The sequence below is a fragment of the Citrobacter sp. Cpo109 genome (assembly GCF_030332565.1).
GTDB lineage: Bacteria > Pseudomonadota > Gammaproteobacteria > Enterobacterales > Enterobacteriaceae > Citrobacter > Citrobacter portucalensis.
The window spans coordinates 1-86,965 of record NZ_JAOWHQ010000044.1; the positions used below are offsets into that span (position 1 = coordinate 1).

At 53.2% G+C, this 86,965-nt stretch carries 79 protein-coding genes and 5 tRNA genes; 63 read left to right on the forward strand and 21 right to left on the reverse strand.

Translation table 11 applies throughout. The annotated features are described in order from the left end of the window. The first annotated feature begins 125 nt into the window (after nt 1-125). Nucleotides 126-201 (forward strand) — tRNA-Trp (locus tag OGY71_RS04040). Nucleotides 202-301: 100 nt separating this feature from the next. Here the strand turns inward: OGY71_RS04040 and hdfR are convergent. Beyond that, nucleotides 302-1,147 carry an HTH-type transcriptional regulator HdfR gene (gene hdfR, locus OGY71_RS04045; RefSeq protein WP_008787063.1) on the reverse strand — a complete coding sequence of 282 codons (846 nt, stop codon included), beginning with the start codon at nt 1,145-1,147 and terminating at the stop codon, nt 302-304. A gap of 106 nt (nt 1,148-1,253) precedes the next feature. Between hdfR and maoP the strand changes: the two genes are divergently transcribed. Next, nucleotides 1,254-1,592: a macrodomain Ori organization protein MaoP gene (gene maoP, locus OGY71_RS04050; RefSeq protein ID WP_003018025.1), complete on the forward strand. Its 339-nt coding sequence runs from the start codon at nt 1,254-1,256 to the stop codon at nt 1,590-1,592. A 24-nt stretch (nt 1,593-1,616) separates the two neighbouring features. Here maoP and OGY71_RS04055 read toward each other — a convergent pair whose 3' ends face one another. After that, complete coding sequence (locus OGY71_RS04055) at nt 1,617-3,137, reverse strand: YifB family Mg chelatase-like AAA ATPase (RefSeq protein WP_048237104.1); 1,521 nt, start codon at nt 3,135-3,137, stop codon at nt 1,617-1,619. Nucleotides 3,138-3,489: 352 nt separating this feature from the next. On the opposite strand from OGY71_RS04055, the gene ilvL reads away from it, so the two are divergent. The 6 genes from ilvL to ilvA all read left to right on the forward strand — a co-directional run bounded on the left by ilvL (nt 3,490) and on the right by ilvA (nt 10,140). After that, a complete protein-coding gene (gene ilvL / locus OGY71_RS04060; protein ID WP_001311244.1) occupies nt 3,490-3,588 on the forward strand; it encodes an ilv operon leader peptide in 99 nt (32 codons plus the stop codon). A 139-nt stretch (nt 3,589-3,727) separates the two neighbouring features. Continuing rightward, the gene (ilvG, locus tag OGY71_RS04065) at nt 3,728-5,374 is read left to right on the forward strand and encodes an acetolactate synthase 2 catalytic subunit (protein ID WP_003829032.1); all 1,647 of its coding nucleotides are present in this window, start codon (nt 3,728-3,730) and stop codon (nt 5,372-5,374) included. Continuing rightward, nucleotides 5,371-5,634, forward strand: coding sequence for an acetolactate synthase 2 small subunit (gene ilvM / locus OGY71_RS04070; RefSeq protein WP_003018017.1), 264 nt, complete (start codon nt 5,371-5,373; stop codon nt 5,632-5,634). The genes ilvG and ilvM overlap by 4 nt, the downstream gene beginning before the upstream one ends. A 17-nt stretch (nt 5,635-5,651) precedes the next feature. Further along, nucleotides 5,652-6,581: a branched-chain amino acid transaminase gene (locus tag OGY71_RS04075; protein ID WP_003829030.1), complete on the forward strand. Its 930-nt coding sequence runs from the start codon at nt 5,652-5,654 to the stop codon at nt 6,579-6,581. 158 nt (nt 6,582-6,739) lie between these two features. Continuing rightward, nucleotides 6,740-8,590: a dihydroxy-acid dehydratase gene (ilvD, locus tag OGY71_RS04080; protein ID WP_003829028.1), complete on the forward strand. Its 1,851-nt coding sequence runs from the start codon at nt 6,740-6,742 to the stop codon at nt 8,588-8,590. A gap of 5 nt (nt 8,591-8,595) precedes the next feature. Beyond that, nucleotides 8,596-10,140: a threonine ammonia-lyase, biosynthetic gene (gene ilvA, locus OGY71_RS04085; protein ID WP_003018007.1), complete on the forward strand. Its 1,545-nt coding sequence runs from the start codon at nt 8,596-8,598 to the stop codon at nt 10,138-10,140. Between the two features lie 63 nt (nt 10,141-10,203). Here ilvA and fabV read toward each other — a convergent pair whose 3' ends face one another. After that, nucleotides 10,204-11,397: an enoyl-ACP reductase FabV gene (gene fabV / locus OGY71_RS04090; RefSeq protein ID WP_008787067.1), complete on the reverse strand. Its 1,194-nt coding sequence runs from the start codon at nt 11,395-11,397 to the stop codon at nt 10,204-10,206. Nucleotides 11,398-11,569: 172 nt separating this feature from the next. Further along, nucleotides 11,570-12,472 carry an HTH-type transcriptional activator IlvY gene (ilvY, locus tag OGY71_RS04095; RefSeq protein ID WP_003829023.1) on the reverse strand — a complete coding sequence of 301 codons (903 nt, stop codon included), beginning with the start codon at nt 12,470-12,472 and terminating at the stop codon, nt 11,570-11,572. Nucleotides 12,473-12,636: 164 nt separating this feature from the next. Here ilvY and ilvC point away from each other — a divergent pair, with 164 nt between their 5' ends. Next, nucleotides 12,637-14,112 (forward strand): ketol-acid reductoisomerase, encoded by a 1,476-nt coding sequence (gene ilvC / locus OGY71_RS04100; RefSeq protein WP_003829020.1) that lies wholly within the window; start codon nt 12,637-12,639, stop codon nt 14,110-14,112. Between the two features lie 87 nt (nt 14,113-14,199). On the opposite strand, the gene ppiC is transcribed toward ilvC, so the two are convergent. Continuing rightward, complete coding sequence (ppiC, locus tag OGY71_RS04105; protein ID WP_003017999.1) at nt 14,200-14,481, reverse strand: peptidylprolyl isomerase PpiC; 282 nt, start codon at nt 14,479-14,481, stop codon at nt 14,200-14,202. Nucleotides 14,482-14,565: 84 nt separating this feature from the next. Here ppiC and rep point away from each other — a divergent pair, with 84 nt between their 5' ends. Next, nucleotides 14,566-16,587, forward strand: a complete 2,022-nt coding sequence (gene rep / locus OGY71_RS04110; protein ID WP_240389538.1) for a DNA helicase Rep — start codon at nt 14,566-14,568, stop codon at nt 16,585-16,587. A 51-nt stretch (nt 16,588-16,638) separates the two neighbouring features. Here rep and gppA read toward each other — a convergent pair whose 3' ends face one another. Together gppA and rhlB are read right to left on the reverse strand one after the other, a co-directional pair. Next, nucleotides 16,639-18,120, reverse strand: a complete 1,482-nt coding sequence (gene gppA, locus OGY71_RS04115) for a guanosine-5'-triphosphate,3'-diphosphate diphosphatase (protein WP_153753938.1) — start codon at nt 18,118-18,120, stop codon at nt 16,639-16,641. A gap of 136 nt (nt 18,121-18,256) precedes the next feature. After that, on the reverse strand, nt 18,257-19,525 hold the full coding sequence (gene rhlB / locus OGY71_RS04120) for an ATP-dependent RNA helicase RhlB (RefSeq protein WP_003829013.1): 1,269 nt from the start codon (nt 19,523-19,525) through the stop codon (nt 18,257-18,259). A 143-nt stretch (nt 19,526-19,668) separates the two neighbouring features. Here rhlB and trxA point away from each other — a divergent pair, with 143 nt between their 5' ends. The 20 genes from trxA to OGY71_RS04220 all read left to right on the forward strand — a co-directional run bounded on the left by trxA (nt 19,669) and on the right by OGY71_RS04220 (nt 36,832). Continuing rightward, entirely contained in the window at nt 19,669-19,998 is a 330-nt protein-coding gene (trxA, locus tag OGY71_RS04125) for a thioredoxin TrxA (protein WP_001280776.1), read from the forward strand. A gap of 130 nt (nt 19,999-20,128) precedes the next feature. Beyond that, nucleotides 20,129-20,248 (forward strand): rho operon leader peptide, encoded by a 120-nt coding sequence (locus tag OGY71_RS04130; RefSeq protein ID WP_049259789.1) that lies wholly within the window; start codon nt 20,129-20,131, stop codon nt 20,246-20,248. A gap of 87 nt (nt 20,249-20,335) precedes the next feature. After that, a complete protein-coding gene (gene rho / locus OGY71_RS04135) occupies nt 20,336-21,595 on the forward strand; it encodes a transcription termination factor Rho (protein WP_002437993.1) in 1,260 nt (419 codons plus the stop codon). A 238-nt stretch (nt 21,596-21,833) separates the two neighbouring features. Beyond that, nucleotides 21,834-22,937: a UDP-N-acetylglucosamine--undecaprenyl-phosphate N-acetylglucosaminephosphotransferase gene (wecA, locus tag OGY71_RS04140; protein ID WP_003829006.1), complete on the forward strand. Its 1,104-nt coding sequence runs from the start codon at nt 21,834-21,836 to the stop codon at nt 22,935-22,937. A gap of 12 nt (nt 22,938-22,949) precedes the next feature. Continuing rightward, nucleotides 22,950-23,996, forward strand: coding sequence for an ECA polysaccharide chain length modulation protein (gene wzzE, locus OGY71_RS04145; RefSeq protein ID WP_003829003.1), 1,047 nt, complete (start codon nt 22,950-22,952; stop codon nt 23,994-23,996). Nucleotides 23,997-24,051: 55 nt separating this feature from the next. Then, on the forward strand, nt 24,052-25,182 hold the full coding sequence (wecB, locus tag OGY71_RS04150; protein ID WP_032934208.1) for a non-hydrolyzing UDP-N-acetylglucosamine 2-epimerase: 1,131 nt from the start codon (nt 24,052-24,054) through the stop codon (nt 25,180-25,182). Beyond that, nucleotides 25,179-26,441 carry a UDP-N-acetyl-D-mannosamine dehydrogenase gene (gene wecC / locus OGY71_RS04155; RefSeq protein ID WP_003828998.1) on the forward strand — a complete coding sequence of 421 codons (1,263 nt, stop codon included), beginning with the start codon at nt 25,179-25,181 and terminating at the stop codon, nt 26,439-26,441. Before wecB ends, wecC begins: the two co-directional genes overlap by 4 nt. Next, the gene (gene rffG / locus OGY71_RS04160; RefSeq protein WP_003828997.1) at nt 26,441-27,508 is read left to right on the forward strand and encodes a dTDP-glucose 4,6-dehydratase; all 1,068 of its coding nucleotides are present in this window, start codon (nt 26,441-26,443) and stop codon (nt 27,506-27,508) included. Before wecC ends, rffG begins: the two co-directional genes overlap by 1 nt. Nucleotides 27,509-27,541: 33 nt before the next feature. Continuing rightward, on the forward strand, nt 27,542-28,423 hold the full coding sequence (gene rfbA / locus OGY71_RS04165; RefSeq protein ID WP_003828994.1) for a glucose-1-phosphate thymidylyltransferase RfbA: 882 nt from the start codon (nt 27,542-27,544) through the stop codon (nt 28,421-28,423). Beyond that, nucleotides 28,401-29,078 (forward strand): dTDP-4-amino-4,6-dideoxy-D-galactose acyltransferase, encoded by a 678-nt coding sequence (rffC, locus tag OGY71_RS04170; protein WP_149335738.1) that lies wholly within the window; start codon nt 28,401-28,403, stop codon nt 29,076-29,078. Before rfbA ends, rffC begins: the two co-directional genes overlap by 23 nt. 4 nt (nt 29,079-29,082) lie before the next feature. Then, the gene (rffA, locus tag OGY71_RS04175) at nt 29,083-30,213 is read left to right on the forward strand and encodes a dTDP-4-amino-4,6-dideoxygalactose transaminase (RefSeq protein ID WP_003828992.1); all 1,131 of its coding nucleotides are present in this window, start codon (nt 29,083-29,085) and stop codon (nt 30,211-30,213) included. A gap of 1 nt (nt 30,214) precedes the next feature. Then, nucleotides 30,215-31,465: a lipid III flippase WzxE gene (gene wzxE / locus OGY71_RS04180; protein ID WP_126957725.1), complete on the forward strand. Its 1,251-nt coding sequence runs from the start codon at nt 30,215-30,217 to the stop codon at nt 31,463-31,465. Continuing rightward, entirely contained in the window at nt 31,462-32,541 is a 1,080-nt protein-coding gene (locus OGY71_RS04185) for a TDP-N-acetylfucosamine:lipid II N-acetylfucosaminyltransferase (RefSeq protein ID WP_063941784.1), read from the forward strand. Before wzxE ends, OGY71_RS04185 begins: the two co-directional genes overlap by 4 nt. After that, nucleotides 32,538-33,893 carry an ECA oligosaccharide polymerase gene (wzyE, locus tag OGY71_RS04190; RefSeq protein WP_020996101.1) on the forward strand — a complete coding sequence of 452 codons (1,356 nt, stop codon included), beginning with the start codon at nt 32,538-32,540 and terminating at the stop codon, nt 33,891-33,893. Before OGY71_RS04185 ends, wzyE begins: the two co-directional genes overlap by 4 nt. Next, complete coding sequence (gene wecG, locus OGY71_RS04195; RefSeq protein WP_003828982.1) at nt 33,893-34,633, forward strand: lipopolysaccharide N-acetylmannosaminouronosyltransferase; 741 nt, start codon at nt 33,893-33,895, stop codon at nt 34,631-34,633. Before wzyE ends, wecG begins: the two co-directional genes overlap by 1 nt. Nucleotides 34,634-34,911: 278 nt before the next feature. Then, nucleotides 34,912-36,297, forward strand: a complete 1,386-nt coding sequence (gene thrP, locus OGY71_RS04200; RefSeq protein WP_003828980.1) for a bifunctional threonine/serine APC transporter ThrP — start codon at nt 34,912-34,914, stop codon at nt 36,295-36,297. A gap of 102 nt (nt 36,298-36,399) precedes the next feature. Continuing rightward, nucleotides 36,400-36,476, forward strand: a tRNA-Arg gene (locus OGY71_RS04205). 56 nt (nt 36,477-36,532) lie between these two features. Further along, nucleotides 36,533-36,608 (forward strand) — tRNA-His (locus OGY71_RS04210). 20 nt (nt 36,609-36,628) lie between these two features. Next, nucleotides 36,629-36,714: transfer RNA gene (locus OGY71_RS04215), tRNA-Leu, on the forward strand. A 41-nt stretch (nt 36,715-36,755) separates the two neighbouring features. Then, nucleotides 36,756-36,832 (forward strand) — tRNA-Pro (locus OGY71_RS04220). Between the two features lie 455 nt (nt 36,833-37,287). Here OGY71_RS04220 and hemY read toward each other — a convergent pair. From hemY to hemC, 4 genes are read right to left on the reverse strand one after another with little or no spacing between them, the layout of a single operon-like run. Further along, nucleotides 37,288-38,487, reverse strand: a complete 1,200-nt coding sequence (hemY, locus tag OGY71_RS04225; RefSeq protein ID WP_048215221.1) for a protoheme IX biogenesis protein HemY — start codon at nt 38,485-38,487, stop codon at nt 37,288-37,290. Nucleotides 38,488-38,489: 2 nt separating this feature from the next. Next, the gene (gene hemX / locus OGY71_RS04230) at nt 38,490-39,665 is read right to left on the reverse strand and encodes a uroporphyrinogen-III C-methyltransferase (RefSeq protein ID WP_003828975.1); all 1,176 of its coding nucleotides are present in this window, start codon (nt 39,663-39,665) and stop codon (nt 38,490-38,492) included. 21 nt (nt 39,666-39,686) lie between these two features. Then, nucleotides 39,687-40,427 carry a uroporphyrinogen-III synthase gene (hemD, locus tag OGY71_RS04235; protein WP_003828974.1) on the reverse strand — a complete coding sequence of 247 codons (741 nt, stop codon included), beginning with the start codon at nt 40,425-40,427 and terminating at the stop codon, nt 39,687-39,689. Further along, nucleotides 40,424-41,365 carry a hydroxymethylbilane synthase gene (hemC, locus tag OGY71_RS04240; RefSeq protein WP_003828972.1) on the reverse strand — a complete coding sequence of 314 codons (942 nt, stop codon included), beginning with the start codon at nt 41,363-41,365 and terminating at the stop codon, nt 40,424-40,426. The genes hemD and hemC overlap by 4 nt, the downstream gene beginning before the upstream one ends. 394 nt (nt 41,366-41,759) lie before the next feature. On the opposite strand from hemC, the gene cyaA reads away from it, so the two are divergent. Further along, on the forward strand, nt 41,760-44,306 hold the full coding sequence (cyaA, locus tag OGY71_RS04245; RefSeq protein ID WP_032934207.1) for a class I adenylate cyclase: 2,547 nt from the start codon (nt 41,760-41,762) through the stop codon (nt 44,304-44,306). A gap of 75 nt (nt 44,307-44,381) precedes the next feature. On the opposite strand, the gene cyaY is transcribed toward cyaA, so the two are convergent. Continuing rightward, nucleotides 44,382-44,702: an iron donor protein CyaY gene (gene cyaY, locus OGY71_RS04250; RefSeq protein ID WP_003828967.1), complete on the reverse strand. Its 321-nt coding sequence runs from the start codon at nt 44,700-44,702 to the stop codon at nt 44,382-44,384. Nucleotides 44,703-44,840: 138 nt separating this feature from the next. Between cyaY and lptM the strand changes: the two genes are divergently transcribed. The 8 genes from lptM (at nt 44,841) to corA (ending at nt 51,897) form a co-directional block, all read left to right on the forward strand. Next, complete coding sequence (gene lptM, locus OGY71_RS04255) at nt 44,841-45,044, forward strand: LPS translocon maturation chaperone LptM (RefSeq protein WP_003017937.1); 204 nt, start codon at nt 44,841-44,843, stop codon at nt 45,042-45,044. A gap of 49 nt (nt 45,045-45,093) precedes the next feature. Further along, nucleotides 45,094-45,918, forward strand: a complete 825-nt coding sequence (dapF, locus tag OGY71_RS04260; protein ID WP_003017933.1) for a diaminopimelate epimerase — start codon at nt 45,094-45,096, stop codon at nt 45,916-45,918. Then, nucleotides 45,915-46,622 carry a DUF484 domain-containing protein gene (locus OGY71_RS04265; protein WP_008787084.1) on the forward strand — a complete coding sequence of 236 codons (708 nt, stop codon included), beginning with the start codon at nt 45,915-45,917 and terminating at the stop codon, nt 46,620-46,622. Before dapF ends, OGY71_RS04265 begins: the two co-directional genes overlap by 4 nt. Continuing rightward, complete coding sequence (gene xerC / locus OGY71_RS04270; RefSeq protein ID WP_103015294.1) at nt 46,619-47,521, forward strand: tyrosine recombinase XerC; 903 nt, start codon at nt 46,619-46,621, stop codon at nt 47,519-47,521. The genes OGY71_RS04265 and xerC overlap by 4 nt, the downstream gene beginning before the upstream one ends. Further along, nucleotides 47,521-48,237 carry a 5-amino-6-(5-phospho-D-ribitylamino)uracil phosphatase YigB gene (gene yigB / locus OGY71_RS04275; RefSeq protein WP_164563281.1) on the forward strand — a complete coding sequence of 239 codons (717 nt, stop codon included), beginning with the start codon at nt 47,521-47,523 and terminating at the stop codon, nt 48,235-48,237. Before xerC ends, yigB begins: the two co-directional genes overlap by 1 nt. Nucleotides 48,238-48,325: 88 nt before the next feature. Further along, on the forward strand, nt 48,326-50,488 hold the full coding sequence (gene uvrD / locus OGY71_RS04280; protein ID WP_240389544.1) for a DNA helicase II: 2,163 nt from the start codon (nt 48,326-48,328) through the stop codon (nt 50,486-50,488). 247 nt (nt 50,489-50,735) lie between these two features. Further along, nucleotides 50,736-50,792, forward strand: a complete 57-nt coding sequence (ysgD, locus tag OGY71_RS04285) for a YsgD/CorL family protein (protein WP_212723238.1) — start codon at nt 50,736-50,738, stop codon at nt 50,790-50,792. Between the two features lie 154 nt (nt 50,793-50,946). Continuing rightward, nucleotides 50,947-51,897 (forward strand): magnesium/cobalt transporter CorA, encoded by a 951-nt coding sequence (gene corA, locus OGY71_RS04290; RefSeq protein WP_003017920.1) that lies wholly within the window; start codon nt 50,947-50,949, stop codon nt 51,895-51,897. Nucleotides 51,898-51,970: 73 nt separating this feature from the next. Here corA and rarD read toward each other — a convergent pair whose 3' ends face one another. Beyond that, complete coding sequence (gene rarD, locus OGY71_RS04295; RefSeq protein ID WP_003828953.1) at nt 51,971-52,864, reverse strand: EamA family transporter RarD; 894 nt, start codon at nt 52,862-52,864, stop codon at nt 51,971-51,973. A 51-nt stretch (nt 52,865-52,915) separates the two neighbouring features. Then, entirely contained in the window at nt 52,916-53,383 is a 468-nt protein-coding gene (gene yigI / locus OGY71_RS04300) for an acyl-CoA thioesterase YigI (protein ID WP_003828949.1), read from the reverse strand. 165 nt (nt 53,384-53,548) lie between these two features. Here yigI and pldA point away from each other — a divergent pair, with 165 nt between their 5' ends. The 3 genes from pldA to rhtC all read left to right on the forward strand — a co-directional run bounded on the left by pldA (nt 53,549) and on the right by rhtC (nt 57,020). Then, the gene (gene pldA, locus OGY71_RS04305; RefSeq protein WP_286612904.1) at nt 53,549-54,418 is read left to right on the forward strand and encodes a phospholipase A; all 870 of its coding nucleotides are present in this window, start codon (nt 53,549-53,551) and stop codon (nt 54,416-54,418) included. Between the two features lie 88 nt (nt 54,419-54,506). Further along, nucleotides 54,507-56,336 carry an ATP-dependent DNA helicase RecQ gene (gene recQ, locus OGY71_RS04310; protein ID WP_286612906.1) on the forward strand — a complete coding sequence of 610 codons (1,830 nt, stop codon included), beginning with the start codon at nt 54,507-54,509 and terminating at the stop codon, nt 56,334-56,336. 63 nt (nt 56,337-56,399) lie between these two features. After that, a complete protein-coding gene (rhtC, locus tag OGY71_RS04315; protein ID WP_038634488.1) occupies nt 56,400-57,020 on the forward strand; it encodes a threonine export protein RhtC in 621 nt (206 codons plus the stop codon). A gap of 38 nt (nt 57,021-57,058) precedes the next feature. Here rhtC and OGY71_RS04320 read toward each other — a convergent pair whose 3' ends face one another. Continuing rightward, the gene (locus OGY71_RS04320) at nt 57,059-57,943 is read right to left on the reverse strand and encodes an Rpn family recombination-promoting nuclease/putative transposase (protein WP_008787090.1); all 885 of its coding nucleotides are present in this window, start codon (nt 57,941-57,943) and stop codon (nt 57,059-57,061) included. Nucleotides 57,944-58,105: 162 nt separating this feature from the next. After that, nucleotides 58,106-58,726: a homoserine/homoserine lactone efflux protein gene (rhtB, locus tag OGY71_RS04325; RefSeq protein WP_003828938.1), complete on the reverse strand. Its 621-nt coding sequence runs from the start codon at nt 58,724-58,726 to the stop codon at nt 58,106-58,108. A 110-nt stretch (nt 58,727-58,836) separates the two neighbouring features. On the opposite strand from rhtB, the gene pldB reads away from it, so the two are divergent. The 3 genes from pldB (at nt 58,837) to OGY71_RS04340 (ending at nt 61,648) form a co-directional block, all read left to right on the forward strand. Continuing rightward, nucleotides 58,837-59,853, forward strand: a complete 1,017-nt coding sequence (gene pldB, locus OGY71_RS04330) for a lysophospholipase L2 (protein ID WP_149335741.1) — start codon at nt 58,837-58,839, stop codon at nt 59,851-59,853. A gap of 15 nt (nt 59,854-59,868) precedes the next feature. After that, complete coding sequence (yigL, locus tag OGY71_RS04335) at nt 59,869-60,666, forward strand: sugar/pyridoxal phosphate phosphatase YigL (RefSeq protein WP_003828932.1); 798 nt, start codon at nt 59,869-59,871, stop codon at nt 60,664-60,666. Between the two features lie 82 nt (nt 60,667-60,748). Then, nucleotides 60,749-61,648 (forward strand): carboxylate/amino acid/amine transporter, encoded by a 900-nt coding sequence (locus OGY71_RS04340; protein ID WP_003828930.1) that lies wholly within the window; start codon nt 60,749-60,751, stop codon nt 61,646-61,648. Here OGY71_RS04340 and metR read toward each other — a convergent pair. Next, nucleotides 61,536-62,489 (reverse strand): HTH-type transcriptional regulator MetR, encoded by a 954-nt coding sequence (gene metR / locus OGY71_RS04345; RefSeq protein ID WP_003017908.1) that lies wholly within the window; start codon nt 62,487-62,489, stop codon nt 61,536-61,538. The genes OGY71_RS04340 and metR overlap by 113 nt on opposite strands. A 248-nt stretch (nt 62,490-62,737) precedes the next feature. Here metR and metE point away from each other — a divergent pair, with 248 nt between their 5' ends. After that, entirely contained in the window at nt 62,738-64,999 is a 2,262-nt protein-coding gene (metE, locus tag OGY71_RS04350; protein ID WP_286612909.1) for a 5-methyltetrahydropteroyltriglutamate--homocysteine S-methyltransferase, read from the forward strand. Nucleotides 65,000-65,095: 96 nt separating this feature from the next. On the opposite strand, the gene OGY71_RS04355 is transcribed toward metE, so the two are convergent. Continuing rightward, nucleotides 65,096-65,902 carry a dienelactone hydrolase family protein gene (locus OGY71_RS04355; RefSeq protein WP_003828924.1) on the reverse strand — a complete coding sequence of 269 codons (807 nt, stop codon included), beginning with the start codon at nt 65,900-65,902 and terminating at the stop codon, nt 65,096-65,098. 265 nt (nt 65,903-66,167) lie between these two features. On the opposite strand from OGY71_RS04355, the gene udp reads away from it, so the two are divergent. From udp to tatD, 9 genes are all read left to right on the forward strand, one after another. Beyond that, nucleotides 66,168-66,929 (forward strand): uridine phosphorylase, encoded by a 762-nt coding sequence (gene udp / locus OGY71_RS04360; protein WP_003828923.1) that lies wholly within the window; start codon nt 66,168-66,170, stop codon nt 66,927-66,929. 140 nt (nt 66,930-67,069) lie between these two features. Beyond that, nucleotides 67,070-68,500, forward strand: coding sequence for a DNA recombination protein RmuC (gene rmuC, locus OGY71_RS04365; RefSeq protein WP_122973913.1), 1,431 nt, complete (start codon nt 67,070-67,072; stop codon nt 68,498-68,500). Nucleotides 68,501-68,594: 94 nt separating this feature from the next. Continuing rightward, complete coding sequence (ubiE, locus tag OGY71_RS04370) at nt 68,595-69,350, forward strand: bifunctional demethylmenaquinone methyltransferase/2-methoxy-6-polyprenyl-1,4-benzoquinol methylase UbiE (RefSeq protein ID WP_003017897.1); 756 nt, start codon at nt 68,595-68,597, stop codon at nt 69,348-69,350. 13 nt (nt 69,351-69,363) lie between these two features. After that, nucleotides 69,364-69,969 (forward strand): ubiquinone biosynthesis protein UbiJ, encoded by a 606-nt coding sequence (gene ubiJ / locus OGY71_RS04375; RefSeq protein ID WP_003828918.1) that lies wholly within the window; start codon nt 69,364-69,366, stop codon nt 69,967-69,969. Continuing rightward, nucleotides 69,966-71,606, forward strand: coding sequence for a ubiquinone biosynthesis regulatory protein kinase UbiB (gene ubiB / locus OGY71_RS04380; RefSeq protein WP_003828916.1), 1,641 nt, complete (start codon nt 69,966-69,968; stop codon nt 71,604-71,606). Before ubiJ ends, ubiB begins: the two co-directional genes overlap by 4 nt. A gap of 78 nt (nt 71,607-71,684) precedes the next feature. Then, nucleotides 71,685-71,939, forward strand: coding sequence for a Sec-independent protein translocase subunit TatA (tatA, locus tag OGY71_RS04385; protein WP_003017888.1), 255 nt, complete (start codon nt 71,685-71,687; stop codon nt 71,937-71,939). Between the two features lie 3 nt (nt 71,940-71,942). Continuing rightward, nucleotides 71,943-72,491 (forward strand): Sec-independent protein translocase protein TatB, encoded by a 549-nt coding sequence (tatB, locus tag OGY71_RS04390; RefSeq protein ID WP_003828913.1) that lies wholly within the window; start codon nt 71,943-71,945, stop codon nt 72,489-72,491. Nucleotides 72,492-72,493: 2 nt separating this feature from the next. Continuing rightward, the gene (gene tatC / locus OGY71_RS04395; protein ID WP_016155142.1) at nt 72,494-73,285 is read left to right on the forward strand and encodes a Sec-independent protein translocase subunit TatC; all 792 of its coding nucleotides are present in this window, start codon (nt 72,494-72,496) and stop codon (nt 73,283-73,285) included. 41 nt (nt 73,286-73,326) lie between these two features. Further along, entirely contained in the window at nt 73,327-74,109 is a 783-nt protein-coding gene (tatD, locus tag OGY71_RS04400; RefSeq protein ID WP_126957713.1) for a 3'-5' ssDNA/RNA exonuclease TatD, read from the forward strand. A 5-nt stretch (nt 74,110-74,114) separates the two neighbouring features. Here the strand turns inward: tatD and rfaH are convergent, their stop codons facing one another. Then, the gene (gene rfaH / locus OGY71_RS04405; RefSeq protein ID WP_003017881.1) at nt 74,115-74,603 is read right to left on the reverse strand and encodes a transcription/translation regulatory transformer protein RfaH; all 489 of its coding nucleotides are present in this window, start codon (nt 74,601-74,603) and stop codon (nt 74,115-74,117) included. Between the two features lie 204 nt (nt 74,604-74,807). Here rfaH and ubiD point away from each other — a divergent pair, with 204 nt between their 5' ends. The 4 genes from ubiD (at nt 74,808) to OGY71_RS04425 (ending at nt 79,175) form a co-directional block, all read left to right on the forward strand. Beyond that, entirely contained in the window at nt 74,808-76,301 is a 1,494-nt protein-coding gene (ubiD, locus tag OGY71_RS04410; RefSeq protein WP_003828905.1) for a 4-hydroxy-3-polyprenylbenzoate decarboxylase, read from the forward strand. A 40-nt stretch (nt 76,302-76,341) separates the two neighbouring features. Beyond that, a complete protein-coding gene (gene fre, locus OGY71_RS04415; RefSeq protein WP_003828903.1) occupies nt 76,342-77,043 on the forward strand; it encodes an NAD(P)H-flavin reductase in 702 nt (233 codons plus the stop codon). Nucleotides 77,044-77,271: 228 nt separating this feature from the next. Then, nucleotides 77,272-78,198 carry an ROK family protein gene (locus tag OGY71_RS04420; RefSeq protein WP_193134884.1) on the forward strand — a complete coding sequence of 309 codons (927 nt, stop codon included), beginning with the start codon at nt 77,272-77,274 and terminating at the stop codon, nt 78,196-78,198. Continuing rightward, entirely contained in the window at nt 78,195-79,175 is a 981-nt protein-coding gene (locus OGY71_RS04425; RefSeq protein ID WP_191221983.1) for a LacI family DNA-binding transcriptional regulator, read from the forward strand. The genes OGY71_RS04420 and OGY71_RS04425 overlap by 4 nt, the downstream gene beginning before the upstream one ends. A gap of 155 nt (nt 79,176-79,330) precedes the next feature. Here the strand turns inward: OGY71_RS04425 and fadA are convergent, their stop codons facing one another. Together fadA and fadB are read right to left on the reverse strand one after the other, a co-directional pair. Beyond that, nucleotides 79,331-80,494 (reverse strand): acetyl-CoA C-acyltransferase FadA, encoded by a 1,164-nt coding sequence (gene fadA / locus OGY71_RS04430; RefSeq protein WP_003828895.1) that lies wholly within the window; start codon nt 80,492-80,494, stop codon nt 79,331-79,333. A 9-nt stretch (nt 80,495-80,503) separates the two neighbouring features. Next, nucleotides 80,504-82,693, reverse strand: coding sequence for a fatty acid oxidation complex subunit alpha FadB (fadB, locus tag OGY71_RS04435; protein WP_003828892.1), 2,190 nt, complete (start codon nt 82,691-82,693; stop codon nt 80,504-80,506). Between the two features lie 188 nt (nt 82,694-82,881). On the opposite strand from fadB, the gene pepQ reads away from it, so the two are divergent. From pepQ to hemG, 4 genes are read left to right on the forward strand one after another with little or no spacing between them, the layout of a single operon-like run. Continuing rightward, entirely contained in the window at nt 82,882-84,213 is a 1,332-nt protein-coding gene (gene pepQ, locus OGY71_RS04440; protein ID WP_003828891.1) for a Xaa-Pro dipeptidase, read from the forward strand. After that, nucleotides 84,213-84,827 carry an IMPACT family protein gene (locus tag OGY71_RS04445; protein WP_003828888.1) on the forward strand — a complete coding sequence of 205 codons (615 nt, stop codon included), beginning with the start codon at nt 84,213-84,215 and terminating at the stop codon, nt 84,825-84,827. Before pepQ ends, OGY71_RS04445 begins: the two co-directional genes overlap by 1 nt. A gap of 38 nt (nt 84,828-84,865) precedes the next feature. Beyond that, entirely contained in the window at nt 84,866-86,317 is a 1,452-nt protein-coding gene (gene trkH, locus OGY71_RS04450) for a Trk system potassium transporter TrkH (protein WP_003017848.1), read from the forward strand. Nucleotides 86,318-86,328: 11 nt separating this feature from the next. After that, nucleotides 86,329-86,874, forward strand: coding sequence for a menaquinone-dependent protoporphyrinogen IX dehydrogenase (gene hemG, locus OGY71_RS04455; RefSeq protein ID WP_003828882.1), 546 nt, complete (start codon nt 86,329-86,331; stop codon nt 86,872-86,874). The last annotated feature ends 91 nt before the right edge of the window (nt 86,875-86,965 follow it).

An 86,965-nucleotide genomic window follows, 5' to 3' on the forward strand; every position in this document is an offset into this window, starting at 1 on the left:
CGGTAGTTCAGTTGGTTAGAATACCTGCCTGTCACGCAGGGGGTCGCGGGTTCGAGTCCCGTCCGTTCCGCCACTTATTAGAAAATTAAGCCTGCTACTAAGCAGGCTTAATGATAAGAAGATTTAGGGGCGTAGCTCAGTTGGTAGAGCACCGGTCTCCAAAACCGGGTGTCGCGAGTTCGAGTCTCTCCGCCCCTGCCAGAAACAATCCTTAGCATTATTGCTAAGGATTTTTTTTTACCTGTAATTTGAGTTTTTCCTTCTTTCTATTTTACTCCCGGCATCCTTGCCAGCATTTTCCTTAATCTTCCAGAATATTCGTTCTCAGCAGATCGCAAATCAGCGCATGTTTATCGCTATTTTGCAGCCAAACTGCATATAACGGGCGTGAAAGCGTTGTACTGTCGGTAACCGTATGGAGATCGCTTTTACCTTTAGCCCAGCTGACCGGTAGCCAGCTAAAACCTTTGAGGACTGAAAGTTGCTGCCTGGCTAATTCTGCCGAACTGGTGGTAAGTACCGGCACTTCATCTCCCGCAATCAATCCAGCCTCGTGTTGCTGAAAGTCAGGTCCCCACTCCAGACGCAGATAATTCAGTTCATCTTTGGTTTGTGAAGGAGAACTGCAATAGAGCGCCAGCGTGAAATATCCCAACAGTTGGCTGCTAAATTCGTCCATTTTGGGCGTTTCGGTAGTAATCAATAGATCAAGCTGTCGTTCATGAAGCTGTTTTACTAACGACTGTCGCTGTGCGATCCTCGCTTCAAATTGCAGGCTGGATTGTGGCTCCTGGGATTGGTACAAACGCCCCAGCCAGCCATTAAGCATGCATTCCCAGAGGGATGCGCTGGCACCAATAGAAAACTCGTTATGCCGCGAGGTATTCGCAACCTCCTTACGTGCTGCTTGCCACGTATTCATCAGCGTTTCAGCGTAAGGTAATAATTTTTCACCTGCAGCGGTTAAACGGATATTGTTTCTGTGTCGGGTGAACAGGTTTACACCCAATTGATTTTCCAGTTGTCTGATCCGAAAACTAACCGCTGATTGGGTCAGATAGAGCGCTTCAGCAGCCCTGCCAAAGTGGCGTGTCCGGCTAACTTCCAGGAAAGTTTTTAACAATTCCGTATCCACAACTCGCTCCATAAAATTATTTGTCGTTATGATTTAAATCTTTTGTTTGACGCTCTGTCAAGCGTAACTAATACTCCGCGCCATAAATAGCTCGGCCAAAGAATTAGGAGCGTGCAGGATGGCGGAAAGCTTTACGACGACTAATCGATATTTCGATAATAAATATTATCCCCGCGGATTCTCCCGTCATGGTGATTTCACCATTAAAGAAGCACAACTGCTTGAGCGTCACGGTTATGCTTTCAACGAGCTGGATCTGGGCAAGCGTGAGCCGGTAACGGAAGAAGAAAAACTGTTTGTTGCGGTATGCCGTGGTGAGCGCGAACCGGTTACCGAAGCTGAACGTGTGTGGTCCAAATACATGACGCGCATTAAGCGTCCAAAACGCTTCCACACGCTGTCTGGCGGGAAACCTCAGGTGGAAGGTGCGGAAGACTACACCGAATCTGATGATTAATAAAAAAGGGCGAAAGCCCTTTTTTTATGCCAGTAGTTTCTGCAAATGAATGAGTAATCTGTCTATCGCCCGATACCCAACAGCCTCCTGTAAGTGCTGGCGAGATATATGGTCAGATTGTTCTATATCCGCGATCGTTCGAGCGACCTTTATCAGGCGTAACCAGGCGCGGATGGATAATCCGAGATGCGCGAGCGTTTCTTCAAGCCACTGCGCATCGTCGCTACGCAATGGACAGTATTTATGGATATCCTGACTGTCCAGATGCGCATTTAACTTATTCTGCCGCTGATACTGACGCTCTCGTGCTGCCATAACGCGTTGCTTCACTGTTGCGCTATCTTCCCCTTTTACCTGGCTCTGGCTGAGTATGCCGGGCGGCGGTAAGGGGATTTCGAGGGAGAGATCGAAGCGGTCAAGAAATGGACCTGATAATCGATTGAGGTAGCGTAGTGTCTGCTCTGGGGTACAGCGGTTATGGTTCCCCTGATAATGTCCTGTTGGGCTGGGATTCATGGCAGCAATAAGCTGAAAACGCGCGGGGTAAGTTATTTTTGCCCGAGTGCGGGATAAATGAATCTGCCCGGACTCAATGGGCTCTCGCAGTGCATCCAGCGTGCGCCGCTCAAACTCGGGAAGTTCATCCAGAAACAGTATGCCGTTATGCGCCAGAGATATCTCGCCTGGCGCAGGAATAGAGCCTCCACCGACCATGGCGGTTAATGAAGCACTGTGATGCGGCGAACGAAAAGGGCGTTGTTTCCACTGTTTTTGTAGCGTGTCGGAATTGACCAGACTTAGAATCGCGGCGCTTTCCAGTGCCTCATCATTGCTCAGTGGCGGAAGCAATCCTCTCAGGCGACTGGCCAGCATGGTCTTACCCGTTCCCGGCGGCCCGATGAGTAAGAGGTTATGACCGCCAGCTGCGGTAAGTTCCAGTCCGCGTTTACCTTGTTCCTGGCCGATAACATCGCTCAGATCATCTGCTAATGCGCAGGGGGTAAAATCTGCCGATGATGGTCTGTCTAAATCATGCTTACCTTCGAGAAATGCGCATACAGCCTGTAGATGATCGGCAATAAGGCACCCTTCACCGTGTATCAGTCCCACTTCAGCTGCATTCTCTTTTGCGACAATAATTCTCCTGCCTGCGCGAATAGCTTCAGTTGCACTTGATATCGCACCGGGAACGCCGCGTAACGCGCCTGTAAGCGCTAATTCGCCTACCAGCTCATATGTATCGAGGTTATGGGTTGTAAGCTGCTCAGACGCTGCCAGAAGCGCAACTGCGATAGGTAAATCATATCGTCCCCCTTCTTTCGGGAGATCGGCCGGAGCGAGGTTTATGGTTATCTTCTTCGCCGGGAATTCATAACCGCTATTAATAATCGCACTGCGAACCCGATCGCGGGCTTCTTTTACCGTTGTTTCGGGTAATCCCACCATGGTTAAACCAGGCAAACCATTACTGATATGTACCTCGATGGTAATGGCTGGCGCATTCACGCCCAGCGCAGCGCGTGTGTGAACAATCGATAGTGACATAAGCCCTCCTGATGAAAGCATTATGTCGCAATACATCGCGGCAAGATTTCACATAATTACGGTTTTTAGAGGCTTATTCCCGTGTTTTTATGTAGCTCAATACTGCTTGCATAAAGCCTGGAATAGCGCCCGCAAACGCTTTTGAATAACGTTTTTAGTAGGGAACGGGTTGCCGAGAATCACCTGAAACGTGAAATATTTTCACTTTTGATTTTTTGTATAAAAAACAATGATATTTATCTAAACCGTTAACGGCGTCAGAAAAACGAATAAAAAAATATCTTGTGTCATTTGCAAATTCTATGGTAACTCTTTAGGTATTCCTTCGAACAAGATGCAAGAAAATACAAAAATGACAGCCCTTCTACGAGTGATTAGCCTGGTCGTGATTAGCGTGGTGGTGATTATTATCCCACCGTGCGGGGCTGCACTTGGACGAGGAAAGGCTTAGAAAACAAGCCTTAACGAACTAAGACCCCCGCACCGAAAGGTCCGGGGGTTTTTTTTGACCTTAAAAACATACATGAGGAGCAGAAAGTGAGCGGTAGCATAAAATTCTGTTTCTCAAGATTTACGGCGGGGATGTAACTATGAATGGGGCACAGTGGGTGGTACATGCGTTGCGTGCACAAGGGGTTCAAACCGTCTTTGGTTATCCTGGTGGCGCAATTATGCCGGTTTACGATGCGTTGTATGACGGCGGCGTAGAACACCTGTTGTGCCGACACGAGCAGGGCGCGGCAATGGCGGCAATTGGCTATGCCCGTGCGACCGGTAAAACCGGCGTGTGTATCGCCACTTCGGGTCCTGGCGCTACCAACCTGATCACCGGCCTTGCCGATGCGCTGTTAGATTCTGTTCCTGTGGTCGCGATCACCGGTCAGGTGGCCTCACCTTTCATCGGAACGGATGCGTTCCAGGAAGTGGACGTTCTGGGTATGTCTTTGTCCTGCACCAAACACAGTTTCCTGGTGCAGTCACTGGAAGAACTGCCGCGCATCATGGCAGAGGCTTTCGCTGTGGCGAACTCCGGTCGTCCGGGTCCGGTTCTGGTTGATATCCCGAAAGACATCCAGCTGGCCAGCGGTACGCTGGAGCCGTATTTTACGACCGTCGAAAATGTAGAGGTTTTCCCGCACGCTGATGTTGAGCAGGCGCGTAAAATGCTGGCGCAGGCGCAAAAACCGATCCTGTACGTCGGTGGCGGTGTTGGTATGGCGCAGGCGGTCCCGGCCCTGCGTGAATTTATCGCGGTAACCCAAATGCCGGTCGCCTGCACGTTGAAGGGGCTGGGCGCAGTAGAAGCTGACTACCCATACTATTTGGGTATGTTGGGAATGCATGGCACTAAAGCGGCAAATTTTGCGGTGCAAGAATGTGATTTACTGATTGCAGTGGGCGCGCGTTTTGATGACCGGGTGACCGGCAAGCTGAATACCTTCGCACCGAATGCCAGCGTGATCCACATGGATATCGACCCGGCGGAAATGAACAAGCTGCGCCAGGCGCACGTCGCCCTGCAAGGTGATTTAAATTCTCTGCTGCCGGCATTGCAGCAATCTCTGAAGATTGACGCATGGCGTCAACATAGCGCTGAACTGCGCACAGAGCATACCTGGCGCTATGATCATCCCGGTGAGGCTATCTACGCGCCACTGTTGTTGAAGCAGTTGTCCGATCGCAAACCCGCGGACAGCGTAGTGACAACGGATGTTGGTCAGCATCAGATGTGGTCGGCGCAGCATATGACCTACACCCGCCCGGAAAATTTCATCACCTCGAGCGGCCTGGGTACGATGGGCTTTGGCCTGCCAGCAGCGGTTGGCGCGCAGGTTGCTCGCCCGAACGATACGGTAATCTGTATCTCCGGTGACGGTTCCTTCATGATGAATGTACAGGAACTGGGCACCGTAAAACGCAAGCAGTTGCCGCTGAAAATAGTCTTACTCGACAACCAGCGGTTAGGCATGGTGCGACAATGGCAGCAGCTGTTTTTCCAGGAACGTTATAGCGAAACCACCCTTACCGATAACCCCGATTTCCTCATGTTGGCCAGCGCCTTCGGCATACCAGGTCAACACATCACCCGTAAAGACCAGGTTGAAGCGGCACTCGACACCATGCTGAACAGCGAGGGGCCATACCTGCTTCATGTCTCAATCGACGAACTTGAGAATGTCTGGCCTCTGGTACCGCCAGGTGCCAGTAACTCAGAAATGCTGGAGAAATTATCATGATGCAACATCAGGTCGCCGTTGAGGCTCGTTTCAATCCGGAAACGTTAGAACGTGTTTTACGCGTGGTACGCCATCGTGGTTTTCAGGTGTGCTCCATGAATATGGAAGCCGCCAGCGATGCGCAAAATATAAATATCGAATTGACCGTTGCCAGCCCCCGGTCGGTCGACTTACTGTTTAGTCAGTTAAGTAAACTGGTAGACGTTGCACATGTTGCTATCTGCCAGAGCACAACCACATCACAACAAATCCGCGCCTGAGCGCAAAAGGAAGAAAAATGACGACGAAAAAAGCTGATTACATTTGGTCTAATGGCGAGATGATTCGTTGGGAAGACGCGAAGGTTCACGTGATGTCCCACGCGCTGCACTACGGTACTTCAGTATTCGAAGGCATCCGTTGCTACGATTCTCACAAAGGGCCGGTGGTGTTCCGTCATCGCGAACATATGCAGCGTCTGCGTGATTCAGCCAAGATCTATCGTTTTCCGGTTTCTCAGAGCGTTGATGAGCTGATGGAAGCTTGCCGCGAGGTGATTCGTAAAAACAATCTGACCAGCGCCTATATTCGTCCGCTGGTGTTTGTTGGCGACGTGGGGATGGGCGTTAACCCGCCAGCGGGATACACCACTGACGTGATCATCGCCGCGTTCCCGTGGGGTGCTTACCTTGGTGCAGAAGCGCTGGAGCAGGGGATCGACGCGATGGTTTCTTCCTGGAACCGCGTTGCGCCGAACACCATCCCTACTGCTGCTAAAGCGGGCGGTAACTATCTGTCTTCGCTGCTGGTAGGTAGCGAAGCGCGTCGTCATGGCTATCAGGAAGGCATTGCGCTGGATGTGAATGGTTACATCTCCGAAGGTGCGGGCGAAAACCTGTTTGAAGTAAAAGACGGCATTCTGTTTACCCCGCCGTTTACCTCTTCTGCACTGCCGGGTATTACCCGTGACGCGATCATTAAGCTGGCGAAAGATCTCGATATCGAAGTGCGTGAGCAGGTGTTGTCCCGTGAATCACTGTACCTGGCCGACGAAGTGTTCATGTCCGGTACCGCGGCCGAAATCACCCCAGTACGCAGTGTCGATGGTATCCAGGTGGGCGAAGGCCGCTGCGGTCCGGTCACCAAACGCATCCAGCAGGCCTTCTTTGGCCTCTTCACCGGTGAAACGGAAGATAAATACGGCTGGTTGGATTCAGTAAACCAATAACAAAATTAATATTTCCCCAAAATAATTCACGTTGCAGGAAGACGGCAACGCAGCAAGTCCCAGGAGCTTACTGTAGTAAGTGACTGGGGTGAGCGAGGCGGTCAACGCACCTGCGGCGTGAAGTATGAAGGGGAAAGACAGACGGGAGTTAATCAAGCATGCCTAAGTATCGTTCTGCTACCACCACCCACGGCCGCAATATGGCGGGTGCCCGCGCATTGTGGCGCGCTACCGGGATGACCGATGATGACTTCGGCAAACCGATTATCGCTGTGGTGAACTCCTTTACCCAGTTTGTGCCGGGTCACGTCCACCTGCGCGATCTCGGTAAGCTGGTTGCCGAACAAATCGAAGCCTCAGGCGGCGTGGCGAAAGAGTTCAACACCATTGCTGTGGATGATGGTATCGCCATGGGCCATGGCGGCATGTTGTATTCACTGCCGTCGCGTGAGCTGATCGCTGACTCCGTTGAGTACATGGTTAACGCCCACTGCGCTGATGCGATGGTCTGCATCTCCAACTGCGACAAAATCACCCCCGGGATGTTAATGGCCTCTTTGCGCCTGAATATTCCGGTGATCTTTGTTTCCGGCGGTCCGATGGAAGCCGGGAAAACCAAGCTCTCTGACCAAATCATCAAGCTTGACCTGGTTGATGCGATGATTCAGGGCGCTGACCCGAAAGTTTCCGACTCACAAAGCGAGCAGGTTGAGCGTTCCGCTTGCCCAACCTGCGGCTCCTGTTCCGGTATGTTCACCGCTAACTCGATGAACTGCCTGACCGAAGCGCTGGGCTTGTCGCAGCCGGGTAACGGTTCGCTGTTGGCGACTCACGCCGACCGTAAAGAACTGTTCCTCAACGCAGGTAAGCGCATCGTCGAGCTGACCAAACGCTATTACGAGCAGGATGATGCCTCCGCCCTGCCGCGCAACATTGCCAGCAAAGCGGCGTTTGAGAACGCCATGACGCTGGATATCGCCATGGGCGGTTCCACCAATACCGTTCTGCACCTGCTGGCGGCCGCGCAGGAAGCGGAAATCGACTTCACCATGAGTGATATCGACAAGCTGTCCCGCAAAGTCCCGCAGCTGTGTAAGGTGGCGCCGAGCACGCAGAAATACCATATGGAAGACGTACACCGCGCAGGCGGCGTTCTGGGTATTTTAGGCGAACTGGATCGTGCCGGACTGCTGAACCGCGACGTGAAAAACGTGCTGGGTCTGACTCTGCCGCAAACGCTTGATCGGTATGACGTGATGTTGACCAAAGACGACGCGGTGAAAAAAATGTTCCGTGCCGGCCCGGCCGGCATTCGTACTACCCAGGCATTCTCACAGGATTGCCGTTGGGATACGCTGGATGACGACCGTGCTGAAGGCTGCATTCGCTCGCTGGAGCACGCTTATAGCAAAGACGGCGGTCTGGCAGTTCTGTACGGTAACTTCGCGGAAAACGGCTGTATTGTAAAAACCGCAGGCGTGGATGACAGCATCCTCAAATTCACCGGCCCGGCAAAAGTGTACGAAAGCCAGGATGATGCGGTAGAAGCGATTCTCGGCGGTAAAGTGGTGGCTGGCGACGTGGTTGTCATTCGCTACGAAGGGCCGAAAGGCGGACCAGGCATGCAGGAAATGCTCTACCCAACCACCTTCCTGAAATCGATGGGCCTCGGTAAGGCTTGCGCGCTGATTACCGACGGTCGTTTCTCCGGCGGTACTTCGGGGCTTTCCATTGGTCACGTTTCTCCGGAAGCGGCCAGCGGCGGTAATATCGCGATTATCGAAGATGGTGACATGATTGCCATCGATATCCCGAATCGTGGCATTCAATTGCAACTGAGTGATGCGGAAATCGCTGCGCGCCGTGAAGCGCAGGAAGCTCGCGGTGACAAAGCCTGGACGCCAAAAGATCGTCAGCGTCAGGTCTCCTTTGCACTGCGCGCCTACGCCAGCCTGGCAACCAGTGCCGACAAAGGTGCGGTGCGCGATAAGTCGAAGCTCGGGGGATAATGATCATGGCGGATTCACAACCTCTATCCGGCGCTCCTGAGGGCGCCGAGTATCTCAGAGCGGTACTGCGTGCGCCGGTATACGAAGCGGCACAGGTAACGCCGCTACAGAAAATGGAAAAACTCTCTTCGCGCCTCGACAACGTCATTCTGGTGAAGCGCGAAGACCGTCAACCCGTTCACAGCTTCAAGCTACGCGGTGCCTATGCCATGATGGCGGGCTTGACCGAAGAACAAAAAGCGCATGGCGTCATTACCGCATCGGCTGGTAATCATGCTCAGGGCGTCGCTTTCTCTTCTGCGCGATTAGGCGTGAAGGCGCTGATTGTCATGCCAACGGCTACCGCCGATATCAAAGTCGATGCCGTTCGCGGCTTCGGCGGGGAAGTGCTGCTGCACGGCGCGAACTTTGATGAAGCCAAAGCTAAAGCGATTGAATTGTCGCAGCAGCAGGGTTTTACCTGGGTGCCGCCGTTCGATCATCCGATGGTGATTGCCGGGCAGGGCACGCTGGCGCTGGAGCTGCTCCAGCAGGACGCGCATCTCGATCGCGTTTTTGTGCCAGTTGGCGGCGGTGGTCTGGCGGCGGGCGTGGCGGTGCTGATAAAACAGCTGATGCCGCAAATCAAAGTGATTGCCGTGGAAGCGGAAGATTCGGCCTGTCTGAAAGCGGCGCTGGATGCCGGTCATCCGGTGGATCTGCCGCGTGTGGGTCTCTTTGCCGAAGGCGTGGCGGTGAAACGTATTGGCGATGAAACCTTCCGTCTGTGCCAGGAATACCTCGACGATATTATTACCGTGGATAGCGATGCTATTTGCGCGGCAATGAAAGACCTGTTCGAAGATGTACGCGCGGTGGCGGAGCCTTCCGGGGCGCTGGCGCTGGCGGGGATGAAAAAATACATCGCCCAGCATAATATTCGCGGCGAGCGTCTGGCGCATGTTCTTTCCGGCGCTAACGTTAACTTCCACGGCCTGCGCTACGTTTCCGAACGCTGCGAGCTGGGGGAACAGCGCGAAGCCTTGCTGGCCGTGACCATCCCGGAAGAAAAGGGCAGCTTCCTTAAGTTTTGCCAACTGCTGGGCGGGCGCTCGGTGACCGAGTTTAACTACCGCTTTGCGGATGCGAAAGACGCCTGCATTTTTGTCGGTGTACGTCTGAGCCGCGGGCTGGAAGAGCGTAAGGAAATCCTGCAACTGCTCAATGAGGGCGGCTATAGCGTGGTGGATCTGTCTGATGACGAGATGGCGAAGCTACACGTGCGCTATATGGTCGGTGGACGTCCGTCGAAACCCTTACAGGAACGTCTTTATAGCTTCGAATTTCCGGAGTCGCCGGGGGCGTTGCTCAAATTCCTGCATACCCTGGGGACGCACTGGAATATTTCATTGTTCCACTATCGCAGTCACGGCACTGACTATGGTCGTGTACTGGCGGCGTTTGAGTTGGGTGAACACGAGCCTGATTTCGAAACGCGGCTGAATGAACTGGGTTATGACTGCCATGATGAAACACATAACCCGGCGTTCAGGTTCTTCCTGGCGGGTTAACGACAGCCATTAAAAAAGGGTTCATGTAAAAACATGAACCCTTTTTGCTACTGTATCAGCAGATTACAGCGTGATAACGTCGAATTCGACTTCGGTATTCACGTCAGCATCGTAATCCACACCGTCGAGGGCAAAACCGAACAGGTTCAGGAATTCTTGCTTGTATCCTGCATAGTCAGTTTCTTGCGCCAGGTTTTCGGTAGTGATCAGCGGCCACAGATCGCGACATGCCTGCTGAATGTCGTCACGCAGTTCCCAGTCATCCATACGGATACGCTGGTTGTCATCAAGCGCCACTTTATCGCCGTACAGGCTGGTGGTCATCAGACGGTTGATCTGCTCAATACAACCTTCGTGAATGCCCTGCGCTTTCATCAGCTTGAAGACCATGGAGATGTACAGCGGCATTACCGGAATCGCAGAAGATGCCTGGGTGATGACGGACTTCAGTACCGCAACGTTAGCGGAACCGTTCAGCGGTGCCAGCTGGTTACGCAGCTCACCCGCCGCGCGATCGAGGTCTTCTTTCGCTTTGCCCAGTGCGCCGTGCCAGTAGATTGGCCAGGTCAGGTCGGTACCGATGTAGGAGTAGGCTACGGTTTTCACGCCATCAGCCAGCACGCCCGCTTCGCTCAGCGCACCCATCCACAGTTCCCAGTCTTCGCCGCCCATGACGGTGACGGTGTTCTGTACTTCTTCTTCGGTAGCCGGCTCAATGCTGGCGGTGATGATCTGATCTTTATTGGTATCGATCGCTTTAGAGGTGTAAACCTCACCGATTGGCTTCAGCGCTGAACGGACGATTTCACCGGTTTTCGGCATTTTACGCACTGGGGAAGCCAGTGAGTAAACCACCAGGTCAATCTGACCCAGGTCTTCTTTGATAAGTTTGATCACTTCATCACGGCATTCGTCAGAGAACGCATCGCCGTTGATGCTTTTGGAGTACAGACCTTCACGCTTGGCCGCTTCGTCGAAAGCTGCAGAGTTATACCAGCCTGCGGAACCTGGTTTGGTATCCGTGCCCGGTTTTTCGAAAAATACGCCGATAGTGGCGGCACCGCTGCCAAAGGCGGCGGAAATTCTGGAAGCCAGACCGTAACCGGTGGAAGCACCGATCACCAGCACGCGAGACGGGCCGTTCTCGATTTTCCCGTTCTGCTTAACATACTCGATCTGCTTTTCCACGTTGACTTTGCAGCCAGTCGGATGGGTCGTTGTACAGATGAATCCACGAATTTTTGGTTTGATTATCATAATGATGGCTAATTAAGTTTGTATTTTCGCTGTCAAGTGCGCAATGACACCGTCTGTTCTGGCCTGCTTAACGCGATGGTTAACAAGCCCCCCACTACAATGGATCACGACATTATACAGAAAAGGAGCGCCAATACTGAATCTACCACTGATTTTAGACCTGACGCTGGCGCTACTCTGCGGATTTACGTTCCAGAACAATCTTCCAAAACGCGTCGATCAGCGGTTCATGCAGCCGCTTTTTCGGCGCGCAGACGCCAAGCTCGAACGGTGTTTTTTCGTCACTGCGCTCTAAAATCATCACGCGATTACGCACCGGCTCCGGGCTGTTTTCTAGCACCACTTCCGGCAGCAGCGCCACGCCGCAGCCCAGCGCCACCATTGAGACCATCGCTTCGTGGCCACCTACCGTGGCGTAAATCGATGGGTTGCTGATTTTGTGACGGCGGAACCACAGCTCGATGCGGCGGCGTACTGGACCTTGATCGGCCATGATAAACGGCACCGTCGACCAGTCTGGCTTATCGACCGATACCTGATTACGCACCGGGCAGGGCAGCGCCGGAGCGATCAACACAACCGTCAGATTCTCCAGCATCGAGAACGCCACCGCGCCAGGCAGTGTTTCGGGCTTACCGGCAATCGCCAGATCGGCTTCACCAGTGACCACTTTGTCCATCGCATCGGCAGCGTCGCCGGTGGTGAGCTTAATTTCCACTGACGGATGCTCGGCGCGGAAACGGTCAAGGATTGGCGGCAGATGGCTGTAGGCGGCAGTTACCGAACAGAAGATATGCAGTTCGCCTGACAGCGACGGCCCTTGTTGATCGAGGGTGTGACGTAACTGCTGGTACTGCAACAGCGTCTGTTGGGCAAACACGCGCAGCTCTTCACCTGCTTCGGTCAGCGTAACCGTGCGGTTATCGCGCACAAACAGCGGCTGGCCGAGGTCTTCTTCGAGGCGCTGAATCTGCCGGGAAAGCGTGGATGGGCTGACGTGCATTGCCCGCGCGCTGCGGCCAAAGTGACGACTTTCAGCCAAATGCAGGAACATTTTCAGATCGCGTAAATCCACAGACGAGCCTCCGATTTTCTACGTTGCATAAATTGCAATGTGACGTTGTGAATATATCAATTTCCGCAATAAATTTCCTGTTGTAATGTGGATTCAATCTCGCAAATACAAATCTGCGAACCGAATAATAAGCACCACAACACAACATCACGGAGTACACCATCATGGCTAACTACTTTAATACACTGAACCTGCGCCAGCAGCTGGCACAGCTGGGTAAATGTCGCTTTATGGGCCGCGACGAATTCGCCGATGGTGCGAGCTACCTTCAGGGTAAAAAAGTGGTCATCGTCGGCTGTGGCGCTCAGGGTCTGAACCAGGGCCTGAACATGCGTGACTCCGGTCTGGATATCTCCTACGCACTGCGTAAAGAAGCCATTGCTGAGAAGCGTGCTTCCTGGCGTAAAGCGACCGAAAACGGCTTCAAAGTGGGTACCTACGAAGAGCTGATCCCGCAGGCTGATCTGGTGGTTAACCTGACGCCGGACAAGCAGCACTCCGACGTTGTGCGTTCTGTACAGCCGCTGATGAAAGACGGCGCAGCGCTGGGTTACTCCCACGGCTTCAACATCGTGGAAGTGGGCGAGCAGATCCGTAAAGACATCACCGTCGTGATGGTGGCACCGAAATGTCCGGGTACAGAAGTGCGTGAAGAGTACAAACGTGGTTTCGGCGTACCTACGCTGATCGCCGTTCACCCGGAAAACGATCCGAAAGGCGAAGGCATGGCGATTGCTAAAGCCTGGGCTGCGGCTACTGGCGGTCACCGTGCGGGTGTGCTGGAGTCCTCCTTCGTTGCGGAAGTGAAATCTGATCTGATGGGTGAGCAGACTATCCTGTGCGGTATGCTGCAGGCCGGTTCTCTGCTGTGCTTCGATAAGCTGGTGGAAGAGGGTACTGACCCGGCATATGCTGAAAAACTGATTCAGTTCGGCTGGGAAACCATCACCGAAGCGCTGAAGCAGGGCGGCATCACCCTGATGATGGACCGTCTGTCTAACCCGGCGAAACTGCGTGCTTACGCGCTGTCCGAACAGCTGAAAGAGATCATGGCACCGCTGTTCCAGAAACACATGGATGACATCATCTCCGGTGAATTCTCTTCCGGTATGATGGCTGACTGGGCTAACGACGATAAGAAACTGCTGACCTGGCGTGAAGAGACCGGCAAAACCGCGTTCGAAACCGCTGCCCAGTTCGACGGTAAAATCGGCGAGCAGGAATACTTTGATAAAGGCGTTCTGATGATTGCGATGGTGAAAGCGGGCGTTGAGCTGGCGTTCGAAACTATGGTGGATTCCGGCATCATCGAAGAATCTGCTTACTACGAATCACTGCACGAACTGCCGTTGATCGCCAACACCATTGCCCGTAAGCGTCTGTACGAAATGAACGTGGTTATCTCTGATACCGCAGAATACGGCAACTACCTGTTCTCTTACGCTTGCGTACCGCTGCTGAAAGAGTTCATGACCACCCTGCAGACCGGCGACCTGGGCAAAGCGATTGCTGAAGGCGCGGTAGACAACGCGCAGCTGCGTGACGTGAACGATGCGATTCGCGGCCATGCTATCGAGAAAGTGGGCCAGAAACTGCGTGGCTACATGACCGATATGAAGCGCATTGCGGTCGCAGGCTAATAAATCTTGTCGGGTGGCGCTTCGCTTACCCGACCTACAAAATCGTAAAATGTAGGCCGGGTAAGGCGTAGCCGCCACCCGGCTTTTTTAGTTACGGTACAGCACTTTAATGATGTGGTAGCCGAACTGAGTGTGCAGCGGGCCGGTTGGCTCCAGCACAGGGCAGGAAAAGACCACTTTGTCGAATGCCGGAACCATCTGGCCCTGACGGAATTCGCCCAAATCACCGCCGCGTTTGCCTGATGGGCAGATGGAGTGTTTTTTCGCCAGTTTGCCGAAGTCGGCGCCGTTTTTAATCTGCTCCAGAAGATCCAGTGCCAGTTTCTCTTCTTTAACAAGGATATGCACTGCTGCTGCTGTTTTTGCCATGATCGTGCCTTGAGTGGGGTGGTTAAGGCTGGCTATACTACCACGCTGTTATTCTCCCCTCCCGACTTTCATGAGTGACCCTTTATGCGTTTGAACCCCGGACAACAACAAGCCGTCGAATTCGTCACCGGACCTTGCCTGGTGCTGGCGGGAGCGGGTTCCGGCAAGACGCGTGTTATCACCAACAAAATTGCCCATCTGATCCGTGAATGTGGCTATCAGGCACGACATATTGCGGCAGTGACCTTTACCAATAAGGCTGCGCGCGAGATGAAAGAGCGCGTGGCACAAACGCTGGGTCGTAAAGAGGCGCGTGGGTTGATGATCTCCACCTTCCACACCCTGGGACTGGATATCATTAAGCGTGAATATGCGGCGTTGGGGATGAAGTCTAACTTCTCGTTGTTTGACGATACTGACCAGGTGGCCTTGCTTAAGGAACTGACCGAAGGGCTAATCGAAAACGATAAGCTTATTCTCCAGCAGCTGATCTCGACGATCTCCAACTGGAAAAACGATCTGATGACGCCAGCGCAGGCGGCAGCCAGCGCAAAGGGCGAGCGCGATCGTATTTTTGCCCACTGCTATGGTCTGTATGACGCGCATATGAAGGCGTGCAACGTCCTCGATTTTGACGATCTGATCCTGCTTCCCACGCTGCTGCTACAGCGCAATGAAGAAGTACGTGAGCGCTGGCAAAACAGAATCCGCTACCTGCTGGTGGATGAATATCAGGATACTAACACCAGCCAGTACGAGCTGGTGAAGTTGCTGGTAGGGAAACGTGCGCGCTTTACCGTCGTGGGCGATGACGATCAGTCGATCTACTCCTGGCGCGGCGCCCGTCCGCAGAACCTGGTACTGTTGAGCAAAGATTTTCCGGCTTTGCAGGTGGTGAAGCTGGAGCAAAACTACCGTTCATCAGGTCGCATCCTTAAGGCGGCGAACATCCTCATTGCGAACAATCCACACGTCTTTGAAAAGCGGCTCTTTTCCGAGCTGGGTTACGGTGCTGAGCTGAAGGTACTAAGTGCCAATAATGAAGAGCACGAAGCGGAACGCGTGACCGGGGAATTAATTGCCCATCACTTTGTGAACAAGACTCAATATAAAGACTACGCCATCCTGTATCGCGGCAACCATCAGTCACGCGTGTTCGAAAAGTTTCTAATGCAGAACCGTATCCCGTACAAAATTTCCGGCGGAACATCGTTCTTCTCGCGTCCGGAAATTAAAGATCTGCTGGCCTACCTGCGTGTGCTGAGCAACCCGGATGACGACAGCGCATTTTTGCGCATCGTAAACACGCCAAAGCGTGAAATCGGTCCGGCTACGCTGCAAAAGTTGGGTGAATGGGCGATGACGCGTAATAAAAGCCTGTTTACCGCCAGCTTTGATATGGGGCTTAGCCAGACACTGACCGGGCGCGGGTATGACTCTCTGACCCGCTTTACGCACTGGCTGGGTGAAATTCAGCGCCTGGCGGAGCGCGAACCGGTTGCCGCTGTGCGCGATCTTATTCATGGTATTGATTACGAATCCTGGCTGTATGAAACCTCGCCGAGCCCGAAAGCGGCTGAAATGCGTATGAAAAACGTCAATACGCTGTTCAGCTGGATGACGGAGATGCTGGAAGGCAGTGAGCTGGAAGAGCCAATGACCCTGACCCAGGTCGTTACCCGCTTTACTCTGCGCGACATGATGGAACGTGGAGAGAGTGAAGAAGAGCTGGATCAGGTGCAATTGATGACGCTGCATGCCTCCAAAGGGCTGGAGTTCCCGTACGTGTTTATGGTGGGAATGGAAGAAGGATTTTTGCCGCACCAGAGCAGTATCGATGAAGACAATATCGACGAAGAACGTCGTCTGGCTTACGTAGGGATTACGCGTGCACAGAAAGAACTCATCTTCACGCTGTGTAAAGAGCGTCGTCAGTACGGTGAGCTGGTGCGTCCGGAACCGAGTCGTTTCCTGCTGGAGCTGCCACAGGATGACGTTATCTGGGAGCAAGAGCGTAAAGTGGTGAGCGCTGAGGAGCGGATGCAAAAAGGGCAGGCCAGCATCGCTAATATTCGGGCAATGATGGCGAAAGCCAAAGCGAAGTAGGTATTTTGTAGGCCGGATACGTGTAAACGCGCGCTATCCGGCAACCAACATCTAATGAACGTCCAGTGGCCAGTGGACATAGCTTTGCCACTGACTTTCCTGATCGATTAACTCTTTACCCAGCGGATGATGTTCCAGCCAGCCTTCTGGTAGCGTGACCGTCAGGTGCTCGTTTCTTGCATCCATTTGAATTTCCGGCACAAGATCGTCACGGCGACGGCTGGCGAAGATGATCGCCAAACGTAGCAAACGGCAAAGATGCTCTGCGATGCGCGGTGGCACTGCGTTTTGCTGGTGGAGCGAAGAGAGATCGACGGGATTGGTCTGGTTGAGTAACAGCGTTGCTAGCAGTTTCTTTTGCGCAGGGGTAAAACCCGGGAGATCGAGATTGCGCACCAGATAAGCGGCATGCTGTGGTGCCTGTTTAAAATCAACGCTTAGGCCAATTTCATGCAGCTGACAGGCACTAATCAGTAGTTCGCGGCTAATCGGTTCAAGATGCCACTTTTTTTCTACCTGATCGAGAAATTTAGTCGCTAAATTAGCAACGCGATGTGCTTGCTCTGTATCGACCATAAAGCGACGCTGGATATTGCGTAATGTGCGGCTACGAATATCCTGATCCACCGCCAGGTGCAGCATACCGTAGACCAGACCTTCACGTAATGCGCCGCCGGCCAGGGTCATGCATTGAATGTTCAGTTCGGTGAAAATAGCAATCAGAATGGCCAGCCCGCTGGGGAAAACCAGCGCACGTTCCAGCGTTAACCCTTCGATTTCCAGCTCTTCCAGACGACCGCAGTGAATGGCGCGCTGCTTGAGCTGCTGAAGTTTGGCCAGCGTAATGCGCTCATCCATGCCCTGCGCCATCATGATTTCCTGCAACGCCTGGACGGTACCAGAGGCACCAACGCAAACTTTCCAGCCATGAAAACGCAGTTTGTCGGCGACCGGGCGCAGAACTTCACATGCGGCCTTCTCTGCCTCGTCAAAGTTTTCCTGTGCCAGATTACGATCGGTAAAATAGCGTTCGAGCCAGGTGACGCAGCCCATCGACAGGCTGAACAGAGAGGTGGTTTGTGCGCCGGAACCGGTGACTAATTCAGTGCTGGCGCCACCAATATCCACAACCAGACGCTGATCGGCACCGCCGGTTGTGTGGGCTACACCTTGATAAATCAGTCGCGCTTCTTCTTCACCGCTAATTACCTGGACAGGGCAGCCAAGGATCTCTTGCGCTTTGGCAATAAACACATCGGCATTTACGGCGATGCGTAATGTTGCCGTGGCGACCACGCGGATTTGTGGATGCGGAATATCCTGCAGACGTTCTGCAAACAAGCGCAAGCATTGCCAGCCGCGCTCCATCGCTTCAACAGAGAGCTCGTTGTCACCGTTGAGTCCAGCGGCCAGACGCACTTTGCGTTTGATACGCGTGAGCGTCTGGATGCTTCCTGCCACCTCGCGTACAACCAGCATATGAAAACTATTCGAGCCGAGATCGATTGCCGCATACAGCGAAGTAGAATTCATACACTTCATCCTTCAACCTGTATCTGTGTTGGCTGCGTTCTCTCACCCGAATAACTTACTAAAGTAAGCTCATCGGGATTCGTTTTCTTGCCGCCTTGATACAGGCTGAATGATTTTGTGTATGGCATAACTTTTCTTAACCTGAACGACGACGATTACGCGGAGCACCACCGGTACGGCGTGGGCCATTGCCTGTACGCGGGCGCGTTAAGCGCAACGGCTTCGGCAGATCGGTCATCAGCGCATCCGGGTTATATTTGCTTACCGGAATCGAGTGGCCGATATAGGTCTCGATTGCGGGTAAATTCAGCGCGTACTCTTCACAGGCCAGGCTGATAGAGTGACCGCTTGCGCCAGCACGTCCGGTACGACCGATTCGGTGAACGTAATCTTCACAGTCATCCGGCAGGTCATAGTTAAATACGTGCGTTACAGCTGGAATATGCAGGCCACGCGCAGCGACATCCGTCGCAACGAGAATGTCGAGATCGCCACGGGTGAACTCATCAAGAATACGCAGACGTTTTTTCTGTGCTACGTCACCGGTCAGCAGACCGACGCGATGACCGTCCGCAGCAAGGCTGCCCCAGATATCTTCACAACGATGCTTGGTGTTAGCAAAAACAATGGCGCGATCTGGCCACTCTTCTTCAATCAGCGTTTGCAGCAAACGCATTTTCTCTTCGTTGGAAGGGTAGAAGAGCTCTTCTTTAATGCGGTGGCCTGTTTTCTGTTCCGGTTCGACTTCAACGTACTCAGCGTTATTCATCTGTTCGAACGCCAGTTCGCGAACGCGGTATGAGAGGGTTGCAGAAAACAGCATGTTCAGACGTTGGGTGGTTGGCGGCATACGACGGAACAGCCAACGGATATCTTTAATAAAGCCCAGATCGTACATACGATCGGCTTCATCCAGCACCACGACCTGAATCGCGCCCAGATTAATGTGGTTCTGTTTTGCATAGTCGATGAGACGACCGGTCGTGCCGATAAGAATATCGACGCCGCTTTCCAGCACTTTCAGTTGTTTATCATAACCGTCGCCGCCATACGCCAGGCCTAATTTCAGACCCGTGGTCTGTGCCAGCGGCTCGGCATCGGCGTGGATCTGCACGGCTAACTCACGCGTTGGCGCCATAATTAACGCACGCGGTTGGTTCACCTTGCGATCGGCAATCGCGGGATGAGAGAGAAGATAATGAAACGTTGACGTCAGGAACGCCATCGTTTTTCCGGTACCGGTTTGCGCCTGCCCGGCAACATCACGACCAGCCAGCGTTAGCGGCAGCGCGAGGGCCTGAATGGGCGTGCAGTTATGAAAGCCTTTGTTTTCAAGGGCTTCTATCACCTTTGGGTGCAGGGCGAAGTCGGAAAACTTCTGTTCTGTTAAATGTGTTTTGCTCATAGTGTGGTAGAATATCAGCTTACTATTGCTTTACGAAAGCGTATCCGGTGAAATAAAGTCAACCTTTAGTTGGTTAATGCTACATCAACACGTCGTTGATTAATGCTACACCAATGCACCAGGCTTATTCCTGTGGAGTTATTATGAGCGATAAAATTATTCACCTGACTGACGACAGTTTTGACACGGATGTACTCAAAGCGGACGGAGCAATCCTCGTTGATTTCTGGGCAGAGTGGTGCGGTCCGTGCAAAATGATCGCTCCGATTCTGGATGAAATCGCTGACGAATATCAGGGCAAACTGACGGTTGCTAAACTGAACATTGACCAAAACCCAGGCACCGCGCCGAAGTATGGTATCCGTGGCATCCCGACCCTGCTGCTGTTTAAAAACGGTGAAGTTGCGGCGACAAAAGTCGGCGCGCTGTCCAAAGGTCAGTTGAAAGAATTCCTCGACGCTAATTTAGCGTAAGGAAGTCTCATGATCGGGCGACCCTACTTCGAAATGATTCGGATGACTGGACGCCCGACTTGAGTCGTGCTAAGTTAGTGTTGACTTCGTATTAAACATACCTTATTAAGTTTGAATCTAGTTATATCCAATACTTCCCGTTGTTTCTCGCGCGAGAAGTGGACAGATTCCTGGCTTGTCACTCAATCCGTCTTGTCGTTTCAGTTCTGCGTACTTTCCTGTGACCAGACAGCGAACAGACATGAGTTGATGGCCGTAAACAGGCATGGATGACCCTGCCATACCATTCACAACATTAAGTTCGAGATTTACCCCAAGTTTAAGAACTCACACCATTATGAATCTTACCGAATTAAAGAATACGCCGGTTTCTGAGCTGATCACTCTCGGCGAAAATATGGGCCTTGAAAACCTGGCTCGTATGCGCAAGCAGGACATTATTTTTGCCATCCTGAAGCAGCACGCAAAGAGTGGCGAAGATATCTTTGGTGACGGTGTGCTGGAGATATTGCAGGATGGATTTGGTTTCCTCCGCTCTGCAGACAGCTCCTACCTCGCCGGTCCTGATGACATCTACGTTTCTCCCAGCCAAATCCGCCGTTTCAACCTCCGCACTGGTGATACCATTTCTGGTAAGATTCGCCCGCCAAAAGAAGGTGAACGCTACTTTGCGCTGTTGAAAGTTAACGAAGTTAACTACGACAAACCAGAAAACGCCCGTAACAAAATCCTCTTTGAGAACTTAACGCCGCTGCACGCAAACTCTCGTCTGCGTATGGAACGTGGTAACGGTTCTACTGAAGACTTAACGGCGCGTGTACTGGATCTGGCATCTCCGATCGGTCGTGGCCAACGTGGTCTGATTGTTGCTCCGCCGAAAGCGGGTAAAACCATGCTGCTGCAGAACATCGCGCAGAGCATTGCATACAATCATCCTGACTGCGTGCTGATGGTGCTGCTGATTGACGAACGTCCGGAAGAAGTTACCGAGATGCAGCGTCTGGTGAAAGGTGAAGTGGTTGCCTCTACCTTTGACGAACCAGCCTCCCGTCACGTTCAGGTTGCGGAAATGGTTATCGAGAAGGCGAAACGTCTGGTTGAACACAAGAAAGACGTTATCATTCTGCTTGACTCCATCACCCGCCTGGCGCGTGCATATAACACCGTGGTTCCGGCTTCCGGTAAAGTACTGACCGGTGGTGTGGACGCCAACGCCCTGCATCGTCCTAAGCGTTTCTTTGGTGCTGCACGTAACGTGGAAGAGGGCGGTAGCCTGACCATCATCGCGACTGCGCTGATTGATACCGGCTCTAAAATGGATGAAGTTATCTACGAAGAGTTTAAAGGTACCGGCAACATGGAACTGCATCTCTCTCGTAAGATTGCTGAAAAACGCGTCTTCCCGGCTATCGACTACAACCGTTCCGGTACCCGTAAAGAAGAGCTGCTCACCACCCAGGAAGAGCTGCAGAAAATGTGGATCCTGCGCAAAATCATCCATCCGATGGGTGAAATCGACGCAATGGAATTCCTCATTAACAAACTGGCGATGACCAAGACCAATGACGACTTCTTCGATATGATGAAGCGTTCCTGATTCGGGCATCATCTGAAAACGCCACGTTTTTACGTGGCGTTTTGCTTTTGTGGATGTAATCTTAACGACACAATAATAATAATCCGGTATGACATACCGCCTGGCGACGAAGGGTTGTAATTCGTATTTTGTGGTTAATAATCATACAGAACCACCTGATATGGAATCGGGTTTCTCTTCTGAATAATCGCCTGGATGGTTATACTTCATATATTGATATTCTTTGAGAGTATGTATAGTGAATTTACTGACAGCAAGTACTGATCTCATCAGTATTTTTTTATTCACAACGCTGTTTCTTTTCTTTGCCCGTAAGGTTGCGAAAAAGATAGGATTGGTGGATAAACCCAACTTCCGCAAACGTCATCAGGGACTGATTCCGTTGGTTGGGGGGATTTCGGTTTACGCAGGCATTTGCTTTACGTTCCTCATCGCCGATTATTATATCCCGCATGCAACTCTCTACCTGGCTTGTGCTGGTGTACTGGTATTTATCGGTGCACTGGACGACCGCTTTGATATCAGTGTAAAAATCCGTGCGACCATCCAGGCTATCATCGGCATCATTATGATGGCGGTAGGTAAGCTCTATCTGTTGAGCCTTGGGTTCATTTTTGGCCCTTGGGAGATGGTGCTCGGTCCTTTTGGCTATTTCCTTACCCTTTTCGCCGTTTGGGCTGCAATTAACGCCTTTAACATGGTGGATGGGATTGATGGTCTGTTAGGCGGGCTATCCAGCGTATCATTCGCCGCAATGGGGCTTATCTTGTGGTTTGACGGCCAGACAAGCCTGGCTATCTGGTGTTTTGCCATGATCGCCGCCATTCTGCCTTACATCATGCTGAACCTGGGTATTCTCGGACGGCGCTATAAGGTCTTTATGGGCGATGCGGGGAGTACGCTGATTGGCTTTACGGTCATCTGGATCCTGCTGGAGACCACTCAAGGTAAAACGCATCCTATTAGTCCGGTCACCGCACTGTGGATTATTGCTATTCCGTTAATGGATATGGTGGCGATCATGTATCGTCGTTTACGTAAAGGCATGAGCCCTTTCTCCCCGGACCGTCAACATATTCACCATTTAATCATGCGTGCCGGGTTTACCTCCCGACAGGCTTTTGTCCTGATTACGCTGGCTGCTGCGATCCTGGCTGCCATTGGTGTACTGGCTGAATATTCCCGGGTCGTTCCGGAATGGGTGATGCTGGTGCTCTTTTTACTGGCATTTGTCTTGTACGACTATTGTATTAAACGTGCCTGGAAGGTAGCGAGATTTATCAAACGCTGGAAGCGCAAGTTGCGTAGAAACCGTGACAGTAAACCAAACTTAACCAAATAAATTGAGGGTACGATGACACAACCATTACCGGGGGAACATGCCATGAGCGCTGAAAATGAACTGGACATCCGTGGGTTGTTTCGTACTTTGTGGACAGGGAAGGTGTGGATCGTCGGTATGGCTCTCGCCTTCGCGTTAGTCGCTCTCGCCTATACGTTTTTTGCTCGTCAGGAGTGGAGCGCGACGGCGATTTCAGACAGGCCAACGGTTAATATGTTGGGCGGCTATTACTCTCAGCAGCAGTTCTTACGTAACCTGGACATCAAGGCCAGTCTTGCATCTGCGGATCAGCCGTCAGTGATGGATGAGGCCTATAAAGAATTTATCATGCAGCTTGCCTCATGGGATACGCGCCGTGAATTCTGGCAGCAGACTGATTATTACAAGCAACGTATGGTGGGTAACAGTAAAGCCGATGCGGCGATGCTGGATGAACTGATTAATAACATTCAGTTTATGCCCGGCGATGCGGTTCGTAATACCAATGACAGCGTGAAGCTGATTGCCGAAACGGCACCTGATGCCAACAATCTGTTGCGTCAGTACGTCGCGTTTGCCAGTCAGCGTGCGGCGCGTCATCTGAACGACGAGTTAAAGGGAGCCTGGGCTGCGCGCACTGTGCAGATGAAGGCGCAGGTTAAACGCCAGGAAGAAGTGGCGAAATCGATTTTCTCTCGCCGAGTTCACAACATTGAGCAGGCTCTCAAAATTGCTGAACAGCATAATATTTCGCGTACTTCCACTGACGTTCCGGCTGAAGAGCTACCCGATTCTGAACTGTTTTTGCTTGGACGTCCTATGCTGCAGGCACGACTCGAAAACCTGCAATCTGTTGGTCCCGATTTCGATCTGGACTACTTCCAAAACCGAGCCATGCTTAACACACTGAACGTTGGGCCAACTCTGGATCCGCGTTTTCAGACCTATCGTTATTTGCGTACGCCGGAGGAACCGGTAAAACGTGACAGCCCTCGTCGTGCCTTCCTGATGATTATGTGGGGCATCGTTGGGGCTCTGATCGGTGCCGGTGTCGCGTTAACCCGTCGCCGCACGATTTAGCAATATCGTTGCAGTGAGGGGCTGGGCCCTCACTGCCAATCCGAAGAGAATCGATGTGAAAGTACTGACTGTATTTGGCACGCGACCGGAGGCCATAAAAATGGCACCTCTGGTTCATGCGCTGGCAAAAGATCCTGATTTTGAGGCAAAAGTTTGCGTCACGGCGCAGCATCGGGAGATGCTCGATCAGGTGTTGAACCTCTTTTCCATTGTACCTGACTACGATCTCAATATTATGCAGCCAGGTCAGGGACTAACAGAAATTACCTGCCGAATACTGGAAGGATTAAAGCCAATTCTGGCTGATTTTAAACCTGACGTTGTGTTAGTTCACGGCGATACCACAACCACCATTGCTACTAGCCTGGCCGCGTTCTATCAGCGCATCCCGGTAGGGCATGTGGAGGCAGGCTTACGTACAGGCGATCTCTACTCTCCCTGGCCGGAAGAGGCGAACCGTACGCTGACCGGGCATCTGGCGATGTATCATTTTGCACCAACAGAAAACTCGCGCCAAAACCTGTTACGGGAAAACATTTCTGATAGCCGTATCTTCGTTACAGGTAATACGGTTATTGATGCGTTGATCTGGGTACGCGATCGCGTACTGGCGAGCGATGCATTGCGAGCTGAACTGGCAGAGCATTACCCATTCCTGAGCTCGGATAAAAAGATGATACTGGTGACCGGTCATCGTCGGGAAAGCTTCGGTCGCGGTTTTGAACACATTTGCCATGCGCTGGCGGAAATTGCTGCGGCCAATCAGAACGTACAGATTGTCTATCCGGTGCACCTGAATCCTAACGTCAGCGAACCGGTTAATCGCATTCTGGGTCACGTTGAAAACGTCATCCTGATTGAACCGCAGGATTACATGCCGTTTGTCTGGCTGATGAATCACGCCTGGCTGATCCTTACCGACTCTGGCGGGATTCAGGAAGAAGCCCCATCTCTGGGGAAACCCGTACTGGTGATGCGCGAAACGACGGAACGTCCGGAAGCGATTACTGCAGGCACAGTACGTCTGGTAGGGACCGACCCGCAGCGTATTGTCGAAGAAGTCACGCGTTTGCTGCATGACGACAATGAATATCAGACCATGAGCCGCGCCCATAATCCGTATGGTGACGGGCAGGCATGTGGCCGCATTTTACACGCGTTAAAAAATAATCGGATATCGCTATGAGTTTTACGACCATTTCTGTCATTGGGCTGGGTTATATCGGACTGCCGACGGCGGCTGCCTTTGCTTCCCGTCAAAAGCATGTGATTGGCGTAGATGTAAATCAACACGCGGTGGATACCATTAATCGCGGTGAAATTCATATCGTTGAGCCAGATTTGGGCGCAGTGGTGAAAACGGCGGTCGAAAATGGATTTCTGCGTGCGACCACAACCCCTGTAGATGCGGATGCCTATCTGATTGCTGTGCCTACTCCGTTTAAGGGGGAGCACGAACCCGATATGGTTTATGTGGAAGCCGCAGCCAAGTCTCTTGCACCGGTGCTGAAAAAAGGCGCGTTGGTGATCCTTGAATCGACGTCGCCTGTCGGGGCCACTGAACAGATGGCCACATGGCTGGCTGAAATGCGTCCTGACCTGACTTTCCCGCAGCAAGTCGGTGAACACGCGGACGTTAACATTGCTTATTGCCCAGAGCGCGTGCTGCCGGGCCAGGTGATGGTTGAACTGATTAAAAACGACCGCGTGATTGGGGGAATGACCTCCGTCTGTTCCGCGCGTGCTAGCGAACTGTACAACATTTTCCTTGAGGGCGAATGTGTCGTGACCAACGCCCGTACGGCGGAAATGTGCAAACTGACTGAAAATAGCTTCCGTGACGTCAATATCGCCTTCGCCAATGAGCTGTCGCTGATTTGCGCCGATCAGGGGATCAACGTCTGGGAACTGATTCGACTGGCAAATCGCCATCCGCGCGTGAATATTTTGCAACCGGGTCCGGGGGTTGGCGGGCACTGTATCGCGGTTGATCCGTGGTTTATCGTGGCGCAGAACCCGCAGCAGGCGAAATTGATTCGCACCGCGCGTGAGGTAAACGACGGAAAGCCTCATTGGGTGGTTGATCAGGTAAAAGCTGCCGTGGCCGACTGTCTGGCGGATACCAATAAACGGGCCAGCGAAGTGAAAATTGCCTGTTTTGGTCTGGCATTTAAACCGAATATTGATGACTTACGTGAAAGCCCGGCGATGGGAATTGCGCAAAGCATCGCGCATTGGCACAAAGGCGAAACATTGGTGGTGGAACCGAACATCCATCATCTGCCGAAAAAACTGGACGGTCTGTGCCAACTGGCAGCGCTGGACGATGCCCTGGCAAGCGCCGATGTGCTGGTCTTGCTGGTCGACCATAATGAATTTAAAGCCATTAAAGGCGATGCGGTTCACCAGCAATATATCGTTGATACCAAAGGGGTCTGGCGCTAATGAAACGAATTCTGGTTACCGGTGGAGCGGGATTCATCGGCTCGGCGGTTGTACGGCATATCATTCAGGAGACTCAGGATGTGGCAATTGTGGTCGATAAGCTGACCTATGCCGGAAACCTGATGTCGCTGGAGCCGGTTGCACAGAATCCTCGTTTTACCTTTGAGAAAGTCGATATCTGCGATCGAGCTTCGCTCGACAGGGTTTTTCAACACTATCAGCCGGACTGCGTGATGCATCTGGCGGCAGAAAGCCACGTCGATCGCTCCATTGATGGTCCGGCCGCCTTTATCGAAACTAATATCGTGGGAACCTACACGCTGTTGGAAGCGGCGCGCGCTTACTGGAGTGATTTATCCAGCGAGAAAAAATCAGCGTTTCGTTTCCACCATATCTCGACTGACGAGGTGTATGGCGATCTGCATTCTACGGATGATTTCTTCACCGAAACCACACCGTATGCGCCGAGCAGCCCTTATTCCGCGTCGAAAGCCAGCAGCGATCATCTGGTTCGTGCCTGGCTGCGTACCTACGGTCTGCCAACGCTGATTACCAACTGTTCTAACAACTATGGTCCGTACCATTTCCCGGAAAAACTGATTCCGCTGATGATCCTCAACGCATTGGCGGGGAAGCCGTTGCCGGTTTACGGCAATGGGCAACAGATCCGTGACTGGTTGTATGTAGAAGATCACGCCAGGGCGCTCTATTGTGTGGCGACAACGGGCGCGGTGGGAGAAACCTATAATATCGGTGGCCATAACGAGCGTAAAAATCTGGAGGTTGTCGAAACGGTTTGCAGCCTGTTGGAAGAGCTGGCACCGCAAAAGCCGCAGGGTATCGCGCAGTACCGCGACTTGATCGCTTTTGTGGACGATCGCCCGGGTCATGATTTGCGTTATGCCATTGACGCGTCGAAAATTGCGCGTGAACTAGGCTGGATGCCGCAAGAAACGTTTGAAAGCGGAATGCGCAAAACCGTGCAGTGGTATCTGGCTAATCAGGCATGGTGGAAACCCGTGCAGGACGGCAGTTACCAGGGCGAACGTTTAGGTCTGAAGGGCTAACAGCCTGGTTTTGGCTCCCGGAGGAGACAACGCATGAAAGGTATCATTCTGGCGGGTGGCTCAGGTACTCGCCTGTATCCCATTACGCGTGGCGTATCGAAGCAGCTATTGCCTATTTACGATAAGCCGATGATTTACTACCCGTTATCAGTATTAATGCTGGCGGGAATTCGCGAAATCCTGATTATCACTACACCGGAAGATAAAGGCTATTTCCAACGCTTACTGGGCGATGGGTCTGAGTTCGGCATTGAATTGCACTATGCTGAGCAACCCAGTCCGGATGGATTAGCACAGGCATTTATCATTGGTGAAACGTTCCTTAACGGTGAACCATCATGTCTGGTGTTAGGAGACAATATCTTCTTTGGTCAGGGATTCAGTCCAAAACTGCGTCACGTAGCCGCCAGAATGCAAGGCGCGACGGTGTTTGGTTACCAGGTGATGGATCCTGAACGTTTTGGTGTCGTGGAGTTTGACGACAATTTTCGAGCTATCTCGCTGGAAGAGAAGCCGAAAGCACCAAAATCCAACTGGGCAGTGACTGGTCTCTATTTCTATGACAGCAAGGTGGTGGAATATGCAAAACGCGTAAAACCTTCTGAGCGTGGGGAGCTGGAGATAACGTCTATTAACCAGATGTACCTTGATGATGGGCATTTGACGGTCGAATTGCTCGGGCGTGGTTTTGCCTGGCTGGATACCGGTACGCACGACAGTCTTATCGAAGCGAGCACGTTTGTGCAGACGGTGGAAAAACGTCAGGGCTTTAAAATAGCCTGTCTGGAAGAAATCGCCTGGCGTAACGGTTGGCTGGATGACGAAGGCGTGAAGCGTGCTGCCAGTTCACTGGCCAAAACGGGTTATGGTCAATACCTGCTGGAGCTACTCCGTGCTCGTCCGCGCCAGTATTGAGCCGCTTAGCTGGGAAAATACGTTCTTTGGCGTGAATAGCGCCATTGTGCGTTTTGACCAACACGCGCCGGTTCTGACTGCGGATGTGTTGCAGCCCTGGTCGCGGGTACAGGCAAAAATTCCTGCCGCCAATACCCAGGAATTAGACGCCCTGCAACAGTTGGGCTTCTCACTGGTTGAAGGTGAAGTGGATTTTGTGCTGCCGGTGACGTGTGCGTATGGCGACCTCGGTGCGCAGGTCGCACAAACTACGGATATCCCTGCATTACGCCAACTGGCAGGACAGGCGTTCGCGCAAAGTCGTTTTCGCGCCCCGTGGTATGCCGCAGATGCCAGCGCGCGTTTTTACGCGCAGTGGATTGAAAACGCGGTGCTGGGGACGTTCGATCATCAATGCCTCGTTTTTCGTACACCGGCTGGTGATATTCGTGGCTATGTCTCGTTGCGTGAACTGAATGCGACCGAGGCGCGAATTGGCCTGCTGGCCGGGCGTGGGGCGGGAGCAGAACTGATGCAGGCTGCCCTTTGCTGGGCGCAGGCTCGCGGTAAAACAACATTGCGCGTGGCGACCCAAATGGGCAATACCGCCGCGCTTAAACGCTATATACACAGTGGTGCGAATGTGGAAAGCACCGCGTATTGGTTATACAGGTGACACGATGATTCCATTTAACGCACCGCCGGTGGTGGGCACTGAACTCGATTACATGCAGTCTGCGATGAACAGCGGCAAGCTGTGTGGCGACGGTGGTTTTACCCGTCGCTGCCAACAGTGGCTGGAACAGCATTTTGGCAGCGAGAAAGTATTGCTGACGCCTTCCTGTACAGCATCGCTTGAGATGGCGGCATTGCTGCTGGATATCCAGCCTGACGATGAAGTCATTATGCCGAGCTATACGTTTGTCTCCACGGCCAATGCTTTCGTGCTGCGCGGTGCGAAAATTGTCTTTGTTGATATCCGCCCGGATACCATGAACATTGACGAAACGCTGATTGAAGCGGCGATCACCGACAAGACCCGCGCTATCGTTCCGGTGCATTACGCGGGCGTAGCCTGTGAAATGGATACCATCATGGCGCTGGCGACCAAACATAACCTGTTTGTCGTGGAAGATGCGGCCCAGGGCGTCATGTCGACTTACAAAGGTCGGGCGCTGGGGACGATTGGTCACATCGGTTGCTTTAGCTTCCACGAGACCAAAAACTATACCGCAGGCGGTGAAGGTGGTGCGACGCTGATTAATGATAAAAAATTAGTCGAACGTGCAGAGATCATCCGTGAAAAAGGAACTAACCGCAGCCAGTTTTTCCGCGGTCAGGTGGATAAGTATACCTGGCGTGATATTGGCTCCAGCTATCTGATGTCCGATCTGCAGGCTGCCTATCTGTGGGCGCAACTGGAAGCGGCTGACCGTATTAACCAGCAGCGTCTGGCGCTGTGGCAGAACTACTATGATGCTCTCGAACCGCTGGCGCGTGCCGGACGTATCGAGCTACCTTCTGTCCCGGACGGCTGCGTGCAAAACGCCCATATGTTTTATATCAAGCTGCGCGATATCGACGATCGCACGGCGTTGATTAACTTCTTGAAAGAAGCTGAAATTATGGCGGTGTTCCACTATATCCCGCTACATGATTGTCCGGCTGGCGATAAATTCGGCGTATTTGCCGGTGTTGATCGTTTCACCACTAAAGAGAGCGAGCGTCTGCTGCGCTTGCCGCTGTTTTACAACCTGTCGCCAGTAAACCAGCGAACGGTCATTTCGACCTTACTCAACTACTTCGCCTGATATGTCGCTTGCTAAAGCGTCCTTATGGACGGCAGCCAGTACGCTGGTAAAAATTGGTGCAGGATTGCTGGTCGTGAAGCTGCTGGCGGTGTCGTTTGGCCCGGCAGGTGTGGGGCAGGCGGGTAACTTCCGCCAGATGGTCACCGTGCTTGGTGTCCTGGCGGGGGCCGGCATTTTCAACGGCGTCACGAAATATGTTGCGCAGCACCATGACGATCCGACCCAGCTCCGTAAGGTAGTCGGTACATCTTCCGCGATGGTGCTGGGATTCTCTACGCTGATGGCGGTGATTTTTCTGCTGGCGGCCGCGCCAATCAGTCAGGGATTGTTTGGCCATACTCATTATCAGGGGCTGGTAAGACTGGTTGCGCTGGTGCAGATGGGTATTGCCTGGGCGAACCTACTGCTGGCGTTGATGAAGGGCTTTCGCGATGCGGCGGGTAACGCGCTGTCGCTGATTGTGGGTAGCCTGGTGGGCGTAGTGGCTTATTATGGCTGTTATCGCCTGGGAGGGTATGAAGGCGCTTTGCTGGGTCTGGCGTTAGTGCCCGCGTTGGTCGTTATCCCCGCCGCTATTATGCTGATTAAGCGTGGGGCAATTCCCCTGCATTACCTGAAACCCTCGTGGGATAACGGTCTGGCTGGACAGCTAAGCAAGTTTACCCTGATGGCGCTGATTACCTCCGTAACGCTGCCTGTGGCATACGTGATGATGCGAAACCTGCTGGCGGCGCAGTACAGTTGGGATGATGTGGGGATTTGGCAGGGAGTAAGCAGTATCTCTGATGCTTATCTGCAATTCATTACCGCCTCATTCAGCGTTTACTTGCTTCCGACGTTGTCTCGACTGACCGAAAAGCGCGACATTACGCGCGAGGTGGTTAAGTCGCTGAAGTTCGTGTTACCGGCGGTTGCCGCTGCGAGCTTTACTGTTTGGTTGCTGCGTGATTTTGCGATCTGGCTGCTTTTCTCCGCAAAATTCACCGCCATGCGCGATCTGTTTGCCTGGCAACTGGTCGGCGATGTACTGAAAGTAGGGGCGTATGTCTTTGGGTATCTGGTGATCGCGAAAGCATCGCTGCGGTTTTATATTTTGGCTGAAATTAGCCAGTTCATGTTATTGACGGTGTTTGCTCACTGGCTGATCCCTGCACACGGTGCGCTGGGAGCGGCACAGGCTTATATGGCAACGTACATCGTCTATTTTTCTCTTTGTTGTGGCGTGTTTTTACTCTGGCGTAGGCGGGCATGACTGTACTGATTCACGTTCTGGGATCGGATATCCCTCACCATAACCAAACCGTGCTGCGGTTTTTCAACGACTCGCTGGCTGCGACGAGCGAGCATGCGCGCACGTTTATGGTTGCCGGTCAGGATGCGGGACTCAGTGAGAGCTGCCCGGCGTTATCGCTAAGCTTCTACAGCGGGAAAAAGGCGCTTGCTGACGCTGTGATCGCGAAAGCAAAAGCGGATCGCCAACAGCGTTTCTTCTTCCACGGTCAGTTCAACACCAGCCTGTGGCTGGCGCTGCTGAGTGGCGGGATTAAACCGGCGCAGTTTTACTGGCATATCTGGGGCGCTGATTTATACGAAGTCTCCAGTGGGCTGAAATTCCGCCTGTTTTACCCGATTCGCCGCATGGCACAGAATCGTGTGGGCTGCGTGTTTGCCACACGGGGCGATTTACGTTATTTCGCCGAGCAACATCCCCGTGTGCGGGGTGAGTTGCTCTATTTCCCAACGCGAATGGACCCTTCACTCAATAACATGAGCAATGATTGCCAGCGCAGCGGCAAGATGACGGTGCTGGTTGGCAACTCTGGCGATCGCAGCAATGAGCATGTTGCCGCGCTTCGCGCCGTCCATCAGCAGTTTGGCGACACGGTGAATGTGATTGTGCCGATGGGTTATCCCGCCAATAATACGGCCTATATCGATGAGGTTCGTCAGGCCGGTCTGGCGTTATTTAGCGCTGACAATCTGCAAATTTTGAGTGAAAAGCTGGAATTTGATGCCTATCTAACATTATTGCGGCAGTGTGATTTGGGTTACTTTATTTTTGCCCGTCAACAGGGAATCGGTACCCTGTGTTTGCTGATCCAGGCGGGTATCCCATGCGTGCTCAACCGTGAAAATCCCTTCTGGCAGGATATGGTGGAACAAAATCTTCCGGTGTTATTTACCACTGATGATCTCAATGAAGGCGTCGTACGTGAAGCGCAGCGCCAGTTGGCATCGGTAGATAAAAATACTATTACCTTCTTTAGCCCGAATTATCTGCAGCCGTGGCACAACGCGCTGCGCATTGCTTCAGGAGAAACCGTATGAGCCTGATGCAATTCAGCGGTCTTCTGGTGGTCTGGCTGCTCTCCACCTTGTTTATCGCCACACTGACCTGGTTTGAGTTCCGCCGCGTGCGTTTTAACTTCAATGTTTTCTTCTCATTGTTGTTCTTGCTGACGTTCTTCTTCGGATTCCCGTTAACCAGCATCCTGGTGTTCCGCTTTGATGTGGCAGTGGCTCCGCCGGAGATCCTTCTACAGGCCTTGCTGTCAGCCGCCTGTTTCTATGCCGTCTACTACGTGACGTATAAAACGCGCTTGCGCAAACGAGTAGATGATAAGCCGCGCAGGCCGCTGTTTACCATCAATCGCGTTGAAGCCCATTTGACCTGGGTTATCCTGATGGCGATTGCGCTGGTGAGCGTGGGCATCTTCTTTATGCACAACGGATTCCTGCTGTTCAGACTGCAATCCTATAGCCAGATTTTTTCCAGTGAAGTCTCTGGCGTCGCCCTGAAGCGTTTCTTCTACTTCTTCATTCCGGCAATGCTGGTGGTTTATTTCTTACGTCAGGACAGCAAAGCGTGGGTGTTCTTCCTGGTGAGTACCGTCGCGTTTGGTTTGCTGACCTATATGATTGTGGGTGGGACGCGGGCCAATATCATTATCGCGTTTGCCATCTTCTTGTTTATCGGCATTATTCGCGGCTGGATTTCGCTGTGGATGTTGGCCGCTGCAGGCGTGTTGGGCATTGTCGGGATGTTCTGGCTGGCGTTGAAGCGCTACGGAATGAGCGTTAGCGGCGATGAGGCGTTCTATACGTTCCTGTACCTTACGCGCGACACCTTCTCGCCGTGGGAGAACCTGGCGCTGTTGTTGCAGAATTACCACAATATTGAGTTCCAGGGGCTGGCGCCGATCGTCCGTGACTTCTACGTCTTTATCCCCTCCTGGCTGTGGCCTGGGCGGCCGAGTATTGTACTCAACTCAGCGAACTACTTTACCTGGGAAGTGTTGAACAACCACTCAGGACTGGCGATTTCGCCGACGTTAATTGGTTCACTGGTGGTGATGGGCGGGGCGCTGTTTATACCATTAGGCGCGATTGTTGTTGGGCTCATCATCAAGTGGTTCGACTGGCTGTATGAGCTAGGTAACCGAGAAACCAATCGATATAAGGCGGCGATTTTGCACAGTTTCTGTTTTGGCGCCATTTTCAATATGATTGTGTTGGCACGTGAAGGGCTGGATTCGTTTGTCTCACGAGTGGTCTTTTTCCTCGTGATTTTCGGCGTTTGCCTACTGGTGGCAAAACTGCTGTTCTGGCTATTCGATAGCGCGGGACTCATCCATAAACGAATCAAATCGCTGCCCCGTACACAGATTGAAGGATCGTAATGACAGATAACACAACTGCGCCGCTGTATTCGTTGCGCGGATTACAACTGATTGGCTGGCGCGATATGCAACATGCGCTGAATTACCTGTTTGCCGAAGGACACCTCAGGTCAGGAACGCTGGTGGCTATCAACGCTGAGAAGATGCTGACAGCAGAAGATAACCCTGAAGTGAGGGAGCTGATCAACGCCGCGGAGTTCAAATATGCGGATGGAATTAGCGTGGTGCGTTCGGTGCGCAAAAAATTCCCGCAGGCACAGGTTTCACGCGTGGCCGGAGCTGACCTTTGGGAAGCGCTGATGGCGCGAGCCGGGCAAAACGGAACGCCTGTTTTCCTGGTTGGTGGCAAGCCTGAAGTTCTGGCGCAAACAGAAGCAAAACTACGTGCGCAGTGGCGCGTGAACATTGTGGGTAGTCAGGACGGTTATTTTGCCCCAGAGCAGCGTCAGGCGTTGTTTGAGCGTATTCACGCCAGCGGTGCGCAAATTGTGACGGTGGCGATGGGTTCGCCAAAACAAGAGATCTTTATGCGTGATTGCCGCAAGACTCACCCTGACGCGCTGTATATGGGCGTGGGAGGTACCTACGACGTCTTTACCGGTCACGTTAAGCGCGCACCTAAAATCTGGCAAAATCTGGGGCTGGAGTGGCTGTATCGCTTATTGTCGCAGCCGAGCCGTATTACTCGACAACTTCGCTTATTACGCTATCTCCGCTGGCACTATACCGGCAACCTCTGACGCCCTCTCTCCTCTGGTAAGTAGCGTGATCTGCTAATTACGCTACTTATTCACAACATTATCGCTGCTTTCTCGCACAATCTATTTATTTTTTGAATGCTTTAATTGCCATTTAAGCGATTTTAGGAAACCATTCGCAACAATCATTGCAGTGCCATGGTGTGTTTGGCGCCAACCGTTAAGCGGTCGGTGCCGTATGGCCTGTTATGGCATAACAAGATGTACCCATAACGAGAACCGGTAATACCGGACAGCATGCAAACACAACAAGAGGATTTATGGCCGAGAACAAACCTGAGCTACAGCGTGGGCTGGAGGCTCGTCACATCGAATTAATTGCCCTTGGGGGCACTATTGGCGTTGGGCTATTTATGGGGGCCGCCAGTACCCTTAAATGGGCGGGACCTTCGGTTCTGCTGGCGTATATCGTCGCCGGGCTGTTCGTCTTTTTCATCATGCGTTCTATGGGGGAGATGTTATTCCTCGAGCCGGTTGCCGGTTCATTCGCTGTTTACGCCCACCGTTATATGAGCCCCTTCTTTGGCTATCTTACCGCCTGGTCATACTGGTTTATGTGGATGGCGGTGGGGATCTCAGAGATTACCGCCATCGGGGTGTACGTACAGTTCTGGTTCCCGGAAATGGCACAATGGATACCCGCACTGATCGCAGTCGGACTGGTTGCGTTGGCAAACCTCGCTGCGGTTCGCCTGTATGGTGAAATTGAGTTCTGGTTTGCCATGATCAAAGTGACCACCATCATTGTGATGATCGTCATTGGGGTTGGGGTGATTTTCTTCGGCTTCGGCAATGGCGGCCAGGCGATTGGTTTTGGCAACCTGACCGAGCACGGTGGCTTCTTTGCTGGGGGCTGGAAGGGCTTCCTGACGGCATTGTGTATTGTTGTGGCGTCTTACCAGGGCGTGGAGCTGATCGGCATCACTGCAGGGGAAGCGAAGAATCCACAGGTCACGCTGCGTAGCGCGGTGGGTAAAGTGTTGTGGCGCATTCTGATTTTCTACGTTGGTGCGATTTTTGTCATCGTCACTATTTTCCCGTGGAATGAGATTGGCAGCAACGGTAGCCCGTTTGTGCTCACCTTTGCCAAGATTGGTATTACTGCTGCGGCAGGGATTATTAACTTTGTGGTGCTGACGGCGGCGCTGTCTGGCTGTAACAGCGGCATGTACAGCTGTGGGCGTATGCTCTACGCGCTGGCAAAGAATCGCCAGCTTCCTGCCGTTGTTGGAAAAGTATCACGCCATGGCGTGCCGGTTGCCGGAGTGGCTATTTCTATCGCGATCCTGCTGATTGGCTCATGCCTGAACTACATCATTCCTAACCCGCAGCGCGTGTTTGTTTATGTCTATAGTGCCAGCGTGTTGCCGGGGATGGTGCCGTGGTTTGTGATCCTGATAAGCCAGTTGCGTTTCCGTCAGGCGCATAAAGCGGCGATTGCCAGTCATCCATTCCGCTCCATTCTGTTCCCGTGGGCGAATTATTTGACGATGGCGTTCCTGATTTGCGTATTAATTGGCATGTACTTTAATGAAGATACCCGAATGTCGCTTTTTGTTGGCATGGGTTTCTTACTGGCCGTGACGCTCATTTATAAGGTTTTTGGTCTGAATCGTCATGGCACAGCCCATAAATTGCGGGAATAAGCGACAAAACGCACAAACCATGACCAAACGATAATTTATTTTAAAAAAGCACTAGACAGAAGACCGAGACCTCCGTAATATCCAGCCCCGCAACGGCGCTAAGCGCCCGTAGCTCAGCTGGATAGAGCGCTGCCCTCCGGAGGCAGAGGTCTCAGGTTCGAATCCTGTCGGGCGCACCATTTAGTAGGGTGCCAGAGCTGCGGTGGTTTTAATACCGCGTAAAAGATTTGCAGTGGTGGCTATAGCTCAGTTGGTAGAGCCCTGGATTGTGATTCCAGTTGTCGTGGGTTCGAATCCCATTAGCCACCCCATTAATTTAAAGTTGTGAAATGCGAAGGTGGCGGAATTGGTAGACGCGCTAGCTTCAGGTGTTAGTGTCCTTAGGATGTGGGGGTTCGAGTCCCCCCCCTCGCACCACGACTTAAAGAATTGAACTAAAAATTCAAAAAGCAGTAAAACGGCGAGTAGCGCAGCTTGGTAGCGCAACTGGTTTGGGACCAGTGGGTCGGAGGTTCGAATCCTCTCTCGCCGACCAATTTTGAACCCCGCTTCGGCGGGGTTTTTTGTTTTCAGATTTTCCCTTCTTAGCCTTCACACCTGCGAATTTCCTGAAGTCTTAAAAAGTCCGAATACCTGGTTTTTGCAGTGCAATCGTGGCATGCGTTGTGCAATAATATGCGGGTAGATGCTCATTCCATCTCTTATGTTCGCCATCTGGCCTCATAAACTCAGGAATGATGCAGAGCCGTTTACGGTGCTTATCGTCCACAGACAGATGTCGTTCAAGCCTCATCAAACACCATGGACATAACGTTGAGTGAAGCACCCATTTATGTTGTCATACAGACCTGTTTAACGCCTGCTCCTTACCGAGCGGGCGTTTTTTTATGCATAAACAAAATCCTTCGAGCGACTTCTCGAAGGATTTTGTTTATACGATTGAAAAATATGTAGGCCCGGTAAGCGAAAGCGCCACCGGGCATTCAGGAGTTACTGCGGGGGATTGTTGTTCTGCAGCGTCAACATTAGGCCATCGCGGCGCATGGTGGCGGCTTCTTCCGGCTGGTGCAGTCTGTCCAGTGCGTCAGCAAGCCAGGCGTAGTCATAGGCATCCGGGCGCTGTTTGAGAGCGGCACGGAAGGCGAGCGTAGCTTCCTGCCATTCCCCATGCTTCATTAACGACTGACCCAGCGTACTCCACAGCAACGGGCGATCGCCCACGGCTTTAATCTGCTGGCGCAGCACTTTTTCTATCTGTTCCGGGTTATTGGTTTTCAGACGCGGGATCGGCAGCACCAGGCGGTCATCGTACTGACGTTTCAAACCATCAATGATGACCTGCTGAGCCGTATCGTGATCGTCACACTCAATCAGATGTTCAGCCATCGCTACCTGCAAAGCAACCTGATGACGGGTTTTACGGCTCTGGTTTTTCCACCATGCACGCAGCCCCTCGCTGCCCTGATCGGCGCGGACCTGATCCATCAAACCAACCCATGCCTGTTGTTCCAGCATGGCGCGGTGCTCGTCATCACCCACATGCGCTTTTGCCATGGATGGGATGATATCCAGCAAGGAGCTCCATGCGCCGGTGCGAATGTAAGCCTGCTCAGCCAGACGCAGTACTTCCGGATGACGTGGCGTCACTTCCAGCAGTTTGTCTACGCTGTGGCGTGCGGCGTGATTTTCATTGCGCGCCAGTTGCAGGCGAACGCGAGCGATTTCTACCGGGATCGTATCATTTCCGGCCAGTTCGGCAGCACGCTCAAGGTGTTGGTTGGCGCGCGCTTCGTCACCGCGCTGCTGAGCCGCTTCTGCCGCCAGCAGGTAATTCACTACCGGCTGTTCTGCATGATCGGCATTTTTCGACATCAGCTTCTCAACCTGCTGATAGTCACCTTCTGCCAGTTTGAGCAGCGCCTGTTCGGTCTGCTTACGGGCGCGACGACGCTTACGACCCACAAACCACCCACGGGTATGTGCGCCGGTGCGGAAAATTCGGCGCAACAGCCATTCAATCGCAAACAGGACGACCATGGCGACGATCAGGATGATCACCAGGCCCGTCACGCTGGTTTCGATATTGTAGTTATCCGTCTGGATCAGCACGTAACCCTGATGACCGGCTATCATCGGACCGACGACGATCCCGGCGATCAACAGCACAAAGAGCAACAATACTTTTAGCATCATTATTCTCCTTGCGGCGCGGTTGCCGGAGCGTCTGTCGAAGGCGCTGGCGCTGCTGCTACCGGTGCTGTGGCAGGCTGCGCCAGTAAATTACGTACGCGGGTCTGCATTAACTTGTCGAGAATAGCCTGGCTCTGCAGCGTTTCTGGAACATCCATACTGATGCTTTGCTGGCTCAGTTGGTCTACTTCTTCAAGGAACGCTTTGGTCGCTGCATCGTCGGTGTCGTAGTAAGCACGCACCCATGTGGAGACATTTTCCAGCGCCTGGCGGTATGTCTCTTCCTGATGACGCGGCACGGCCTGGGCAGCCACTAACAGGCGGGAACGGATATTTTCACGTAAGTAAACGTCCTGGTTCGGCGCCAGCAGCGGGACGGCGGTTTCATCACGACGGCGAATAGTGATAAAGCTGTCCATAAAGTTCTGCCAGCTTTTTTGCAGATTGACGCGCCATTCGCTAATTGAGCTGGAAAGCTCGCTGCTGTCTGAGTCCATTGGAGAATCGTCGGTGTCGTTGTCGGCCAGACGCAGGTTATCAATCTGATTAGAGAGCTGATTCACTTTCAGGATAATGCCGTCATAGTCGACCTGAGTCACCGCAGAGAGGCTCGCAATGTCGTCAGTAATCGCGCGACGGGCGGTAATTAAGCTCGGGTCGTTCATATCTGCCAGACTGGCGTCGGCGCTTTTCAACAGCGCCGCGGCGGTGGTGACGTCCTGATCGCTCCATAATTTGCGACCGGCCAGTTTCACCAGAAAATCAGCCTGCGCCAGCAGCCATGTACCAGCATCGCTGCCGGAGATGGTGGCGACTTTTTGCTGGACTTCATCAAGCTGTTTGACCAGCGCGGCCTGCTGGCGAGTGGCTTCATCCAGCTGCGTTGCCTGCTGTTTAATAATACCTTCCAGCTCAGCTTTTTGGCTTTCCTGCGCTTTTTGCAGTGCCGTCAGCTGGTTCGCCAGCGCATCGCTGGTTGCCGTTTGTGTTGTTGCCTGTTGTTTCCCCCAGCCGTATAACCCAACGCCTGCAGCCAGCGCAATAGCAATCGCCACAGCGCTCAGAATCAGCGCCGTGCTGTTCTTACTCTTTTTTTCAGTATTGACTGGCTGTGACGTGGTTTCCACGGCCTCCCTGGTCTCTTCAACCACGGCGGAGGATTTTTCTTGTTCCGTCATTATGGCATCCCATTATGAGAGTTATTGTAATGCGCGTAGTAGCGCATCGTTGTCGGCGTTATCAGCGACCTTAATATCTTGCCAGCCCAGTTCCCGGGCGAGGTGCGCCAGACGCTCACTGACGACCAACAGCCGACAGCGTAGTAACCAGTGCTCACGATACCACTGCGGAATGAGCGACCAGAGCTGTTGTAGCATCTCTCCGCTGGTGACAACCACCGTGGTTACGCCACGGGATTGCCAGCGCATCGCTTCTTCCGCACCATCGTAATGTTTTGCACTGCGTTGATAACATTCACAAAAATCGACATCGGCTCCGCGTGCTGTTAGGGTTTCACCTATCAGCTCCCGGCCACCGTTGCCGCGTAATATAAGCGCGCGTTTTCCCGCAATATTTTGTAATTCAGGTAATTGTAGCAAGACTTCGCTAATTTCCCGATCCAGAGGGTAGTGAATATTGAAGCCGCTAACAGTATGCAGCGCCAGCGCCGTTGTACGGCCAATGGCAAAATAACGTGGAAGGGATGGCCAGCTTTTCTCTTGCTGGCGAAGTTCGGCATCTGCAAAGGTAACGGCGTGCTGCGAGAGGGCGAAGACCAGATCGTTCTCCGTCAGCGCCGACAGTCGGGAAGCAACCGTTGCCAGTTCCCGACCAGGTGAAAACTCGATGAGCGGAAAACTCCAGGCCACCTGCCCCAGTGTGCGCAGTCGGCTCACTAACTCTTCCCCTGCGGGAGACGGGCGGGTGACCAGAATACTCATGCGGGGGCTTCTCCGTTATAAACTTCCGCCAGAATGGCGCGCGCACCGTTCTCCAGCAGTTCTTCTGCCAGAGAGATACCCATCTGTTCGGCATCCTGTGTGGCGCCGCGACGTTCTCCGCATACCATCTGTGAACCGTCAGGCGCGCCGACCAGCGCACGTAGCCAAATCTCACCGTCGATGATTTCGGCATAGCTACCAATAGGTACCTGACATCCCCCTTCCAGGCGGGTGTTCATGGCGCGTTCTGCTTTGACGCGTAGCGCGGTCTCTTCATGGTTGAGCGGCGCTAGCAGCGCCTGAGTGCGCATATCATCCAGTCGACATTCTATGCCTACTGCGCCTTGCCCGACTGCGGGCAGGGAGACTTCCGGCGGCAGAGCGGTGCGGACTCGCGACTCAAGACCTAAACGTTTTAATCCGGCGACCGCCAGTATAATGGCGTCATAATCGCCGTTATCCAGTTTGCTGAGGCGCGTGCCTACGTTGCCGCGCAGCGAACGGATGACGAGATCCGGGCGACGTTTTGCCAACTGGCACTGGCGGCGCAAACTGGATGTCCCGACGATGCTGCCTGCGGGGAGTTCATCCAGCGAGTTGTACTTATTTGAGACGAAAGCATCACGCGGATCCTCTCGCTCACAAATGGTGACCAGCCCAAGACCATCAGGGAATTCAACCGGCACATCCTTCATGGAATGCACAGCGATATCGGCGCGTTTTTCCAGCAGCGCGACTTCCAGCTCTTTAACAAACAACCCTTTTCCCCCGACCTTCGCCAGCGGGGTATCAAGGATCACATCGCCACGGGTTACCATAGGAACCAGCTCCACGATCAGACCGGGGTGGTTTGCCATTAAGGCGTCTTTGACATAATGTGCCTGCCAGAGCGCAAGGGGGCTTTGGCGTGTGGCAATTCTCAAAACATTGTCTAACATGCTTGTTACCGTCATTATCAATCATTGACCATCCTAACATCCTTATCAAAGGGATGTCAGCGTTACGCTCAAACGTAAGTGAGAGGAAAAGGCGCTGCATCATCACTGGCAGTGAATAATGACGAGAAACCTCCCGACCGTATGAAGGAATTTACACGTAACGAACGGTGCTACACTTGTATGTAGCGCATCTTTCTTTACGGTCAATGAGCAAGGTGTTAAATTGATCACGTTTTAGACCATTTTTTCGGCTGAACAGCATAAAAAAATATGGGCGAAAAACAGGTAACGGTTATTTTTGACATACGGTTTATCCGAATTGATGGCGATTATTGTGAGCGCTTGCGCCGCGGCAATCGACAACATGACGGATAGCAACATCAGGCGATACGTCTTGTACCTCTATATTGAGACTCTGAAACAGAGACTGGATGCCATAAATCAACTGCGTGTGGATCGCGCGCTTGCTGCCATGGGACCTGCCTTCCAGCAGGTATACAGTCTGCTGCCGACATTATTGCACTACCACCATCCGCTGATGCCGGGTTACCTCGATGGTAACGTTCCCAAAGGCATATGCTTTTACACGCCTGATGAAACCCAACGCCACTACCTGAACGAACTGGAACTGTACCGCGGTATGTCGCCGCAGGATCCTCCCAAGGGCGAACTGCCGATCACCGGCGTTTACTCAATGGGCAGCACCTCTTCGGTAGGGCAAAGCTGTTCCTCTGACCTTGATATCTGGGTCTGCCATCAATCCTGGCTGGATAGCGAAGAGCGCCAGCTGCTGCAGCGAAAATGTAGTCTGCTGGAAAGCTGGGCCGCCTCGCTGGGCGTGGAAGTCAGTTTCTTCCTGATTGATGAAAACCGTTTCCGTCACAATGAAAGCGGCAGTCTGGGTGGTGAAGACTGTGGCTCGACGCAGCATATCCTGTTGCTTGATGAATTCTATCGCACCGCTGTGCGCCTCGCGGGTAAACGTATTCTGTGGAATATGGTGCCGGGCGACGAAGAAGAGCATTACGACGATTACGTCATGACGCTCTACGCACAGGGGGTGCTTACGCCAAACGAATGGCTGGATCTCGGCGGGCTCAGTTCGCTTTCCGCCGAAGAGTACTTTGGCGCCAGCCTCTGGCAGTTGTACAAGAGTATCGACTCCCCGTACAAAGCGGTGCTGAAAACGCTGCTGCTGGAAGCCTATTCCTGGGAATACCCAAATCCACGCCTGTTGGCGAAAGATATTAAACAGCGCCTGCATGACGGCGAGATCGTCTCTTTTGGTCTCGATCCTTACTGTATGATGCTGGAGCGCGTTACCGAGTACCTCACGGCGATCGAAGATCCGACGCGGCTGGATTTAGTGCGTCGATGTTTCTACTTAAAAGTGTGTGAGAAACTGAGCCGTGAGCGCGCCTGCGTGGGCTGGCGTCGTGAAGTATTAAGTCAGTTAGTGAAAGAGTGGGGCTGGGATGACGCCCGTCTGACCATGCTGGATAACCGCGCTAACTGGAAGATTGACCAGGTACGCGAAGCGCATAACGAACTGCTCGATGCGATGATGCAGAGCTATCGTAACCTGATCCGCTTTGCGCGGCGCAATAACCTCAGCGTCAGCGCCAGCCCGCAGGATATCGGCGTGCTGACCCGTAAGCTGTATGCCGCGTTTGAAGCGTTGCCGGGTAAAGTCACGCTGGTGAACCCACAGATATCTCCGGATCTCTCGGAACCGAATCTGACCTTCATCCATGTGCCGCCGGGCCGTGCCAACCGTTCCGGTTGGTATCTCTACAACCGCGCGCCTAACATGGACTCGATCATCAGCCATCAGCCGCTGGAATATAACCGCTATCTCAACAAGCTGGTGGCGTGGGCCTGGTTCAACGGCCTGCTGACCTCGCGTACGCATTTGTTTATTAAGGGCAACGGCATTGTTGATTTGCCGAAGCTACAGGAAATGGTCGCCGACGTGTCGCACCACTTCCCGCTGCGACTGCCTGCACCAACGCCGAAAGCGCTCTATAGCCCATGCGAAATTCGCCATCTGGCGATTATCGTTAACCTCGAATATGACCCAACGGCCGCATTCCGTAATCAGGTGGTACATTTTGATTTCCGTAAGCTGGATGTCTTCAGCTTTGGCGAAGAGCAAAATTGCCTGGTAGGAAGCGTCGACCTGCTGTACCGCAACTCGTGGAATGAAGTGCGTACGCTGCACTTCAACGGCGAGCAGGCGATGATTGAAGCGTTAAAAACGATTCTGGGCAAAATGCACCAGGATGCCGCGCCGCCGGATAGCGTCGAGGTCTTCTGCTATAGCCAGCATCTGCGCGGTTTAATTCGCACCCGCGTGCAGCAACTGGTGTCTGAGTGCATCGAGCTACGCCTCTCCAGTACCCGTCAGGAAACCGGACGTTTCAAAGCGCTGCGTGTTTCCGGCCAGACGTGGGGATTGTTCTTCGAGCGCCTGAACGTTTCGGTACAGAAGCTGGAAAACGCAATTGAATTCTATGGTGCGATTTCACATAACAAACTGCACGGCCTTTCCGTCCAGGTTGAGACCAACCATGTGAAACTGCCGTCGGTGGTCGACGGTTTTGCCAGCGAAGGGATTATTCAGTTCTTTTTCGAAGAAACGGGTGATGAGCAGGGCTTTAATATCTACATTCTGGACGAAAGTAACCGGGCCGAGGTGTATCACCACTGCGAAGGTAGCAAAGAGGAGTTGGTACGCGACGTAAGCCGTTTCTACTCATCGTCGCACGATCGCTTTACCTACGGCTCCAGCTTCATCAACTTTAACCTGCCGCAGTTCTATCAGATTGTGAAAACCGACGGGCGCGCGCAGGTGATTCCGTTCCGTACCCAACCGATTAGCGCCGTTCCGCCAGCCAGTCAGGACAACGACACGCCGCTGTTACAGCAGTATTTCTCGTGAGTTAACTTGCCCGGTGGCGCTATGTTTACCGGGCCTACAGTAGGCCGGATAAGCAAAGCGCATCCGGCAAATAAATCAACGGAAGCTCACCTCTTCACCCGCCTGCTGTGTTGCCGCCTGTTCCAACAGATCCCAGAACGTTTCGCCGCTTCGGTCGCAGATCCACTCGTCGCCTTTCAGGTCAAAGTGGTAGCCGCCCTGTTTGGTCGCCAGCCACACCTGATGCAGCGGCTCCTGACGGTTAATGATAATTTTGCTGCCGTTTTCGAAGCTGATGGTCAGCACGCCGCCGTTGATCTCACAATCGATATCGCTGTCGCCATCCCAGTCATCCAGACGTTCTTCAATGGTCATCCACAGGGTGTCAGCAAGGCGATGAAATTCACTGTCGTTCATTTTCTTATCCTATTTTTCGTGATGCTCGCAGTATAACGTGGAATAAATCGCGATGCAGTTTTTAGCCAAACTCTTGCTTTTACGCCTTCTCCTGCGATGATAGAAAACAGAAAGCATGAACTTTACAGGCAATCCATAATGAAAAACGTGTTAAAGCCACTCGCTGTCATTTTTACTCTGTTCAGCCTGACGGGGTGTGGGCTAAAAGGCCCGCTCTATTTCCCGCCAGCTGATAAAACCGCGCCGCCTCCGACCAAGAGCGTTCAGCCGCAATCGCAATCCACCACGCCTGAGAAAAACGATCGTGGGATTAGTGATGGGCCTTCTCAGGTGAATTACTAACGGCAGAAATAGATTTTACATTTCTGTACCCGCGTGAACGGAGTGAATGATGCAATTCTCTAAAATGCATGGCCTTGGCAACGATTTTATGGTCGTCGACGCGGTAACGCAGAATGTCTTTTTCTCACCAGAGCTGATCCGCCGCCTGGCCGACAGACATCTCGGCGTTGGATTTGATCAACTGCTGGTGGTTGAGCCTCCGTATGATCCGGAGCTGGATTTCCACTACCGTATTTTTAATGCCGACGGCAGTGAAGTGTCACAGTGTGGCAATGGCGCCCGCTGTTTTGCCCGTTTTGTTCGCCTGAAAGGGCTGACTAATAAACGTGATATTCGCGTCAGTACCGCGAATGGTCGTATGGTATTAACCGTAACCGACGACGAGCTGGTGCGGGTGAATATGGGCGAACCCAATTTTGAACCCTCGCAGGTTCCTTTTCGCGCTAACAAAGCAGAGAAGACCTATATTATGCGCGCGGCCGAACAGACAGTATTGTGCGGCGTGGTTTCAATGGGGAACCCGCACTGCGTGATTCAGGTTGATGATGTTGATACGGCCACGGTAGAAACACTGGGACCGGTTCTGGAAAGCCACGAACGCTTTCCTGAACGCGCCAATATCGGATTTATGCAGGTGGTAAAACGCGAACATATCCGACTGCGCGTCTATGAGCGCGGCGCGGGTGAAACGCAGGCCTGCGGCAGCGGTGCGTGCGCTGCCGTTGCGGTCGGTATCCAGCAGGGTCTGCTGGCAGAAGAAGTGAGGGTGGAATTACCGGGCGGTCGACTTGATATCGCCTGGAAAGGTCCGGGTCATCCGCTGTATATGACTGGCCCGGCGGCACATGTCTACGACGGATTTATTCACTTATGAAGCAACCAGGGGAAGAACTACAGGAAACGCTCATGGAGCTGGACGACCGGGCGGTCGTCGATTACCTGCAACGTAATCCTGAGTTTTTTATCCGTAATGCCCAGGCCGTTGAAGCGATGCGAGTTCCGCACCCAGTGCGGGGCACGGTCTCTTTAGTGGAATGGCATATGGCGCGGGCACGTAATCATATTAACGTGCTGGAAGAGAACATGGCGTTGTTGATGGAACAAGCCAACGCCAATGAAAGCCTGTTCTATCGTCTGTTAAATCTGCAAGGACGGCTGGTGTCGGCCAGCAGTCTTGACGACATGCTGATGCGATTTCATCGCTGGGCGCGTGAGTTAGGGCTGGCCGGAGCGACGGTTCGTCTGTTCCCGGATCGCTGGCGACTTGGCGCGCCATCAAAATTCACCCATCTGGCATTAAGCCGTCAGGCTTTTGAACCGCTGCGTATCCAGCGTCTGGGTCAGTCACAGCACTATCTTGGGCCGCTTAATGGTCCGGAATTGCTGGTCATGATGCCGGAGGCGAAAGCCATAGGCTCGGTGGCGATGTCGATGCTCGGGCAAGATGGCTCTCTGGGCGTGATGCTGTTTAGCAGCCGTGACGTTAATCATTACCAGCAGGGGCAAGGCACGCAATTGCTGCAGGAAATCTCGCTGATGTTGCCGGAGCTGCTGGAGCGCTGGATTGAACGCGTATGACCGATTCACCCCTTTCTCAGGATGTGGCGCGCTTTTTGCGCTATCTGGGCGTTGAGCGTCAGCTTAGCCCGGTCACATTGCTTAATTATCAGCGTCAGCTTGATGCCATCATTGCGTTAGCCGGAGAGACCGGTCTGCAAAGCTGGCAACAATGTGATGCTGCGATGGTACGCAGTTTTGCTGTTCGCAGCCGTCGTAAGGGACTGGGGCCGGCGAGTCTGGCGCTGCGTCTCTCTGCGTTACGCAGTTTCTTCGACTGGCTGGTTAATCAGGGCGAGCTGAAAGCCAATCCGGCAAAAAGCGTTTCCGCGCCGAAAGCACCGCGTCATCTCCCTAAAAATATCGATGTCGACGATGTTAATCGTCTGCTGGATATCGATCTCAACGATCCCCTTGCCGTGCGCGATAGAGCAATGCTGGAAGTGATGTACGGCGCGGGGCTGCGTTTATCTGAGTTGGTTGGGCTGGATATTAAACATCTCGACCTCGACACCGGCGAAGTGTGGGTGATGGGTAAGGGCAGTAAAGAGCGTCGCCTGCCGATTGGCCGCAACGCGGTGGCGTGGATTGAGCACTGGCTGGATCTACGCGGGCTATTTGGCAGCGATGACGATGCGCTATTTCTGTCCAAACTGGGCAAACGTATCTCGGCGCGTAACGTGCAGAAACGCTTTGCTGAATGGGGTATCAAGCAGGGGCTGAACAGCCACGTACATCCCCACAAATTGCGTCACTCCTTTGCGACGCATATGCTGGAGTCGAGCGGCGATCTGCGCGGAGTGCAGGAGTTATTGGGTCATGCCAATCTCTCCACGACTCAAATCTATACCCATCTTGATTTTCAACACCTGGCTTCAGTGTACGATGCGGCGCATCCGCGCGCCAAACGGGGGAAATAATGCGTTTTTACCGGCCTTTGGGGCGCATTTCTGCGCTCACCTTTGACCTTGATGACACCCTTTACGATAACCGTCCCGTTATCACACGCACCGAGCAGGAAGCGCTCGCGTTTGTACAGAATTACCATCCGGCGTTGAATTCGCTGCAAAATAGCGACCTACAGCGCTTACGTCAGGCCGTTCGCGACGCCGAGCCGGAAATCTACCACGATGTTACCCAATGGCGTCACCGTGCCGTAGAGCGCGCTATGCTGGAGGCGGGGTTGTCAGCGGCAGAAGCCAGAATGGGGGCGAATGCGGCAATGATGAATTTTGCCAAATGGCGTAGCCGCATTGAAGTCCCGCAGACGACGCATGACACGCTGAAGGCGCTGGCCCGCGAATGGCCGCTGGTGGCGATCACCAACGGTAACGCGCAGCCGGAACTGTTTGGCCTGGGTGATTACTTTGAGTTTGTGCTGCGCGCCGGTCCCGACGGGCGATCAAAGCCCTTTAGCGACATGTACACGTTGGCGGCGGAAAAACTGAAAATGCCTGTGGGTGAGATTCTGCACGTGGGTGATGACCTGACAACGGACGTCGCGGGCGCCATCCGTTGTGGTATGCAGGCCTGCTGGATCAAACCGGAAAATGCCGACCTGATGCAAACCGCAGACAGTCGTTTGCTTCCGCATATCGAAATTTCACAGTTGGCATCTCTGACCTCGCTGATATAATCACCAGCAGAACTCTGTATATATACCCAGCTTTTTGGCGGATGGCGCTACGCTTATCCGCCTTACCTACTTTTACGCGGCGGTGCCAATGGACGTTTCTTACCTGCTCGACAGCCTTAATGATAAACAGCGTGAAGCGGTGGCCGCGCCACGCAGCAACATGCTGGTTCTGGCAGGCGCGGGGAGTGGTAAAACGCGCGTGCTGGTGCACCGTATCGCCTGGTTACTGACGGTTGAGAACAACTCGCCGTACTCCATTATGGCGGTGACCTTTACCAACAAAGCGGCGGCGGAAATGCGCCACCGTATCGGCCAGATCATGGGAACCAGCCAGGGCGGTATGTGGGTCGGTACATTCCACGGTCTGGCCCACCGTCTGCTGCGCGCGCATCATATGGATGCAAACCTGCCGCAGGATTTTCAGATCCTCGACAGCGAAGACCAACTGCGTTTGCTCAAGCGTCTGATCAAGGCGATGAACCTTGATGAGAAGCAGTGGCCGCCGCGTCAGGCGATGTGGTTCATCAACAGCCAGAAAGACGAAGGGCTGCGTCCGCACCACCTGCAAAGCTACGGCAACCCGGTTGAGCAAACCTGGCAGAAAGTGTATCAGGCTTACCAGGAAGCGTGTGACCGCGCGGGGCTGGTGGATTTCGCCGAGCTGCTGCTGCGCGCTCACGAGCTGTGGCTCAACAAGCCGCATATCCTGCAGCACTACCGCGAACGCTTTACCAATATCCTGGTGGACGAATTTCAGGATACCAACAACATTCAGTACGCGTGGATCCGCCTGCTGGCGGGCGATACCGGTAAGGTAATGATCGTCGGCGATGACGATCAGTCAATCTACGGCTGGCGCGGAGCGCAGGTGGAGAACATCCAGCGCTTCCTCACTGACTTCCCCGGCGCAGAAACTATTCGCCTGGAGCAAAACTACCGCTCAACTAACAATATCCTCAGCGCGGCCAACGCCCTGATTGAAAACAACAACGGGCGTCTGGGTAAAAAACTGTGGACCGACGGCGTCGACGGCGAACCGATCTCGCTGTACTGCGCGTTCAACGAGCTTGATGAAGCGCGCTTTGTGGTCAATCGCATCAAGACCTGGCAGGACAACGGCGGAACGCTGGAACAGTGCGCCATTCTTTATCGCAGTAACGCCCAGTCGCGCGTACTGGAAGAGGCGTTGTTACAGGCTAGCATGCCGTATCGGATCTATGGCGGGATGCGCTTCTTCGAACGCCAGGAAATCAAAGATGCACTTTCCTACCTGCGTCTGATCGCCAACCGCAATGACGACGCCGCATTTGAGCGCGTGGTGAATACGCCCACCCGCGGGATTGGCGATCGTACTTTGGATGTGGTGCGTCAGACCTCCCGTGACCGCCAGCTAACGTTGTGGCAGGCCTGTCGTGAGCTGTTGCAGGAAAAAGCCCTCGCGGGTCGCGCCGCCAGCGCCTTACAGCGCTTTATGGAGCTGATTGACGCACTGGCGCAGGAGACCGCCGATATGCCGCTGCACGTGCAGACTGACCGGGTGATTAAAGACTCCGGCCTGCGCATGATGTACGAGCAGGAAAAAGGTGAGAAAGGCCAGACGCGTATCGAAAACTTAGACGAACTGGTGACGGCAACGCGCCAGTTCAGCTACAACGAAGAAGACGAAGACTTAATGCCGCTGCAGGCGTTCCTGTCTCACGCCGCGCTGGAAGCGGGCGAAGGGCAGGCGGATACCTGGCAGGACGCGGTACAGCTGATGACGCTGCACTCGGCGAAAGGTCTGGAGTTCCCGCAGGTGTTTATCGTGGGGATGGAAGAAGGTATGTTCCCCAGCCAGATGTCGCTGGACGAAGGTGGCCGCCTCGAAGAAGAGCGCCGCCTGGCTTACGTCGGTGTAACCCGCGCGATGCAGAAGCTGACGCTGACCTATGCCGAGACGCGTCGTCTGTACGGCAAAGAGGTTTACCATCGTCCGTCGCGCTTTATCGGCGAACTGCCGGAAGCGTGCGTTGAAGAGGTTCGCCTGCGTGCCACGGTCAGCCGCCCGGTGAGTCATCAGCGGATGGGCACGCCAATGGCGGAAAATGATACCGGCTACAAGCTCGGCCAGCGCGTGCGCCACGCTAAGTTTGGCGAGGGCACCATCGTTAATCTGGAAGGAAGCGGCGAACACAGTCGTTTGCAGGTCGCATTCCAGGGGCAGGGGATCAAATGGCTGGTTGCCGCCTACGCCAGACTGGAAACGGTATGATCGCCTGATGTCGCTGCGCTTATCAGGCCTACGCAGAACGTAATATTTTGATTTGTAGGCCGGATAAGGCGAAGCCGCCATCCGGCTATCTGTCGGTTAATATTCTGAAATCATAGATAAATAATTCCCCTCTGCTAACCTTTCTGTATAAGGGGAAATTATTACTTTTTCGCCATCCGTTGCGTGTTGACGTCAAAATTTTGCTGGCGTAACATGCGCGCACGATTACGCTAAGAGGACATTCGCCTTGGACACACCCAGTAGATACTGGCTCATTATCCTGTCATCCAGGATCAACTCCTAAGGCTATCCCTTTTTGCTGATAGCCTTCGCGGTTGTCAGCGACCTTCTGTTTTTTCCCGTCGCGCTGAGTCAGGCTGTTTAATGGTCTGAAACCCAATTTGTTTCTGTGTGCCCTCCGAACTGTCCGATAATTTTTTGCATTGGGAGTCCCGGTCATGCTGAGCGCATTTCAACTGGAAAACAATCGTTTAACTCGCCTTGAGGCAGACGAGATCGAGCACCTGGCCAGTTCGGTCTGGGTCGATTTAGTCGAGCCGGATGACGAAGAACGAAACCGTGTGCAAAAGGACTTGGGCCAGAATCTGGCTACGCGCCCTGAACTGGAAGACATCGAAGCATCCGCACGTTTTTTTGAAGACGAAGACGGTCTGCACATCCACTCCTTCTTCTTTTACGAAGACGCCGACGATCACGCAGGTAACTCAACCGTCGCATTTACCATTCGCGAAGGCCGCCTGTTTACTCTGCGCGAGCGCGAACTGCCGGCCTTCCGCCTGTACCGCATGCGTGCGCGTAACCAGGCGATGGTGGATGGCAACGCCTACGAGCTGTTGCTCGACCTGTTCGAAACCAAAATTGAACAGCTGGCGGATGAGATCGAAAACATCTACAGCGACCTGGAAAAACTCAGCCGTGTGATCATGGAAGGGCGTCAGGGCGATGAGTATGATGAAGCGCTGTCGACATTGGCGGAACTGGAAGATATCGGCTGGAAGGTACGTCTGTGTCTGATGGATACCCAGCGCGCGTTGAACTTCCTGGTACGTAAAGCGCGTTTGCCGGGCAGTCAGCTGGAGCAGGCGCGTGAGATCCTGCGCGATATCGAGTCCCTGCTGCCGCATAATGAATCGCTGTTCCAGAAGGTTAACTTCCTGATGCAGGCGGCGATGGGCTTTATCAACATCGAGCAGAACCGCATCATCAAGATCTTCTCGGTGGTTTCTGTGGTATTCCTGCCGCCGACGCTGGTGGCTTCCAGCTACGGGATGAACTTTGAGTTTATGCCGGAATTGCACTGGAGCTTCGGTTACCCGGGCGCGATTGTCTTTATGATGCTCGCGGGTCTGGCGCCGTATCTGTACTTTAAGCGCAAGAACTGGCTGTAATCACTGTACTTTATCCGGCCTACGGCGATGTGCTTTTGTAGGCCGGATAAGCGAAGCGCCATCCGGCACTCCCCTAGCTCCGACGAACCCGTCGTTGCGTATAAATCGCATCCATCACGAAAATCGCCAGCGCCACCCAGATAAACGCAAACGTGACCATTTTATCCGTTCCCGGAACTTCACCATAGAAGGTGACGGCCAGCAGGAACATCAGCGTAGGCCCGATATACTGGAAGAATCCCAGCGTTGACAGACGCAGGCGGGTTGCCGCGCCGGTAAAGCACAACAGCGGAATGGTGGTCACGACACCCGCGGCAATCAACAGCAGGTTGAGCGACATGGGGTTTTGCCCCATATGGCTGGTTGAGCTGTCCGCAATGCCAAACAGATAGATGGCGGCGACAGGTAAAAGCCACAGGGTTTCGATCAGCATGCCGGTTTGTGCTTCGACGGCAATCTTCTTGCGCACCAGCCCATAGAACGCAAAGCTGAACGCCAGTCCCAGCGCGATTATTGGCAGCGATCCGAAGGTCCACAGCTGTACCAGCACGCCGCAGGCGGCTAACAGTACCGCCAGCCACTGCATGCGACGAAAGCGCTCACCGAGGAATAGCATTCCCAGCACAATATTCACCAGTGGGTTAATAAAATAGCCGAGGCTGGCTTCCAGCATATGGTGATTATTGACCGCCCAAATGAACAGCAGCCAGTTTCCGCCGATGAGCACTGCAGAGAGCGCCAGCAGGAAGATCTTCTTTGGCGTTTGTAGCAGCGTTTTGACACCTGACCACTGGCGGCTGATGCTCATCAGTACCACCATAAAGAAAAATGACCAGATGACGCGGTGCGTCAGGATCTCATCCGCCGGAACATAGTAAATCAGCTTGAAGTAGGCGGGAGCGATACCCCAAATAAAATAAGCAGCAAGAGCGAGTAGCACGCCCTGCCGCGTTTGTTTAGCATCCATCGGGAAAACTCATTGCAGAAATGTAACAGCAGTTTACCTTTTTTTAGGCACTTACCCCACCATATAAGTGGCGGTTGCGCTGGCAATATAAAGCTGTTCTTCGTTATGCAGTTCCACGCGCGCCACAGCGACTTTATTGCCCGCCCGCAGCAGGCTACTGGTGGCGGTAAAGCGGCTCCCTCTTCCGGGGCGCAGATAATCAACACGCAAATCGATTGTGCCCATCCGTGACATTCGCTGACGCAGTTCGTCCTCGCTGATCGTTTCATGGCGGGTCAGCGTACTCCCAACGCATACCAGCCCCGCGGCGACGTCCAGCGCCGAGGCGATCACGCCGCCATGCAGAATGCTTTGCGCCCAGTTGCCGACCATCATCGGTTGGTTATTAAAGGCTAATTGAGCAAATTCTTTCTCATAGCGTTCGAGCTCCAGTCCCAGCGCCCGGTTAAACGGCATATGATAGACAAACATTTCACCCACTAACTTCAGCGCTTCCTCAGCAGTAAGTACGGCAGACATACGATCCCTACACCTCAATGGTTAATGAAATGTTGATATTATGCTTATTATTTGTTGTTTTCTACTTTAGGACGGGATAACTAACGAGGAACTAGCTAAGTATGTAGAATACTTGCCAGATAATTATACAATTCATCAATATTTTGGTTCAGGAGAACATTACCGATGCGGGCGATTCTGGGATGGTTACTACCAGCAATTATGCTGCCGTTGACCGCGTATGCGCAGGAAGCGACAGTGAAAGAGATTCATGATGCACCGGCGGTTCGTGGCAGTATTATCGCCAATATACTGCAGGAACATGACAACCCTTTCACGCTTTATCCGTATGACACCAACTATCTTATTTACACCAATACCAGCGACATGAACAAAGAGGCGATCAGCAGTTATAGCTGGTCCGAAAATGCGCGCAAAGATGAGGTTAAGTTTCAGCTAAGCCTGGCGTTTCCGCTCTGGCGCGGGATATTAGGCCCAAACTCGGTACTTGGCGGCTCCTATACCCAGAAATCCTGGTGGCAGCTTTCGAACAGTGAAGAGTCTTCACCGTTTCGCGAAACCAACTACGAACCGCAATTGTTCCTCGGTTTCGCCACAGACTATCGCTTTGCCGGTTGGACGCTTCGTGATGTCGAAATGGGTTATAACCATGACTCCAACGGCCGATCCGATCCCACTTCACGTAGCTGGAACCGTCTTTATACCCGTCTGATGGCTGAAAATGGTAACTGGCTGGTGGAAGTTAAGCCGTGGTACGTGATTGGTAGCACCGACGATAACCCTGATATCACTAAATACATGGGCTACTATCAGCTGAAAATGGGGTATCACCTGGGTGACGCGGTTATCAGCGTGAAAGGCCAGTACAACTGGAATACCGGTTACGGCGGCGCAGAGCTGGGGGCCAGTTACCCCATCACGAAGCATGTGCGTCTATACACTCAGGTCTACAGTGGTTACGGCGAATCGCTGATTGACTATAACTTCAATCAGACGCGTGTTGGTGTGGGCGTGATGCTCAACGATATCTTCTGATAAGTATTGAGAGTATTTTAATCATTGCAGTTTCTCTCTCAGGCGCTGAAAATAGCGCCTGTTTTTATTTCGGGCGAATGGGGTTAATGTGGCGCAGGCGGAAGTGTTGAATCTGGAAATGGGCGCTAAACAGGTTTTGCAGGAAACCTTTGGCTACCAACAGTTTCGCCCCGGTCAGGAAGAAATCATTGATACCGTGCTCTCTGGTCGCGACTGCCTGGTCGTTATGCCGACCGGCGGCGGTAAATCCCTGTGCTATCAAATTCCCGCGTTATTGCTAAACGGACTCACCGTTGTCGTTTCCCCGCTGATTTCCCTGATGAAAGATCAGGTCGATCAACTGCTGGCCAACGGCGTGGCGGCGGCGTGCCTGAATTCTACTCAAAGTCGTGAACAGCAGCTTGAGGTGATGGCGGGCTGTCGCAGCGGGCAGATTCGCTTACTGTATATTGCGCCCGAACGCCTGATGCTGGATAACTTCCTTGAGCATCTGGCGCACTGGAATCCGGTGCTGCTGGCGGTTGATGAAGCGCACTGTATTTCGCAGTGGGGGCATGATTTCCGCCCCGAGTACGCTGCGCTGGGCCAGTTACGTCAGCGTTTCCCAACCCTGCCGTTTGTGGCGCTGACCGCGACCGCGGATGAGACAACCCGGCTGGACATTGTGCGTCTGCTGGGACTGAACGATCCGTTAATTCAGATCAGCAGCTTTGACCGCCCGAACATTCGCTACATGCTGATGGAGAAGTTTAAGCCGCTCGATCAGCTGATGCGCTACGTGCAAGAGCAGCGCGGTAAGTCTGGCATTATCTATTGTAACAGTCGCGCCAAAGTCGAAGACACCGCCGCGCGTCTGCAAAGCCGTGGCATCAGCGCCGGGGCTTATCATGCCGGGCTGGAAAACGCTGTACGCGCCGAGGTGCAGGAGAAATTCCAGCGCGACGACCTGCAAATCGTAGTGGCGACCGTGGCGTTCGGTATGGGGATCAACAAACCTAACGTACGCTTCGTGGTGCATTTCGATATTCCGCGCAACATCGAATCCTATTACCAGGAAACCGGCCGAGCCGGGCGTGATGGCCTGCCGGCGGAAGCGATGCTGTTTTACGATCCGGCTGATATGGCATGGCTACGCCGTTGCCTCGAAGAGAAACCTGCCGGACAACTGCTGGATATCGAACGCCATAAACTCAATGCGATGGGGGCGTTTGCCGAGGCGCAAACCTGTCGTCGTCTGGTTCTGCTGAATTATTTTGGTGAGGGGCGTCAGGAGCCGTGTGGTAACTGCGATATCTGTCTCGATCCGCCAAAACAGTACGACGGCTTAAACGATGCGCAGATTGCGCTTTCCACAATTGGCCGGGTCAATCAGCGCTTTGGTATGGGATATGTGGTGGAGGTTCTGCGCGGAGCGAATAATCAGCGTATCCGCGAGTTGGGCCACGATAAACTCAAGGTTTATGGCATGGGGCGCGATAAAAGCCATGAACACTGGGTGAGCGTAATTCGCCAGCTTATCCATCTTGGGCTGGTGACGCAAAATATCGCTCAGCATTCCGCATTGCAGATGACCGATGCCGCGCGTCCGGTTCTGCGCGGCGAAGTCCCGTTGCAGCTTGCGGTACCGCGAATCGTGGCGCTGAAACCGCGCGCTATGCAGAAATCCTTCGGCGGCAATTACGATCGCAAACTGTTTGCCAAATTGCGTAAGCTGCGTAAAGCCATTGCCGACGAAGAGAACATTCCGCCGTACGTGGTGTTCAACGACGCCACGCTGATTGAAATGGCGGAGCAGATGCCGGTTTCACCGAGTGAAATGCTAAGCGTCAACGGTGTGGGGATGCGGAAACTTGAGCGTTTCGGTAAAGAGTTTATGGCGCTTATTCGCGCACACGTTGATGGTGACGACGAAGAGTAGTCAGCCGGGCAAAAAAGTGCCAGGATGGTGACTCACTGAACTATTCCCCCGCGAGTCATTTTTATGTTAACGCTATTTTTCACCGTTGCGTTGGTGCATATCGTTGCGCTGATGAGCCCCGGTCCCGATTTCTTCTTTGTTTCTCAAACGGCCGTTAGCCGTTCGCGCAAAGAAGCCATGATGGGCGTGCTGGGTATTACCTGTGGCGTCATGGTCTGGGCTGGCGTGGCGCTGCTTGGCCTGCATCTGATTATTGAAAAAATGGCCTGGCTGCACACCATTATCATGGTGGGCGGCGGCCTGTATCTGTGCTGGATGGGTTACCAGATGCTGCGCGGCGCGTTTAAAAAACAGGACGTAGCGGCCCCTGCCCCACAGGTTGAACTGGCGCAGAGCGGACGCAGCTTTTTAAAAGGTCTGTTGACCAACCTCGCCAACCCGAAAGCGATTATCTATTTTGGCTCCGTGTTCTCGCTGTTTGTTGGCGATAGTGTAGGAACGGGCGCGCGTTGGGGCATTTTCGCGCTGATCATCGTGGAAACGCTGGCGTGGTTTACCGTGGTTGCCAGCCTGTTTGCATTACCGAAAATGCGTCGCGGCTATCAGCGTCTGGCGAAGTGGATCGATGGCTTTGCCGGCGCGCTGTTCGCGGGCTTCGGTATCCATCTGATTATTTCGCGCTAAGTTTGTTGCCCGCCTGGGAGTCCCAGGCGGTATGCGGCTTATTGCGCAAGCTTCTGTAGCTCATCCTTCGAAAGGCCGGTCATTTCCATAATCGCGTCGGTATCAAGACCTCGCTTGAGCATCGCTTTTGCTACATCAGTAAGGGCAATGCGCCTCCCTTCTTCACGGCCTATCTGCTTTAGTTGATCCGCCATTGTCATCAGTTTTTCTCCATGCTGCGGCACCCGCTGTGCCAGCTTATACAATAATGTCTGAACATCTTGTGTATTCCCTGCTTGCACCATGTAGTTTACCAGCACGGTTATTTGTTGTCCGCTCATCTTCTCCAGCATAAACAGGCGGGTAAGTTTATCCAGCAGCTGCGCCATGTCGCGCTGGCGAATGTGTTTTTGTACTAATGTCAGCGCTGCCATACTGCGATGCTGCATGATCTCATCATCTGGAATAACCGTCACATCCACCAACGGAAATGGTGTGCTGTAAAGTTGAAGGGCGGTTCCAGAATCCTCAAAGTGATCCAGCCAGTTCATTGAGCCTTGCCATGGGCTTTGCTTGCCATGGTAAAAGAGAACAGGAATAACCAGCGGCAGAGTGTCGTTTCCCGCCTCAAGATGACGCTGCATCGCTGCGATAGCGTAGCGCATCAGGCGAAATGACATATGCTTGTCTGGTGAGCTTTGATGCTCAATGAGCACGTGTACATAGCCATGCCCGCTGGTGGTTTCCAGTGAGTAGAGAATATCGCTGAAATAGGGACGCAGATCGTCCTCCACAAAACTGCCTGATTCCAGACGGAGCGTTTCCAGTTTGCAGATTTTGATCAACGAGGGCGGAAGATGAAGTTCGATAAAGTCCCGCGCAGTTTCCACGCGGGAGAGGAAGGTCTTAAATACTGCATCATGTGGTGTTGTTACTTCCGCCATCGTTAATCATCCGTGAAAGGTGAATGTGGCGGAATTCTGGCATTAGCAATCAACGTCTAACAGTACAGAATAAAAGGCTTTTCTCCCTTTGCGGCAAAGTACGGAAAGTCATGTTCAGACGCTCATACTGTTAGCATTTCATTGCGAGCGTCGTTCCATTTGCTAGGCATGCCTTGCCGATGCCAGCAGGGCGCCTATCAGCATAAACAGCGAACCGAACACTTTGTTCAGCGCCTTCATTTGTTTTGGCCCTTTAATCCAGCCAGCAATGCGCGTGGCCAGCGTCGCGTAACCGATCATCACAATGATATCGACCACGATGGTCGTGACGCCAAGCACCACGTACTGCATCAACTGCGGTTCCTGCGGCAGGATGAACTGTGGGAACAGAGCGGCAAGAAAAACTATGCTCTTAGGATTGGTCAGATTAACAAAGACCGCGCGTTTGAACAGCCGGCTGCGCGATTGCGTATTCGCCATGGTATTCAGATCGATAGCACCCGCCGCCCGCCATTGTTGAATACCCAGCCAAATCAGATAGGCCGCTCCCGCCCACTTCAGCACCTCAAATGCGATCACCGAACGTGAAAATAGCGTTCCCAGTCCTACGCCAACCAGAACGATATGAATACCCAACCCGGTCTGCAAACCCGCAATCGACGCGCTGGCACCGCGATATCCGTGGCTGATGGCGGTGGTCATGGTATTGATTGCGCCAGAGCCTGGGGACAAGCTCAAAATAATAGAGGTCAGCAGGTAGGCGAACCACCATTCAAAGGTCATGAGAAACTCCCGGATTGTCTATTTTTATGCCACAATACGCTACTGCCGTTAGGTTGTGTCAGTGACGGCGAAAAAAACGATTTTACTTGGTCAGCGAGGCTGGATACCCGATGTTTCAGCAGCAAAAAGACTGGGAAACAAGAGAAAACGCGTTTGCTGCTTTTTCCATGGGGCCACTGACAGATTTCTGGCGTCAGCGGGAAGAAGCGGAATTTACGGGCGTGGATGATATTCCCGTACATTTTGTTCGTTTTCATGCAGAAAAAAACGATCGCGTCATCGTCGTCTGTCCTGGACGCATTGAAAGCTACGTGAAATACGCTGAACTGGCGTATGACCTGTTTCATTCTGGTTTTGACGTTCTCATTATCGATCACCGTGGCCAAGGGCGTTCCGGGCGTATGCTTTCGGATCCGCATCGCGGTCATGTCGATAACTTTAATGATTATGTCGACGATCTAACCGCCTTCTGGCAGCAGGAAGTGCTACCCGGCCCATGGAGAAAACGCTATATCCTGGCGCATTCAATGGGCGGGGCGATTGCGACGTTATTCCTGCAACGCCACCCGAATCAGTGTGATGCTATCGCGCTTTGTGCGCCGATGTTTGGTATTGTGATGCGCTTTCCCGACTGGATGGTGCGCCATATTCTGGACTGGGCTGAAGGGCATCCGCGGATCCGCGAAGGCTATGCGATGGGAACCGGGCGCTGGCGGGCGCTGCCGTTCAGTATGAATGCGTTAACCCATAGTCGACAGCGCTATCGGCGCAATCTGCGCTTCTATGCGGATGAGCCGCGACTGCGCGTTGGCGGCCCCACCTACCACTGGGTTCGTGAAGGGATTCTGGCTGGCGAACAGGTTTTGGCTGGTGCCGGGGATGATGCGACGCCGACGCTGCTGATTCAGGCTGAAGAAGAGCGGGTGGTAGATAACCGCATGCACGATCGTTTTTGTGAACTCCGCGCTGCAGCGGGCCATCCTGTAGAAGGGGGGCAGCCGCTTGTCATCAAAGGCGCGTACCATGAGATCCTTTTTGAAAAGGACGCCATGCGCTCAGTCGCGCTTAACGCTATTGTCGAATTTTTCGACAAGCATAACTCATCCAGCGGAACCCGCTTTGCCTAGAGGTTGAATTTTCTTATGTATCAGGTTGTTGCGTCTGATTTAGACGGTACGCTGCTTTCTCCCGACCATACTCTGTCCCCTTATGCCAAAGAGACGCTGAAGTTATTGACCGCTCGCGGCGTTAACTTCGTGTTTGCGACTGGCCGTCATCATGTTGATGTGGGGCAAATTCGCGATAACCTCGGCATTAAAACCTACATGATCACGTCCAACGGCGCGCGCGTGCATGATTCTGACGGGAATCTGGTGTTTTCCCATAACCTGGATCGCGATATTGCCAGCGACCTGTTTGGCGTAGTGAATGCAAACCCGGACATCGTGACCAACGTATATCGTGATGATGAGTGGTTTATGAATCGCCATCGTCCGGACGAAATGCGTTTCTTCAAAGAAGCGGTGTTTAACTATTCACTGTTTGAACCTGCATTACTGGAGCCTGAGGGCGTCAGCAAAGTGTTCTTCACCACCGACTCTCACGAAAGGCTACTGCCGCTGGAGCAGGCGATTAACGCCCGCTGGGGCGATCGCGTCAACGTCAGCTTCTCTACGCTTACCTGTCTGGAAGTTATGGCTGGCGGCGTATCGAAAGGTCATGCGCTGGAAGCGGTAGCAAAAGCGATGGGCTACAGCCTGAAAGACTGCATCGCCTTTGGCGACGGGATGAACGATGCGGAAATGCTCTCCATGGCAGGTAAAGGCTGCATCATGGGCAACGCCCACCAGCGCCTGAAGGATCTGCACCCGGAACTGGAAGTCATTGGTCTTAATGCCGACGATGCCGTGCCACACTATCTGCGTGAACTGTTTTTGTAGTAACCTTCTGTTCGTTAGTTGACCAGTTGTCAACTAAAAACTTCGCTACAATGGGTGTACCTTTTGTTAAGAGACATCCATTGTGGCGTTACTCATCATTACCACAATTCTGTGGGCCTTTTCCTTTAGCCTGTTTGGCGAGTACCTTGCCGGTCATGTCGATAGCTATTTTGCGGTGCTGGTGCGCGTTGGGCTGGCTGCGCTGGTGTTCCTGCCGTTTCTACGTACTCGTGGGCACAGCGTAAAAACGATCGGGCTGTATATGCTGGTGGGTGCCATGCAGCTTGGCATTATGTACATGCTGAGTTTTCACGCCTATCTGTACCTGACGGTTTCAGAACTGCTGCTCTTTACCGTGCTGACGCCGCTCTACATTACGCTGATTTATGATCTGATGAGCGGACGTCGTCTGCGCTGGAGTTACGCCTTTAGTGCGTTACTGGCGGTGATTGGTGCGGGGATCATTCGTTACGATCAGGTGACCAGCCACTTCTGGACCGGTCTGCTGCTGGTGCAGTTGTCCAATATCAGCTTTGCCATTGGTATGGTGGGCTATAAACGTCTGATGGAGACGCGGCCAATGCCGCAGCACAACGCCTTTGCCTGGTTTTATATGGGCGCCTTTATGGTGGCTGTCGTGGCCTGGTTCATGCTGGGCAATGCGCAGAAAATGCCTGCAACCACGCTACAGTGGGGAATTCTGGTCTTTCTTGGCGTGGCGGCGTCCGGCATTGGTTACTTTATGTGGAACTACGGTGCGACCCAGGTGGATGCGGGCACGCTGGGCATCATGAACAATATGCATGTCCCTGCCGGACTGCTGGTTAACCTTGCTATCTGGCATCAACAACCTCACTGGCCAAGCTTCATCATTGGTGCGGCTGTGATAGTGGCTTCACTGTGGGTACATCGAAAGTGGGTCGTTCCGCACTCCGTACAAACGGCAGGTGATCGCAGGCGTGATTCCGCGCTGAGCGAATAAACGCTTCTGTGACCGGCTGTCGCTGCTCGCCATCACGCACGGCGGCGTACAGTCGGCTCCACAATCCATCACCCAGGGTTTTGGTCACTACCAGGCCCTGGCGTTCAAAACTCTCCACCACCCAGTGAGGTAACGCCGCGATACCCATTCTGGCTGCAACCATCTGAATCAGCAGCAAGGTGTTATCCACGCTTTTCAGCGACGGACTAACGCCTGCAGGTTGCAGGAAATGCCGCCATACATCCAGTCGACTCCGTTGCACCGGGTAAATGAGCAGCGTCTCGCTGGCCAAATCTTCTGGCGTGATTTGCGTTTTGCTAGCCAACGGATGGTCAGGCGCCAGTACCAGGCGGACTTCAAAATCGAACATCGGCGAGTAGTGCAATCCGCTGCGCGGCAAGATGTCGGAGGTTAACACCAGATCCAGCTCATCCTGCTGTAGCGCTGGTTGCGGATCGAACGTCACGCCGGATTTAAAGTCCATCTCCACCTGCGGCCAGTTGGCACGAAAATTCTCCAGCGCGGGCGTCAGCCATTGAATACAACTGTGACATTCAATCGCGATTCGCAACCGGGTTTGCTGCGGTTCGTTGCAGGCCTGCAGCGCACGACCAATTTGCGGCAACACCTGATTGGCTAACTGCAGCAGGATTTCTCCCTGCGGCGTAAAGCGCAGAGGCTGGCTTTTACGGATAAAAAGTCGAAAGCCAAGGCGCTGCTCCAGATCGCTGAACTGGTGAGAAAGGGCGGATTGGGTCTGATGCAACGTCGCCGCTGCGGCTGCCAGAGAACCACTATTCCGCAACGCCTGGAGCGTTTTCAGGTGTTTAATCTCGATCATGAAAGTCCTTCACTTCGGCATGAACAAATTGCGCTTGAGGAATATACAGTAACCGCCAATTATGGATGTGTAAACATCTGGACGTCCAAAACTCGTCATATTTCGGCTTGCAGATGCGTTGGCTTCCTCGCTTACCCCAGTCACTTACTTCAGTAAGCTCCTGGGGATGCGCTGTGTCGCCGCCTTCCTGCAAACCGAACTATTTAGAGTTTTTGCTTCAGATTCAATAAAATAAGAGAGGAAGAAAAATGACAATATTGAATCACACCCTCGGTTTCCCTCGCGTTGGCCTGCGTCGCGAGTTGAAGAAAGCGCAAGAAAGCTACTGGGCGGGAAATTCTTCCCGTGAAGATTTGCTGACCGTTGGCCGCGAGCTGCGTGCCCGCCACTGGGATCAGCAGAAGCAGGCGGGCGTTGACCTGCTGCCGGTGGGTGATTTTGCCTGGTACGATCACGTGCTGACCACCAGCCTGCTGCTCGGCAACGTTCCGGCTCGCCATCAAAATAAAGACGGCTCGGTCGATATCGATACCTTATTCCGCATTGGCCGTGGCCGCGCACCAACGGGTGAACCCGCGGCGGCGGCAGAAATGACCAAATGGTTTAACACCAACTATCACTACATGGTGCCAGAGTTCACTAAAGGTCAGCAGTTCAAACTGACCTGGACCCAACTGCTGGATGAAGTGGACGAAGCGCTGGCGCTCGGTCACAAAGTGAAGCCTGTGTTGCTGGGGCCGGTAACCTACCTGTGGTTGGGTAAAGTGAAAGGCGATCAGTTTGACCGTCTGAGCCTGTTGAACGACATTCTGCCGGTTTACCAGCAGGTGCTGGCCGAGCTGGCGAAACGCGGTATTGAGTGGGTGCAGATTGACGAACCCGCTCTGGTGCTGGAATTGCCGCAAGCGTGGCTGGAGGCCTTCAAACCAGCTTATGACGCGCTGACGGGTCAGGTGAAGCTGCTGCTGACCACCTACTTCGAAGGCGTAACGCCAAACCTGGATACCATTACCGCCCTGCCGGTGCAGGGACTGCACGTTGACTTCGTGCACGGCAAAGATGATGCAGCCGAGTTGCATAAACGTCTGCCTGCCGACTGGCTGCTGTCAGCGGGGCTGGTGAACGGCCGCAACGTCTGGCGTGCCGATCTCAGCGAAAAATACGCACAAATCAAAGATATCGTCGGGAAACGTAACCTGTGGGTGGCTTCTTCCTGCTCCCTGCTGCACAGCCCAATCGATCTCAGTGTTGAAACCCGCCTTGATGCAGAAGTGAAGAGCTGGTTTGCCTTCGCCCTGCAAAAATGCGGCGAGCTGGCGCTGCTGCGCGATGCATTGAATAGCGGTGATACGGCGGCAATTGTCGAGTGGAGCGCACCGATTCAGGCTCGTCGTCACTCTACCCGAGTACACAACGCCGCAGTGGAAAAACGTCTGGCAGCAATCACCGCCCAGGACAGCCAGCGCGCTAACGCTTACCCGGTTCGTGCCGAGGCGCAACGTGCCCGCTTTAATCTGCCGGCATGGCCGACTACGACTATCGGTTCATTCCCGCAAACCACAGAAATTCGCGGCCTGCGGCTGGATTTCAAAAAGGGCAACCTGGATGCTGGTAACTATCGCACCGGAATTGCGGAACATATTAAACAGGCGATTGTTGAACAGGAACGTCTGGGTCTCGACGTGCTGGTACACGGTGAAGCCGAGCGTAATGACATGGTCGAATACTTTGGCGAACACCTGGACGGCTTCGTCTTCACCCAGAACGGTTGGGTGCAGAGCTACGGCTCTCGCTGCGTGAAGCCGCCGGTGGTGATTGGCGACGTCAGCCGCCCGGAAGCGATCACCGTGGAGTGGGCGAAATATGCCCAGTCGCTGACCGACAAACCGGTAAAAGGCATGCTGACCGGTCCGGTGACCATTCTCTGCTGGTCATTCCCGCGTGAAGACGTGACGCGTGAAACCATCGCGAAGCAGATTGCGCTGGCGCTGCGTGATGAAGTGGCGGATCTGGAAGCGGCGGGTATCGGCATCATCCAGATTGATGAACCGGCACTGCGCGAAGGTCTGCCGCTGCGTCGCAGCGACTGGGCGGCGTATCTGGAGTGGGGCGTGGAAGCCTTCCGCATTAACGCGGCGGTAGCGAAGGATGAAACCCAGATCCACACCCACATGTGTTATTGCGAGTTCAACGACATCATGGACTCCATTGCGGCGCTGGATGCGGACGTGATTACCATTGAAACCTCGCGCTCTGATATGGAGTTGCTGGAATCGTTTGAAGAGTTCGATTATCCGAACGAAATCGGGCCGGGCGTATACGATATTCACTCGCCGAACGTCCCGAGCGTGGAGTGGATTGAAGCCCTGTTGAAGAAAGCCGAGCTGCGCATTCCAGCAGAACGTCTGTGGGTGAACCCGGACTGCGGCCTGAAAACCCGCGGCTGGCCGGAAACCCGTGCCGCGCTGGCGAACATGGTCAAAGCGGCGCAGAATTTGCGTCAGGCGTAATTCGGTGCCCGGGAAGCGCTGGGGCTTACCCGGGTTACAGGAAATCGCAATAGTTGTAGGCCCGGTCAGGCGTCGCTGCCACCGGGCAATTAACGTTTATTTCTTCCCACCGTATTGCACGAACCACTCCAGCATTCTCTGCCAACCGTCTTTCGCGGACTCTTCGTGATAGCTCGGGCGATAATCGGCGTTGAACGCATGTCCGGCATCGGGATAGACCACGATTTCCGCTTTAGCATTGGCGGCGCGCAGTGCCTGGCGCATTGTTTCAACGGTATCTTGCGGAATGCTGGTGTCCTGGCCGCCATAAAGCCCCAAAACGGGGGCGTTAAGATCGGTTGCGATATCAACGGGATGTTTTGGCGAGTTGAGGGTTTTATCACCCACCAGTTTGCCATACCACGCCACGGCCGCTTTTAACTGCGGATTATGTGCGGCATACAGCCAGGTGATGCGCCCACCCCAGCAAAATCCGGTGATCATCAACTGGTGTGCATCTCCTCCGTTGCGGGAGGCCCAGCTAGCGACGTGGTCCAGATCGGCCAGTACCTGAGAGTCGGGCACTTTGGCGACAAGGCCACTAAGCAGCGTAGGGATATCGGCAAAGTCATTGGGATCGCCTTCGCGAAAATAGAGTTCTGGTGCGATAGCCAGATACCCTTCCAGAGCCAAACGACGGCAAACGTCACGAATGTGCTCATGAATACCAAAAATCTCCTGCACGACAATGACTACGGGCAGCAGGCCATCAGTCTGTTTTGGTCGTGCGTGATACGCTGGCATATCATCGCCTTGTGAAGGTATGGACGTTACACCGGCGATAATTGCATTATCCGGGGTGTGAACCGTGGTAGACGTCGGTGGAGATACAGCAGGTGCAAAGCCAGATTGTCGTGTTGTCATGGTATTCTCCGTACCCTTAAATATTCAGCAAAAAAGCGCATTGTTAACTATAGACACATGCAACGAACCACATTGCCTTAAACGGGCTATCTTTTGTGCAGGGCTTCCTTACATCACATCATTTATGTGACATTAATCACTTTTTGATGGTAATTGAATGCAATTGATTTACATCATAGTGATGACTGTCACGAAAATATGTTTATGCCTTCGGTAAAGTGTGTTTTTGCTTCTTCTGACAAAACCGATTCACAGAGGAGTTTTTATGTCTAAGTCTGATGTTTTTCATCTCGGCCTCACTAAGAACGATTTACAAGGGGCTACGCTTGCTATCGTCCCTGGCGACCCGGAGCGTGTGGAAAAGATCGCCGCGCTGATGGATAAGCCGGTTAAGCTGGCATCTCATCGCGAGTTCACTACCTGGCGTGCTGAGCTGGATGGTAAAGCCGTGATCGTTTGTTCTACCGGTATCGGCGGCCCGTCCACCTCTATTGCCGTAGAAGAACTGGCACAGCTGGGCATTCGTACCTTCCTGCGTATCGGTACGACTGGCGCTATCCAGCCGCATATCAACGTAGGTGATGTACTGGTTACCACTGCATCTGTTCGTCTGGACGGCGCAAGCCTGCACTTCGCACCAATGGAATTCCCGGCCGTTGCGGACTTCGAGTGCACCACCGCGCTGGTGGAAGCGGCGAAATCTATCGGCGCCACCACTCACGTGGGGGTCACCGCGTCTTCTGACACCTTCTACCCGGGCCAGGAGCGTTATGACACCTTCTCTGGTCGCGTCGTGAGCCGTTTCAAAGGCTCAATGGAAGAGTGGCAGTCTATGGGCGTCATGAACTACGAAATGGAATCTGCTACGCTGCTGACCATGTGCGCAAGCCAGGGTCTGCGTGCCGGTATGGTCGCAGGTGTTATCGTGAACCGTACTCAGCAAGAGATCCCTAATGCGGAAACGATGAAACAAACGGAAAGTCACGCGGTGAAAATCGTGGTTGAAGCCGCGCGTCGTTTACTGTAATTCCCCCTTCTATTCAAAAAGGCCGACGCGTTCGGCCTTTTTATTTTGCGTAGTGCCTCGCAGGAAATTCCTTTTAAACTGGACGTTTATACAGCACAATTCTATTTTGTGCGGGTAAGTCGTTGCTGTAAGGGGGCGTTGTGGATATTTCAATTATGATGAGTGCCGTGTTGGCGTTAGCCGCAGGGCTACTGGTAGGGTGGCTGGCGACAAAAGCACGCGCCGATCAAATCCGTGCCGACCTCATCGAAGAGCGACGTGAACTGGATATTGCGCTAAGCGCCGCTCGCCAGCAGCTCTCGCAGGAAGCTCACTGGCGTGATGAGTGCGAACTACTCAATAACGAATTACGCAGTCTGCACAGTATCAACACCTCTCTGGAAGCCGATCTCCGTGAAGTCACTACCCGGCTGGAAGCAACCCAACAGCATGCGGAAGATAAAATCCGCCAGATGATCAACAGCGAACAGCGTCTGAGCGAACAGTTTGAAAATCTGGCGAATCGTATTTTTGAGCACAGCAACCGCCGTGTTGATGAGCAAAATCGCCAAAGTCTGAACAGCCTGCTTGCGCCGCTTCGTGAACAACTGGACGGTTTTCGTCGCCAGGTTCAGGATAGCTTTGGTAAAGAGGCGCAAGAACGCCATACCCTGGCGCACGAAATTCGTAATCTCCAGCAACTGAATGCGCAGATGGCGCAGGAAGCGGTAAACCTGACGCGGGCATTAAAAGGCGATAACAAAACGCAGGGTAACTGGGGAGAGGTCGTACTCACGCGGGTACTCGAAGCCTCTGGTCTGCGTGAAGGTTATGAATATGAAACCCAGGTTAGCATCGAAAACGACGCCCGTTCGCGAATGCAGCCTGATGTCATCGTTCGGCTACCGCAGGGTAAAGATGTGGTGATCGATGCGAAAATGACGCTGGTCGCCTATGAGCGCTATTTTAACGCAGAAGATGAATACACCCGCGAAAGTGCATTGCAGGAGCACATCGCCTCGGTGCGCAACCATATTCGACTACTGGGTCGCAAAGATTATCAGCAGCTTCCTGGGCTGCGTACGCTTGACTATGTGTTGATGTTTATCCCCGTTGAGCCCGCTTTTTTGCTGGCGCTCGACAGACAGCCCGAACTGATTACCGAAGCACTTAGAAATAACATTATGCTGGTGAGTCCTACCACGCTGTTGGTGGCATTGCGCACGATCGCCAACCTGTGGCGCTACGAGCATCAGAGTCGTAATGCGCAACAAATTGCCGATCGGGCCAGCAAACTTTATGACAAGATGCGGTTGTTTGTGGATGATATGTCGGCAATAGGCCAAAGCCTGGACAAAGCCCAGGACAACTACCGACAGGCGATGAAAAAACTCTCTTCCGGTCGTGGAAACGTCCTGTCGCAGGCAGAAGCGTTTCGTAGTTTAGGCGTGGAAATTAAGCGCGAGATTAATCCTGAGCTGGCTGAACAAGCTACTACACAGGATGAAGAATACCGCTTGCGCTCGGTCCCTGAGACGCAACAAGATGCGTCTTACCCCGAGGATGAAGCGATAAATCAGCAATCAAACTAGTCCATTTGGGGTAGTTGAACCCGGTAGAAGGGTAGGGCAAATTGGCCCAATCTGTTACACTTCTCGAACATTTTTTGGATGAGCAGGCACTGAGATGGTGGATAATTCACAAGAAACGACGCACTTTGGCTTTCAGACCGTCGCTAAAGAGCAGAAAGCTGACATGGTGGCCCACGTTTTTCATTCTGTGGCGTCTAAATATGACGTTATGAATGACTTAATGTCATTTGGCATTCATCGTTTGTGGAAGCGCTTCACCATTGATTGCAGTGGCGTGCGTCGCGGGCAAACCGTTCTCGATTTAGCAGGCGGTACCGGCGATCTGACGGCGAAATTCTCTCGCATGGTTGGTGAAACCGGCAAAGTTGTGCTGGCGGATATCAATGACTCAATGCTCAAAATGGGTCGCGAAAAGCTGCGTAATATTGGCGTGGTAGGTAACGTTGAGTACGTTCAGGCGAATGCGGAAGCATTACCTTTCCCTGACAACACGTTTGACTGCATCACCATCTCTTTCGGTCTGCGCAACGTAACGGATAAAGACAAAGCATTGCGCTCCATGTACCGCGTATTGAAGCCGGGCGGACGTCTACTGGTGCTGGAATTCTCCAAACCCATCATCGAACCGTTGAGCAAAGCCTACGACGCATACTCTTTCCATGTTCTGCCGCGCATAGGTTCAATGGTAGCAAGCGATGCGGACAGCTACCGTTATTTGGCGGAGTCCATCCGTATGCATCCCGATCAGGACACCTTAAAAGCAATGATGCAAGATGCCGGGTTCGAAAGCGTTGATTACTACAACCTGACAGCAGGTGTCGTTGCGCTGCATCGTGGTTACAAGTTCTGACAGGAGAGTGGGGATGCCTTTAAAACCCTTAGTAACCGCAGGCGTTGAAAATCTGCTCAACACCTTTCTGTACCGTTCTCCTGCGCTGAAGTCAGCCAGAACGCGTTTACAAGGGAAGGTGCTGCGTGTTGATCTCAAAGGATTTTCAACACCGTTAGTCCTGGTGTTTAGCGAGCGCCAGGTCGATGTGCTGGGGGCATGGGAAGGCGAAGCCGATTGCACCGTAATCACATATGCCAGTGTGTTACCGAAATTGCGTGACCGACAGCAACTCACCACGCTTATCCGCAGCGGTGAGCTGGAAGTCCAGGGCGATATCCAGGTAGTACAGAACTTTGTTGCGCTGGCCGATCTGGCGGAGTTGGATCCTGCAGAACTGTTAGCACCCTATACCGGCGATATCGTCGCGGAAGGGGTCAGCAAAGTCTTGCGTGGTGGAGCGAAGTTCCTGTGCCATAACTTTCAGCGCCAGCAGCGCTATGTCGCCGAAGCGATCACTGAAGAGTGGCGCATGGCTCCTGGTCCACTAGAGGTTGCATGGTTTGCTGAAGAAACGGCAGCCGTTGAGCGCGCGGTTGAATCTCTGGCCAAACGGCTGGAAAAACTGGAGGCCAAATGACGCCAGGTGAAGTACGGCGCCTTTATTTCATCATTCGCACTTTTTTAAGCTACGGTCTTGATGAACTCATCCCCAAAATGCGAATCACGCTGCCGCTTCGGTTGTGGCGTTACTCGTTGTTCTGGATGCCCAACCGACATAAAGACAAACCGCTGGGAGAAAGGCTGAGACTGGCTTTACAGGAACTGGGCCCGGTGTGGATCAAGTTTGGGCAAATGCTCTCTACCCGTCGTGACCTTTTCCCTCCGCACATCGCCGATCAGCTTGCGCTATTGCAGGATCGGGTTGCCCCGTTCGATGGGCTTAGAGCGAAAAAACAAATCGAAGAGGCTATGGGCGGGCTGCCCGTCGAGGAATGGTTTGATGATTTTGAGATCACGCCGCTGGCATCTGCGTCTGTTGCTCAGGTCCACACTGCGCGGTTGAAATCGAATGGCAAAGAGGTGGTGATCAAAGTTATTCGCCCGGACATACTTCCGGTCATCAAAGCGGATTTAAAACTGATCTACCGCCTGGCTCGTTGGGTTCCTCGTCTGCTGCCAGATGGGCGTCGCCTGCGACCAACAGAAGTCGTCCGTGAATATGAAAAAACGTTGATCGATGAACTGAATCTGCTGCGCGAATCGGCGAACGCCATTCAGCTACGACGTAATTTTGAAGATAGTCCGATGCTGTACATCCCGGAAGTGTATTCCGACTATTGTAGTCAGAACATGATGGTGATGGAGCGCATTTACGGCATCCCGGTTTCAGATGTCACCACGCTTGAGAAGAACGGCACCAATATGAAATTGTTGGCCGAGCGTGGTGTTCAGGTCTTCTTTACTCAGGTATTCCGCGACAGCTTTTTCCATGCGGATATGCACCCCGGGAACATTTTTGTCAGTTATGAGCACCCTGAAAACCCGAAATACATTGGTATTGATTGTGGGATTGTGGGCTCTTTAAACAAAGAAGATAAGCGTTACCTGGCTGAAAACTTCATTGCGTTCTTTAACCGCGATTACCGCAAAGTTGCTGAACTGCACGTGGATTCTGGTTGGGTTCCGCCGGATACCAACGTAGAAGAGTTTGAATTTGCCATTCGTACCGTGTGCGAGCCGATTTTTGAAAAACCGCTGGCGGAGATTTCCTTTGGTCACGTGCTGCTGAATCTGTTCAACACTGCGCGCCGCTTCAATATGGAAGTTCAGCCTCAACTGGTATTGCTCCAGAAGACGCTGCTGTACGTAGAAGGTGTCGGACGACAACTCTACCCGCAGTTAGATTTGTGGAAAACGGCTAAGCCATTCCTCGAATCCTGGATTAAAGATCAGGTCGGTATTCCGGCGCTCGTTAGGGCATTTAAAGAAAAAGCACCGTTCTGGGTCGAAAAAATGCCAGAAATACCTGAACTGGTGTATGACAGTTTGCGCCAGGGCAAATATTTACAGCACAGTGTTGATAAGATTGCCCGCGAGCTTCACGCGAATCATGTACGCCAGGGACAATCCCGTTATTTATTGGGCATTGGCGCAACATTGTTGCTAAGTGGAACATTCCTGCTGGTAAGCCGCCCTGAGTGGGGGCTTATGCCGGGCTGGTTAATGGCGGGAGGCGTCATAGCCTGGTTGATCGGCTGGCGCAAAATGCGCTGAATTTTTCATCGCCCAAGGCAGGTCGTGTAACGTATACTACGGCCTTATTAATTCATCATCTATGACAGAGGAACATGTATGGGTGGTATCAGTATTTGGCAGTTGTTGATCATTGCCGTCATCGTTGTACTGCTATTTGGCACCAAGAAACTCGGCTCCATCGGTTCCGATCTTGGCGCGTCGATCAAAGGCTTCAAAAAAGCGATGGGTGATGATGAGCCTAAGCAAGATAAAACCAGCCAGGACGCTGATTTTACTGCTAAATCCATCACCGATAAGCAGGGTGAAGTGAAAAAGGAAGACGCCAAAAGCCAAGATAAAGAGCAGGTATAATCCGTGTTTGATATCGGTTTTAGCGAACTGTTATTGGTGTTCGTGATCGGCCTCATTGTTCTGGGGCCGCAACGATTACCTGTAGCGGTAAAAACGGTTGCTGGCTGGGTTCGCGCTTTGCGTTCCCTTGCAACTACTGTTCAGAATGAACTGACCCAGGAGCTTAAGCTTCAGGAGTTTCAGGACAGCCTGAAGAAAGTAGAGAAAGCGAGCCTGACAAATCTGACCCCGGAGCTGAAAGCGTCAATGGATGAGCTGCGTGAGGCTGCGGAATCGATGAAGCGTTCTTACAGCGTGCACGATCCTGAGAAAGCGAGCGATGAAGCGCACACTATCCATAATCCGGTGGTGAAAGACGGTGAAGCGCAGCGAGAAGGGGTCACCCCTGCCGCCGCTGAAAACCAGGCCAGTTCGCCGGAGCAAAAACCGGAATCCGCGGGTGCTAAAACGCCAGAGCAGACGGAAAACACTTCCGCCACGTTGATGGATGCAGAAAAGAAAGCTGCCGCACCTGTTGTCGAATCCTCCCCCTCGTCGAGTGATAAACCGTAAACATGGCTGTAGAAGATACCCAACCGCTCATTACGCATCTTATTGAACTGCGTAAGCGACTCCTGAACTGCATCATTGCGGTAATCGTGATCTTTCTGGCGTTGGTTTACTTTGCCAACGACATTTACCATATGGTTGCGGCGCCGCTGATTAAACAGATGCCGCAGGGTGCAACGATGATCGCCACCGATGTGGCCTCGCCGTTCTTTACCCCAATAAAGTTGACCTTCATGGTGTCGCTGATCCTGTCAGCGCCAGTGATCCTCTACCAGGTGTGGGCATTTATTGCGCCTGCTTTGTATAAACATGAACGTCGACTGGTTGTGCCGCTGCTGGTTTCTAGTTCGTTGTTGTTCTACATCGGCATGGCATTCGCCTATTTTGTCGTCTTTCCGTTGGCGTTTGGTTTTCTGGCCAACACGGCTCCGCAAGGCGTGCAGGTATCGACGGACATTGCCAGCTATCTCAGTTTCGTAATGGCGCTGTTTATGGCTTTCGGTGTCTCTTTTGAGGTTCCGGTCGCCATCGTGCTGCTATGCTGGATGGGCATTACGACGCCTGATGATTTACGCAAGAAACGCCCTTACGTTGTGGTGGGCGCATTTGTCGTCGGGATGCTACTGACCCCGCCAGATGTCTTCTCGCAAACGCTGTTGGCGATACCGATGTACTGCCTGTTCGAGGTGGGCGTTTTCTTCTCTCGTTTCTATGTCGGTAAGCGACGTACGCGAGATGAGGACAACGAGGCTGAAGAAGCAAAAGAAGCCGAAGCCACCGAGAAAACAGAAGAGTAAATTCAACCGCCCGTCAGGGCGGTTGTCATATGGGAGGTAGCATGTTTGATATTGGCGTTAATTTAACCAGTTCACAATTTGCGAAAGACAGGGATGATGTTGTGGCGCGCGCCTTTGCTGCGGGCGTAAACGGTATGCTTCTGACCGGAACAAACCTGCACGAAAGCCAACAGGCGCTGAAGTTGGCGCAACATTATCCACATTGCTGGTCCACGGCTGGCGTGCACCCGCATGACAGTAGCCAATGGCAATCCTCAACGGAAGACGAGATTATCGCGCTGGCAAACCAGTCTGAGGTGGTCGCTATTGGCGAGTGCGGTCTGGATTTCAATCGCAATTTCTCCACGCCACAGGAGCAGGAACGTGCTTTTGAGGCACAACTGCGCATTGCCGCTGAACTGCAGATGCCGATTTTCATGCATTGTCGGGATGCCCATGAGCGTTTTCTGACGTTGCTGGAGCCGTGGCTGGACAGCCTGCCCGGCGCGGTGCTGCACTGTTTCACCGGCTCGCGCCAGGAGATGCAGGACTGCGTGGACCGAGGGCTTTATATTGGTATTACCGGCTGGGTCTGTGATGAGCGTCGGGGGATGGAACTGCGGGAACTGCTGCCGTTTATTCCGGTAGAAAGACTACTGATCGAAACTGATGCGCCTTACCTACTTCCTCGCGACTTAACGCCTAAACCGACGTCACGGCGCAATGAACCGGCGCACCTGCCACATATTCTTGAGCGTATTGCCCACTGGCGCGGAGAAGATCCTCAATGGCTGTCAGCCACCATTGATGCTAACGTCAGAACGCTGTTCGAAGTGACCTTCTAAACGGCTTAAATTTTTCGAAAGCCGGTATTTTTCACGCTCTGCTTAACCTCTTTATTCAACAGGTTAAGCAGTAGCATGGAACGCGCTTCGCCATCCGGTTCGGTGAAGATCGCTTTTAGCCCCTCAAACGCCCCTTCAGTAATAATCACGCTGTCCCCTGGCTGAGGAGTTTGCGGGTCAACAATTCCTTCAGGCTTGTAGATAGAAAGCTGGTGAATAACGGGAGAAGGGACGGTCGCAGGCGTCGCGCCAAAACGGACGAAATGGCTGACACCACGCGTGGCGTTGATGGTGGTGGTGTGGATCACTTCCGGGTCGAACTCGACAAACATGTAATTAGGGAATAGTGGTTCACTGACTGTGGTACGTTTACCGCGCACTATTTTTTCCAGGGTGATCATAGGCGTCAGGCAGTTCACCGCCTGTCTTTCCAGGTGTTCCTGGGCTCGCTGAAGTTGCCCACGTTTGCAGTACAGTAAATACCAGGATTGCATAATAACTCTTATCCGCTTGTTCTGAGCGCCAGCATAGCAAAAGCCATGCGTTAAGTTAATTATACCCGCCTCAACGCAGGCTGAAACCCAATGGGTATATACTCCCAGGGCTTATATGTATCGCCAGAGTTCACGCTAATTTAACAAAAATACAGCATCACAATGATGAACGCCGTATAATGAAGCGCTTACGAAGAGGCCACAATGGACGCCATGAAATATCACGATTTACGCGACTTCCTGACGCTGCTTGAACAGCAGGGCGAGCTCAAACGCATTTCGCTTGAGGTGGATCCCCACCTGGAAATTACTGAAATTGCCGATCGCACTCTGCGTGCCGGTGGGCCTGCGTTACTGTTTGAGAATCCGAAAGGCTATTCAATGCCGGTGCTGTGTAACCTGTTTGGCACACCAAAGCGTGTTGCGATGGGGATGGGACAAGAAGATGTCTCGGCGCTACGAGAAGTCGGTAAACTGTTGGCGTTTTTGAAAGAGCCAGAGCCACCGAAAGGATTCCGCGATCTGTTTGATAAGCTGCCGCAGTTTAAGCAGGTGTTGAACATGCCGACTAAGCGGTTGCGCGGTGCACCTTGTCAGCAAAAAATCTACTCGGGCGATGACGTTGATTTAAACCGCATTCCGATTATGACCTGCTGGCCGGAAGATGCCGCGCCGCTGATTACCTGGGGGCTCACCGTAACGCGTGGTCCGCATAAAGAGCGGCAGAATCTGGGCATCTATCGTCAGCAGCTGATTGGCAAAAACAAGCTCATTATGCGCTGGCTGTCCCATCGCGGCGGCGCGCTTGATTACCAGGAATGGTGCGCAGCGCATCCGGGCGAACGCTTCCCGGTTTCTGTGGCGTTAGGAGCCGATCCTGCGACCATTCTGGGGGCCGTGACGCCGGTTCCTGATACATTATCCGAGTACGCATTTGCCGGGCTGTTGCGCGGAACCAAGACCGAAGTAGTTAAATGTATTTCCAACGACCTGGAAGTGCCTGCCAGTGCAGAAATCGTGCTGGAAGGGTACATTGAACCGGGCGAGCTGGCCCCGGAAGGGCCGTATGGCGATCATACCGGCTACTACAACGAAGTAGATAGCTTCCCGGTCTTTACCGTCACGCACATTACCCAGCGCGAAGATGCGATTTATCACTCTACCTATACCGGACGTCCGCCAGATGAGCCCGCGGTACTCGGCGTGGCGCTGAACGAAGTTTTCGTTCCTATTCTGCAAAAGCAGTTCCCGGAGATTGTCGATTTTTATCTACCTCCGGAAGGCTGTTCATATCGCCTGGCCGTCGTGACGATGAAAAAACAGTACGCTGGTCATGCCAAACGCGTCATGATGGGTGTCTGGTCGTTTTTGCGTCAGTTTATGTACACCAAATTTGTTATTGTTTGCGATGATGACGTCAACGCACGTGACTGGAATGATGTGATTTGGGCAATTACTACCCGTATGGACCCGGCCCGGGATACGGTACTGGTAGAGAATACGCCAATTGATTACCTGGACTTTGCCTCGCCGGTTTCCGGCCTTGGTTCAAAAATGGGGCTGGATGCCACAAATAAATGGCCGGGCGAAACCCAACGTGAATGGGGACGTCCGATTAAAAAAGATCCTGAAGTGACTGCGCGCATTGACGCAATTTGGGATGAACTGGCCATCTTTAATGACGGCAAAAGCGCCTGAGGCGCGATCGTTTTGCCTATTGATCCGACAGAGAGAGCGCATGACAACCTTAAGCTGTAAAGTGACCTCGGTAGAAGCTATCACTGACACCGTATATCGCGTTCGTTTAGTGCCAGACGCGGCGTTTTCCTTTCGTGCTGGCCAGTATTTAATGGTCGTGATGGACGAAAGGGATAAGCGTCCGTTCTCCATGGCATCAACGCCGGACGAGCAAGGATTCATTGAGCTGCACGTTGGCGCCTCTGAGCTAAATCTTTATGCCATGGCCGTGATGGACCGTATTCTGAAAGACCGGGAGATCAAGGTCGACATTCCGCATGGCGAAGCCTGGCTGCGTGATGAAGACGAGCGCCCGCTGATCCTGATTGCCGGTGGTACAGGGTTCTCTTACGTGCGTTCCATTCTGCTTACCGCGCTGGCGCGCAATCCAAATCGCGATATCACCATTTACTGGGGCGGGCGCGAAGAGAAGCATCTCTACGATCTCTCCGAGCTGGAAGCGCTGTCAGTGAATCACCCGAATTTGCGCGTTGAGCCAGTGGTGGAACAGCCTGAAGACGGCTGGCGTGGTCGTACGGGAACCGTGTTAACGGCAGTATTACAGGATTACGGTACCCTGGCGGAGCATGATATCTACATCGCTGGTCGTTTCGAAATGGCCAAAATCGCGCGCGATCTGTTCTGTAATGAACGCAGTGCACGTGAAGATCGCCTGTTTGGCGACGCTTTCGCGTTCATTTAAGCGCTGTGCGCCGGAGTCCTTCCGGCGCATTCATCACCAACCTTACTTCTTCTAACAGGGTGCAAGCCCGATCTCGTTGTTTCTCTTTTTTACCACGTTTTTTAGTAAACATATTTTTCCTATCTATTAATCACAAAACTTAGCTTTTGTGACAGGTTTCTTTTTGTTTAGTAAACAAAATTGGCAAACTAGACACAATCAAATTGCGAGGCGCAAACGAGGAAAACCATGAGGCTCGGACTGGATATTGGCGGGACTAAAATCGAAGCGGTGGTGATTGATAACGCGGGTGTAATTGTTTACCGCGAGCGATGCGCGACACCAAAGCAGAGTTACGGTGATTTTTTCCAGGCCGTGACGGAGATGATTGCTAAGGCCAGACTGGCCGTTAATCAGCCTTTATCGGTTGGCATTGGGGTGCCTGGCGCGGTGGATAGCGAGGGGTTAATTAAGAACTCCAACATCCTGGTGCTCAATCAACAGGCCTTTGCGCAAGACCTTGAGCGAGCGTTAGGAATGCCCGTGCCTGTTACTAATGATGCCAACTGCTTTACCTTGTCGGAAGCGATGGACGGTAGCGGACACGGGCATAGCGTGGTATTTGGCGTGATCCTCGGTACCGGTTGCGGCGGTGGACTATGCATCGATAACCGCTTGATCTCTGGACCTAACGCCTGCGCAGGAGAGTGGGGGCATAATGCATTGCCGCGCTACCACGAATCTCAGGACGGGGCTGGAGTGACATGCTATTGCGGACAGTTGAACTGTATTGAGAGCTTTATTTCCGGCAGCGGTCTGGAACGCCAGTACCTGAATCACACCGCGCAGCATGTGGGTGTGCCACAAATTATGCAACAGGTAGAATCGGGTGATGCGGATGCCTGCTTTGTATGGAAACGCTATTGCGATCAACTGGCGCGTGCGTTGGCGGGCGTGGTGAATACGCTCGATCCCGATGTTATCGTGCTAGGGGGCGGGGTATCCAATATCGATTTACTGTATTCGGGTTTACCGGCGCGAGTGGCGCAGTACGTATTTGGTAAGCAGTGCCGCACACCGATTGTTCGGGCCCGTCACGGCGACAGCAGCGGCGTACGCGGTGCGGCCTGGCTGGGGGCGCAACAAGCCATAGTAGAATCAATGAGAGTGAAATGACGAAACCTGTACGTATCAGAGATATTGCCGAAGCTTGTGGTGTTTCAGTTGGTGCAGTTTCCCGCGCCCTAAAAGGGCAGCCGGGGCTACGTGAAGACACCCGGCTGCGCATTATTTCTGTGGCGCAGCAGCAGGGTTATGATTTTTCCCGTCTGCGTACTGACAAGATCAAACGCGTCCTTTTTTTGCTTCACCGCCAGCACAATATCAGCCGGGCATTGCCGTTTTATTCTCAACTACTGCTGGGGATAGAAGATAACTGTCGTGACCATGGTATTGCGCTGAGCTTTCTCTCCATTGGTCCAGGCGATGCAGTGAGTGAGCAGGTGCTGCTGCACCAGCCTGATGCACTGATCTGTGCCGGATTTTTTGAGCCTGAATTACTTGGCTTGCTGCAACAGATGAAGCTGCCGTTGGTGCTGGTGGATCTCTGGGCGCCGGGCTTGCCTTGCGTGAACCCGGATAACACTCAGGGTGGGTATCTGGCCACGCAACATTTGATTGCACAAGGTCGCAGCCGTATTGCTTTTCTTGCCAGCACGCTTGCGCACTACAGCATCCGTCAGCGCGAGAAGGGCTACCGTCAGGCATTGTATGAGGCCCGTTTGCTGATGCCGCCAGAGTATGAAGCCGTTGCGCCGCCGCTGTTGGATACCGATCAATCTCTGGTTGAGGCGGTAAATGAGCTACTCAGATTGCCGGAGCCGCCCGACGCTATTTTTGCCTATAACGATGCGGCAGCGCTGGTTGTTCAACGGGTGTGCGCACAGCAGGGGATACGCATCCCGGAAGATCTCGCGCTGGTGGGGTTTGATGATATCGATGCTGCGGCCTGGTCACATCCACCACTCACTACTATTGCGGTTGATAAACAACAATTGGGGCGTGAAGCGCTGCGTTTATTGCTGGAAGAAAATCAGGAAGAGAATCTGCTGTTGCCGGTGCAGTTAGTGGTGCGAGGTAGCTCAGGGAAATAAAAAAACCCGCCCCTGACAGGCGGGAAGAACGGCAACTAAATTGTTATACAATGGCATTTGTGTTGTAGGCCGGATAAGACGCATCAGCGTCGCCATCCGGCATAGTCGCCGGGGGCGCTTCGCTTGCCCGGCCTACAATAAGTCACATGCTTTGATTAAACTCGCTCAAATACCGTCGCGATGCCCTGGCCTAACCCGATACACATCGTCGCCAGGCCAAACTGTACGTCTTTGCGTTCCATCAGATTGAGCAAGGTGGTGCTGATACGCGCCCCGGAGCAACCCAGCGGATGACCCAAAGCGATCGCCCCGCCGTTGAGGTTGATCTTTTCATCGATCTGCTCCATCAGCCCCAGATCTTTAATGCACGGCAGGATCTGAGCGGCAAAGGCTTCGTTCATCTCAAACAAACCGATATCGCTGGTGGAGAGTCCCGCTTTTTTCAGCGCCAGTTTTGAGGCCGGAACCGGACCATAACCCATAATTGACGGGTCACAGCCAACAACAGCCATCGAACGGATTCGGGCACGCGGCGTCAGACCCAGCTCACGGGCGCGGCTTTCGCTCATGACCAGCATCGCCGCTGCGCCGTCGGAGAGCGCGGAGGAGGTACCGGCAGTGACCGTTCCGCTAACCGGATCGAACGCCGGGCGCAGGGTGGAGAGCGCTTCAACGGTTGTCTCTGGGCGGATAACCTCATCGTAGTTAAACTGCTTCAGCACGCCGTCGGCATCATGGCCACCGGTCGGGATGATTTCGTTTTTAAATGCGCCAGACTGTGTTGCAGCCCAGGCACGAGCATGTGAACGTGCGGCGAAAGCGTCCTGCATTTCACGGCTGATGCCGTGCATGCGAGAGAGCATTTCCGCAGTCAGACCCATCATTCCCGCGGCTTTTGCCACGTTGCGGCTCATGCCCGGATGGAAATCAACGCCGTGACTCATTGGCACATGGCCCATATGTTCCACGCCGCCAATCAGGCACGCCTGAGCATCGCCGGTCATGATCATACGTGCCGCGTCGTGCAGCGCCTGCATTGATGAACCGCACAGGCGGTTGACCGTGACGGCCGGAACGGAGTGCGGAACTTCCGCCAGCAGCGCGGCGTTACGGGCGATGTTGAAACCCTGCTCCAGCGTTTGCTGCACGCAGCCCCAGTAAATATCATCAAGCGCGGATGGCTCCAGCGCAGGATTTCGCGCCAGCAGGCTACGCATTAAGTGTGCGGAGAGATCTTCTGCCCGCACGTTACGAAACGCGCCCCCTTTCGAACGGCCCATCGGGGTACGGATCGCATCAACAATTACAACCTGTTCCATTGTGACTCCTTAAGCCGTTTTCAGGCTGCCAACCGGGCGGGCAGGCTCAACCTGGGGATAATACGGTTCGTTATGGCGCGCCTTATCACGCAGACCAGCCGGAACTTCATACAGTGCTCCGAGGTGCTGATACTGCTGGGCCATATCGAGATACTTCGCGCTGCCGAGCGTATCCAACCAGCGGAACGCGCCACCATGGAACGGAGGGAAGCCCAGGCCATAAACCAGCGCCATATCGGCCTCTGCCGGGCTGGCGATAATGCCTTCTTCCAGACAACGCACCACTTCGTTGACCATTGGGATCATCATGCGGGCGATAATCTCTTCATCGCTGAAGTCGCGTTTCGGCTGGCTGACTTCTGCCAGCAGATCGTCAACGGTGGCATCCTCTTCTTTCTTCGGCTTGCCCTTGTTGTCTTCTTTATAACGCCAGAATCCAAGACCGTTTTTCTGTCCGAAACGGTTCGCATCAAACAGGGCGTCTATCGCGTCGCGATAATCTTTCTGCATACGCTGAGGGAAGCCTGCGGACATCACTGCCTGCGCGTGATGTGCGGTATCAATTCCCACCACGTCCAGCAGATAAGCCGGGCCCATCGGCCAGCCAAACTGTTTTTCCATGACTTTGTCGATTTTGCGGAAATCCGCCCCATCGCGCAGCAGCTGGCTGAAACCGGCAAAATACGGGAACAGCACGCGGTTCACGAAGAAACCAGGGCAGTCGTTGACCACAATTGGTGTTTTGCCCATCTGGCTTGCCCAGGCGACAACTTTGGCGATGGTTTCATCCGAGCTTTTCTCGCCGCGAATGATCTCAACCAGTGGCATGCGGTGTACTGGGTTAAAGAAGTGCATTCCACAGAAGTTTTCCGGGCGCTTGAGCGCGCTGGCCAGCTCGTTGATTGGGATGGTAGAGGTATTCGACGCCAGTACGGTGCCCGGGCATACCTGATCTTCGGTTTCCGCCAGTACCGCTTTTTTCACTTTCGGGTTTTCCACGACCGCTTCAACCACCACGTCCACACGCTCAAAACCGCTATAGTCGAGGGTTGGATGAATAGTGGAAATCACGCCCGCCATTTTCAGACCGTCAATTTTGCCGCGCTCAAGCTGTTTGTTCAGCAGCTTGGCCGCTTCGGTCATGCCCAGCGTTAATGATTTGTCGTTGATATCTTTCATGACAACCGGCACGCCTTTCCAGGCTGACTGGTAAGCGATGCCGCCGCCCATAATGCCCGCGCCCAGCACCGCGGCTTGCTTCGGTGCTTCAATATTTTTGGTGAGCTTTTTGGCTTTGGCTTTCACGAACTGATCGTTAAGGAAGATCCCTACCAGCGCGCGGGCTTCACTGGTGTGCGCCAGTGGAACAAAGCTTTTATTTTCCAGATTCAGCGCTTCTTCACGACCAAAACGGGCTGCTGCTTCAATGGTTTTTACCGCGGTAATCGGTGCGGGGTAATGTTTACCAGCCGTCTGCGCTACCATGCCTTTAGCGATGGTAAAGCTCATCGCCGCTTCAATTTTGCTGAGTTTCAACGGCTCCAGTTTCGGCTGACGTTTGGCTTTCCAGTCGAGGTCGCCGTTAATCGCCTGACGTAATACCGCGATCGCGCCATCAAGCAGTTTGTCTTGCTTCACTACGCCATCGACCAGGCCGATTTTTAGCGCCTGCTCAGCACCAACATCCTTACCTGCCGCAATAATTTCCAGCGCGCTGTCCGCACCCAGCATACGTGGCATACGCACGGAGCCGCCAAAGCCCGGCATAATGCCCAGCTTGGTTTCCGGCAGGCCAATGCGCAGGTCCGGCGTTGCCAGACGATAATCGGTTGCCAGAACACACTCGCAGCCGCCACCCAGCGCGTAGCCGTTTACCGCTGACAGGGTCGGAACAGGCAGATCTTCGAGGCGATTAAAGACGCTGTTGGCAAAATGCAGCCACTGGCTCAGTTGTTCTTCAGGCACGAGGAACAGTGAAAGGAATTCGGTGATATCGGCACCAACAATAAAGGCTGCTTTGTTAGAACGCAGCAGCAGCCCTTTTAAATTCGGTTGTTTTTCCAGCACATCAAGCGCATGGCCCAGGCTGGCAACGGTGGCCGTGTCGAGTTTATTGACCGAACCAGGGGCATCGAACACCAGTTCGGCGATGCCATCTTCCAGCCAGTCGAGGTACAGGGTGTCGCCTTTGTAAAGCATGTCAGTCTCCTGAATCCGCAAGGTCATCTGGTCATACCAGATGAATCGAAGTGTGTGTTTTATGTTAATAAAATGCAAATGAATGATTAAAGAAATGACGATTCGATCACGCTCGGCAGAAATCACGCACTCACAAAGCGATGTGCTAAGATGCGGAGACTTGAGGTCAAAAAACAGAAGGATAGAAAATGGAATCGCTGGCCGCACTCTATAAAAATCATATCGTTACCTTACAGGAACGGACGCGCGACGCGCTGGAGCGCTTCAAGCTGGATGCGTTACTTATTCACTCAGGCGAACTTGTTAACGTCTTTCTCGACGATCATCCGTACCCGTTTAAGGTCAATCCGCAATTCAAAGCCTGGGTGCCTGTCACGCAGGTTCCTAACTGCTGGCTGCTGGTGGATGGCGTAAACAAGCCGAAACTATGGTTCTACTTGCCGGTTGATTACTGGCACAACGTTGAGCCGCTGCCTACTTCTTTCTGGACGGAAGAAATTGAGATCATCGCGCTGCCGAAAGCAGATGGTATCGGTAGCCAACTGCCTGCTGCTCGCGGCAATATCGGTTACATCGGCCCGGTTCCTGAACGTGCACTGCAACTGGACATCGCGGCCAGCAACATCAACCCGAAAGGGGTGATCGACTACCTGCATTATTACCGTGCTTATAAAACTGATTACGAACTGGCCTGTATGCGCGAAGCGCAGAAAATGGCGGTAAATGGACACCGTGCCGCAGAAGAAGCGTTCCGTTCCGGAATGAGCGAGTTTGACATCAACCTCGCTTACCTGACTGCCACCGGTCACCGCGACACCGACGTGCCATACAGCAACATCGTGGCGCTTAACGAGCATGCTTCGGTGCTTCATTACACCAAGCTGGATCATCAGGCACCGTCTGAAATCCGCAGCTTCCTGCTCGACGCTGGTGCGGAATACAACGGTTATGCGGCAGATCTGACGCGTACCTGGTCGGCGAAAAGCGACAATGACTATGCGCATCTGGTGAAAGACGTTAACGACGAAGAGCTGGCGCTGATTGCCACCATGAAAGCAGGCACCAGCTACGTGGATTATCACATTCAGTTCCATCAGCGCATCGCGAAGCTGCTGCGTAAGCATCAAATCATCACTGATATGAGTGAAGAGGCGATGGTGGAAAACGATCTTACCGGGCCGTTTATGCCGCACGGTATTGGCCACCCGCTGGGTCTGCAGGTGCATGATGTCGCAGGCTTTATGCAGGATGACCGCGGTACTCATCTGGCCGCGCCGTCGAAGTATCCTTACCTGCGTTGCACCCGCGTACTGCAACCAGGCATGGTTCTGACCATCGAACCGGGCATCTACTTCATTGAATCTCTGCTGGCGCCGTGGCGTGAAGGACAGTTCAGCAAGCACTTCAACTGGCAGAAAATTGAAGCCCTGAAACCGTTCGGCGGTATTCGTATTGAAGACAACGTGGTGGTCCACGAGAACAATATCGAAAACATGACGCGGGATTTGAAACTGGCGTAATGGACAGTTGGTTAATCCCTGCGGCGCCGGTCAGCGTCGTTGAAGAGATCAAAAAAAGCCGCTTCATTACGCTGCTCGCCCATACGGACGGCGTAGAAGCGGCAAAGGCGTTTGTTGAGTCAGTCAAAGCGGAACACCCTGACGCCCGCCACCATTGTGTGGCGTGGGTGGCGGGTGCGCCCAATGACTCGCAGCAGCTAGGATTTTCAGACGATGGCGAACCGGCGGGTACGGCAGGTAAACCGATGCTCGCGCAGCTGATGGGGAGCGGTGTCGGCGAGATTACCGCTGTAGTCGTGCGCTACTACGGCGGTATCCTTCTCGGTACTGGAGGGTTGGTAAAAGCCTACGGTGGCGGTGTGAATCAGGCGTTGCGCCAGTTAACGACACAGCGCAAGACGCCATTAACCGAATATACTTTGCAGTGTGAGTACGGTCAGCTGGCAGGCATTGAAGCCTTGCTGGGGCAGTTTGACGGTAAAGTCGTTGCCAGTGATTACCAGGCTTTTGTTCGGCTCAGGGTGGCGCTTCCTTTTGCCAGAGTGGATGAGTTTTCGGCAAAACTGGCGGATTTTAGTCGTGGTTCATTGCAATTGTTAGCGATTGAAGAATAATCCCCACCTCATTTTAAAGAACTAAGGAAGCGGCAGAGATGCATTTTCGCGCCATCACCCGAATCGTTGGACTACTGGTCATCTTATTCTCGGGGACAATGATTATCCCCGGACTGGTAGCGCTCATCTACCGCGATGGGGCAGGGCGTGCATTCACCCAAACTTTCTTCGTTGCTCTGGCGATCGGCTCCATGCTGTGGTGGCCAAACCGTAAAGAGAAGGGTGAACTGAAATCGCGCGAAGGATTTCTGATTGTCGTTTTGTTCTGGACCGTTCTGGGCAGTGTGGGTGCGCTACCGTTCATTTTTGCGGAAAGCCCTAACCTGACGATAACCGACGCTTTTTTTGAATCCTTTTCCGGATTAACCACTACAGGTGCGACGACGCTGGTGGGGCTGGATTCATTGCCACACGCGATTCTCTTTTATCGCCAGATGCTGCAATGGTTCGGCGGGATGGGGATCATCGTGCTGGCGGTGGCTATCCTGCCTATTCTTGGCGTTGGTGGGATGCAGCTCTATCGTGCAGAAATGCCGGGGCCGCTGAAAGATAATAAAATGCGCCCGCGTATTGCCGAAACGGCGAAAACGCTGTGGCTAATCTATGTATTGCTGACGGTGGCGTGCGCGCTGGCGCTATGGTTTGCCGGGATGCCCGCGTTTGACGCCATTGGGCACAGTTTTGCCACAATCGCCATCGGTGGTTTTTCCACACACGATGCCAGCGTGGGGTATTTCGACAGTCCCACGATTAACACTATCATTGCTATCTTCTTGCTGATCTCCGGTTGTAACTATGGTCTGCACTTCTCTTTATTAAGTGGGCGTAGTCTGAAGGTCTACTGGCGGGATCCGGAATTCCGCATGTTTATCGGCGTGCAGCTGACGCTGGTGGCAGTCTGTACGTTGGTGCTATGGATACACAATACCTATGGCTCGGCGCTCACGACGATCAACCAGGCCTTTTTCCAGGTGGTATCGATGGCGACGACCGCCGGATTTACCACGGACAGTATTGCCCGCTGGCCCTTGTTCCTGCCAGTGCTGTTGCTGTGTTCTGCTTTTATCGGCGGCTGTGCCGGGTCGACGGGCGGTGGCTTGAAGGTGATTCGTATCCTGCTGCTGTTTAAGCAGGGTAACCGCGAATTGAAACGACTGGTCCATCCGAATGCGGTTTACAGTATCAAACTGGGTAACCGTGCGTTGCCGGAGCGAATTCTTGAAGCCGTATGGGGATTCTTCTCTGCCTATGCGCTGGTCTTTATTATCAGTATGCTGGCGATTATTGCGACCGGTGTTGATGACTTCTCCGCGTTTGCCTCCGTAGTGGCAACGTTGAATAACCTGGGGCCTGGACTGGGGGTTGTCGCTGACAACTTTGCCAGTATGAACCCTGTGGCGAAGTGGATCCTGATTGCCAATATGCTGTTTGGTCGTCTGGAGGTCTTTACTCTGCTGGTGCTCTTTACCCCTACTTTCTGGCGTGAATAATGGAGTAACACGTGAAAACACTGATTCTTTTTTCTTCCCGGGACGGACAAACGCGTGAAATCGCTGAATATCTGGCTTCTGAACTCAAAGAGCTGGGTGTTTGGGCAGATGTTGTTAATTTGCATCGTACTGCGGAGCCGGACTGGCAAAATTATGACAGCGTGGTAATTGGCGCCTCGATTCGCTACGGTCATTACCATGCTGCTTTTCAGGAGTTTGTGAAAAAGCATGCCACACGGCTGAATTCGATGCCGAGCGCGTTCTACTCCGTAAACCTGGTTGCCCGTAAACCGGAGAAACGTACGCCGCAAACCAACAGCTATGCGCGTAAGTTCCTGATGAGTTCGCCGTGGCGACCAGACCACAGTGCAGTTATTGCGGGTGCTTTGCTGTATCCACGCTATCGCTGGTATGACCGCGTTATGATCCAACTGATAATGAAGATGTCAGGTGGTGAAACGGATACGAATAAAGAAGTGGTGTATACCGATTGGGAACAGGTTGCGAGATTCGCGCGGGAAATAGCCCAATTAACCAACAAAGCGTCGTTAAAATAAGCGTAAAGAATAAAAAATACGCACTCGGAAGATTATTTTAAATTTCCCCTTGTCAGCCTGAAATAACTCCCTATAATGCGCCTCCACTGAC

Coding starts and splice junctions, on each gene's coding strand:
- maoP (WP_003018025.1), top strand. CDS start 1,254: ATGGCGGAAAGCTTTACGACGACTAATCGATATTTCGATAATAAATAT.
- xerC (WP_103015294.1), top strand. CDS start 46,619: ATGACCGATTCACCCCTTTCTCAGGATGTGGCGCGCTTTTTGCGCTAT.
- ubiJ (WP_003828918.1), top strand. CDS start 69,364: ATGCCTTTAAAACCCTTAGTAACCGCAGGCGTTGAAAATCTGCTCAAC.
- OGY71_RS04075 (WP_003829030.1), top strand. CDS start 5,652: ATGACGACGAAAAAAGCTGATTACATTTGGTCTAATGGCGAGATGATT.
- rho (WP_002437993.1), top strand. CDS start 20,336: ATGAATCTTACCGAATTAAAGAATACGCCGGTTTCTGAGCTGATCACT.
- yigL (WP_003828932.1), top strand. CDS start 59,869: ATGTATCAGGTTGTTGCGTCTGATTTAGACGGTACGCTGCTTTCTCCC.
- rarD (WP_003828953.1), bottom strand. CDS start 52,864: ATGGATGCTAAACAAACGCGGCAGGGCGTGCTACTCGCTCTTGCTGCT.
- pepQ (WP_003828891.1), top strand. CDS start 82,882: ATGGAATCGCTGGCCGCACTCTATAAAAATCATATCGTTACCTTACAG.
- ilvC (WP_003829020.1), top strand. CDS start 12,637: ATGGCTAACTACTTTAATACACTGAACCTGCGCCAGCAGCTGGCACAG.
- fabV (WP_008787067.1), bottom strand. CDS start 11,397: ATGATAATCAAACCAAAAATTCGTGGATTCATCTGTACAACGACCCAT.
- OGY71_RS04425 (WP_191221983.1), top strand. CDS start 78,195: ATGACGAAACCTGTACGTATCAGAGATATTGCCGAAGCTTGTGGTGTT.
- OGY71_RS04445 (WP_003828888.1), top strand. CDS start 84,213: ATGGACAGTTGGTTAATCCCTGCGGCGCCGGTCAGCGTCGTTGAAGAG.
- hdfR (WP_008787063.1), bottom strand. CDS start 1,147: ATGGAGCGAGTTGTGGATACGGAATTGTTAAAAACTTTCCTGGAAGTT.
- corA (WP_003017920.1), top strand. CDS start 50,947: ATGCTGAGCGCATTTCAACTGGAAAACAATCGTTTAACTCGCCTTGAG.
- OGY71_RS04320 (WP_008787090.1), bottom strand. CDS start 57,943: ATGGCGGAAGTAACAACACCACATGATGCAGTATTTAAGACCTTCCTC.
- metR (WP_003017908.1), bottom strand. CDS start 62,489: ATGATCGAGATTAAACACCTGAAAACGCTCCAGGCGTTGCGGAATAGT.
- OGY71_RS04055 (WP_048237104.1), bottom strand. CDS start 3,137: ATGTCACTATCGATTGTTCACACACGCGCTGCGCTGGGCGTGAATGCG.
- rffG (WP_003828997.1), top strand. CDS start 26,441: ATGAAACGAATTCTGGTTACCGGTGGAGCGGGATTCATCGGCTCGGCG.
- ilvG (WP_003829032.1), top strand. CDS start 3,728: ATGAATGGGGCACAGTGGGTGGTACATGCGTTGCGTGCACAAGGGGTT.
- pldA (WP_286612904.1), top strand. CDS start 53,549: ATGCGGGCGATTCTGGGATGGTTACTACCAGCAATTATGCTGCCGTTG.
- fadB (WP_003828892.1), bottom strand. CDS start 82,693: ATGCTTTACAAAGGCGACACCCTGTACCTCGACTGGCTGGAAGATGGC.
- fre (WP_003828903.1), top strand. CDS start 76,342: ATGACAACCTTAAGCTGTAAAGTGACCTCGGTAGAAGCTATCACTGAC.
- ilvL (WP_001311244.1), top strand. CDS start 3,490: ATGACAGCCCTTCTACGAGTGATTAGCCTGGTCGTGATTAGCGTGGTG.
- ilvM (WP_003018017.1), top strand. CDS start 5,371: ATGATGCAACATCAGGTCGCCGTTGAGGCTCGTTTCAATCCGGAAACG.
- hemD (WP_003828974.1), bottom strand. CDS start 40,427: ATGAGTATTCTGGTCACCCGCCCGTCTCCCGCAGGGGAAGAGTTAGTG.
- ilvD (WP_003829028.1), top strand. CDS start 6,740: ATGCCTAAGTATCGTTCTGCTACCACCACCCACGGCCGCAATATGGCG.
- rffA (WP_003828992.1), top strand. CDS start 29,083: ATGATTCCATTTAACGCACCGCCGGTGGTGGGCACTGAACTCGATTAC.
- ilvA (WP_003018007.1), top strand. CDS start 8,596: ATGGCGGATTCACAACCTCTATCCGGCGCTCCTGAGGGCGCCGAGTAT.
- wzzE (WP_003829003.1), top strand. CDS start 22,950: ATGACACAACCATTACCGGGGGAACATGCCATGAGCGCTGAAAATGAA.
- rfaH (WP_003017881.1), bottom strand. CDS start 74,603: ATGCAATCCTGGTATTTACTGTACTGCAAACGTGGGCAACTTCAGCGA.
- lptM (WP_003017937.1), top strand. CDS start 44,841: ATGAAAAACGTGTTAAAGCCACTCGCTGTCATTTTTACTCTGTTCAGC.
- hemC (WP_003828972.1), bottom strand. CDS start 41,365: ATGTTAGACAATGTTTTGAGAATTGCCACACGCCAAAGCCCCCTTGCG.
- ubiD (WP_003828905.1), top strand. CDS start 74,808: ATGGACGCCATGAAATATCACGATTTACGCGACTTCCTGACGCTGCTT.
- rep (WP_240389538.1), top strand. CDS start 14,566: ATGCGTTTGAACCCCGGACAACAACAAGCCGTCGAATTCGTCACCGGA.
- rhtB (WP_003828938.1), bottom strand. CDS start 58,726: ATGACCTTTGAATGGTGGTTCGCCTACCTGCTGACCTCTATTATTTTG.
- trkH (WP_003017848.1), top strand. CDS start 84,866: ATGCATTTTCGCGCCATCACCCGAATCGTTGGACTACTGGTCATCTTA.
- rhlB (WP_003829013.1), bottom strand. CDS start 19,525: ATGAGCAAAACACATTTAACAGAACAGAAGTTTTCCGACTTCGCCCTG.
- tatA (WP_003017888.1), top strand. CDS start 71,685: ATGGGTGGTATCAGTATTTGGCAGTTGTTGATCATTGCCGTCATCGTT.
- wzyE (WP_020996101.1), top strand. CDS start 32,538: ATGAGCCTGATGCAATTCAGCGGTCTTCTGGTGGTCTGGCTGCTCTCC.
- ubiB (WP_003828916.1), top strand. CDS start 69,966: ATGACGCCAGGTGAAGTACGGCGCCTTTATTTCATCATTCGCACTTTT.
- fadA (WP_003828895.1), bottom strand. CDS start 80,494: ATGGAACAGGTTGTAATTGTTGATGCGATCCGTACCCCGATGGGCCGT.
- rfbA (WP_003828994.1), top strand. CDS start 27,542: ATGAAAGGTATCATTCTGGCGGGTGGCTCAGGTACTCGCCTGTATCCC.
- udp (WP_003828923.1), top strand. CDS start 66,168: ATGTCTAAGTCTGATGTTTTTCATCTCGGCCTCACTAAGAACGATTTA.
- wecG (WP_003828982.1), top strand. CDS start 33,893: ATGACAGATAACACAACTGCGCCGCTGTATTCGTTGCGCGGATTACAA.
- pldB (WP_149335741.1), top strand. CDS start 58,837: ATGTTTCAGCAGCAAAAAGACTGGGAAACAAGAGAAAACGCGTTTGCT.
- ppiC (WP_003017999.1), bottom strand. CDS start 14,481: ATGGCAAAAACAGCAGCAGCAGTGCATATCCTTGTTAAAGAAGAGAAA.
- cyaY (WP_003828967.1), bottom strand. CDS start 44,702: ATGAACGACAGTGAATTTCATCGCCTTGCTGACACCCTGTGGATGACC.
- hemY (WP_048215221.1), bottom strand. CDS start 38,487: ATGCTAAAAGTATTGTTGCTCTTTGTGCTGTTGATCGCCGGGATCGTC.
- wzxE (WP_126957725.1), top strand. CDS start 30,215: ATGTCGCTTGCTAAAGCGTCCTTATGGACGGCAGCCAGTACGCTGGTA.
- hemX (WP_003828975.1), bottom strand. CDS start 39,665: ATGACGGAACAAGAAAAATCCTCCGCCGTGGTTGAAGAGACCAGGGAG.
- OGY71_RS04265 (WP_008787084.1), top strand. CDS start 45,915: ATGAAGCAACCAGGGGAAGAACTACAGGAAACGCTCATGGAGCTGGAC.
- OGY71_RS04355 (WP_003828924.1), bottom strand. CDS start 65,902: ATGACAACACGACAATCTGGCTTTGCACCTGCTGTATCTCCACCGACG.
- tatD (WP_126957713.1), top strand. CDS start 73,327: ATGTTTGATATTGGCGTTAATTTAACCAGTTCACAATTTGCGAAAGAC.
- metE (WP_286612909.1), top strand. CDS start 62,738: ATGACAATATTGAATCACACCCTCGGTTTCCCTCGCGTTGGCCTGCGT.
- OGY71_RS04420 (WP_193134884.1), top strand. CDS start 77,272: ATGAGGCTCGGACTGGATATTGGCGGGACTAAAATCGAAGCGGTGGTG.
- wecC (WP_003828998.1), top strand. CDS start 25,179: ATGAGTTTTACGACCATTTCTGTCATTGGGCTGGGTTATATCGGACTG.
- trxA (WP_001280776.1), top strand. CDS start 19,669: ATGAGCGATAAAATTATTCACCTGACTGACGACAGTTTTGACACGGAT.
- gppA (WP_153753938.1), bottom strand. CDS start 18,120: ATGAATTCTACTTCGCTGTATGCGGCAATCGATCTCGGCTCGAATAGT.
- OGY71_RS04185 (WP_063941784.1), top strand. CDS start 31,462: ATGACTGTACTGATTCACGTTCTGGGATCGGATATCCCTCACCATAAC.
- yigI (WP_003828949.1), bottom strand. CDS start 53,383: ATGTCTGCCGTACTTACTGCTGAGGAAGCGCTGAAGTTAGTGGGTGAA.
- rhtC (WP_038634488.1), top strand. CDS start 56,400: ATGTTAACGCTATTTTTCACCGTTGCGTTGGTGCATATCGTTGCGCTG.
- yigB (WP_164563281.1), top strand. CDS start 47,521: ATGCGTTTTTACCGGCCTTTGGGGCGCATTTCTGCGCTCACCTTTGAC.
- uvrD (WP_240389544.1), top strand. CDS start 48,326: ATGGACGTTTCTTACCTGCTCGACAGCCTTAATGATAAACAGCGTGAA.
- ubiE (WP_003017897.1), top strand. CDS start 68,595: ATGGTGGATAATTCACAAGAAACGACGCACTTTGGCTTTCAGACCGTC.
- thrP (WP_003828980.1), top strand. CDS start 34,912: ATGGCCGAGAACAAACCTGAGCTACAGCGTGGGCTGGAGGCTCGTCAC.
- dapF (WP_003017933.1), top strand. CDS start 45,094: ATGCAATTCTCTAAAATGCATGGCCTTGGCAACGATTTTATGGTCGTC.
- tatC (WP_016155142.1), top strand. CDS start 72,494: ATGGCTGTAGAAGATACCCAACCGCTCATTACGCATCTTATTGAACTG.